The following is a 115343-nucleotide window of genomic DNA, read 5'->3' as shown; positions in this document are numbered from 1 at the left end:
TCCCCGGCCTTGCAAATACAAGTTCACAGCCGGCAGAGTAACTGCCGCAACTCCAGCATCGGCCATTTTCGCAATGAGCCGTTCCGCCTCATGATGCTCCATTGCTGATAAGGAGCAAAGATGTCCGGCTGTCGCACGGCCTCCGTATCCGCCTGCTTTTACGTAATCACAGTAGATATCAATCGTCTTCGTCGATGGATCATCCGATTCATCCGAATGAAGATCAATCGGCTTATCAAATTTCTGAGCAAGCTTGAATGCCCAAGCGATATTGATCTCCGGATTTGGGGACAGATGTGGCGAGCCTCCAACCCCATCAATTCCCATACGAAGCGCTTCAGAGGAAAAGTCGGTCAGTTCGCGCTCATATGCGGGATCATAGAAGAACATCGGGAAATATTGAATATCAATCGTTCCGCTGACGATCTCCCTTGCTTCTAATGCAGCCTCAATTGTTCGCATCGCCATATCACGCCCGAGATGCACCGGTACGTCGAGATGGCTGCGCAGCATAGCCGATCCGTAGGAAGCCGAGCTTAATGCGGCTTTCACGATGCGGTCACGAATGATTTCCTTCGTAAAGGTTGGTGCAACAGAGCGGTAGTTCTCGATTGCCTCAATTAAGGTACCAGACCGGTTGCGGACCCAAGGAAGCGAGTACGCTTTATCCAGATGCATATGGGCATCTACGAAGCCCGGCAGCATCACTTTGCCATCAAGGTCAATAAGAGCAGTCGTCCGCAGTTCGTCGTACTCAAGCAAATGAATGGGTACATGCTCGGAAGAAACAATAATACCTTCCTGCCGCTCAATCGCCGTCCAGCGGCCGTCGTTCACCGATACCGTGTACAACCCTTCGTTTTCTTGCAGCGGAAGCTTCACATTAATGGCTTCCAGATGAAGTGATTGCAATCGACATCTCTCCTTTCTATTTAATCCGGTTGTTTAGCCTTCGGAAGAATTCATCTCGGATTCATGCCAAGAGCTGAGCATCCATTTGGCGAAGGCATTAACAAGCAGGAAGAACAAGATACCAAGCAGGGATGCAGATAAGCCGCAAGCGAACAAATAAGCCGTTTGCAGGCGGGAAGAAGCAACCGTAATGGCATAGCCTAGTCCACCTTTCCCTCCACCGATACCGGCAATGTACTCACCAACAATTGCGCCGATAACAGCGAGCGTACAAGAGATTTTCAGCCCTGCCACGATGTAAGGAAGAGCAGCTGGAATACGTAGTCGGAGCATGGATTGCAGAGGGGATGCATTGTAAAGATAAAAGAGGTTCTTCATGTTGTGGTCGGTCGAGTTAAGACCAATTAACGTGTTGGACAGCATCGGGAAAAATCCGATTAGGAAAGCAATAATGATAATAGCGTTCATGCCTGCACCAAACCAAATGACGATAATCGGGGCAATGGCAACGATTGGAATGGTCTGCATAATAATGGCGTAAGGATAGACGCTCCGTTCAATAAGCTTTGAGCTGGCGAGCAGAATAGCGAAACCAACGCCAAGCACAATGCTGAGAAGAAAGCCGAGCACCGCTTCTGTAATAGTGGTATAGACGGATACCCACAAATTCGACGCATTCTCCGATGCAGCCATCACAATATCTGAAGGCTTAGGCAGCAAATACGGTTTAAGACCAGATAATCGGCAGAACAGCTCCCAGCCTCCGATGAATAAGATAAAGGCCACACCCGGCGGTCCGATTCGCTTCCACATTTTCTGAAACCATGACATTCCCAGCTTTGTTGACTTTCCAGGGGCAGTTGACGTTCCAAAGGATAATTCCGGTTTCGTAAATACCTCTTCTCGCATCGTTTATCCCTCCTGATTCATAGCGGTGCTGACCGGCGTTTGCAGCTTGCCCGGATTAAGTAGTCCACGGGGATCATTATCCCGCTTGGCTTCGTGCATCACATGCCATTCTCCCCGGCCCCCCATCTCTAGAACCCAGGTATGAGGATCATTAACACGAACGCCAATGGCGTTAAAATAAGCAATAATCTCATAAAGCCTCTCATGTGTCGTGTAGCGGATAACCGGCAGAGCAGCTGGAACAACAACGCCAGCAGATCGCATAAACTCCAGATGCATCAGCACTTCATCGCCAAACTTCTCTTTAATAGAACGAATCTGCTCCAGGAACCGGTCCTTATCAAAGCCGGCTTGCAGATAGGTTACAGTCGGATCCGTCTTTAGTGCCCACAGCGTCGTATGATTCCATGTAAAATCGGACAGCCCGATCACTTTTCGGTATTGCTCCGGTGCAATCGTATACCCGATTCGGCCTCCGGCTGCACTAGCATGTTCCGCTAGCTGCGCCTCACTACCCTCTGCTGTCTCCAGCAGGCAAGCACTGCTGCCCGTTTCAAGTTTTGCAGCAATGGGCTTAAAGAAGGATGGAATCGGCCATTCCACCGGAGCAACAAGCCGCTTGCGGATTGAGTCATCTACCGCAACAGCATGAGAGAAACGGGCGGCGGCTTCAAAATCATCGAATTGTACAACCGTCTGCGTCCATTCAACCTTGGCAGCAATCGGGATCACCACTTCAACCAGTACTCCCGTCGTTCCGTAATTGTGGATGTAGGCCTTCAGCTCATCACCCTTGACGGTCAGCCTGCGTGGTGTCTCTTCCAGAGTGAGGACAACCGCTTCAAGAACGTTGCCGTCCCACAGGTTGCCCCAATGGATGGAGCCAATTCCTCCTGACCCGCCGCATACGAAGCCGCCAACTGTTGCTTTCATATAAGTACTCGGATAAATTCTCAGCTCTTTCTCCTGTGTGCGCAGCAGTTTCTCGAGCGCTCCCAGCCGAACCCCCGCCTGTACGCGGGCATACGTATCGGTCACTTCGAGCACCCGGTCTAGCTTACTTAGATCAAGAACGATACCGCCTTCGAGCGGTACCGCTTGCCCGTAGTTACCGGTACCCGCACCTCGGGTGGTTACGGGAACCCGTCGTTTCCAGGCAGAAGCCAGCACCTGAGCTGCTTCGTCCACTGTATGCGGTATAGCAATAGCCTCCGCACGTTTATCTTGAAGCAGCGGCACCAGCACGGGGGAATACCAATAATAATCCTTCGATAATTTATCTACCTGTTCGGGATTTGACAGCAGCTTCTCTTCCCCAACTGCAGCCTGCATCTCAACCATCCAGTCCTTCATCATGCTTCTTCCTCCTCTCTAATGCTTAAGGGCCAACGATACGGAACGGACGATCTGCCCAAATTCCGGGGTTGTACGGAATGTCTCATCACGGGGAAAAGGTACCGGTACATCAATCAGCTCGGCGATCTTGCCCGGCCGAGGTGTCATGACGGCGATACGAGTAGATAGAAATACAGCTTCAAATACGTTATGAGTAACGAACAGCACCGTCATTTCAGGATCTTGACGCCACAGCTCAAGAAGTTCAATTTGCAGGGTCTGGCGGGTAATTTCATCCAGCGCACCAAATGGTTCATCCATCAGCAATAGCTTTGGTTTGGAGACAAGGGCGCGTGCGATAGAAGCACGCATCTTCATCCCCCCGGATAACTCACGCGGCATTGACCTCATGTAGTCCTTCAGTCCAACCATCTCGAGCACTCGTTCCGCTTCCCGCTGACGTTCCTTGCGTGGTACTCCACGAAGTGCGAGCGGCAGCGTCACATTATCAATGACCGAGTTCCAAGGAAGCAGCGTATGATCCTGGAAGACAAATGCTGTATCGGATTGCTTGCGAGCGTCGCTCGCTGTTGTCCCCATTACCTGCAGCGTACCGCTGCTTGGATTGGACAAGCCTGTTATCATCTTGAAGATCGTGGACTTCCCGCAGCCCGAAGGTCCAACAAAGCAAAGAAATTCTCCCTCATGGATGGTCAGGTCGACCTCCTTCACCGCAACCGTTCCGTTCGGGTACACCTTGGACAACCTTTCCATTTTCACCCATTCTTTAGCCTGCGTGATTGTCGACATCTCAAGTCCCTCCTAAAAAGAATTGTCACTATTGCGGCTTAAAGCAATCACCTATCCGTTCTTCAATGAGTCCATCTCGAACTTTGCAATACCCATCAGCGCTTCTGCCAATAGCGGCCCTGCTTTCTTCAGCATCGCCTCACCTCTCTCAGCCGTTGCTTTAGTTGCATCCCCTGCTATCCCGCTGCGGGAGATGTCATCCATAACCCAAGCGAAGGAGCGAGATCTGAAGGAGAACGAACGGGAATCTGGAAACCGCGGCATTTCCCGTGGAGCGAGCTCTGCATCAACCCAATCAGGGCACACGGCCATAACAAGTGACGTCTCTACATCTCCGGCATGAATACCGCAGGCTTTTTCCTCATCATCTATGAACAAATCACTGTAGCCAACCGCCCCAGGATCAAGCCTGTATACCTCAAGCCCCGTCGCAATCCGAATCTCGCGGGCCATCATGCCAAGCAATTCGGCATTGCCGCCATGCGTATTAAATAACAACAGCTTCCGGAATCCACTTCTCGCCAGAGAGGCCGCAATATCCTCCAGCACAGCCATCAGCGTCTTAGCCGAAAGGGTAATCGTCCCCGGATGACCAATATGCTCGGTACTCTTCCCGTAACTTACAGATGGCAGCAGCCAGATCGGTGAATCCTCCGGCAAATGTTCGAATGCCTCTGCCAGCATCGCTTCTCCAATCAGCGTATCCGTGAAGACCGGCATATGAGGACCATGCTGCTCCACTGCACCAACCGGAAGAATGAGTAATACATCGTCTTTGGGCATTGCAGCAACCTCTTTGGTCGTTAAGCGCGGTAAGAAATGGCGGTCAAATGCTGTTCCTTGATAACGAAAGAACATGTTGTTCACCCCTCACAAAAATTTTATGTCAATATATCTAACATAATTGCAACGTAGATGACTCGATTTTAGAAATTCTCAATGAAATAGTGGCAAATTATCTGAATATTAAGTAAACTAAAATCACATCTAAGTCACATAAAACTACCTCATATCTACCTTATATCACAGAAACGAAAGAAAGTATACAGAATTTTCACACAATTGAACACGGACATGACATTGTATGTCACATTATTAGCACCCGGTAGGAGGAGGAGATTATGTTGTTAATAGGAACACGCCGCCACGAAATTATGATGCTATTGGACTCAAGGCCTCAATTAACCATTCTCGAGCTCGCTGAACAATTTAACGTCTCCAAGATGACGATCCGACGTGATCTGGACCTCTTACAGTCAGAAGGGAAAATTCAGAGGTTTCATGGCGGTGCCCTCAAAGTAAAACGATTCATGGGCTCGAAATACGAGCAGCGCGCGAATGAACACAGATCAGAGAAAACAGCGATAGCCAGGGAAGCGGTCAAACATATTCAAGACGGCATGAGCATCATCCTTGATGCTGGTACAACAGTAGCTGCGATGGTGGATGAGCTTGAATCGTTCAGAGGGCTCAAGATTATTACCCGCGACCTGCACACCGCACTAATGTTATCTAATGAGGAGCGGTTCGGGAGCTTTGATGTCTATTGCACAGGCGGAAGAGTGAGTAAGTGGGCTTACAGCCTCGATGGGATTTATACGGAGAAAATGATCAATTCCCTTACGGTAGACGTGGCGTTCCTTACTTGTGAGGCCGTCTCTCTTACAAAGGGAGCAATGGCCTGGTCACCTAATCTAGTCGGGGCCAGACAAACCACCATGGATGCTGCGGGGAAAACAGTGCTGTTAGCAGATTCAACGAAATTCAGCTATAACTCACTGGCCATCTTCGCTGGAATTGATATGTTCGATGAGATTATTACGGATAATCGCCTCGATGCTTATGAAGCAGCGGCGTATCGTCAGGCTGAGATTCCATTAACGATCGTCCCTGGTATGGAGTGACATGGAATAATAAATAACCGCAGGGCCCCTGCGGTTATTTATGTGCGATTTTATTTCAACCGTTCCGGGACAGGCTTCGGTTGATCTTCCATAGGCACGGTTAATGATCTATACAGAGCCTGGGTTACGTCAAATCTCCAGAGTAATAAGCATAAATCTGCTCAATTGGCTTAAAGTACAGATGCCCATCTTCCCATGGCTGAAAATGTAGATCCATCCTCGAATCGCTCCAGTTCCCTGGCGTCCCCTTCGTTCGGAGGCGCCCTGGTACGACGGGTTCTTCCGTCACATTCGGGAACTCCTGATAGCCGAACAGGAGATTCTCATGCATGCCGATGATCTCATATTTGGGGCCAAAGAACGCCCGCTCCTCCTGAAGCTGGTAATGGTAGTAAATGTAGCTGCTGACCATCTCCGGCTTCAAATGCGCGACCCGGCCAACTCGTCTTTCCACTTGATGCTTGCGCTGCCAATGTTCTACGCCCGCCGGTTCATTAAAGTGGAATACGTCGACCATACGGATCCATTGCCGTGGCTCCTCTTGCCCGGGCCAATCCTTCAAATACGACATGGCCGCACTTGCGAGTTCTTCGGGCAGGATAGGTCCATCCATACACTCGTAGTATAGGAAAACATTATTGTTCCAATGGAACGCAGCTGCCGTCATTAAACGGCCCTGCTTCATCAGGCTGATGGCCTGGTTATCCAGCTTCAATGCCTGCAGGCCTTCAGCTGCTTGCTCTTCTTTCCATACTGCTCTATACATGAATCGCTCTATCATATCCCTCGACTCCACTCTGCTATAAGGATCAAGAATAATAACGATGATTGGCCAGCCACTCGCCTGCGTAATCAACCGCTTCCTTCATATCAAGCAGTATACTTTCCGCTTGGCCAACTTGACCGATGGTGACCGTACCTTCACCTGCAAAATGCCTTCCGAGCTCTTCAAAATCATCGGAGCTGTAAGCATAATCCATAAACCATTTCCACGACCGCCGACCATTCACCATCATCGCTGCGCCCATCTTTTTGGTTGGCATCCCTTGAAGCCTCGTCTCAGCAAGATGAAGGCTCGTGCAGGAATCGAAGCCAGCTCCGAGCAGCAGCACTTTTGCATCTGCAGCATAAAGCTTGCCCAGTGGTGAATCCTTACCAAACTGCGGGGTTAAGGGATGGTCTGCCACAATATACGAGGCATGTCGGCCATTAGCGCAAAAAGAAACCTGTGGATGATTAGAACGCAGTGTTCCCGGATAAGTCCGGAACAGCTCTGCAATCTTCCCCATTCCCCGTGTAGGAGTAACCTTTGCATCAAAGGCTGGCATTTCTTTATATATAATATCGATCCATTCCTCAGGCACAGGAGGATTTCCCCATTCGGCAGGATCGCTCCAATCTCCACTTTGCGCTGGCATGACCAGCGTTCCAGCGTCCCCGATCGATTGTAATAGTGCTTGAATAACGGCCTGAGCACCACCGCACACCCATCCAAGGCTGGACAAAGAGGAATGAACAAGAACATGATCGCCTTCTTGAATCCCTAACTGTTTGAGGTCGTGAACCATACCACTTACCGTAACAGGCAGTTGTGTTCGATTGATAATGTCATGCTCGCTCATCTCGTATCACTCCACTTCTACTTCTACTTCTACTGTTCTACTGTTCTGACGGGGGTGATTAGGAATATAGCTGCAGCTTGCTCGTCCGCTGGCAGTATCATAATTGGACTATTATGTCCGGTGAATCTTATACGGATATAATGGCTATCCATAAAACGAAGAAGATCAATAAGAAACCTGCCATTCACTGCGATTTTGAAAGGATCACCGATGATTTGCTCTAAAAGCACTTCCTCATGAACCTCTCCTATTTCGGCTGTACGAGACAATAGGCTTAATCGATCTGCAGCTACTGATAACCGAATGACACTTTCACTCGCAAACACCGTTGCCCGTTCAAGAGCACGAAGGAAAGAGAAAGTATCCACAACAATCTCTGTCAAATAAGAGGTGGGAATGAAATTTTTTATAAACGGGTATACGCCCTCAAGTAATACGGATTGAAGCTGAATTCGGCCTACTCCAAAGCTTATGTAATGGTGACCAATTTCTATTTCTGCTCTGGCAGTCTCCTCATCCAATAGTCTGGCAACCTCAATTAAATTCCTACTGGGAATGATGATATCAGCATCGAGGTCAGCCTGTCTGTCTATTGGTATAGAACGAGAGGCAAGACGGATTCCATCTGTAGCAGCCAGACTAAGCCATTCATTTTGACATACCATATGAATACCTGTTAATACAGGACGAGTCTCCGAAGTAGAGGCAGCAGCAGCCACCTGCTTAATGGATGTCTTCAGTGTGGCATTGTTCACACTTAACTTCAACAAAGAAGTGCTCGCTGTTGTTGTAACTGGAAATTGTGCTGGATCCATTCCGCTTAATCGAATCCGGGAATGACCGGACACAATCGTAAGAATGAACGGTTCCATCTGTTCTATTGTAATGACTCCTGCATCAAATCTACGGATGACCTCATGAAAATATCGCGCTGGAACAACGATCCCGCCTGCTCTTTGCACCTTCATACAACGATCGTCTTGAGCAATCATGTATTGAATCTTCATACTTGAGTTGCTGGCCGTCACAGTCAGCCCTTGTGTGGTTGCCTCTATGTGTATTCCTGTTAATATGGCGATAGGATTATTCGTTGATACCGCTTTTAGCACATGCTGAATGGCGTCTATAAGGGAGTCCTTTGTAATCTCCAACCGCATTACCTTCACCTGCCTTCAAGGGCATTTATGAATAATAGGAATTAATGATGTTACGGATCACTTCCGAGCGCGACAGCTCTTGTTCCTGACACTGCTTCTCTACTTTGTCCCATATTTCTTCGGTAAGAGTTAAGGAAACCTTTTTGGTCACCCCTATATTTCTTCTGCCTGCTCCTTTTCTTAAACCGCCTCTCGCTGATATAAACCCCAACTGTCCATCTTTATTGGAAACACCAATTTTAAATTCATGATTACTCATCTCGACAGTATCCCCCGTTAATTGATTTAGGTAACTTTAATCAAAGTACATTGTTTAATTGTAACATAAAATTAGAAAAAATTTCAAATCAACCTCCGTAAAAAATCTGCCGTATCCAGCTATCAGAGTAATATCCCTTCTTCCACTAAGATGGTAATATAAATCTATCAATTATGATCCAACTAGGATAGGTGAACACACAAATGTCTATAACCTATAAGATGTATACGATGTGCATGGTACAGGACAAGGATAAGGTTCTATTAATTAACCGACCGGATAAAATGGGCTTCCCAGGCTACATTGCTCCCGGGGGCAAGGTTGATTTTCCCGAAAGTATTGTGAATGGAGCAATCCGTGAAGTTCGTGAAGAGACAGGCCTGATCGTTAAAGATATTGTTTATAAAGGGTTAGAAGAATTTTGCGATCCAAGCAAGCAGCTTAGATATATGGTGTTTAATTATTTGGCGACTTCGTTTGAGGGACAGCTGCTAGAGAATCCACCAGAGGGTGAGCTGCTGTGGGTGAACAAAGAAGACGCGCTGAAGCTGCCCATGCAGGACTGGTTTGTACGCCGATTCCCGCTGTTCTTCGAGGACGGTACCTTTGAGCTCAGCTATGTTTGGGATGAGAATAGAGATCAGACCTTGGATAAAACAGAGCGGCAGTATAGGAGCAAGAGCAGCATCAGCCTGTAGTTACAGCGCAAATTATTAGCACTTGTATAAAATACAGAGCATACGCTATACTAGTAAAAATCAAGATTATGCCGATGAAGAGAATCCAACTCGGAGGCGTTCTCGTCAAGGGGAAACCCCTAAGTTAACCGGGCCCGCCCGTTACCGCGGAACTAAGTGGATTAAGCAGTGATGCTGTTTAATCAATTTGGGTGGCACCGCGAGAATAAGCGCTCTTCGTCCCAATTATGGGAGGATTGAGCGCTTTTTTATATTCTCAAAATTAAAGGAGCGAGTGCCATGTTGGACATCAAATGGATTAGACAAAATCAAGAACTTATTCAGACCACGGCCAATCAGAAAGGTATCACCATCTCGATTTCGGAGTTAGTGGAATGGGATGATAAGAGACGGGCGTTACTGCAGGAGATTGAACAGCTTCGGCAGGAACGGAATCAGACCATTGAAGAGATTAATCACTTCATTCGCAGCGATGACCTTTATCACATCGAGCATAAGAAGTTTTATATGAAAGAAATCAATAAGCGTATCAGCACGTTTGAAAATGAACACAAAGAAGTTCATCAGCGTTACACGAATCTCCTCTTGTATGTTCCAAACATCGTCTCGCCAGACACGCCGATTGGCCTTTCGGATCAAGACAATGTGGAAGTAAAAAGGATCGGCGAGCCAACCAGCTTCACCTATGAGCCCAAAGATCATGTGACTCTTGGCGAGCTTCACCGAATGATCGATATCCCTCGCGGAGTAAAAACAGCCGGAAGCCGCAACTATTATTTGACCGGTGCGGGAGCTGCTCTGCATCGTGCGGTACAGCAGTTAGCCGTAGACTTGCTCACAACAAAAGGCTTCACCCTGCTCGAGGTTCCTTTAATGGTACGGCAAGAAACCTTGTATAATACGGGCTTTTTCCCGCTAGGCGAGGAGCAGACCTTCCGCATAGCTGATGAGAATAAATGGCTCGTTGGTACTTCGGAAGTACCACTTATCTCGTACTACGATAACGAAATTGTGGATGTAACTGAGCCAATCCGGCTTGCCGCTGTCTCGACCTGCTTCCGTAACGAGATAGGTTCGGCGGGGAGAGATGTGCATGGTTTATATCGGGTTCACCAGTTCTCGAAGGTGGAACAGGTTATTATTTGTGAAGCCAGCCTGGAGACATCGGAGCAAGTTTTTCAAGAGATTACAGCGAATGCAGAAGAGCTGTTGCAGCTGCTTGAGCTTCCCTATCGCGTAATGGCTGTCTGTACCGGAGATATGTCGCAAAAAACCTATAAACAGCTCGACATCGAGACTTGGATGCCTAGCCGAAATGCCTATGGCGAGACGCATTCGTCGTCCAATCTTCTTGATTTCCAGGCACGCCGTTCGAACATTAGATATCGGGATGCTGAGGGCAAAACACGGTTCTGCTACACCCTCAACAATACAGCTGTAGCTTCGCCGCGTATATTGATTCCTCTGCTGGAAAACCATCAGGAGGAAGATGGCACGATCCGTATTCCACAAGCCCTGCGCAAATATATGAACGGGATTGATCGTCTATACATTTGATATTGCCCACTGAGAGAGGGGCACTACTCTCCATTCGTGTCCCCCTCTAGCTGCGCTGCACTTTATACAGGATATTTAAAGCGGATGGAGCAGGGAGGCTGCCTATGTTGTACAATATGCATGATATTGGCCGCTTTTAGCTGATTTGCATCCCAAAAGAGCTGAATATCCTGCATTAAATACAACATAGGCTGGCCAACAGCCCCATTGAGCTTGATTATACTGTAGAACATACAACATACGTCGGCAGATGAGGTGCAGGGTGAGGTTCAGGGTGGGCGAATGCATCTAAAAACAAACAACAGACCTCCTCTAACCAAGAGGAGGTCTGTTCTACTTTCTACTTTCTATTCATCTACAACCTGAAATTCACAGAGAAGATCGTTCCCCACTCGCCAGTCTGCACCTTTATGACTGCGTCATGGCGAGCAGCAATACCGTAGCTGACCGATAAGCCAAGGCCTGTTCCGCTCGACTTTGTGCTGAAGAACGGCGTCCCAAGCTTCGCAAGGAACTCTTCTTTAATCCCGCTTCCCTCGTCTCTGACCTCCATCACAACTTCCTTGTCATCGGAGTAAGTCTTAATCGTTAAGATACCTCCGAGTGGCATCGCGTCTAGACCGTTCAGGACAAGATTCAGCACAAGCTGGCGGATCTCCTTCTCATCAAGTTGAATGGGCGGGCATTCGCCCAAATCCAGTGCAATATCATGATTACCTGTCATCGCCTTGGATTGGATGAGCGGGAACAACGTTTCAATAACGGTGTTAATCTGCTTGAGCTTACGGCTCGTTGGAGCCTGCGCACCTACAGCCAAAAACTCGGTTACGATATTGTGCACGCGGTCGAGCTCTTCGATCATAATGTCGGTATATTCCTTCGACGGGTTGCTCTTCGACAGCTGCAGGAATCCGCGGACAGTCGTCATCGGATTACGGATCTCATGCACGATTCCAGCAGCCATTTCTCCTGTTATGTTGAGCCGGTCAAGCCGAGTAATTTCCCTCTCTAGAAACACACGCTCGGAAATATCGGTCACCACACTAAGGAGACATTCCTCTCCATGCACCTGCATCACTTCGCTTGATAGTAAGCCATCCCGCAAATCACCGGATTTGGTCATATAGCGAATGCGGACATTACGAACCGGCTCCCATGGGTTATGACGATTCGAAGCCGAATCTCCCCTCTCCTCTGTCTCCACAATATATTGCAGCAGATCTGAGGTTTGATTCATCAATTCAATTCCTTCAAAGCCGGTAGCCTGCAGCAAGCTCTCATTCACATTAATGTATCGCTGATCCTTCATCGATCTTAGGGCGATCAGGCAGGGCGTCGTATCGAAAATTTTACGAAATCGCTCCTCCTCCATCATTTTGCGGTCGGTCACATCACGGATAGAACAGACGTATAGCTGTTGTTGGGCAATACTGGCTTTGCCAATCTGTACGTCAACAGGGAACGGAATAGAGTCCTTACGAACAGCTGTTGTTTCGATCAGCTGAGTTCCTTGAATATTCTCCGCACTTAGAAAAGAGGACATAGCAGGTACAATCTGATCGATATGCTGTCCTGCCAGTTTATCTGGCGTATAACCAAACATCTTAGCCGCAGTAGGATTCAAGGTTTGCATCATCCCATACTCATCAACGGTTACGATCGTGTCATTAGACGTCTCACCGATAACCTTGAGCAGCTCATTTTGCAGCTTAATCTGCTCCTGATACTGATACATTTGGACGAAAGCCTCAATCTTCATTTTTAACGTTTCAGGATGGAACGGTTTGAAAATATAATCGATTGCACCGACGGAATAACCATGCTTCACATGTTCTGCCGCCTGGCTGATCGCTGTGATGAAGATAATAGGAACATACTTGGAGCGCTCTCTCATCTTAATGAGACGAGCGGTTTCGAAACCGTTCATACCTGGCATTTGAACATCCAGCAGGATAACCGCAAAGTCTGTTGTCAGTACATGACGGAGCGCTTCTTCACCGGAATGAGCCGAGAACAAGCGGTAATTGGGGGAAGCCAGTATCGCTTCAAGCGCGATCAGATTTTCCGGCCGATCGTCTACCATTAATATATTGACCGTGGATACGGCGCTATTTAATTTTGCGGTAAAGCTTTTCATTAGGCTCCATCTCCTTGTAGCAGTCTGTAAAGCTGGTAAAGGTCATGCTTTCCTTATGCCCAAGTCCAAGAAACCCGGAAGGGGACAAGCTCTCATAGAATAGTCCATGAACACGATTCTGCAGCTGGGAATTAAAGTAGATCATCACATTACGGCAAATAATAACGTGAAACTCATTAAAGGATTCATCAACCGCCAGGTTATGCTGGGCAAATGTAATTTTCTCCCCTAGAAAGGAGCTTAACTTCGCATATTCGTTCGCATAGGAGAGATAATCCTCAATCGAACCTTTGCCGCCGGACAGCTTATAGTTATGGGCATATTGCTTCAAGCGCTCAAGAGGAAAGGATCCCAGCTTCGCTTCTTCAACGACCGCTTCATTCATATCCGTGGCATAAATTCTTGTCTTCTCAAGCAAGCCTTCCTCATGCAGCAGAATTGCCATCGAATAGGCTTCTTCACCTGTTGAGCACCCCGCATGCCAGATCCGGATAAGAGGATAATCCCGCAGCTCGGGAATGATGGTATGACGGAATGCTTTGAAGAAGCTTGGATCACGGAACAATTCCGTTACATTAATAGAGAAATCACTAGTCAGCCTCTTAAAGATAAGACGATCATGTAAAACCTTCTCCTGCAAGCCAGATATCGTCTTCAGGCGCTCTGCCCTGATGCGGTACCATATTCTGCGGCGTATGGTCGGCAGGACATAATTACGGAAATCCACACCGTAATACCGGTAGAGCGCCTCAAGCAGCAGCTCAATTTCAATCCGCTCGAGCTCCTCGAGCGGTTCCTTCTCACTCATGCACAAATGCCTTACCACCTATCTGCTCAGCCAAGTATGTATGCGGGCGAACAACTGCTCCAGCTTGACGGGCTTGCTCATGTAATCGGATGCACCTGCTTCGATGCATTTGTCTTTGTCATCTTTCATCGCTTTAGCCGTTAATGCAATAATGGGCAGCGATACGAAGCCCGGCATTTGCCGCAAGGTGCGCATCGTTTCATAGCCATCCATTTCTGGCAGCATAATGTCCATCAGGATAAGATCAACATCCGGATTGTCCTTCAACACTTTTAAGCACGAAAGTCCATTCTCAGCAAAAAGGACATTGACCTGTTTACTTTCCAAGGCGATGGTTGTGGCATATATATTTCGCATGTCGTCGTCGACGATTAATATCTTTTTGCCGACCCATACCGCGTCATCCAGCTCATTCTCAAGGTCTTGCGGTTCAACTGCGATCTCCGGCTCGGCTACGGCTGCAGCTGATTCTTGATGAACAATCGTGGCTCCCTCAGCCTCTTCCTCATGAGGCAATACCAGCGAAAAGACACTTCCTTTGCCAACCGCACTGCTCACATTAATCTCGCCATTCAACAAATGAGCCATATTAATGCTGATCGACAGCCCAAGCCCCGTCCCGCCGTATCTCCGGTTTGTTGTCCCATCCGCCTGCTGGAATGCTTGGAAGATAAGCTCCTGCTTCTCCTTCGGAATGCCAATGCCGGTATCCGTAATGGAGAAGGCAATTCCTGAATGAGATAGAGCACCGGTATGAGCACGATGAATATGCAGCTTCACTTCACCCCGCTCGGTGAATTTGAAGGCGTTAGACAGCAGGTTCTTAATAATCTGCAATAGACGCTGCTCATCCGTAAACATAGCCTGCGGCAGATCAGGATCCAGGACCGTTGTGAACTTGAGACCTTTCTGACGGGCAACCGGGAGAAACTGCTGCTCAGCAAATTCGCTGATTTCATGCAGACAGACTTTACCGTTTACGAGATCGATTTTACCCGCTTCGACCTTGGCCAGATCGAGGATATCGTTAATTAATTGCAGCAGGTCATTACCCGAGTGATGAATCGTATTGGCGTATTTGACCTGATGCTCGTTCAGATTGCCCTCTACATTGGTAGCCAGAATATTAGACAAGATGAGCAGACTATTCAATGGTGTTCGCAGCTCATGTGACATATTGGCCAGGAACTCGGATTTATACTGAGAGCTAAGCGACAGTTGTCTTGCTTTTTCCTCCAACTGCGTCTTGGTCTTCTCCAGCTCCCGCGTCTTCTGCTCAGAGTTCTTGTACTGCTCCTCCAGCTTCTCATTAATTCCCCGAAGTTCTTCGGACTGGGTCTGCAGCTCTTCCGTCAGAACCTGTGATTCTGCAAGCAGCTGCTCAACCTGCATGCGTCCGGCGATACTGCTCAGTACACTTCCAAGATGTGCGGATGCTTGCTGAAGCAGTGTTTGTTGAATATGGCTGAATGGATGGAATGACGCTATTTCAATAACCGCTACCACCTGGCCTTCAAAATGAATCGGCATAATCAGTAGACTCGTTGGTGCGGCCTTTCCTAATCCCGACGTAATTTGAATATAGTTGTCCGGGAGATTGTTCAGCAGAATCGTCCGGTTTTCCAAGGCAGCTTGCCCAACAAGCCCTTCACCTGTCTTAAACGATTCCACTCCGATGCCGGTCTGTTGATAGGCATACGAAGCCAGCTTGCTTAACTGTTGACGCCGGCCTGCGCCTTCTTTCAAGTAGAATACGCCATAGCTCGCTTCAACGAGTGGTGTAATGGTGGTGATAAACAGTTGTGCCAATGCTTCTAGATGATTGATTCCTTGGAACTTTGTAGCCATTTCGGCGACGTTGGTCTCAAGCCAGCGCTGCTCTTCTTCAAGAATCGAATATTTATTAAGCGTGATAGCCATCTCATTAAAGGACCGGGCAATATCGCCAATCTCGTCCTGTGAACGGACTTGTATTTGAGGTAGTTTGGAGGCTGTATTGGAATCGTGGGTAAAACCTGTAATAACACTAGTGATTTTGAAAAGATTCCTCGTGATGCGTTGAGATAGTAGAAGTCCAATCAGCAGAGTTAATAGAAAGGTAACAACAGTAAGCATAGCGGTCATCGTATTAACGAAGTCCACCATTGATGCGTTCTTGGCCCTTTCTTGATCTAATAATTGCTGTTGATGATTCACAAAAGCCTTAGAAAGCGGGCCCAGCTCTTCCCCTATTGGAAGTACTGCCGTTTTGAAATAGGCGAGGGCTGTTTCCTGATCATGATTCTTCTCAAGGTTTAAGAGCAGCTCATCAGAGGCTCTAATGAAGGAAGCGTCCGTATTCGCCAGCTCCTGAAACGCTTCCTGTACATCAGGCTTAATAATCAGGTTATCCACCTCATCAACAAGGGCCGTCATTTGAGTATTCGAGGTGCGGAGCTCTGTCAGAAAATCAGGGTCTTGCGTCAGCAAATAGCCCCTCAGGCTGTTCGTCTGCTGAACAGACAAATACTGAATTTCCGTGGCTTTGCTGAGCACGGCCACTCGCCTGTCGATCAATTCATCAAAGGAATGATTGAGTTTATCGTTGTAAATGTACGCCGTAATATTCACAGCTGTTACAAAGAAAGCAACGGATAAAAAGCTGATAAGCAGCTTACTTCGAATCGTAAACCTCATGATACACCTCTCTATTCATTTCCTACATCTTACTATTGTTACTATTAAGTGAATATAGCAAAAAGTACTAGTTATAAGGCAATTTTCAATCGTCACAGAATAGACACAATTAAGCAAGGGGTTTCGACATACATTCAATGATTGGTTGCTCTATACTTGCGTTATTATCCGAATGTCACAATAACTAACACACTCATAATGAATGAAGCAATAAGAACAATGGAGGGATATCTGTCATGGCCATGCTTATGATGAAGGATAACATGAACCAGCTCTTCGCTGATTATGAACATCCGGCTTTTTACGATGAAATGTTTGAAGGGCGAGGTAAAGGCAGAACCCACTACGGTGCTATCCTGCAACGGTTGTCCAAAATGGGGCTGGAAGAATTAAAAAAGCGTGATGCCATGATGCAAGAAGAAATGGTCAAGCAAGGGATTACCTTTACCCTATACAGCAATAATCCGGAAGAATCCTCGCAAGAGAGGACCATTCCTTTTGATATGATGCCGAGGGTCATTACCTCGGACGAATGGCTTCATCTGAATCAAGGCCTCAAACAGCGGGTCAAAGCATTGAATCTTTTTATATGGGACATCTATCATGAGCAGAATATATTGAAAGACGGACTTATTCCTGCCGATTTGGTTCTGAATAATCCTTATTATGTGCCAGAGATGGCTGGAGTGGATGTTCCAAACCGCACTTATATCCCATTATCCGGTATTGATATTATTCGCGGCCATTCTGGAGAACTTTACGTCCTCGAGGATAATCTTCGAACCCCTTCAGGCCTATCCTACGTGTATAAAAACCGGGCTCTCACAACAACCTTACTTCCCGAATTGTTCTTCGATCAACGAGTTCGCAGTATCGATCAAGGAATGAACGCCCTGCTCTCAAGCCTTCGCAGCTTAGCTCCGAATTCCAAACCAGACCCTCATGTTGTCCTGCTTACTCCAGGCATTTATAACTCCGCTTATTATGACCATACTTTTCTGGCGCAAGAAATGGGAATTGACTTGGTCGAAGGCAGCGACCTGATCGTTAAGGATCGAGTTGTCTATATGAAAAGCAGCGATGGAATTCGCCAAGTTGATGTCATTTACCGCCGAATTGACGATGAATATTTGGATCCTCAGGTCTTCCGGAAAGATTCCTTACTAGGTGTACCTGGACTCATGGATGCCTATCTTGCTGGTAATGTGGCATTAGCCAATGCCCCTGGAACAGGTGTAGCTGATGATAAAGCGGTATATGCGTTTGTACCGGATATGATCCGTTACTACCTCAAGGAAGAACCCATCTTGAACAATGTTCCCACTTATATCTTAACAAGGCCTCATGAGAGAGAGTATGTGCTGTCGCGTTTATCCGATATGGTCGTCAAAGAAAGGTCCTTATCTGGAGGGTACGGCATGCTGATCGGCCCAACTGCCACGGAAGAAGAGATTAAAGCTTTTGCCGAGAAAATCGTCCAGCATCCGGAGCGTTATATTGCGCAGCCTACTGTAAAGCTGTCCTGCAGTCCATCACTTACCGGCGGCCGTGTTGCTCCCCGTCATATTGATCTTCGCGCTTTTACCTTCATGGGCTCCGAAACGTACGTCGTCCCGGGTGGTTTAACCCGTGTGGCATTGAAGGAAGGCTCTCTTGTCGTCAATTCATCGCAAGGCGGCGGTACAAAGGATACATGGGTGTTGACCTAATCCGGCATTATAAATTTTGATCTCACGAAGAGGTGGAAAAAATGATAAATCGTTATGCGGAACTCCTGCTCCTGATCGGACGTCTTCTGGAGAGAGCAGATAACTATTCCCGCATTATTAATGTCTACTATAGTATGCGTGATGAGCTGGTTGAAGAGGAGCAGGGCTATACCTGGGAGCGGCTTGTTGCTGCCGTAGGCGATATCGAGGAATTTAAACGGGTGCAGCCACAAGCGAGTGAGCGGGCTGTCCTTCACTACCTGACATTCGAACGCTCAAATGAGGATAGTATTTTCTCCTGTGTTCAGCAGGCTAGAACTCATATCCGTACCTTAAGACCAATGCTGCCCGTCGAGCTGTGGGATATCATCAATTCCTTCTATTTGTGGCTGAAGGAACAGGAAGTCAATAAGATGATGCCGCAGTCTCCTTATATGTTCTATAAACGGGTCAACGAATGGCTCTCGATGTTTAACGGTGCGGCGGATTCCACTATGGTCCGTGGACAAAGCTGGAATCTCCTTCAATCCGGTAAATTCCTAGAGCGGTTAAACGGTACCGTCCGTATTATACATGCCACTTATGGCAACCTGCTGCGGGATACGAAGCAGCTTAACGAGGAAGCCCGCTATAATCGATTCCTTGTGCTCCTGAAATCCTGCGGCGGCTATGAGGCCTTCCGCAAATTCCACGCTCAGGACGTCCGGCTCGCTGAAGTGACAGAATTCCTGCTTCGGAATGCTGAATTCCCGCGCTCTGTCCGATTCGCGATTGATTCGCTCGCCAGCTATGTGGAGATTAATCCGCTTGTACATCAATCCATAAAAACATTATCCATCCAAACAAGTGATGTCCTTGCTTGTATACGTGCCAACAAGCAGCGTTATGGTGATCATGTGACCGAGGAAGTGCAGCTGCTCCTGCAGCAGTTGCTGCACTCCCAAGGTGATCTTGGATCGTTTATTGCAGAGGCATGTTTACAAGTGGAGGAGCAGCAGGATCCTGTGGAAATATGAAAGGGCTGTCAAGGCGTACAAAGCAGCAATGAAATAAGGCTCGAACAGTCTTGTGCTGTTCGAGCCTTATTTGTATTAGACCACAAGATTAGAGATAAATGCTCTACTATCTTTTGCGATTTTCTCGTATTCAAAGTCGTGAACATAATGACCGTAAGTAAGTATAACTGGTTGACTATTTCACTTTATATCCGGGGCATTTTTTATTGGCTTTTGAAGGACGTCCACAATGGCCACGAAGATACTTGTTAATAAAATACCCAATAGACATAACGGTACAGGAGCCGCATCACCACCTGTGACTTTGGCACATACCTTTAAGCTTACTATTGCTAATAAAAAGAGGAAAATGACTGCAATCGCACATTTCTTTATAATCTTCAATGATTTAAAGGATAATTCAGAAAAAGCAATGTTCTTTTCGATGTAAGTTAAAAGTTTATATGATTGAAACAGCGCAACAGCAAACGCGATACAGAATCCGTATGCGCATACTAGAAAAGGGATTAGGAAGTAAGCTGTATCGGGATGAACTCTTGCATCTCTAATGGCTATCCCAGGCAACGAGATACACAATGCAAGCACTGCAATTCCTGCCAGAAAAATAATGACCTTTAAGAAACTGGTTGAGCCCCATTTAACATTCATTTATAACACCTCACTTATTTGATGACATCATAATCTTATCATTTGATATATTGTAATTCAATAAATTAGTATTGTTTTTTATTTTATTATTATTGTTACTCAAATATCCTCATTATTTTACCAAAACACAAAGAGACCCTCCTTATTTCGGAGAGTCTCTTGAATGCTTTAAGTTCCCTTATTCTTCAATCAGTGTAATCTCAACGACCGTATCCCGCTCATCTGGGAGCGGATATGTCGAGTGCTCTGGTCTAGCAAAGTTGAAGAAGGCATCATCCTGATATAACGATGCATTCCACGGACGCGAAAGGAATACCTCAGCTCCGTCCGACAGCAGTCTCGCTTGCTTCACGCGGCCTGCCAGCCCGACCAAATTGACCGGCCCAATGCTTTCTTCAAAGAGATGCGCATACAGCTTATTCCCCTTACGTGTATATCTTCCCCATTCCGGCTTCGTTAGACCGGCTTCACCGCAGCCGTAAATGCTGTCCCCGTTCCTGCGTATCCATTGGCCAACTTCCTCGAGGATTTCGAGGGATTCACGCGGAATCTCGCCCTTCGCGTCAGGCCCAACGTTCAGAAGCAGGTTTCCGTTCTTGCTGACGCATTCCACCAGCTTGCGGATCACCGTCTTAGCTGACTTATACGTAAGGTCTGCGGCGCTATAGCCCCAGTTGTTGTTCAGCGTAATACACGCTTCCCACGGAATAGAGTTACCCGCTTCATCCGTGATTCCGCTTGGCGGAATAATCTGCTCCGGAGAGGCAAAGTCACCGGAGTACAGGCTCGGATTATCCGTATAAATCGAACCGCCCTCCTCGCCGCTTGCTTCGAGACGGTTGTCTACGATGATATTCGGCTGAATCGAACGGATCATCTCCATAAGCTCCGTAGCACGCCATGCTTCTCCCTTCAGATTGCCATAGGAGAAGTCGAACCACATAATATCGAGCTTGCCATAGTCGGTCAGCAATTCTTTGACTTGACCGTGCATATAGTTCAGATAATTGACGAATCGCTCGGGATCACGCTTGTACTCCTCATTGTCCCGCATCGGATGAATCTGATCCCCGTATGCCGGGTAATCCGGATGATGCCAATCCAGAAGCGAGTAATATAAGCCAACCTTCAGCCCTTCTTCGCGGAAGGCATCAAGAAACTCTCTTACCAGATCCCGGCCAGATTTCGTGTTCGTGGACTTGTAATCTGTCAGCTTACTGTCGAACAGACAGAATCCGTCATGATGCTTGGCCGTCAGTACGGCATATTTCATCCCCGCTGCTTTGGCTGCCTTCGCCCATGCCTTCGGATCATAGCGTTCCGGGTTGAATTCATCAAAGTAGACCTGATAGTCTTCATTGCTGATTCGTTCAGCGTTTCTTACCCATTCCCCACGTGCGGGAATGGCGTAAAGCCCCCAATGAATGAACATGCCGAATCGGTCCTGAAGGAACCACTGGGTACGTTCTGTACGCTGCTCGATATAAGATTGACTCATCGGAAAGGATCGCCTCCATAGCATCTGATATACCCTTAGTCTAGCAATGATTTGTGCTATGATATAGGCAGTAAATTAGCTAGTATGGGGATTAGATTAACCTAAGTCGAGGTGTCCACCGCATGCCGTTTAACCAAAACCCAGAGTTTCTGAATGAGATGCTTCAGCACCTGCAGGTACACCTGGAAGAAGCTTATTACACCGAATGCTCACCACAATGGCGCGAGCTCGATTACGTCCCTAAGTATAATAAGTTTTATCTGATCTGCGAGGGAGATGGCTGGCTGCAAATAGACGGAGAGGAGTACCGTCCTGTTCCAGGCCAGCTCGTCCATATGCCCGCCCACGTCCTGCAATCCTATTCCGCTGTAAGCGATAAGCCTTATGCGAAATATTGGTGCCATTTTACCGCCACGATGGGAGAAATGGATCTTTTCCAATGGGTAGATGCCCCTTCTATCTTAGATATCCCTCCCCCGCTCATGGACAGGCTGATATCGCTATTCCGTGAGCTGAGCAGCTTGTACCAGAATCGAAGTTACCTAGCGAGAATCCGGGAGAAAGCCATTTTGCTCGAGATCATCGCCTTGTTCCTGTCCGAATCCAATACCCATCTTCGGTTTGTACCGGGTCGGCTAGGCGAGATCGAACGACTAAAGCAAATTGAGACGTTTATCGAAGCTAATCTATCCCAATCCCTCACGCTGGAGCAGCTGGCCAAGCATGTTCATCTTCACCCGAACTATCTCGTGCGTTATTTCAACAAACATTTTGCCGTCTCCCCACTCAAATATATCAATCGCAAGCGAATGCAGAAGGCCAAGTCACTGCTTGGCTCGACCGACCTGTCCATTAAAGAGATCGCGGATGCTGTTGGCTATCCCGATACGAATCACTTTGCGAAGGCGTTCCGCAAGGAAGCGAGCTGCTCTCCAACTGAGTACCGCCTGCGGGCAGGGCGAAATTGAAAAAAGTGAAAATGGAGTAAGTCGATATCCGTCGCCAGTCTGAGACAGCTTCCATCCTTGGGGCGATTATCGCTTTGCTGCTTTGCTCTATAATGAGGGGCAAGACAATCGTCCAGAGAGGATTGAGGTCAATGCTCGATAATCGAGAGGATATTCAGGCGATACATGAGGTGTTCTCTGCCTTATCTCATGCTTGGCAGCAGGGTAATGGCAAGGCGTATAGCGAGATCTTTACTCCTGATGCGGACTATGTGACCTTCTTTGGCCAACACTTGAAGGGCCGAAGCGAAATCGATCACGCCCATCAAGCCTTATGGAATGGTCCGTTACGTGGTTCAAGGCTTATAGCGGACTCCAATGATATGAGGTTACGCTTCATAACCCCCGAGTTAGCGATTGCACATGCTACTGGAGCCGTTATGATGCGATGGCAAAAGAAAGCTCCAGCCAGCCGCGATTCCATTAACACAAATGTGTTAGTGAAGCAAAATGGCGAGTGGAAAATCGCCGCTTTCCATAACTGCCGTATCAAGAAATTCAACTGGCTGACACGCCGCTTGTTTAAAGTGGAATAATATCATTTTATAGCACAAAAAAAGGGTTGTCCCCAAACGCGAGGGCAGCCCTTTTGACTATGCAGACATAAAAAAAGAGTCCCGAATTTTGCCAAGACCTTATTCAACATCATATCAGAGGGGAAATGTTCAGTCTATATCTTTTTGACCAAATATGTAAAAATATGTTCCGTCACTACAATCTACGGAGGTGCAGCTTTCAATGATACCAGCATGCTTATCTGAATATCGTTCCTTAGTTCCAGTATTGAATGACGTTGTAGAATGGTCACTGTTACGGAAATGGACACTTTCCGAAGTGTACAGAGTACGGCTCCGAACAGGAGAGTCTCGTATTATTAAATGGGGCGGCAATGAAATGGCTGGCGAAGCCAGCATCTATCGAGAACTAGTACATCCTTTGCAAATCAAAGCGCCGCAGATTTTTGAATATGTCGAGTTGAAGGACAGTGGGGTTATGATTATGGAGGATGCGGGTCACACTAACTTGGAAGTTGAACCGCAGCCCACTCATTTTCTTGAGGCAGCCAGAGAGCTGGCAAGGCTAAGAGCACGAGCAACAATCAACGTAGAAAAAATGCTCCCAAAACCCATTATCGATACTTATTTTGTCTCTATGGGCCAGTTTCTAGACCTGCTTGATGACCTGCTGCAATCCGAAAAGCTAGCTGATGCTGAAGTGCTGCAGAATCTAAAGACTGCACTGCCCTATCACTTGGAAAGATTGTATCAAACGGCACCCGTTACGCTCGTCCACCATGATTATCATGCTAAAAACCTTGTCATTGGGCACCGAGGCATTATGCCGATTGATTGGGCACTGGCGTATTTAAGTCCTCATCTTGGCGACTTGTACTGCCTGATTACGGAGGCCGAAGCCTACAGCAATCTAGCTAGAGAAGATATCCTTACAGCCTACCTTGAAGCAGTGGATATACCCGTCGACCAACTGAACTGGCAAGTGTCCGTAGGCGGCTTATGTTGGCTGATCAAAACCTTACGATGGCTGGTTTATGGTGGAACAGAAATCATTCCGGGATCCGAGGCTTGGATCCCAGATCTGATGAGTGATGTCGAGCAGCTATATCAGGGAATCAGCACATAAAAAAAGCCATCAATTGTTGAGTCAACAATGGATGGCTTCCCTAACCTATGCTAATGCCGATGCAGATGGTTTTTTACTTACTAAGCCAAGAGCCTCGTTAGTGGTTGCATTGATTTGTTGAATCAGCTCTGGTTGCTCTAGAAGCTTCGCGCCGTAAGATGGAATCATCTCTTTAATCTTAGGCTCCCACTCTTTCATATGCTGCGGGAAGCAATTGTTGATCACTTCGAGCATAACAGATACTGCTGTCGATGCACCTGGCGAAGCGCCAAGCAAGGCAGCGATCGAACCGTCAGCGGCATTAATAACTTCCGTACCAAACTGAAGAGTTCCTTTGCCTGCATTCGTTTCTTTAATAATTTGAACACGTTGGCCTGCAACGAGCAGTTCCCAATCTTCGCTCTTCGCGTTAGGGATAAACTCTCGCAGAGCTTCCATACGCTGCTCTTTCGATAACATAAGCTGTTTGACCAGATAGGTCGTCAAAGACATATTTTTCGCGCCTGCCGCCAGCATATTCGTAAGGTTATGCGGTTTGACAGAAGTGATCAGATCCATGTTTGATCCATATTTCAGGAACTTTGGCGTAAAGCCAGCAAATGGGCCAAAGAACAACGATTCTTTGTTGTCGATTACGCGTGTATCCAGATGCGGTACGGACATTGGTGGCGCGCCAACTGGAGCTTGGCCGTAAACTTTCGCGCGATGCTGAGCCACGACCTCCGGTTTTTTACACACCATGAACAGACCGCTAACAGGGAATCCGCCGATGCCTTTTCCTTCAGGAACGCCGGATTTCTGCAACAGATGCAGACTTCCACCGCCACCACCGATAAAGACGAACTTGGCATTAATACGTTCCTTGCTGCCGTTCTCCATATTCCGAACTTTCAGTTCCCACGAGCCATCATTCGCACGTTTAATATCATCTACATTATGGTTGAAGTTTATGTCAACGTTCTGTTTCTTTAATTGATTAAACAGAATGCGCGTTAAAGCGCCAAAGTTAACATCCGTTCCCGTTTCAATTCTAGTAGCTGCGATTGGTTGGTCCACTTTACGGTCTTTCATCATAAGCGGAATCCATTCAGCCAGCTTCGCCGGTTCATCGGAGAATTCCATTCCTTCAAACAATGGATTGCCCGACAACGCTTCAAACCGTTTCTTCAAGAAGGTTACATCCTTTTCCCCTTGCACAAAGCTCATATGAGGAACGGGTACAATAAAGTCCCGCGGGCTGCGGATCAGATTACTGTTAACAAGATAGGACCAGAACTGCTTGGAAACCTGGAACTCTTCATTAACCTTATTCGCTTTGCTAACATCAATGGATCCGTCCGGCTTCTCTGTTGTGTAGTTCAGTTCGCATAGCGAAGAGTGCCCGGTACCTGCATTATTCCATTCGTTAGAGCTTTCCTCACCTGCGCTTCCACGCCGTTCAAACACTGTAATCTCCCAGTCCGGTACTAGTTCTTTCAGTAGTGAACCGAGAGTCGCACTCATGATTCCGGCACCAATTAATACAACGTCTGTTTTCGTCTGTTTGCTCATTTCAACCGTCCTTATACCCTTCGATTTGCAGAAAGGATGCAACACTCCTGCTTATCACACATCTTTTCTGTATCCATAAATAACTGATTATATTGTAGCACTACGATCAATGAATAAAAGTATCTACTCCTATTATACGATAGTTTCAAGCTATAATCGACGCTATTTCGACATGATTTTTTAACCATTCCCTGAACAATTCTCCACAAATGCCTTCGATTTTGCTCATAAAATAATAAAACCACTCCTATGTTTGGAGTGGTTTCCATTGAAGTTCAGCTTAACACTTTATTGGGTATATTCCATAAGTTGTAATGTTTAGTGAACAGCCTTCTTGCTTACTGCATATTTCTTGCCCCACTCGCCCATACTTTCGAGAATCGGAAGAAACATCTGTCCCGCTTCGGTCAGGGAGTACTCTACTTTAGGCGGCACCTCCTGGTACACCTTTCTGTTGATCATTTGATCCTTCTCCAGCTCTCTAAGCTGACTGGTCAAGATGGCCTTCGATATGCCTGGGACAAGTCTTTGAAGCTCACCAAACCGTCTTGTCTCCCTCAAATGCCACAAAATGATGATCTTCCATTTGCCTGCAATCACGTTTTGCGTCTCCGTTACGGGGCAAACCTCAACTTGCTCTACTGGAACTTCCCCCTCGAACGAACTTCGAGCCATGCTAAATCCCTCTCTTCTCTCATGGTTCTGTTTTTATGACTATGTTATAAAATAGTGACTACTTTTAAAAATCGAACTAATGAAATAATATAGGATTATGCTTAACCATACAACTTATCCATCAAAAAACTGGAGGAATAGATCATGAACATTGGTATCATTGGTGCAAACGGCAAAGTCGGAAGCCTTATTATGCAGGAAGCTTTAAATAGAGGTCATGAAGTGACCGCTATTGTTAGGAACGCAGCAAAAATAAGTGAGACAACGGTTAATGTGCTCGAAAGGGATATTTTTCATTTAACCGCAGCTGATTTGAAAGCATTCGACGTGATTGTTAACACGTTTAAAGCAGCTGATGGTGAGGAACATCTCTATATCGATGCCGGAAGAGCTTTGGTTCAAGCTTTAAAAGATGCCCCAAACACGAAGCTGATCGTTGTTGGAGGTGCCGGTAGCCTCTATGTCGATGAACAAAAAACAACCAAACTGATGGACACGCCGGAGTTCCCGGATTTCGTATACCCTACTGCTTCTAATGCCGGCAAACAGCTGGAGGATTTGAAGAAGGAGACTTCTATTACATGGACGTACATCAGCCCTGCTGCTTTCTTCGATCCGAGCGGAAAAAGAACAGGCTCCTACACGAAGGGCCTCGATCATGTCATCTTAAACAGCCAAGGCCAAAGCTACGTCAGCTATGCCGACTATGCGATCGCCGTACTTGATGAAATTGAGAATCCGCAGCATGTAAATCAAAGATTTACACTTGTTGGTGAAGCAGAATAAACACAAAGGCACCCGTGAGGGTGCCTTTTATGTTAGCTACTGATGATAATATAGCTTGCTGCTAAATCGGTTTGACGACCTAAGTCTCGGTTAAGATTTCAAACGGCGAGGACAAGCCCTCCAGATACTCTGTAACAAGGTGCTGAATTTCATCGTATGTGCATGCATGAATGACCATATCGCTTAATCCTCTCCCTTAAAATATTGAATCGGACGAATTTCAATCCTCCACCCAAACTGCTCCCCCGCTTCTACCTGCACAGCTGGATGCAAGGAGGCGATTCGTATCGCGTCTTCCATGTCTTGAGCTTCAATGAGAAAAGCACTGCCGATCATCTCTTTTGTTTCAATAAAGGGACCGTCCAATACTCTCACTTTGCCGTTTGCCCGCTTCAAACCTGTTGATTCCGAGGCGAGACCAGCATCTATGATCACTTGACCACTGTTATAGAACTCCTCAAGGTGAGGCGTACACTGTTGCATAATTGCAGTAATTTCTTCTTTGTCGATTGCATCCATTGCCTCCGCATTCAAATAACCCAAACATAGGAATTTCATTGTTATTACCCCTTTAACGTCAGATTATGGCCCTAGGAGCTGGTTCACTCCAACCTCTTATTGAAACGACGAATGGACTCGTGCAAGATCGACAACTCCATAACTGTATCCTAACGCAAAAATATTTTTTTCACAGCACAAAAAAAGCACCCAAACGGGTGCTGTGCTGCGAACTATATAAGCAGAGTTAGATTATTTAAACGCAACAAATGTTAAGTCCTTGCTTTTTAAATATTTTATAATGGCTGGAAGCGCTTCTAGCGTGTTCTTGTCTTCATGCATCACATAAATACCGCCAGCAGCTTCGACATGATGGAAATAACGAATAATGTCCTCCGGATTCTTGGCATTCCAGTCTTCCGGATCCCGGTTCCATAGAAGGGTCTTCATCTGCTGCCCCTTAGCTGCAGAAACCAAGTCATCGTTAACCGCGCCATACGGGGGGCGGAACAACGTGACAGGTGCACCCGTCAGAGATTCAATCGCATGGTTTGCCTTGGACAAGTTCTCACTCTGTTCCTCTGGAGTCGATTTGGTCAGGACACTATGATCCCAGGAGTGATTCCCGATCGACATGCCATGCTCACTTGCATAAGTAACAGCATCCGAATAGTGACTCACGTTTTGTCCGATGAATAGAAAGGTCGCCGGAACCTTCTGATCCGTGAGAATATCTACAATCTTTTTCGTGAGCTTGGATGGTCCGTCATCAAACGTTAAAGCGACATATTCCTTCGGCAATCCGAAAAATTTCTTTTCTTCCGTGATGTCGATCACTTTAATGGCTGATTGTGTTTCATGATCACTAAGCTGAATCGAATCCTGCTCCGTCGTTACGGTCTGATCGGCCGTCACAACCTCTGCAGCATCGGATACAGCAGATTTGTTCAGATCACTAAACGATGCGGATACATGAGCAGTCGGCACACCACTCTTGGTGACCTCAGCCTTCGCTACTTGTCCACCAAGAATACGTGCGGAGTCGACCTTGCCTCCGGTTGCGATAGAGAGAATAGCCAGCAAGCCAACCATAATCAACAATGCAACAGCAATCCTAGGTATTCGTGACGAGTACTGCCTCAGGAACTGGGGCGGATTCACAGTCGCGGTTTCGACTGCGCTTTCCTGCTTCTCCTCTTCCGTTGGAACTGGAGGCAGTTCACCTTGCCGGATCTGTTTGATTAAAGTCAGATAGGCCTCACTACATGCAAAGTACAATGTATTCCGGGAATTGCCCGTGGTACGAATGATGGAACTATAAAACGTATTTCGGATAGGATCCCATTTGGAGTAAGGAGAAATTCGAATCCTGTCTCCATGTAATGGCCCCAGTGCTTCAAGCCCAAGAAACGTAAACTCATCAATATCGATTACGTATGCAGCCTGCTCGTCCTCTTGGGTTACGGCGATTCTTAGTTGGTAGGAACCACCATAAGTTCTCTCAAGCGACAGCAGCTCCATCACCTGTATGCTGTATGTCTCCATCCCCATGTGCGTCCTTCTCTTCCCATTCCCGGCATGACTTTAATCGGATGATCCTCCATCAATAGTGCCTGCGTTTGGTGCAAACGGAGACGTCAGCCGGTTCGTAAAGTCATTTACAATGTTAAGGAGATGCGCCTTCTCCTGACGAAGGGCATCGAATTTCTGTCTCATTTGAGAAAGCTCGGATTCCAGCCTTGTATTCTTCTCTTCCAGCTCATTAATTTTCTTGTTCTTATCTGCAGTGGTCTCATTGTGCTTTTGCAAGAGGCCTGCGTAGTTCTGGCGTTCGAGCTCGATAACGCTTTTCAGCTCCTCAATCTCACCGGATAAGGTGGAATGAAGCTCCCGGTAGTCATCCATCATCTGGTCTACCTTCAGGTTCTTATCGCTTAGTCTCTTCTCCAGATCAATAATACTCTTCTCGCGCTCTTCAATGACCTTGCCGAGATTCTTTACGTCCCGGTTTAATCGATCAATCTGCCCATTTGCATGGCCCAGTCGATCCTGCAAGTCGTTATGGCTCATTTCGACATGCTGTTTGGCTTTAATCATCTGCTCAACGGCAAATACCAAGTCCAGCGATCTTTTGTCCATATGACCTTTATTTATTAGAATAGAGCCGGATGATTCCTCTACGATCTCGGATGCAGCTGAATTAACCGACACTTCCTCCTGCGGTTCTTCCAAGTCCCTCCTTACCCCAAGATCCTCTCGCGAATGCTGCTGCTCTTTCTTCTTTTGGAAAGGAGAAAACATAGATCAACTCACCTTTTCTGAGAAAATATGTCGATTCATATCGAAAAATGTTTCCTTCATTATAGATTAATTTTCCAAGTTTATATGCGGGGCTAAAGTACCTAATTGAGTAGGTCTTCTTAGGTCAAAAGGATTGGTAATGCGGGAGAATAGGCGTTCACTAAAAATAACCCACAAACAACTGCCTGTCATCAACAGGACAACCGCTTGCAGGTTATGAAACAACTTGAATTAGAAAGGATTTACCTTTCTACATCGAGGGCAGCTTCCGTCATGGCTCGAATGATATCCCGCTCGCTTGACATCGGCGTATCTCCAGTAATCGTATGAGCGAGCATAGCGGCTGCAACCGCGAAGCGGACCGTATAATCCGGTTCAAATCCGCTAAGCTCGCCGTGAATAATCCCGCTCGCGAACGCATCGCCTGCACCGATTCTATCATGAACAGCAAACGTAACCGGATCGACGAAGAAGAATTCGTCTTTGTATAGATAGCCTTGAAGGGTATGTGTGTTGTTTACGTTAATCGTACGATGCGTTCCTGCAATAACGGAGATGCTGTAACGGCTTGCGACTTGTGGGATGAGCTCGGTTAACTGCTCCTGACGGCCTGTTTGCTCCGTCGGCATGCCGAGGATACGAATCGCGTCCTGCTCATTCATCATGACGATATCCGCTAAGGAGAGCATCTCTTCATAAAAGGGGCGGGCTAACGCATACCCGTCTTCTCCCCAATGAGCCGGGCGATAGTTGCAATCAAATACGATTCGGCCGCCTTGCGCCTTGACCGCCCGTGCCAAAGAGAGCAGATGGCTGCGCACGAGGTCGTTCATCGCCAGCGTAATGCCACAAAAATGTGCAACATCAACGCGCTTAGCAATTGCCGCATAATCGTACGTCTCGGCGGACGCCGTATTAAAGCTGCTTGCCTGGCGGCCCGAATAAGTGACCCGACCGGGGCGTGCACCAAAGCCGTTCTCCAGGAAATACATGCCGATGTATTCCCCGGACCGTGCGACGAGGTTCGTCGACAAACCAAGCTTGCTCACGAACGCGCAAGCCGCGTCTCCAAGCGGATTGTCCGGCAGAGCCGTAACAAGCTCCGCACGATGCCCAAAGCGAGCGAGTGCAGAACCGACGTTAACACCTGTGCCGGAGAAGGAATAATTCAAGCTGCTTGCCTGGGTTAACAGCTCGTAACCCGGCGTCTGCAAACGCATCATGACTTCACCAAATATGGCAACTGTCAGGCGGTCACAGCTAGGACGATCAACCATGGGCATCGACCAGCCTTTTCATTATATCGAGCAGGGCTTGCACGTCTGCGACGTTAGTCTTGCCCGTCGCCTTGTCGATAATCGACGAGTAGACATGGGGAATGACCTGCGGTACTCCTGCCTCCAGCGAGATGCGCAAGATTAGCTCGAAGTTGTCCATGTCAATGCCGCCCGTAGGCTCAAGCGCAAACCCTTCTTCACCACATGCTTTAGCTACTGCACGAAGCTCGTCTTCCCGGCTTAATCCGTTCATCGGGAAATACTTGAGTGCATTACCGCCCATGTCTCGGACAAGTGCGATAGCGGTCTTAACGGGTACGATAGCTTGCTCTGGTTGTGCAGCGCTGTAGGGACCAGTCGAGATATTTACGTAGCCGACTTGACCTGTCGGCGAGACAAGGCTGTTGATCCAGCTCTCCTGGCCGTTCAAGTTAGCACGAGTTGCGCCAACTGCCGGGAATACCTGGTTGATATGCGTTCCCGGATAATATTTCGCAATCTCAGCTACAACAGCCGCTTGCCGATTGTCTCCTGCTCCAAGCCCAATGGAGACAGCCTGCTCAATCACTTCTCCATAACGCTTCATCGCTTCGACAGCAGCTTCAACAGTCGGATAGTCTTTGGATAGAACGCCAACGAGTACATGCCCTTCTGCAGCGTCGAACACTTCTTTGGCATTGTCCACACTGTTTGAAAGTACATTCAAAGCTGCCCGGTTCTTATACAATCTTTTATTCATATTGGACATGTTAGTTGCCTCCTGTTAACTTGCGGATGGTAGCTGCGATTACGTCTATATCGTCGCCTAGAAGTGGACGCGGATCAATGTCGAAGTAGCCTTGCTTCACGCCATAATCACGCGTATAGATAGCAATATCACCGTTTTGCAGCTGATGGACGACTTCTTTGGCCGTCGTGCCTGCCGCTGCCGGATCAATCTGAATTCTGGCCCGGAATATCGCCCTTCCTGCTTCATCCTGCACAATCGTCACTTGAACGCCAGGCTGCTCGCTCAGCGGCATAAGGGTTTGAAGAGATGCTTTCTCCTGCTCGCTGTTATCCGGCTTATCGAGATATTCATCCAGAGCTTGGAGCAGACCAAACGTCGTTTCCTTACCCACCTTCATGCTGCGGCCAATGCCATGCAGTTGAACCTTCACCATCTCCACATATTTACGCATGCCGCCAACAATCCCTGAGGTTGGCCCTTCAATTGCCTTGGAGCCGCTATAGATGGCGAGGTCAGAGCATTTCACATACCTCCGAATATCTTCTTCAGCTGCTGCATCAACAATAAGCGGAACGCCGCTGCGCTGTGCTACCGCCCATGCTTCTTCAACAGAAATCATGTTTTTCTGTACCGCATGATGCGATTTCACATACAAGATAGCGGCTGTACGATCGCTGACCGCATCCTCGATATGCTCGGCTTTACCTTCGTTCGCATAACCGACTTCAACGAGCTTGCCTCCGCCTAAGAATACCATCGTCTCAACTGGAGCACCGTATTGGACATTATGACCTTTTAGAATTAGAATTTCATTCTTCTCGATTGGATCTTGGTGCAGCCGTTCGCTTCTGCGACGGTTGCCCTGCGTCACGATACCGGCAACGCAAAGGGCAATGCCGCTGGAAGCTGAGTTAACAACGACAGCTGCTTCAGAGCCGAGGATACCGGCAATATGATCGCCTGCCTTATCTACGAGATCCGCAATTTCCACGTAGCTTTGCCCGCCGCGCTTCATTGCATCCATAACGGTATCGGTTGGCGCCGACACACCAAGGATGCTCATACGTCCGCTTGCGTTAATAACACGCTTCAATCCATATTTAGCATTCAACATATCTACCATTGACGAAAACCCCCTTAGCATAAATATATTGATCTCCTACACGTGCTTCTCCTTCGGAATCGATGAACTCCGCTTTTTCCTGCCTCACAGTGAAAAAGGTGAGATGAGCCTTGTCGCCAGCCTTGATACGTCCTAGCTCAGGCTTGTTCAGCCAATCGGCCGCCCGAACCGTAACGGCGTCAATCACCTCTGTAAGCGGGTAACCCAGCAGCAAAAACTTGGACATGACATGCGCCAAGCTATACACAGGGCCGCCCAGCCGGTTGCCTCTGTAAATATCTGAGCTGATGGTGTCGAATCTGATTCCACTTTCTTTCGCGGCTTCCGCTGTCCTAAACGAGAAGCTGGCGGTACCATGACCTACGTCCATACGGACCCCTTTGCCAATGGCATCCTTGAGCTCCGGCAGCGGTTGTCCCGCTGGGTCGAACAGATTGTTGCTCTTCCCGTTCAAATAATGGGTTACAACATCATTCTTCTTCAATAATGGTAAGATCTCCTGGATTCGAGGCGGTGCCGACCCGATATGAACCATAATCGGCAAGCCCGTCCGATCTGCGATTTCTCTAGCCCTCCGAAGCGGCTCAATTCCGCTTTCCTTAACGACGCTCCGGCTCATTCTCGCTTTCAACCCGACAATAAAGTCCGGATAGCTATGAATCGTTTCTATCGCGTGCTCCCGGTCGATCCAGCTTAAATCGGATAGTTCATCAATCCGGGAGAGCCCGATCTTCGAGATATTCAGCAGCGCGAGTACGCTTGTCATCGCTTGTTTCTGGCTTGCCGCCAAGTTCCCAATCCGGTCCGCGCCGCAGCTACCCGCATCTACGATCGTCGCTACCCCTTGCTTGACGCCGATTTCGTCGATTTCATCGCCGTACGGGTCAAGTTCGGCGAAGGCGTGAACATGCAGATCAATCCAACCGCTTGAGACATATAATCCGGTGCCATCTATAACAACGTCCCCGCTACTTGCGAGTCCAGCACCTGTTACTTCGATAATTATGCCATTCTCGACGGCGATATCTATTAATTCGCCATCCGTTCGTTTAACGTTGCGCCATACGTGCTTTATGCGAATCACCTTCATTCTTCATTCTCTCTTCGTTATAACGTTATAATGTTAAATTACACTGATTTCACGCTCAGGTCAATAAACATTATAATGTTTTATGCGAAAATAAAAAAAGCAGACACCGGGTTTAATACCGGTGCCTGCTTCATTATGCGAATTTTGAGGAATACCTGCTATGTTTCACGTGAAAAAAGTCGAAATATGGCTCCCGCCTTATTTTTTTGGAATCATGTTGTTGTAAATGCGTGTTGCGTTTACTTTACCTGTGCTGAGATCCTCAGTCGTAAAGCCGGATACCACATTGCCGACTTTAAATTCCTTTTGCAGCAGCTCATCGGATGGTTCCGCCGCTGTTGGACCATCAATGCCCATAATGGTGTCAGGAGTCACTGTCACCCATACATCATTAACTTTGAAGCTTTTGCCGTCTGCACTTACTTCAGAGATCACACCATCAATATTTACTTGTACTTTAGCTGTAGTAGCAGGCTTCTCACCGCTGTCAACCTGAGGTGCCATATTGTTATAAATCACATCAGCCGATACCTTGCCTGTGCTCACATCCTGAGAAGTATAGCCGGATACGATATTACCAACTTTGAACTCCTTTTGCAGCAGCTCTTCGGATGGCTTCTCCGCTGTTGGCTCATTGCTTCCCAGCTTCGTTTGATCCGTTACTTCTACCCAAAGATCGCCAACCTTGAAGCTCTTGCCATCTGCACTTACTTCAGAGATAACGCCATCAATATTAACGGCTACTTTACCCTTAATAGGAGGCTTTGCTGTTGCCTCAGCTGTCTGCCCTTGATTCGTTGGTGTGGAAGCCGGATTGCTTTGATTTTGATTGATCGAAATAACACCAACCGCCAATATTGCAGCTGCTGCAAGACCTACAGTCAAACCCGTTAACTTTCTTTTGCTTGTTTTCTCCATTTTTACCCGCTCCTCATTCATAGTAGTTGTATGTGTTGTTTTCTCAAGTTCCAGCATTAACTTCTGATAGGTTGCCTCTTTGAAGTCCTCGCTGGTTTTCACACGGGACATCGCGGATTTATAGACAGATTTCTTCATCCTCCAGGCCTCCAATCTTATCTTTTAAGAGTACACGTCCTCTGGCTAGCCATGTTCCCACTGTTGCGGACTTGGCCTGCATAATAACTGCGATTTCCTGAATCGAATAGCCTTCGTAATAATGCAGATGAATCGGAATACGATACTTCTTGTCCAAGGAGAGTACGGCCTGCAGGACCTCATTCTCTTCCTTGGGGAGGTAGCTCAGGTTTTCGGGAACAGGGTTTCTGCTTTTGAACCATCCGGTTTTCAGCATATTTTTGCTTTTATTAATGGTCGTTCGAATCAACCACGCTTTTTCATGTTCGCTGTTCTCAAAAACAGGGCGCTTTTGCAAATAAGTGAGGAAAACCTCCTGCGTCACTTCTTCTGCATCGGCTATATTTTTTAAATAAGCAAAGGCGATTTTGATCATGCTCTGCGAATATAGATCCAAGGCCCTTCGCACAGATTCATTGAGCTCATATGAATTGTACACCTCAGCACCTCCTTTCACTTGTAATACAACTGAGTGCCCCATTATTTTTCATTCGATACCAATTATTTTTAGTAGACGTAAGAAAGCCCGTGAATGACTGCAATTTGCCCACATGTAAAATAGCCCAAAAACAAAAAGGCAAAGCCCTTACCTGCTCTTGCAGGTAGGACTTTGCCATCTCGACTTATCTATATGAGTATCTATAAAAAAGGGCTAAAGCTTTCTCGCAGCTAACCGGCCATCACGAACGAACCGTGCTGCCTCTGCCATTTGTGATTCGCTTACCGCTTCCATCGTCGCATAGCCATACGGCTTGTACTGCTCAAGAAGCTCAAAGAATAACGGATAGTTGAGCTCGCCTAAGCCAGCCGCTGTTTCCCTCAAAGTGCCGTCTGCTGCACGGTTCAGGTCCTTCACATGCGCGCTTACGATACGTGGACCAAGCAGGCGGAATGCTTCCCGAATAGTGTGGTCCTGATTGTCAAAACGAGCTGGGTTCATTAAGTTGCACGGATCCATCACGACGCCAACGCAGGAAGACGGGAACCGATCGATTGTCTCGGCCAGCGTCTCTGTCGTATCGATCATATGTCCCTGAGCGGCTTCCAGCCCAATCGTAACGCCCCATCGCTCAGCCTCTTCGACCAGCTCCTCAAGAGCACGGTTTAACCGCTGGACATGCTCGACACGACGTTCCGGATCCGTTACGCCGCCGACCTCTGTCGCCACAATAGGTGCCCCGAAGTGCCTTGCGTTCCGCAGATGCTCCTTAAATCGGTCAACATTATGCCGAAATACTTCATCATCTAGATCAACTAAGCTCGCGTAGCAGCCGAGTACTGCAATACGTACACCGTTCTCCGCAAATGCTCCGCCTACCTCTTGCGCCAAACCGGGGCTTAGCTTACCAAGTCTGGCATCCACATCCGAGAAGGCTTTTGAAAGCGCTAGTTGAACATAGGGAAACCCTTGTGCGGCAGTCTTCGCCGCCAATTCCTTATAAGGCATCGTTCCAAGTAAATGCGCTAATATTCCAACTGACATGACAATCTCCCTTTCCTGCTTTGGCTCTTATTTGCAATCTATTATATACCAGATTTTTGGCTATGCCGAACAAAAAGGGTACAGGTACAAAAAAGGCCGCAACTAGTTGTTTTCTAGTCACGGCCTGTTCATGATACTAACCTATTCCGCCTCAAACCCCTGGATCAAAGCCAATGCCTCTTCATGATCTGGCTCAAGTCTGAGCAGTTCCCTTGTGTAATTCAAGGCTTCATCTATGAGCTCCAGCTCGAAGCAGCAGATGGCCAGGCAATAGAATACAGTTGATACAATCTCTTCCTCGTCTTCTTCTACCGAAATTTCCAAGTACCGTTTGGATTCCTCGTACAGTTCCATCTCGAACAGGACCAGTCCAGCTTCAAGAGAAAGATCATAACGCTGCTCCATAACATAGTACGACGATGTCATAATGTGGATCCCCATTAGGAGATCTTCCTTCTCATCATCATTCGCATCCGGCAGTAGACTAGAGAGCCGCTTTGTACTCTGAATGAAGAATTCCGCATCATATCCGCCTAGGCGCCAGAAGCTTAAGAATTGCTGCATCCCCATGCTATCGATATTACGATCGACCAATTCCTTCAAGCTGAAGAAATCATCTGGACCATATCGCGCAATAAATCGACGATAAGCTAGTCTGGTTTGCAGGCATTCCTCAGGGGAATCCACATTGATCATACAACCCACATTTATATTTTTATAATGATGGGGTGGGAATAACGTGATGGCTCCCTGCTTCTCCAACACTTGCTGAATAGCATGGTAGTTCGCCGTAAAGGAGAAGCTGCCATGCAGGATCAGCTCCGGTGGTCCCGCGAATTTAAAGTTGTCGATCAAGTGATCGCCTTTGTCTGCAGTTATTAATAAATAACCTGCCTTAGATAACAGATTAAGACGATCTAAACAGGTTAATGCGGAGCTTGGGAATAAAATATGGGAATCCTCCAAATGCTCCTGGTAGAAGCCTATGAGCTCCCGGTATGGGTAGGTTGCTGCCTCGTACTCCGGCGCCCGGCGATGCTCGTAGCTTAAAGATATTTTATGGAGCAATTCGGATGGTTTAAGCCCTTCCCTGTGCTCCGGATACTCGACAGAAACATCTGTTTCATAAATTTTGCCCTCACCTACATACAGCAGCTCTTGCGGAATACCGTCAAAGAAGTAGTTAGCCACAATGACTAACGGCTGTTTCAAATCTCCCTGACTAATGGTCTCGCCCGATACAGCCAGCTTCAGATCCGTGTCATGAACGGCGTCAAATCGTGCAAAATCAAGCATTCCTCGAGCAATAAAGGACTGCATAGCGGGATGCTTCTGCCATGCCACCACATTGTTCATCGCCAAATCCGTCATGATATACCGGAACGATGGCAGCTGGATCCCTGCATAGTCAATTAACTTACATAACTCGTGTAACACGTGAAAAGCAAATCGGCCCGCTCCTGCTCCAAGCTCTACAATCTGCACAGACTCAGAGACATGTCCCTTATTTGCACGGTCTTGCAGAAATCCGAATATCATCTCAGCATAGGCCGTACCGATCATTGGATTACAGGTGATATATTGAGGAACTTGGTCGTTATTCCAAGCCTTCAGTCCTTCTTCTTCATAATATTCCCGCTGAATATTCCATATAGGTGCTTCGCTAAAACGGTAACGTTCGGTATGATTAACTGTCATTTAAACTAATCCTGCTCTCTGGAAATTATTCGATTCCTGCCAAGTGGGATTCTCCCCAATTGCGCATTAAATCATGTACATGCTATCACAATATATTTCATTGTATCATTTTTGCCCATTTGCCGTATGCCATAACGTCTCGCCATGCTTTAACAGCTTCAGATTATTCGAGTCCATGCCTCTTCGCTGCCACTCTGCAAGCAAACGATCTAGCGCTTCCTTCGCCGTATCATCGGCCAATCGGAATGCTCCGTAATGCATAGGGATAAACTGCTTTGCTCTAACATCAACGAAGGCTTGTACAGCTTCCTCCGGCGATACGTGCTGCGCACCCATAAACCATTCCGGCTCGTAGGCACCAATCGGCATAAGTGCATACGTAATGTCTGGGAACCTCACTCCAATATCACTAAATCCTGCGAAATAACCACTGTCTCCGGCAAAATAGACCGTTTCTTCCTCTGAACGCTTGATCACCCATCCGCCCCAAAGGGACGTATTCGTATCCGTCAGAGTACGTCTTACCCAGTGCTGCGCAGGTACAAAATGAAACTCGACAGGGCCTATCTTCACATGTCCCCACCATGGCAGCTCATGTACTTCTTTGCCGCGCATAAGTTTCCTCATCATCGAACCAAGCCCCTCAGGCACGAGCACGACGGGTGAACCTTTGATCTTTCTCAAAGACCCTTTATGAAGATGGTCATAATGCGAGTGCGACAACAAAATAACATCGACCGGAGGAATTTCGTCCAAGGTAAGTCCTGGTTCTTCAAGTCTCCGTGCAAAACCCATCCGGCTCGCCCATACAGGATCTGTCACAATCGTCAGGCCAGCGATTTGCACAAGAAACGTGGAATGTCCGATCCAGGTAATCGTCAACTCACTTTGGTTACTGCTGAGCAGTGCCTGCTGCTTATGTTCGGCTTGTCCGATTCGGTAGCTTAGATCTTTCACTTTGCCTTTGCGTTCCTTTTGCCAGCGACGTACTTCTTTAAAGGTTTTGACTGTCGCTGATGGGTCTAAATTGCTATACCGTTTCCGAGCCATTAGCATCACCTCTTCTTATAATTCAAGTTTAGACGGAATACGAGTGAAGTACAAACTGTCTATTACATTAATATTGGACAATTATACGATGAGATCCGATCTATTTTTTCCTCTATGAATTGATTACTATATTTATAATAAGGGCTGGTAGCGCTTTCTTCTAACTGACCAACATTAAGCCATAGGAGGGTAATCATGTCTATTATCGAAAAGCAAACACCCTGGCAAGCAAGCTGGATTTGGGGAGGTACTGAGGAAAGTCCACGTAACGAGTGGCGCTGGTTCAGAACCTCCTTCACCTGTCCAAGCGATTTGGACGCATTGGCGAAAGCCGTCTTATGGATTACGGCAGACTCTCGTTATGAGCTGTACGTCAATGGAACAAGAGTAGGCAGAGGTCCCGTTCGTTACTATTCCACGGATATTTTCTATGATGCACATGAAGTGGGGCATCTTCTGCGGCGCGGCGAAGTCAATACGATTGCGGTGCAAGTGATGCATTACGGCATCTCTAACTTCGTCTATTTAAGAGGTCGGGGAGGATTGCTTGCCCAACTGGATGTACTCTCGGAGGATAGAGAAATGACACTCGCCAAGACGGGAGCTGACTGGCGTACCTCTCTGCACGCAGGGCAGGATCCAGCCACTTCGCGCATGTCCTGTCAGTTAGCCTTCTCAGAGCGAATCGATGGAAGAAAGCTGGCAGAGGATTGGACTTCATCGCAGTATTCAGATGCTCAATGGCAGCATGCAGAGGTCATTGGTGCAGCTGGGATGGAGCCGTGGGTGCGGCTTCACCCAAGAGATATTCCTTACTTGACGGAGGAGCCTGTTCTGCCGACACGTGTCATATCGTTAAACCGGGTAGTCCCGTATCAGCTTACAGCATTTATCGATGCGTATCATATGATGAAGACCCCAGGAGAAGAGAATGCCAACCATATCCGATTCTGCGGAGCCTTCATGACAACTTTGCGCTTAAAAGAAGCAGCCGAGGTTAAGCTGATGTTCCACGTTGGTGGACTAGGCATTGTGAGGCTGGGAGAGCAAGTTTATACCGCTGAGGATATGGAAGGAGATCCACCTCTTGCTGGCCTTCGCGCTCATTTGCCGGCAGGTGAGCATGTGTTGTTATACACCGTTTATGGCCCCGAACATGGTCATAGTAACCGTATAGGGGTGGACTCGGACAAAGAGATCGAGTGGGTCTCTCCTCTAGAGGTGGAATCCGGCAAGGCAGACGGAGCGATGTCCCCATTTGTTCGTATCGGCCCTACTTATTCTTACACGTGTATCGATTATATTGTTCAATATGACAAGTTCGCAGCTTGGGAGGCGGCAAGAGATCAGTTTGCTGATCGAATGTTCTCCATTACAACGATTGATGAACTGCGCGAAACCGGCTATCCGATTGAACCTGTTCCTCATTTGCTAGCTAACAGCGAAGATGCCTTTATGCCGCAATTCGCAAAAAGAGAAACAGAAGCTTATGCTGTTCCCGCTTCGCTTCAGCGTATTGCGGTTGCCTCCTCTGATCCGGCCATCGTTCCTGTGTTCAATCATGCGGATACGGAATTTATGATCGATTTCGGCAAGGAGTGGAGCGGCTTCCTCGCATTCGAGCTGGAGGCCGAGGCTGGCGTTACGATAGATTGGTACGGTATTGAATACCGGAAGGATACCTATATTCAACATACCTTTGGCTTGGACAATACGCTTCGTTATGTGACGAGGGAAGGCCACCAGCGTTACGCCTCTCCTGTCCGCAGAGGGCTTCGTTATCTGATCGTCACTGTACGTGGTGCCAAGAATCCGGTGCACATTCGAGATGTCCGGCTTATTCAAAGCAACTATCCTGCACCAGAGATCGGAAGCTTCCAATGCTCGGATGATCGACTGGGCCGAATTTGGGACCTTGCGAAGCATACAACAAAGCTTTGTATGGAGGATACTTTCGTCGACTGCCCGGCGTATGAGCAGACCTTCTGGGTCGGAGACAGCCGCAACGAAGCGCTCGTCAATTACTATGCGTTCGGGGGAACGGATATCGTAGAGCGCTGCCTTCGACTGGTACCGGGCTCTGCGTTCCAGACGCCGCTCTACGGTGACCAGGTTCCTAGCGCATGGACAAGTGTCATTCCGAACTGGACCTTCTTCTGGATTGTAGCTTGCCGGGAATATGCCGAGCATACAGGCAAGCGCGATTTTGCAGCAGAGATGCTTCCTTCCATCCTATTCACTCTGGATCATTATTTGAAGCTTCTGAACTCGGATGATCTGCTGGATATGAAAGGTTGGAATCTGCTGGATTGGGCGCCAATCGATCAGCCGGATGACGGGATTGTAACACATCAGAATGTGATGTTGAAGAAGGTATTGGAGGATGCTGCCGCTATTGCTGCATTAGCGGGGGTACCCGAGCAGGGGAAACCTTACGCAGAGATCGCTGTTAAAATGAAGTCGGCCATTAATGAACATCTGTGGAGCGATGAGCGTGGCGCTTATCTTGACTGCATTCATCCTGGAGGCCGCCACTCGACCATCTTCAGCATGCAGACGCAGGTGATGGCACTCCTCGCGGATGTTGCGGATGAAGAACGCAAGGCATTGCTGAAGGCTTACTTGACCGCCACTCCGGAAGGGTTCGTACCGGTTGGCAGTCCGTTTATGTCCTTCTTCTATTACGAAGCGTTGATGGCAAATGGCAGCCTGCAATGGATGCTCGACGACATTCGAACAAACTACGGATTTATGCTGGATAACGATGCAACCACATGCTGGGAGATGTATGGCCACACCACGATGAATCGTGCGAACGAGAACGATCTGACCCGCAGCCATTGCCATGCCTGGTCTGCTGCACCCGGCTATTTCCTCGGTGCTTACGTACTGGGAGTGAGACCTGCCGCACCAGGCTGGAGGAAGGTCCTTATAGAACCGCAAAGCGGCGATTTAAGCTGGGCCAAGGGAATTGTCCCTCTGCCGCAGGACGGATCCATCGAAGTAGCCTGGAAAGCCGTGAATGGTGCGATTACCGAACTGACAGTTACCGCTCCCGAGCTCACAGAGCTTGATATCCGAGTTCCGGCTGCTTGCGCCGTCAAGATTCAGCGGGTTAAATTGCTGTAGAGCTTACAATAAAGAAACCACTCCTAACCAAGGAGTGGTTTCTTTTGTCCTTACACTCAATTATATAATTCGACAAGCAGATCGTTCAGCCATCAACCTCTTCGAATGATTGCGTATTAGGGGAGTTATTTTCGGGTTTAGCACCTTACATGCTTACGTTTGAAGCCAGTCCGCCCTCTGTCTACCGCCTTTTGAATATTAACAGCCGCATGAATAAACTTGCTTTTAGCTGTTCCGGAATTCACTTCTACCGGACCTACTTCATTCGCGATCTCGACGGCCTTCTCATGAAGCGGCTGATAGGACACTGCCACCGTGTACATGAAATTGTTCATCGAGTATTTTGTCCGCTCAGGGGCATCATGAATCGTGTTTTTCACAAGCTCCAGCATAGCGGCAAGCTTCTCTTCGGAGAATTCACGATCAGGGCGATTACCAAGCAGCCAGCAGTAACAGCTCCAGCCTGCTGACATTTTCAGATCGATATTACTTGCAATCCATTTATCTGACACTTCTTGTGCAATATCCGATTCTGACAGGGTTACAGCGACCACAAAGTCCGACAACATATAAAAATAAGCGCCATCGATCCACAGCTCAAAATCCTCCATCGTCATCGCTTTAGGCTCTGCGATTATCCCGGCAAAGTACATCGCATCGTAGTTGCCTGTCGCATAGAGCTCCTCCGCTAATGGCTGGTTGAGCTTTATTTTTCGGAAGAGAGGCTTCATTGCCCCCGTCGCCACACCAAACAGCGGTTCATGCGCACCATTGGACTGATAGATCTTTTTGCTTCGTTCCTTGCCGAGCGCTTCAAGCTCCTGCATAACCTCTTCTAGTTTCATTGCTGACACATCCTTTGGTTATTAGATAAGCATCAAATATTGCTATTACTGCGCCTCAGAGTCAAACCGATCGTAATCTAGTAAAGGAATAGAAATTTTTATTTCCGTGCCTGATTCATTGCTGTCTACTATTTCAATATATCCACCGTGAGAATTTAAGATCCGCTGAGAAATAGACAATCCCAGGCCCATACCCGCTTCTTTGGTTGTATGAAATGGTGTGAAAATGTGATTCCATTCCTCGCGGGATATCCCTGCTCCAGTATCCGAGAATAGGATATTGCTTTCATTATTTTTGTTATAGATCCTAATTTCAATTCTTTTTAACGCTTTCCCTTCCATTGCCTCAATACTATTGTTTATGACATTCACAAAGACTTGTCTCATTTTGTCTTTATCTATTTTTAATTGAACACCTTTATGTTCAGTCAAATCGATGAGTACGTTCTTCTCTTTTATTTTTATAGACATTAACGCAATCGATTCTTTTATTACTTTCATTATGTCGGTTTCTACTCTATTGATTTTGCCGCTTTTTATAAATTGATTGTAATTTGTAATGATGCTGTTCATATGGGAGCCGGCAACCGTAATTTGACTAACCATCCCTTTTGCTTTTGAATCCAATTGGTCATTATGCGCTAACAGTGCCGTATAGCCGTTTACAACAGTTAGAGGACTGCTTATTTCATGTATTAATCCGGAAGTGGTAATTGCGATTTGTTCTTCTTTTTCTTTTCTTTTTAAGATCTGCGTCGTTTCTCTTATCATCTTGGTGCTCACACGAACGAAAATAAAGAAAATAAATATAGAAAAAATCATGACCGCAATTTGACTGGAATAAATAAAGGTTCCCGCCTGCAGATTTAATACACCAATCATATAGGTGAACAGAAACGTCAAACTAAATAGAGTCAGAAAACTTCTCAAATATTTATCCGTTACTTTTCTGCTCGAAATGAGCGTTAGCAGAATACTCACAATGAGCAGTTTGATATGGTTTGTAAATAAGTAACCCCATTCACCGTAGATAGGGTAAAGGACGCTTGTGCCTCCCACGATCGTTTTTAGCCCTGTTACACCATAACTCGTCCAATTTATTATGTAAATAAATATTGACCACGCCCCATAAACGCATAACGTGTATTTATTAATAATCCAGTTCATCCACTTTACTTGTTCACTTATCAAATACTTTAACGTGACATATCCAACGTATAAAAAAGCCAAGGGAAGCATAATAGAGCCTATTCGAATAAGCTTAAACAGAAAAAATATGCTTTCTTGATCGAGTACATCATTACTGTACAAAACACTTACATCCATTTGCCATAAACACATAAAAACCATAAATACTAACATGGCGTTCGTTAATTTGGTTTTAAACAACATCTTATAGGCCATTCCTAAAAATAGCGGTACCAAAGACATCGCTGCCATAAGGATAAAATTCATATCTTAACGAACCCCCCCTTTCGATCCAATAGTTATAATGACAGCGCATTCATAAGAAATGATAGCGATAGAATCAACTACTGCCATAATAGCATAATTAAGCAGTGTGGTTGTCTAAAGGTTTTGATCGGGGACCGGAAAGTAGACTACCTTAAATAAAAGAGCACCCATTTGGAGTGCTCTTCCGTATAAGTCCTTCTGAACAACCCGCGCAGCTTATACCTGCAAACCGGCCGCCAGCTTCTTGAAATGATCGATCGACGGTTTTGCTAACCCCAAATGCTCCCGGAGCGTTGAACCTTCATACTCTTCGCGGTACAGCCCGCGGCGCTGAAGCTCGGGAACAACGTGCTCAACGAAGTCATCCAGATCACCCGGCAATACCGGCGGCATAATGTTGAAGCCATCGCAGCCGTATCCTTCGTACCACTCTTCCATAAGATCTACAAGCTGCTCTGGCGTACCAACAAACTGCATATGCCCCCGCGCTCCAAGAAGTTTTCGTCCAAGCTCAATAATGGACAAGTTGTCTTTACGCGCTAGATCCATAATCAGCTGAACGCGGCTTTTCATGCCATTGCTTGCTTCTACTGGATCTGGAATGTCGGGCAGCGGCTCGTCGGCCGGGAATTGGCTGAGGTCGGTCTGAAGCATACCGGATACCATCATTACCGCTTCCTGCGGATCAATAAGGTCGAGCAGCTCCCGCTCCTTGCGGCGTGCTTCCTCCACTGTCGAGCCAAGGATCGGAGATAATCCCGGCATAATGAGCAGGCTGCCCCGCTCACGTCCAATAGAAAGGAGCTTCTCGTTTACACTGCTATAGAAGCTTTGCGCTGAGGCGAGTGAGGTTTGAGCCGTGAAGATCACCTCGCCGATACTCGCTGCAAAATCCTGCCCTGGCCCCGAGGATCCCGCCTGAATCAGGACTGGATAACCTTGCGGTGGGCGCGGCACGTTCAACAATCCATGAGCGGAATAAAACTGTCCGCTGTAATCCGCAGCGCGGAACTTGGACTCATCTGCGAAGGTTCCCGATGCCCGATTCATAACGAGCGACTCCTGCGGCCAGCTGTCCCACAGCGCAGTAACAACGTCGACAAATTCCTTGGCCATCTCGTAGCGCGTCGCATGCTCAGGATGCTTCTCTCTGCCGAAGTTGCGAGCTTCTGTATCTACTTGTGATGTAACGATATTCCACCCAGCACGACCGCCGCTGAGGTGGTCGAGTGTAGCGAACCGACGTGCTGCGTTGTAAGGCTCGTTATAAGTCGTCGACAGCGTTGCTGTCAGACCTATTTTCTCCGTTACCGTCGACAGAGCAGACAGCAGAGCTACTGGATCCAGCATACCTGCAGCTGCCCGGCTTGGGAAGATGAGGTGAAGCAGATCCGCGAAAAAGATCATATCGAACTTCCCCTTCTCCGCCGTTTGAGCAATCTGCTTATACCAATTAATGTCGAACATCTGCTCCACGCCTGATTCAGGATGGCGCCAGCCGGCATGATGATGCCCGGTAAAATAGATAAACGCACCTAGATGAAGCTGACCTTGTCGTTGTCTTGTCATGCCTATTCCCCGCTTTCCAGCTATCAATTTGTCCTTGCATCAAGCGATCTATATTCAGCCTTTATAATTGTTGTCCCATCGCAGGCATCTTCTCTCTACAAGCCGTACTGCCGAATCCGACAGCTTGCCGACCAGAGCGAACAGAATAATGCCAACAAAGACGATATCTGTCTGTGCGTACACACGCGCATCCTGAATCATGTAGCCGACCCCAGCGCTTGCGCCCATCATCTCCGCTACAGCAAGCAGCAGCCACGAAGCCCCGACCGATAACCGGATGCCCAGCAGAATGTTTGGCAGTGCCGCAGGAATAATCAGCTTGGTGAGCAGTTGAAGCTTGGAGTATTGCAGTATGCGGGTAACCTCATACAGCTTTCGATCAGCCGTGCGAACACCAAGATGGGTGTGGAAATAGAGAGGGAAGAAGGAACCCAGCGCAATGAGCAGTATTTTTGAGAATTCGCCCACTCCGAACCAAAGAATAAACAACGGGATCACCGCGAGCAAAGGAACCGTCCGCAGCATTTGAATGCTAGGATCAAGCGTGCTCTCTGCCCATTTGCCAAGGCCGGTGAATACACCTAGCAGCAATCCTGTAGCACCGCCAAGCAGGAAGCCTCCACCCGCTCGAATGGCACTTGTAGAAAGATGCTTTGCCATATCACCGTTCAGGCACAATTTCCAAAATGCCTCCGCAATTCGTGAGGGTGCCGGTAACGCTGAATCGGATACCAGTCCGAGTGCCGATGCCGCCTCCCACAAAGCAAGAATAATAACAGGAAGTACCCAGCCATGCAGCCAGTAAGGCAGCCCCGTCCAGCGTTTTTGGTTCATTGTTGTTTGCTTCCCGCCAGCTTTTGCGCCTAATGTCACATCATTTGTGCTCATTTGATTACCCCTCTCCGCCTAAGGAATCCCGCCAGCGTAAAAGTCTTTTCTCCGCTATCCTCACCAGCCAATCGGTCACCTTACCAACAACCGCGAAAACAATGATGCCCACGAAAATAACGGATGTCAGTGAGAAGGAACGTGCATCGTTAATGATGTATCCGATTCCGGAGCTTGAGCCCATCATCTCCGCCACGACCAAACCAAGCCAGCTTACCGCTATGGAGAGCCGAATCCCGAGGAAAAGAGAAGGAAGGGAGGCAGGGAGAATCAGCTTCGTAATCGTCTGCCATCTCGTAAATTCCAATACTCGTGCCACATCAAACAAATTACGATCCACCGAACGAACGCCCAGAAACGCATTCACATAAAGAGGGAAGAACGCCCCTTTAGCAATGAGAAGAATCTTGGAGGTCTCGCCGAAGCCAAACCATAAAATAAACAGCGGTGCCACGGCTAAGTGAGGCAATGTCCGGAGAAGCTGCAGCGACGGATCGAGCAGCCGCTCGGCTTTGAGCGAGAAGCCTACCCATAATCCGGCTGCCAAGCCTAGTCCGCCGCCAATTAAGAAACCAAGTGCCGCCCTCCCTGCCGAGACGCGAAGGTTGGTCAGCAGCTCGCCCGAGGAGAGCATCCGTCCGAACTCATTCACAATGTCCTTTGGAGGCGGGATCAGTACAGCATTTACCCAACCGCTTGAGGATGCGATCTGCCAGATGACCAGCACCGCCAGCGGAACTATCATTCCGATCAGAAAATGAATAGCACGAAACGCAAGCTTATTCCTCGTTATCTGCATGAGTGCACCTCTTCTTTACTTCAACGCTTTTTCGATATATTGATTGTCGAATACGTCTGCAACTTTAATCTGTTTACGAATGGTTCCTAATTCATATTGGAAGTCAGCCGTCTTTTGCTGATCTGCAATGGTCTCATCACTCACCGGGATATTAATCATCGTCGAACGGGTTTGGATGCCTTTCACCAGCTCAAGCGGAATGCTGCGCTCATCGGCATAACGTTTGAACGCTTCCTCTTGATTATCCGCTTCCCACTGACGTGCTTGCTCAAACGTTTTGAGATACAACGTCACAAGATCTGGATACTTCTTCGCAAAATCAGAACGAACCAATTGGAACGATGGGGACAATACGCCTTCGCTCTCGCCATCAGCCAGCACGCGGGCTTTGCCGCTGAGCGTATTCAAGGAGATGTACGGATCCCATACTGCCCAAGCATCCACCTTGCCGCCTTCGAAGGAAGGCTGTGTCTCATCAGGCTGCAATTGAATTTCTTGAATATCCGAATGCTTCAGGCCTGCCTTATCAAGCACGCGATAGAGGAAGTTGTAAGCATTACTCCCCTTCGTAACAGCTACCTTCTTGCCCTTAAGATCGGCAATCGTCTTAATATCACTGTCCGTTGGTACAATGATAGCTACGTTGTTTTTACCGTCCAATATTTGCGAGATAATTGTAAAATCAATGCCAGCCGCTTGCGCGGAAACCGGCGGCATATTGCCCATTCCGGCAAAATCCAGATGATTGGAAGCCATCGCTTCAATCATTGGAGGACCACTCTGGAACTCCACCCACTCCACTTTAGCTCCCAGCTCTTCAAATGCACTCTCGAACCATTTTGCTTCTTGTGCCTTACCGAACAGCCCGCCTTTGCCCTGAACACCAATTTTTACGGTTACTCCATCGTAGGAAGCCGGAGCATTGGAAGCATTCCCTTCCGTATTGGCTGAAGCACCTGCAGATTCAGCAGGTTTATTATTGCTGCCTGCGTTGTTATTGGAGTTGCCGCAGCCCGCTACGATTAACACCAATGTAAGTATCGCCGTAATGAAACCGTATTTTTTTCTCATCTATTTCGCATCTCCTTCAAGACCGTTTAATGGTTTATGCATACCGGTTAAATGCCGGCTCCGTGATCGAGCAGAGGTGGCTGCTCTACTTTTTCGAACTCACCTAGTACCTTGGAGCGAAGCTCCTGGAAGGAAGACCCAGTGCGTGAGCGCGGGTAGGGAAGATCAACGTTCATTACGTTGCGGATGTGACCAGGACGAGGATTCATAATAACGACTTTCTCTCCGAGGAACACCGCTTCGTCCAAGTCATGTGTTACAAACAACATCGTCGTCTTACTGTTCTGCCAGATATCCAGCAGCGCCTCCTGCATATGGGTGCGGGTAAAAGCATCAAGCGCTCCAAAAGGCTCGTCGAGCAGCAGAACCTCCGGCTTGCGGAGCAGTGCTCTTGCAATTGCAACCCGCTGAGCCATCCCGCCCGACAACTCCTTCGGATAAGCCTTCTCAAATCCTTTCAGACGAACCAGCTCAATCAGCTCATCGACTTGACGGCGAACCTGCGCATTGCCCAGCGACAAATTGGCAGCGATGTTTTTCTCTACAGTTAGCCAGGGGAACAATCTTGGCTCTTGAAAAATAAAGCCTTTATCCACTCCCGGTCCCGTAATCGCCTTGCCGTTTAATTCAACCGTTCCTTCATAGGCTGTATCCAGCCCCGCTACGATCTTGAGCAATGTACTCTTGCCGCAGCCGCTTGGCCCGATAAAGGTAATAAATTGCCCACGCTCCACCTGAAGCCGAATATTGCTTAACGCGACAACCGGTCCTGCAGGAGCGGCAAACGTTTTGTTCAACCGTTCAATAGTCAGCATGAGATACAGCCTCCAATATAAACTTAATTTTTCATACCGCTTTACTCGGGATTATAATTAAAAAAAATGGGGCTAAGCCCTCGTCATTGTACCCTTAGCTAATCTCTGGCCGTCCAGTCGATCTCTTGGCGTACATTTGTTACAAACCGAATTATCGCTCGGTTTGTTGATGGCTAAATTGTAGCAGTGGCCTCTATTAGTTGTCAACCATTTCTTGGTGCAATAAAAAGCGAGCTCTGCGCAGCCGCATAACTCGCTAACATCTATGTAAGATCACCTGTTTTTATTGGCGGCAAATAAAGCAACAATCGAGCTTGCCCGCGCAAGGATTGGCACTTCTGCGCCCGGCATTTTCTGAAGAGTCAGGCCCTGAATTAAGCTTACGAAATAATAGGCAAGCTCCAGCGGATCACCATTTACAATAAGCCCCTCTTGTTGTCCCTGCTCCATGACAGCCGCTACCGGACCAAGATTGTTCGTGAAGCGTTCTGTTACAGCCTTCCGAATCTCTTCAGAGGAAGCATCCGAGAGGCGCGCTGTGTGAATGAGAATCGTGTAAGCCCAGCTGTTGTCCAAGGCAAGCCAAGATTCGCACAGCAGATACAGCTTGTCTAATGCCGTTCCCTCTTGGCTGGCGATTTGGGTGACATGCTCACCGTATCCGGTTTGTCCTCTTCGCAGAATCTCGCTTATAATCTCATCCTTGGACTTAAAATAGTGATACATATTGCCAATACTAATGCCCGCTGCGGCCACAATGTCGTTAATACTCACCGATCCGATGCCTTTAACCGCGATAATCTCAAGAGCTGAGTCAAGAATGTGATTAATTCTTTTCTCTCGTTGCAGGAGGTCCCTCTCTACGTTCCTAGGCGACATAAAAATAACGCAGCCCCTTTCTTGACCCCATTATAACAGAGGCTTCTGACTTGGGCGATAATGTCGTTTGTCATTGACGCTCCATGAATCAGACAAGTAAAATACTTCCTATAATGAATAATGTTCAATAATTGCACATTTTCAGTAAAAAGGGGCTGGCTGCATACTTGGAACTTGATGAGCGAGTAAGTAAATTAGAAGCAAGGATTACGGAGCTCGAACAAGAAATAACGGAATTGAAACAGAGCAGACTTCCTGCTAATGGACCTTTCTCACCAACACCAATACGTACCGATCATTTAAAGAAGGCTCCACATGACGTTGTCGTTCGTCCTGCACAACAGCAGAAAATCAAAAAAGAAACCGATTGGGAGCATCTTATTGCAAGGGTATGGCTGCCAAGAATCTTTTTGTTCGTGCTTCTTATCGGGATGATCTGGGGATTCAAAGCTGCCGTTGATGGCGGCTTCATAACGGAGTCCATGCGCTGTGTTATTGGGTATTTGGCTGTCGGAGTTTTTATATTCATGGGATTCAGACAGCAGAAGGCTAAGCGGCCTCTGCTCTCGCAAGTACTATTAGGGGGCTCCATCGCGATAGGTATGCTCACCACATTTGCAGCCCATAGCTTATATGAGCTAATGAGTGTACCCGTGGCCTTAATTCTAAATGTATTGTTTGTCATAGTAGGAGTCGTGTTCTCTAACAGCCTGAAATCCCAGCCTCTCGCTGTGTTGGCGAGCGCAGCAGGCGTGTTGACCCCATTCTTACTGGATAGCGATCATCCATCAGTCTTATTCTTTGTCACTTACGAATCTGTGGTATTCATTAGCTTTATGGTTTACGCGATAAAAAGTAAATTTGCTGCCCTATTCTATCAATCCTTTGTATTACTTCAGGTTGCGTTAGCGATCTACCAGTTAATTGCCGACGGGAATGAACGAGTTGTTGCTATAGGAGTACTTGTCCAGCAAATCGTATTGCTTCTCTCCATATTCTCGAAAACCACAATCATGAGCCATCAACTTAGAATGCTTGTTCCCAGCTTTGCATTGACTGCGCTCTGGTTTAAATTATCCTATTCAGACCTGCTATTTAACGTTGTCATGCTAATCATGTTTGTTGTATACGCCTTATTAACCGTTTGGTTTTGGAGGAAAGCAGAGCACAAAGGTAAAGTGCCCTACACCCTTACAATCACAAGCTATGCACTATTATTCTGCCTGGCTAATCTCCTCGGCTCAGAAGCTTTACCAGTCGTCTTATTACTTGAGGGTATTGCGGCATTATGGCTTGGATTCGTTGTGAAGTCCTTATTGCAAAAAATGAACGGTATTCTGATCTATGTACTAGGATGCTTGATTGGAATCAATACGGTAACAGGAAACCTGGACAGCATTATCTCAGTTGAAATGCTCATTTGGATCGTATTACTTGGAACGTTAGGTGGCTTAATTAGACTGGTTTATCACTTCGAATTGGGCAGAAACACAAAAAGCACCCTAATTCTACTGTGGTACGGCATTGGCTTAGCCTTCCTGGTCTTCCTTACTGAGTTAACCAATCTATTAACAAAAGACTTCAGCACAAATGCCCAGCATCTTTTAGTATCAACGGTATGGGTAGCCTACTCGGTTGTCGTCATTGGATATGGATTGAAAAAGCAGATAAAGCAAGCTAGGCTGACAGGTATTGCCCTGTTATTCCTCACCTTAATGAAGGTCATTCTAATGGATTTGCCAAGTGTATCCTTACTTGCTAAAGCGATATTATTTATTGGACTTGGGTTCATCGGTATCTTATTATCGAGATTCTTCTACAAAAAAGAATAAAAAAGAAACCATGCTTAGGCAATTAGAGGTACTACCCTCCATTGCGAAAAGCATGGTTCTTCGCTTATTAACTGCCAGTACTCGGCTTTACGTTAGTTTCATTCCTCAAATCTGCCCCATACTCCTGGGTCCACGCCCACATAGCCGCAAATATCGGCTGCAAGCCCTGCCCACTCTCGGTAAGTTCATATTCAACATGCAGTGGTACACCCGGATAAATCGTACGAGTAACAATCCCCTTATCCTCTAGTAACCGTAAGCGGTCAGTCAACGTTTTTGGACTAATAGGCTGCAGCTTGCGACGTAATTCCCCAAAACGCTTTGTCCCATTAAACAATTCGAACAAGAGGAGAAGCATCCATTTCCCATCCAAAATCTCCAAAATCGGCTCAACAGTGCCAGGACAAGACTGGTCCATCATCGATTATTTCCTCCATAGTTCATTTTTTGAAACTATTGCACTTTAATGTAACTACTTTTCAAATGTACCATAGAACCTTTAACATGTGAATCAGGAAAGGAAAAAGTTAGTAATTAACAGAAGGAGGAAGGCCTTTTGAATAGACCGTTTCAAGTAGATCAAGCGGAGTATCCGTTCACCGATCATTGGCTGCCTTATCGTGATGGACATATCCATTACCTAGATGAAGGGCAGGGACCGGTGGTTCTTCTGCTCCACGGCAACCCTACATGGTCATTTCTTTATCGGAACGTTATTAAAGAGCTGCGCAATGAGTTTCGTCTTATCGCTCCAGATTATCCCGGATTTGGCATGTCTAAGGCACCAAGCGGCTATGGCTTCACACCACAAGAACAATCGGAAGCCGTTCATGAATTAATCCGTCATTTGGATCTAAAGCATTTTATACTAGTCGTTCAAGACTGGGGAGGCCCGATCGGCCTGAACTATGCGGTACAGCATCGGACTAACCTGCGCGGCATCGTTGTGATGAATACTTGGGCCTGGCCAGCAGAAATTTTGCCGATGAAATTATTCTCGTTAGCGATGGGAGGCTGGCCTATCGGTTACTGGCTTCAGACACGTCTTAATTTTTTCGCCAAAGTTATTGTCCCACACGGCATCTACCAGACCGATAAGGTCACGAATAGCTTGCGATCTGCTTATAGCGCCCCATTTCCTAACCCAAAGTCCAGAAAGCCAACATGGATATTCCCCAGACAGATCCGCAAAGCACGAGCATGGCTCGCTGATGTTGAATCGAGGTTGCCTGTCTTGTCCGATTTACCTGCACAAATTTTGTGGGGATTAAAGGACAGCGCCGGATTCCCACTCGGGCAGATGGCTAAATGGCAAAACGCGTTGCCGTTGAACGAAACTGAGATTCTGGAAGACGCATCACATTATGTCCAAGAGGACCGCCCTGATCGGGTAGCGGCATCCATTCGAAGCATACGGAACAAAACATGAGGAGGAATGTTACGATGAAAACTATTTTATGGGCAACTTTAACCGCTAACGGCAATTATGCACAATCTGGTGCCAATAACCCACCAACAAAAGAAGCCTTAAATGATTTCGCGGCACAGGCTGCAGCAGCAGGAAATTTCATTGTTGGGAGGAGAACCTTCGAGGCTATGCGCGGAGGTGGCGGCGGAGGTCCTTTTGCCGAAATCGACATCGTTGTAGTTTCAAAAAATGCCTCCGAAATTCCAGGCGTAACGGTAGTAAGATCACCTCAGGAGGCCCTGACCTACCTTCAGCAAAAAGGCCATTCAACCGCTCTCATTAGTGGTGGGGCAGATATTCATAACTCATTTCTGAGTGAAGGACTTGTCGACGAAGTGATTTTCAATGTAGCTCCTGTATTAGAAGGCAAAGGGTTAAACCTATTAATCGACAAAGACAACTACGAATATAAGCATGTTCAATTGCTGGACTGCAAGCCTCTGGGCGGTGGTGTTATACAGTTGCACTACGCGGTTGAACGATAAATGCCTGGTGGCAAGTCGCGACATAAAATACTGGACTGATCGTTCCTGAAATGATATGCTGTACTTGCGAAAGGGGGCATTCATCATCGGACGCATCAAAGAATTCGACCGGGAACAAGTCCTTCACAAGGCCATGCTGGTGTTCTGGGAAAAGGGCTACGAAGCAACCAGCATTCCCGATCTGCTGCAAGCCATGGGCTTAAGCCGATCAAGCTTATATGAGACATTCACAGGCAAAGAAACACTCTACTTGGAAGCCATCGAACGGTATAAAACCCTGAGCTTGAGCAAAAGAAGCCTCTTGGAGAGCTCACCATCCGCGAAGGAGGGCATCCGTCGATATTTCGATCGACATGTATCCGCCGCTTTGGATGAAGCTTTGCCCCATGGCTGCTTGATCACAAATGCTACTGTCGGCATGGATTCGCCGGATGATCAGGTGCAAGCTGCGATCCGGGACAGCTTCGACAGACTAGAGAAATGCTTTACCGATGCACTCAAGAGAGGACAGCAGACAGGAGAAATTGCCCTAGACAAAGATCTAAAAACGATGGCGATCCTGCTGCTGAACCTGAACCACGGAATCAATATCGTTACCAAGATGCAGCCTGATAGAAAACTGTATGATGACATGGTCGAGGCCGTTCTCAACATGCTGTAAGAGAGGGCTTCACTTTTTTATCAATATTGGAACGATTATTCCAGTAAAATGCGCAATAAGCGTCAAGCAAAGGAGAATTAAGATGAGCACAATTGAAAAGCAACCATCAATCGAGAAGCCTTTTTCGCCAAGAATCATCCTTATTCTGGCTGCTGCCTGCGGCCTGATCGTAGCTAATCTCTATTATGCACAGCCCTTGATTGGGCCAATCAGCGCGGATCTTGGACTGTCCTCCGGGGCATCAGGCCTGATCGTTACGCTTGCCCAGATCGGTTATGGCATCGGACTGTTATTCCTAGTCCCCCTGGGAGATATCGTGGAGAACCGGAAACTGGTGGTCATCCTGCTGGTATTAGCAGCTATCGTTCTGGCAATCGGTGGAGGTATTCATAACATTATTTTATTTCTGCTTGCTTCCATGCTGATCGGAATGGTTTCCGTAGCGGCCCAGGTTCTTGTGCCGTATGCGGCTCATCTATCTCCGGAAGCGACTCGAGGCCGCAATGTCGGTAACGTCATGAGCGGCCTGCTGCTCGGGATTATGCTGGCCCGCCCAGTATCAAGCTTGGCGGCAGAATACATGGGCTGGAGAGCTATTTACTATTTATCCGCGGCCGCTATGCTAGCCTTGGCTTTGGTACTGCTGCGGGCGCTTCCGCCCAGACAGCCTCAGAACTCGACTCGTTATCCGGCTCTGCTCAGTTCGATGCTTCAATTGCTGAAGTCGACACCGATCCTGCAGCGAAGAGCGCTTTACCATGCTGGGGTATTCGGATCATTCAGTTTGTTCTGGACAACAGTTCCGCTCTACTTAACTGGTCCGGCCTTCCGTTTCTCCCAGCAGGAAGTCGCCTTATTTGCCTTAGTCGGGGTATCCGGTGCGCTAGCGGCGCCCGTTGCCGGCCGCATGGCAGACCGGGGATGGATTCGTCCCGCTACCGGTATCGCACTGGGGCTCGTCCTCGTCTCGATCGCACTGCCCCTAGCCGCCCCAAGCGGCTCAACGTTCGCTCTAATTCTTCTCGTCGTTACAGCCATCGTTCTTGACATGGGGGTATCGGCTAACCTGGTTCTAAGCCAGAGAACAATCTTCTCGTTGGGTGCCGAGGTTCGGAGCCGGCTTAACGGCTTGTTCATGGCGATATTTTTCGCCGGGGGTGCCACCGGCTCCGCGTTGGGCGGATGGGCGTACGCGGCGGGAGGCTGGCATGCTGCCTTGTGGATCGGACTCGCTTTGCCGGCTCTCGCTTTGATCTATTATGCAACCGAAAAATAAAAGAGAAACCATGCTTAAGCAATTGAGGCGCTGACCTCCAATGCGAAAAGCATGGTTTCTTTGTCTATTCCCTGCCCGTTCTAGCTTTTAAGCTGATCAAGTAGGGCTTTAATCTCAGGATTCAAATTCAGTACACGCAATATAATGCTCAGCGCTTCCGCTCTAGTCGACTGTTCTTGCGGAGCAAAGACGCCCTCAGCACGACCGTTGATGATGCCGGCAGATGCTGCGCTGCGAATATCATTTGCATTCCATGAGCTTGCTATATCATTGAAGTTCACCGTCTGCTGCTCCCCTACCGCCTTGAAGTCTACAATACGGCTGATCATAGCTATAATCTCCGCACGCGTAATAACTTCATTCGGCCGGAACGCACCATCTGTATACCCCGTAATGATACCACTCGCGGCAAGTGCCTTAATATCTTGACTCGCCCAGTAATTGTCCTTCACATCAGAGAAAGTCTTCGTGCTGCTTGAGGTGTCGAAATTGAACACCCTTACCATCATAGCAGCAAACTCAGCACGTGTAATCGATGCATTCGGGCGGAAGGTATCGTCCTGATACCCTATGATTAATCCCAATTTGACGAAGAGATCGATATTGGATTTTCCCCAATGTCCGTTAACATCAGAGAATACGCCAGTAGACGGATTCTTTAACGCCTGCTCAACCTTGCTCTTCAAATAAGCTTCCAGCTTCTCTTGATTAAAGACAGACTTAAACGTTGGCGAAGATGGTTTTGGCTCCGTTGGCACGGACGGATTCGGATTAGAAGGTGTTTGTGATGCTGCCGTAACCGTCACGACATAGTCCTGTATGGTACCATCAGCTGCGTGAACCGTATATGTTACCGGACTCGTAAAGTCCTGCGTCGTAACGCCGCTAACTTGACTATCGAGTCCAACCTTTACATCCAAGCCTGTGCTCATAAAGATCGGGGTGAGCTGCGTTACATTCGTACCGTAAGGAACGGTTATCGTAACTGTGTGATTTACCTGATCCACCACTCCAACAAGATTGTTGATTTGGAAAGAGGTAAGCTCCTTGGCAGGGCTTGGTGGTTCCGCCAATGATACAGTCACCACATAGTTTTGTGTTAAACCATTTTCCGCGAACACCGTGTACGTTTGCGGATCGGTAAAATCGTTCTCCGTAGTCCCGGAGACTTGCAGCGTGCTGCCGATTTTTACAAATTGACCGTTCGTTGTGAATGACGCGACTTTGTAGTCACGTGAAGAGTCGAAAGGCAACACAACCGAAATCGTATGCGTCTCCTCATTTACAGTGCCGGCTACTCCATCCAAGCTGAAGGTTTGTATTTCTTTTGTTGTGCTTGCACCGGCAGCCGCTTCTTGAACGATAACCATATAGCTTTGAGCGTTGCCCGCTTCGTCATACACGAGATACTCAACAGGCGATGAAAAATCGACTACGTTCTCCCCGCTAACCTGCTGTGTTCCATTCGTAATGGTGACTCTAGTACCCGTAGATGTAAACGACGGTACTAGCATGGTCAGGTCCGTCCCATAAGGAACCGTGAGCGCTATCGTATGATTAGACTCATCAATCATTCCGACGGAAGAAAGGGAAGCTAACCCGAAATAGGTCATCTCTTTAGCCGTACTAGGCTCTGTTTGATAATTAACAGTCACCAAGTAGTCTCGCGTGCTGCCATCGAGTGCTTTTACGGTATAGGTTACCGGATTCGAGAAGTCTTGAGGGCTGGTGCCACTCGTTTGAGCAGCCCCATTTACTAACACTTGAGCACCGCTGTCATCTGTCGTAAATGTAGGCGTTAAAGCCGTTATGTTCGTACCCTGCGGAACGTAGAGATAGATCAGATAAGCTTCATCGTCAATAAAACTACTTACGGCTTGATCTGCGTTAAATGACGTCATGGACTTTAAACTGCTTGGTCCAATCGTTACCGTCACCGTATAATCCTGTGTACTGTTATCCTCAGCAACCACTGTTAATGTTCTAGGGCTCGAATAATCGGTACGTGTCAAATCACTCATATGATTAAGCACCGATGCACCATCGGACACCGTAAAGCTTTCAAGCATATTATTGACTGCCGAACGGAATGGAACAATAACATTAATCGTATGGTCCTCGTTATTCACAACACCGGGATTTCCCTCTACAGAAAACGAAAGAAACTCTTTCGATGAACTCCCCGTGCTTGCAAACATCATTTGTGGAAATACACTTAGCAATAACGTTAAAATGAGTGCCATTGATGTTACTTTCTTCATTACCCTTTGCACTATGTAAGCCTCCCTATATTCTGTTGATCATCCTCTTATTAAATAGGTCTCTTCACCCTCCTTTATTAATAGTATACAAGGTATTCTCATGCAGCGGTGATACTCGTTTAACCCTTCGCTCGCAGCTAATCTTCTGACTGATCTACCGCGTTCAATACACTCATATGCTCCAAATGAGCCTCTCCCCAATCATTCATGACCTGCAGCACCTTTCCTAAGCTCTTGCCGTATTCCGAAATCGAATACTCTACCTTCGGTGGGACTTGGTTATACACCTCACGGTGCACAATATCGTTATACTCCAGTTCTCTTAATTGCTGGGTAAGCATCTTTTTATTAATGTCCGGTATCGCTTTTTGCAGCTCGCTGAACCGCATTGTACCGTTTGAAATAAGCTGCAGCAGAATGACGGGCTTCCATTTGCCGATCAATATTTCCAGTGCCGATTCGAACTTGCAATATTGTTTCATGAAATTCTCACCTCTTGCGCTTCGCTAGGTTACTTTTTATTAACTCTGTTTAGATTAAGTGCCTACTTCCTCATCCGTTTGCTTGGGTCTATTATACCTTAGAGGATCGTTAAAAAGGATCAGGAGGTTACTACTATTCATGAATATTACACTATGGATTATTCAAGGGCTTGCTGCTCTTGCTTTTGTCTACTCAGGATGGCTGAAGGCGTTTCAGTATAACAAAGCCACAGCAGCATGGGGATGGGTAAAAGACGTACCAAAAGGGCTTGTCATCTTTATCGGGCTAGCAGAGTTAGTTGGAGCAATTGCGCTCATTCTGCCTCAAGCTTTGAACGTTGCACCTATACTAACGCCAATTGCCGCCACCGCGCTTGCCGCAGTTGTATTATCCGGCGCAGTCCTGCATCTCACACGTAAGGAATACCGGGAGATCGGTGTGAATCTTGTCTTTATCGTATTAGCGACGGTTGTTGCCGTTGGCCGTTTTCTTTAATCGTGAAGATCAAAATAACTTTACCAATTTCAACATAAGATATGACCAAGCTATATCCTCTAAAATTGACATAAAGGGTCCATTTTTGACCCTTTTTTCTTTTGCCTATTGGGGTGTATAGGACCCTCCCTTACTTTCCGTTATAATTATTTTAATATTTCGTAAAATCGAAAAACAGGGAGCATGCCATGCTAAAAGTAATGATTGTCGAGGATGAACCTCTCATTCGTGCAGGCTTGAAACAATATTTCCCTTGGAATGAACTCGGAGTTGGCGAGATTTCGGAAGCGATGAACGGCAAGGAAGGAATTGAAGTAGCTTTAAGGGAATCACCTGATTTAATTGTGACCGATATCCGTATGCCCGAGATGGACGGGCTTGAAATGATCGAACAGCTGAAGTCGCTGCTGCCAACCGCAGGTTTCATCATCCTCACCGGTTACAACGAGTTTAAATATGCGCAGGAAGCGATCCGCCTCGGTGTTGTTCAGCAATATCTGCTGAAGCCTCTGGAGTATGATGTCAGCATGGAGGCTCTTACAGCGTGTATCAACCAGTTGAAGCAGCAGCGGGAAGAACGGCTCAAGAAGCAGGATTGGGAAGCCAAGGCTGATGAGCACGCAAAATGGCAGTACAGCCAAACCGTTAAGCAATTATTGGAGGAAAGCCCAATTGATGCAGCGGAGCTGCGGCAGCTGCTTGGTATGAAAGAGCCGACAGCTTTGACTTATATTCCGCTAGCAGCCAGCTGCTTTGGCCGTAACGGTCTCTTGCAGGAGCGAAAATGGCGGGTGGCAGCGGAAAAGCTTATTAACAGTGCGGCGGAGGAAGCATCTCCTGTTCACCGGCTTATGTGCTATACGAGCAGAGGCAAGCTCTATGCCCTTCTGGTGGTGGCAGATGGACAACCTGCTCCGGAGATGATCGAACGACTTAGCGGTCGGTTAGCCCAGTCCTTGAACCAAATCAGTGAAGATATTAATCTTTATATGGCGTTAGGACCTGAGACTTCTGATCTAGCCAAGGCGGGAGATGCGCTTAAGATGGCGGGCACGAATCTGCTCGGCCGTTTTACGGCGCCGGAACAATGGCTGATTCCATATAGGCAGCGGCAAGCTGACGTTACCGCGGTAGCCGGCGAGTCTTTTATTCCCCTTTTTTCGGAAGATAGAAATAAGTTACAAGCCTGCTTGGAGCAGGGAGGCGCTGCGGGAATAAACGAATTAATGAGCAAGCTTCGCGGGCAATTGGCTGCAGCACTGCCTCATGTACAAGCGGAGCAATGGCTTGCCTTCCTGCAGGAGATCGTCAGCGTTACGCTTCGCTTTGCCCATAAGCAGGGCATTCCCATGCAGGGGGTTTCCAGCGAGAGGCTGCTTGATCTGACCTTTATCCATGATTTCCGAAGCTTGGAAAGCTTATTTGATTATTTGGCTTTATGGGTCATCCATCTGAACAGCTTGTATGGCAAGCCAAGCCATCCGTCCCTGCAGGAGAATGCGGTGTTTAACCAGATCAAAGGGTTTATTGAGAAGAACATCGACCAGGAGCTCAGCCTGCAGATGGTAGCCGATCATTTCTTCTATAATCCATCCTACTTAAGCCGGCTGTTCAAATCGAAGCTGAATCAGAATTATTTGAGCTTTGTCACCGAGATTCGTATTGATTATGCCAAAAAGCTGCTTCGGGATCCTAACCGGCTCGTAACGGATGTATGTACGATGTGCGGCTACAAGAGCTACAAGCATTTCGTGAAAATGTTCCGGCTGGTAGCAGGTACAACGCCAACCGACTATCGCAAGCAGCTGGGCTTTGTGTACTAACATTGTCCCATAAAGGTTTTGTTTCGCAGCAGAGTGATAAAGGCTACTCTATCACTCCAATATAAAGGCTGTCCCAATGACATTGGGACAGCCTATTCTTTGCTTGCCTATGCAACATCCGGTTACCCTTTAACGGCACCCATCGTGATCCCTTGCGTGAACGCTTTCTGGAACAACAAGAAAATAACAATCATCGGAATGGAAGCGAATGCCGCGCCCGCCATCAGGACGCCGTAAGGAGTTGTATACTCCCCCTTCAATGTTGCTACGCCCAGCGGCAGCGTCATCATTGGCGTGGAGCGGATCATAATCAGCTGGCTGAAATAATCATTCCAGGCATTAATGAAAGTGAAGATCGCAAGTGCGCCCAAAGCTGGCTTCAGCAGCGGGAGCACAATGCCGTAATAGAGCCTGAGCTCAGAGCAGCCGTCTACCTTAGCAGCCTCCAGCAGCTCTCCGGGCAGCGTCTGGGCGAACTGCTTGATCAGAAAGATGCCAAACGGCCAGCCGAGCGCGGGCAGAATTAACGCTTTATATTCATCGATCCAGCCGAAATCGGCAATCATCGTAAACAGTGGGACAAGGATCACTTGCTTAGGCAGCGCCATGGCCGCGACAAACATGGTGAAGATGATATTCCGTCCGGGAAACTGCTTCTTCGCCAATACATAACCAGCCATCGAGGCAACAAGGCAGGTACCTGCCATCTCTGCCGCAGCCACGAAGAAGCTGTTAAACGTCCAGCGCCATACCGGGTTTTTGAACAAAGCCGTGAAGTTATCCAGCGTTGGCTCCAGGGGAAACCATTCGGGTGGAATAGCCACGGCCACATTTTGTACTTTAAAGGCGCCGGTGACGATCCAATAGAAAGGGAAGATAAAAAATAGAGCCATCACAAGGAGTAAGAGATGCGAGATGATAAAGCTGGGTGTAAGTTTGTTTCGGACTATCCCGTATGATTTCATGAGTGATCCTCCTAGTACTCAACATCGCTGCCCAAAAATTTGAACTGAATAATGGAAATAATGCCGATTACAACGGCCAGAATCATTCCCATTGCCGATGCAATGCCAAACGAGCCAAGCATAAATGCCTTCTCGTAAACACCGTACATAACAGTCGAGGTCGCATATAGCGGTCCACCGGCGGTAAGAAGCTGCACGATGGCAAAAGTCTGGAACGTATTGATAGTCGTAATGACGATAATGTACAGATTGGTTGGCATCAGCATCGGCCAAATAATCTTTCTGAATATTTGCCCCGGGGTTGCCCGGTCGATTTGAGCCGCCTCCACATAGGAGGTTGGGATGTTTCCTAAAGCAGCAACGTATAGAATAATCGGCTGGCCAACAGAAGTTGTTACCAGCACGGCGATAATCGCATAAAGGGCCGTTCGCAAGTTACCTAACCAGGCAATCGGCTCAGCGCCAAACAAGCCTGCCACAAAATTCAATATGCCATAATTCGGATCATAAATAGATGCCCATACAACGGTAATACTGACTACGGAGGACACAGCCGGCAAGTAGAAAACGCCGCGGAAAAACGATCTTGCCAGCTCGCTCTTCCGGTAGATCGTATTCGAGATAAAGATAGAGAACGCGATGACGACCGGAACGGTAATCAATACGATGAGGATCGTGTTTTTCATCGACTTCAGGAATGTTTTATCCTGGAACAGGTCGGTATAGTTACTTAACCCGATGAACTCGAAGCGATTTAAGGAATAGTCGAACAGGCTGATATACACGCCTCTCAGCATCGGATAAGCGACGAATAGAAGGAAGAAGGCAAGTGCGGGGAGCAGGAACAAATAGCTGACCAGCCATTCGCGCCATACGAGACGCTTGGATTTCAGAGCCTGCGCTAGCATAATGAATCTCTCCTTACTTTTAATTTAAAAACAGAGCAGCGCACGGCCAGTGCACTGCTCTGCAGCACGTTTTGCTATTTCAATTGAGCTTTGGCTTTTGCAATGGCCTCATCGGCATTTTTCGCAAAGTCGTCCAATGCCTCTTTACCGGATTGCTGGCCGAGCAGAACGCTTTGCAGCGCCGGGAACCAGTAGGTGCGAATCTCCGCGTAGCCGTCGGCAATCGTCGGAGGAGCGGTAATGAACTGGCGGGCAAGCTCCGCATAGGCATATTCCTCGTCATCATACAGGCCGGTAATCGAGTTGCGTACGGACAAGCCCCCGGTTTGAATCAGGTTTTTCTTGCCGTACACTTCATCATTGGCGATAAAATCTACGAGCGTCTTTGCAGCTTTAATTTTGGCGTCATCGCCGTTATTAAAGATGGCCATGCCTCCCAAATAAGGCTCGAGCTTAGGCGCCGATCCGTCCAGCGTCGGGAACGGCAGCAGCACTTCTTCGAACTCCGCTTTTTTGAGCGTTGCGTTTTGCGCCTTCAGCACTGCGGAGTAATTGATTGTGAAAGCAACCTTTCCTTGCAGGAACAAGTCATTCACGTCGGAAGCCGCAAGTGCAGCCGATCCGGAGATAACAAGTTTGTCCTTCTGTGCCTTTGCAATCCAATCCAGGGCCGCTCCTGCCTCATCGGTATTGATGGCAATAGCGGAAAGATCGTCGTTCAGGAAGGACGAAAGGCCGAGGTTGGCGATATATGCTCGCGTCCCTTGGTCACCTGCCTGGCTTTTGGCGAAGAAGACGGATGGAATCATGTCAGGTGCTTTCTCTTTTACAGCTTGAAGCGCCGCCTTATATTCGTCGAAGCTCCATACCCGGTCTTTGCGATCAAGCGGAAGCAGATCCAGGGCTCCGATTTTCTCGAATGCGGTTTTGTTCACCGCCATCATGAACGGAGCGGTATTGATCGGATACATGACCGTGGTGTCGCCTACCATGGACTGCTTCCAGAAGGCTTCCGGAATATCGCTGCGCACTTCATCCGAAATCATATCGTCGAGCGGAGCAAGCAGCCCTTTTTTGCCCCAGTCGATTACACGTCCAGGTGCATCATAGATAACATCAGGCGCTGAGTTGGAGGCGATTGCCACGTTCAGCTTTTCCGGCCCTCCGTCAAATGTGATCATTTCGAGATTTACTTTAATCTCAGGATGTTTCTTGTTGAATGCACTAATAATTTCTTTCTCATACTTGCCCACTTCTCCATCAAGTGCCTGGAAGTTCGGGAAATTCCACCATGTAATCTCGACGGGCTTTGCTGCTTGATCATCGCTGCCTGCCGTTTCGGTTGTCTGCGGTTCACTTGTCGTCTTGCTGCCTTCTGCATTGTTGTTGGAACTGCAGGCTGTCGTCAGCATAACCAGCAAGATGGTCATTAAGATCGTTGCTTTTTTCGTCCGTGCTGCCATTCATATTCCCCCTGCTCCTATTTGGAGATGCGCGGTGCAACTTGCTTATCTCCTGCTTTTTAAGCATAATTTATTTGAAAAATGAGGAAAATCCCTCGGTTTTTACTTGGTATGCCCCTTTTTTTACGTTAATCACGTTTTTACATGATCAAAATCTATATTATCATTGCAAGACATGGTAAATCGTATTTTGCAGCATAAGCCGTACAAAAATAATGTCATGAGGGTGGTGAGCAGCTTGAGCTGGTTCAGACAATTGCGTGTTAATCATCAAATCTTTATTCTTATGATTTGCATTATTACCCTTCCCCTTACCATCATGTCGGGCATTGTCTATCTCTTCTCGCTCCAAACCGTCAAGAACGAATACCAGAATACAGCCAATCTGATTCTGAACAATTTATCTTTTAATATTGACCAGTATTTGCAAAGCATCGAGACCGGTACCCTTACCGCCCAGCTCGACAGCCAGCTGCAGGGCTCGCTTGTCCATTGGTCCGAGAACCAGGATCCGGATCCAAGCGATATCAGCATCAAATACGGCAGCGTTATCGAACAGTTCATAAGCCGGATTGAGCTGACGATCAAGAACGTCGACAGCGTGCAGGTGTTTGCTGGCAACCGCATCTTCTACTCGGCGGATTTCAATCAATCCGACTACAATACCGACAATTTCTTCGACCAGGACTGGTACAAGCAAACGCTTAGGTCGCAAGGCAAAGCGGTCCTGTTCGGGGCGCATACCCCATTTCAGCGGATGAATTCTTCCGAATCGGTCATTTCAATTGCCAGAGTTATCAATAAGACAGGAACAAGGACAAATCTGGCCGTTATACTTGTCGATATCCGTCTTGATTCGCTGCGTGAGATATTGAGCCTAACCGAAAATACGAACCGAAAATTTCTGATTATTGATGATGCTGGCGGCATCGTCTACTCTTCGGAGAACAATCAGGAGCAGCTGAAGGCGGATCTTGGACTTCCGGGTATTCGGCCGGAGCTGAAGGCGGAAGCCGGCAATTTCTACGCCTCCATGGACGGCACCCCTTCTTACCTGAACTTCGTTACCTCCTCCTACTCAGGCTGGAAGGTCATTCAGTACATGGATAAGAATAATATGACGAAGGATGCGGCACTGTTCCGTAAAATCCTGCTTGGCGTCGCTTTATGCTCGCTGTTTACGGCGTTATTATTCCTGATCATGCTGTCCGCGCGCGTCACCAAGCCGGTGATCCTGCTCAGCAAGCAGGTCAGAGCGGTAGGCCTTGGCAAGTTCGACGTCGACCTTAACACCAACCGGCAGGATGAGTTTGGTGTGCTCTACAAGGGTATCCGCAAAATGGTGGAGGACCTGCAGGAGCATATCAAGCGTTCGTCCATGACGATGGCTCAGCAGAAGGTGGCGCAATATGGCGCGCTGAAAAGCCAGATTAATCCGCATTTTTTGGCCAATGCGCTTGAATCGATCCAGATGAAGGCCATTATCGGGGGACAGAGGGACATTGCCGATATGGTAGGCCTGCTTGGCCGGTTGTTCCGCATCCATATTCAGACCGGCAAGGATATCGTAAGCCTGCGCGAGGAGCTGGAGCATACGCGTCTGTACGTGAAGGTGCAGCAAATGCGTTTCGGCGATAAGCTCAGCTACTCGGAGAGGATCGAGCCGGGTACCGAAGCGCTCCCCGTGCTTCACTTCTCGCTGCAGCCGATTGTGGAGAACGCCATCGTTCACGGCTTGGAGCGAAGAAGCGGTCAGGGCCGTCTCGAGATTTCCTCCTATGTGTCGGACCAGGCCTTGCAGATCGAAGTCAAGGATAACGGTGCCGGTATGACGGAGGAGGAATTCATGAGGCTTCGAGAGCGCTTGAAAGAGGCAGCCGAAGATACGCTGGACAGCAACCATATCGGCGTCAAGAATGTGCAGGACCGCATCCGCTACTATTACGGCGACGGATATGGCCTCGCCATTGAGAGCCGGGCCGGCGAAGGAACAAAGGTGACGCTGCGGTTTCCCGCTGCGAAAGCGATCACGGAATAACGGCATCAACCCGAAAGTCTCGCCCAAACGGCGGGGCTTTTTTACTTATTATACCTTTGGAAGCGCTTCCCATAGAGATACCACTCTTTTTACCACCGGAGGTTCATTCTTTACCTCATCGCTTGAAACCGCAGGCAAAGCTTATTTTTTATGTTAAAACGTTAGCTAAGGGACGGCCGGGCAGCCGCTTGGGAGAAAATTATTTTCAGATTTTACAGCGAAGGGGAAATAATTCCTCATCCCACTAAGCACAGCCCGGCCGGCCGCTCATCAACTTAAGAACACTAGGAGGAGTAACCGTGAGCCTGCAAAAATTCCATGGCATCATTCCCGCTTTCTATGCCTGCTATGACGAGGACGGAAACATTTCGAAGGATCGGACAGCGCAGCTGGCGTCCTATCTGTTAAGCAAGAAGGTACAAGGTGTGTATGTAGGGGGAAGCTCAGGCGAGTGTATCTATCAAAGCCTCGAAGAGAGAAAAGCCGTGCTGGCCTATGCAGCGGAAAGTCTGAAAGGCAAAATGACGCTGATCGCCCACGTTGGGGCGCCGTCCACCAGAGACAGCATCGAGCTGGCTAAGCATGCCGCGGAGCTCGGCTACGATGCGCTTTCCGCGATTCCGCCGATTTACTTCAAATTGCCGGACAGCGCGGTCATTCGTTATTGGAACGACATTATTGATGCCACCCCGCTTCCGTTCATCATCTATAACATTCCACAAACAACGGGGTACCAGCTGACATCTGCCGTATTCCAGAAGCTGCTTGCCAATGAGAAAGTAATCGGAGTGAAGAACTCCTCGATGCCGGCGATGGATATTGAGCGGTTCAAAACGATCGGCGGGGACCGCGTCATCGTCTTTAACGGTCCAGATGAGCAGTTCGTCGCAGGCCGCATCATGGGGGCTGACGGTGGAATCGGCGGCACTTATGCCGCTATGCCGGAGCTATTCCTTGCAGCCAACCAGCTGCTGAAGGATGGAAAGCTTGCGGAAGCAACACATCTGCAAAGCGCCATTAATAACATCATTATCGCCCTTTGTTCCTTGAACGGTTCGATGTATGCGGCCATCAAGGAAGTGCTTCGGGCGAGAGGGGTAGACATTGGCGGCGTTCGGGCACCTATGGAAGGCTTAAGCGGTGATGACGGCGAGAAGATCAAGATGATCATCGCAAGCATCGACAGCGCTATTGCAGCTTATGTTCGCTAGGAAGCTCTTCATGGGATGAAGACAGAACAATTAAAAGGGAGCGGTTGACGATGAAGAAATTATCCATGGGTATTGCAGCAGTGACGATTATGGCTTTACTTGCCGGTTGCTCCGGCAATAGCAATAACGAAGGCTCGAACACAAGCGGCGGCACAGGTTCCAAGGGCAAAGAGAAAGTAGCTATTAACGTCTGGCTGACACCGCAATGGAAGGGTGTTCTTGACGCAACGGAGCAAGGAGCGGATTACGACAGCTTCCTGAAATACGCGGCTCAGAAATTTACCGAGCAGTACGACAAGTATGATGCAGAAGTGAAAGTAGAAGTCATCGCTGGCGATCAGCGCGACCAGCTGCTGAATGTTAATCTGAACGGCGGAACAGCTCCAAACGTCTTCTTCGAAAGTACATTCGCAATGGGCGACTACGTTCACCGCGGTGCGCTTGAACCACTTAATGACATTATTGATGACAATGCGAAGAGTGATATTGCACAAAACTACTGGGATATGGTGAAGTTTGGCGACGACACCTACTTCTACCCGTTCCAGAACAATCCGGGAACACTCGTCTACAACGCGGACATGTTCAAAGCAGCCGGACTTGAGCAGTATGTCGGCGGGGAGAACGAGATCAAGACTTGGACACTTGCTGAATATGAGCAGATTCTTGAAGCCCTGAAGACCAAGCTGCCGAAGGACAAATACTCCAACGCTTACCCAATGGCACTCTTTGCGGTTAATAACCAAGGCGACACCTGGAACCTGTCTTATCTGAGAATGTTTGGCCTTGATTTCTTCGATGCGGACGGCAACATTGCGCTTGGCGAGAACGGTGTGAAGGCGGCGACATGGCTGAAAAAAATCTATGATGCCAAATACACGAATCCTGGAGCTGAATCCGTGTCCTCCAACGATGCGAATGCGATGTTCCAGAATCAGCAGCTCGCAATCAGCTTTACCAATCCGGTTCTGTTCAACGGCATTAAATCCAACATGGCCAATGGCACTTCACCGAAATTTGATATGAGACTGGCGAACATTCCTTCGGAGAGCGGCGACCCGCTCACCTTCACTTACGTCGTTGGCGCCAGCGTCTTCCATTCGAAGGACGCTAAGAAGACAGAAGTGGCCAAAGATTTCGTGAAATTCTTCTCCAGTGATCCCGAACTGGTGAAATCGTCGAAAAACGGCATTCCTGTTCGTGCATCGGTCATTAAAGAGCTTAGCGGCGAGAACCCGTTCTTTGCGGCATACGATGCAAACTCCAAATATATTTTCAACTTCAGCGGCAACGTTCCTGGCTACAGCCAATTGCGCGAAGCTCTCTATCCGGAGCTGCAAGCCCTGTACATGGGAGCTAAGACGCCGGAGCAAGCCATTAAGGATTATGTAACAAATGGCAACAAAGTCATTCAGTCGAACAAAGCAAACTCGATCATCTATAAGAAGTAATTAGGATAGACAAATAAACATGATCAGCGGCTCTTCGAGGAAGAAGGATGAAGAAGCGAGAGCCGCCGGTCGGAAAGGCAGCCACCATGCGCATTCGGAACAATTTTGTGAAAGAAAACCTTACCGGATATTTGTTTATTTTGCCGCAAATGCTCATCTTTCTTGCCTTTCTCGTTTATCCGATATTGGAAGGAATTCGGCTAAGCTTTTATCAAATCAACTACCAGAATGAAAGTTTTGTAGGCTTTGATAATTACACTGCGCTGTTCAGTGATCCTGTCTTCTTCAAAGCGCTGGTCAACACCATCGTTTTTGTCGTATTTATCGTTTTATTAACCGTAGGCTTCTCGATATTTGTTGCATCCGCTATCTTCGATAAAAATGCCAAGTACGTTTCCTTCATAAGGGGAAGTTACTATATACCGGTCATGGTGTCCATGGTCGTCATGAGTATGGTGTGGAGTTTCCTGCTTAATCCGGCTAACGGCCTCATCTCCTATTTTTCAAGAGAAGCCGGCCTAGGCAACGTAAATCTGCTGGGCAATCCGCAAACGGTATTGCCGGTCATTATCTTCGTCACGTTCGCCGGCAATGTTGGGCAAGCGATCATTCTCTATATTGCTTCTATGATTGGCGTATCCAAGGATCTCTTCGAGGCGGCTGAGGTGGATGGTGCCAGCAGGTGGCAGGTCATTACGAAAATCCTGATCCCATCGGTTCAGCCAACCACGATCTACATTACGATCATCAACATTATTGCCGTACTGAAAATATTCGTAGTCATCCAGCTCCTCACAGGCGGCGGGCCAAACAACGGCTCTGTCACCCTGATGTACTACTTATACAACAACGCGTTCAAATACAATCAGCTTGGCATAGCTTCCGCGGTTGGTGTCATCATGTTCGCCATCACCTTGCTGCTGTCGATCCCTCAATTAAAGGCCATGCTCAAACAGAAGTAGAAGCGAGGAGTTGAATGATGATGTCGCAAACGAAAAAAGCGAGGAAACTGCAGCCTTTCGATTTGGCTTCTAATATTCTGGTTACCGTCTTTGCGGTAATCAGCCTGTTCCCTCTGTATTGGCTGTTCACCAGCTCACTGAAGAACAGCTCGGATGTAGTGAAGATGCCGCCGGACTGGTGGCCGTCTTCTATTACCTTTTCCAACTACGTAGATATTTTTCAGAATCAGCCTGCTCTGAGATGGACGTTTAACAGTATTTTTGTGGCCGCTGCGACGACGATTCTCGTTATTGCTGTTGGATCGATGGCCGCCTATGCGTTCTCGAAAATCCATTTTAAGGGCCGGCAGATCATCTTTATTATTTTTATTTCGAGCTTGATGATTCCAAAAGAAATTATGATTGTCCCCTTATTCCGCATTATCCAGGATTTCGGCATGGTCAACAGCTATCACGGCATGATCTGGCCGAACGTAGCTGGCGCATTTGGCGTATTCCTGCTGAAGGGCTTCTTCGACAGTACGCCGGATGCCCTGCGGGAAGCAGCCAAAATCGACGGTGCCGGAGAGTGGCGCGTGTTCATGCAAATTATGCTGCCAATCGTTAAGCCAGGCATCGGCGCGTTGTTTATTCTGAACTTCGTGCAGATCTGGAACGATTACCTATGGCAGCTCGTGATCGGCCAGGAGAAAACCATGAAGACGCTCATGGTCGGCACAGCTACCCTCATGCAGGATTTAAACCCTAACTTTGCGTACAAAATGGCGGGAGCAACCGTTGCAGCCGTTCCTATGCTGATCATCTTCATTTTGTTCCAGCGTTACTTTACTTCCGGAGCAACGGCCGGCGCAGTTAAGGAATAGCTTTATAAATTGGAAGATGAAAGAGGTCATTGGCATGAATCAATTGTTCGAGCAAATACACGGGAAGCTGGTTGTTTCCTGCCAAGCACTTCCCGAAGAGCCCCTGCACAGCCCGTTTATTATGGGGAAAATGGCTTATGCCGCTCTGCTTGGAGGAGCGGCTGGCATACGGGCGAACAGTGTGGAGGATATTCAGGAGATCAAGTTGCGGGTAACCCTGCCGATTATCGGCATCATCAAGCAGGTTTACGGGGACTGCCCTGTGTTCATTACGCCAACGATGGCAGAGGTTGACGCCCTTTGCGAAGAAGGCGTAGACCTTATTGCGATGGATGCGACAGACCGCGAAAGACCGGACGGCTCGACGATTGGCGAGCTGTTCCCGCAAATTCGGGAGAAGTACCCAAATCAGCTGTTTATGGCGGACTGCTCTACCTATGAAGAAGGGCTGCAAGCAGCTGAGCTTGGCTTCGATTGCGTTGGCACAACATTAAGCGGTTACACCGAAGTAACGAAGGGCCGAGTGCTCCCCGATTTCGAGCTGGCATCCAAGCTGGTGCAGACGCTGAACGTGCCCGTTATTGCCGAGGGTGGTATCTCTTCGCCGGAGGAGCTGCGGAGGATGTTCGACCTTGGCGTATATTCCGCTGTTGTTGGTTCCGCCATTACACGACCAATGGAAATTACGCAACGTTTCCTGAAGGCATTGGAGTAGATCGCATGAGAATTCTGGCGGCGGATATCGGCGGCACCAATACGAAGCTTTGTCTTTGCGATGAGAACGGGAAAATGGAGCAGTTCACTGAATATGCCACAGAAAGCGCTAAGGGCGGCCCGCATGTTATACAGAGACTGATGGATCACATGTCCGTCTATACGAACTTCGACTGCATTGCGATCAGTACGGCGGGCCAAGTAAACGCAGAAGAAGGCTCCATCGTTTATGCCAATGCCAATATTCCGGACTATACGGGAATGCAGATAGGCCGGATCGTAGGCAGCCGTTTTTCCGTACCGGTGAAGGTAGAAAATGACGTCAATGCGGCGGCGCTGGGCGAAGCCCGTTACGGCGCGGGCGCAGAATTCCCGCATTTCCTGTGCCTAACCTTCGGGACCGGCATAGGCGGCGCTATCGTTATTGATAACCGGCTTTATAAAGGAGTAAATGGCGTTGCTGCGGAATTCGGACATATGTTTACCCATCCATCGGCCTATTATGAAAGCTTTGCTTCAACAACCGCCTTGGTCAGTCGGGCAAGCCAAGCTGACCCTTCCTGCACCAACGGGAGATTGCTTTTCGAGCAGATTCATAAGGGGAATGCCCAGCTTGAAGAGGTATTATTCGAATGGATTGAAGAGGTGAGCTTCGGCCTCGCTTCCTTGATTCATATCTTTAACCCGGCTGCCATTGTTGTTGGAGGCGGCGTCATGGAGCAGCTGTCATTGGTAGAACGTGTAGAGGCCAGAACGAAATCGCTGATTATGAGCAGCTTCGCAGGTGTCGTGATTCGGCCGGCATCACTCGGCAACAAAGCCGGCCTTCTTGGGGCGGCATCCTTGTTTCTAAGCTAGGAGGGACAAATTGCGGGAAATCAGCATCACCTCAACGATCCATTCCCATTACAACCGGTTCACGGCAACGGAGAAGAAAACAGCGGATTATATTTTGGAGCATGCCGAAGCGGTCGTCTATATGTCGATTACCGATCTGGCAGAGGGCTGTGACGTCGGCGAGGCCAGCATCTTTCGCTTCTGCAAAGCCTTAGGCTTCAAAGGCTATCAGCAGTTTAAGATTGCGCTTGCTCACAGCATCTCCGCTGATAATGAAATTCCACAGCTCTCCGGTCAGGTAAGGGCTCAGGATACGCTCGAAGAAGCGGTCACGAAGACGCTTCAGAGCAACATTAACGCCTTAAACGAAACGTTCAAGCTCATTTCGCTGGAAAGCATTAATCAGGCTGTTCACCTTCTCATACAGGCCGAGCGTATTATTTTCTACGGCGTTGGCTCCTCCTTAATAACGGCGATGGAAGCGAACAACAAGTTTATGCGCATTACGAATAAAACAGCATGCTCTGTCGATTCGCATCAGCAAGCGATGTCTGCTGCCTTAATGTCGGAGAAGGAAGTCGCGGTCATTATTTCCTACTCCGGCTCCACGAAGGATTCCATTGAAGTAGCCAAGAAGGCTAAGGAACGGGGAGCGGCGATTATTGTCATTACCCGTTTCGTCAAATCGCCATTGACCTCGTATTCGGACATTACTTTGTTATGCGGGGCTAATGAAGGACCGCTGCAAGGCGGCTCCTTGTCGGCAAAGATCGCGCAGCTCTATTTGCTTGATGTGTTGTATGTCGAATATTTCAAACGCACCTACGAAGCTTCAATCGTGAACAAGGAGAACACGTCAGCGGCCGTTGCCGTCAAGCTGTTCTAAGAGTAAAAAAGGAGATGGCTAAATATGATCCTTGGATTCTTGTCTAGAGAGAGTGAATTTACTTCAGGTGGTTATCCGGTCATTGTCGAGGCTCTTCAGGCTTTGCGTCAATTGACAGAACAGAGTGAGCTGCCTGAGGGCCGAGTGGAGCTCAGAGGTGATCAGCTCTATATTAACTTCATGTCCTTCGATACGAAGCGGCAGGAAGAGCAGATGGCGGAAAAGCATGAGCAATACCTCGACATTCACTATTTAATCGAAGGATACGAGCAGATCGGCTGGTCGCCGCTTCAGGAAGGAATCATTCCATCCCAGTCTTACGATGAAGCAGACGACTATGCTTTATACGCCCCTCAATCTGATGAACTAATTCTAAATGTAAGGCCAGGGATGTACATCGTCTTCTTCCCGAATGACATTCATCGTCCCGGAATGGGCAATGGCGTTCCGATTAAGAAAGCGGTCATTAAAATCCATAAAGCGCTGCTTGTGTAGCGCCATACTGACTTATATAAAAAAGGGCAGGCTGCCGATACAACTCGGCACCTGCCTTTTTTCTGTTACCTGAAACTTTTTAAAAAAATAGCATCAAACGCCTTTCTTCCCTGACAGACAGATGTCAACAAGGGTAGCTTATGATGATCTCAGATGATCGCTCAAGCAACTCATTCAGGTAGAAGAAAGGAAGGATTAGGTATGAAAAACAAATTAGCAGCCATCGTTGGAGGACTATTGCTTGCCATATTAATGGCGTCCATGGATAACACGGTTGTATCAACGGCAATCGGTACAATCGTTGGCGAGATGGGAGGACTCGACAAATTCGTTTGGGTCACCACTGCGTATATGGTCGCAGAGATGGCGTGCATGCCAATCTTCGGCAAGCTGTCTGATATGTATGGGCGCAAGCGATTCTTCATCTTTGGGATTATCGTGTTTATGATAGGTTCCGCCTTGTGCGGAATGGCGCATTCCATCGTGGAGTTAAGTATTTACCGGGCCGTGCAAGGAGTTGGAGCCGGGGCGATGGTGTCCATTGCGTTTACGATTTTGTTCGATGTCGTGCCATCTAAGGATCGCGGGAAAATGATGGGTGCGTTTGGCGCGGTATTTGGTCTGTCGAGTGTAATTGGTCCGCTGCTTGGCGGGTACATCACCGACCATCTTAATTGGTCATGGATCTTCTACATCAATCTGCCGCTGGGCTTCATTGCCCTGCTGATGATTACTCTGTTCTATAAGGAATCGGCAGCGCATTCCCGGCAAAAGATCGACTGGGCAGGCTCTGTTCTACTGGTAGGAGCTATCGTCTGCTTTATATTTGGACTTGAGCTGGGCGGCAAAACGTATGCCTGGAACTCTCCGCAAATTATCGGGTTGTTTGCCGGATTTGCCATTCTTACCTTTTTGCTTGTATTGGTTGAGAGTAAAGCTGCTGAACCAATCATCTCGTTCCGCTTGTTCCGAAGCAGACTGTACACGACAAGCAATCTGGTCGCCATGCTCAGCGGCGCGGCATACATGACGGCTGCGATTTTTATACCGATCTATGTTCAAGGAGTAATCGGTGGATCTGCCTCTAATTCCGGCTTGACCTTATTGCCCATGATGATGGGTTCAGTTGTTACCGCGACGCTTGGCGGGTTTCTGATGACAAAACTGCAATACCGGACCATTATGATCGGGACGCTGGCGATCCTGCTGGCAGGTCTTGCCCTTCTTTCGCAAATTACGGTAGAATCTTCTAGACTTTCCATTACGGGGATCATGATTCTGATCGGTCTTGGAATTGGCGCTTCCTTCTCGGTGTTAAGCACCTCCGTGCTTCATACGTTCCCGGCGGCGCAGCGCGGGGCGGCCAGCTCGACGTTAAATTTCAACCGCTCACTTGGCATGTCGCTTGGCATTACGATTTTCGGAATTGTACAAAGCCACAGCCTGCTCTCGAAGCTCAGTGTTTCCCTAGGCAATGGTAACGCAGTAGTCCCTTCTGACTTGAGCTTAAGTGACCCTCATGCCCTGCTGAATCCGGCGTTTCGTCAAACGGTCGATCCTCAGCTTCTGGATACCATTACCGCCGGGCTGTCCAGCTCCATTGGAGCAACCTTTGCCTGGAGCCTGGTTCCTGCTGTATTAGCACTGATCGCAGCCTTCCTGATGACGAAGGATAAAATGGAGCCCGTCGAAGAAGGCGAAGAATTAGCAATCGCACATTAATTCATAGATTGGCATGCTGCTGCATGCCGGCTTAGGAGAGATGACCATGAAGCTTGAACGGTTAATGACCATTACAATATTGCTGCTCAATCGAAAACGGGTGCAGGCGCAGGAATTGGCGGATCAGCTTGAAGTATCTCTGCGCACGATTTACCGCGATCTCGATTCGCTAGGTCAGGCTGGCATTCCCATCGTCTCCTATACCGGCATGGAGGGCGGTTATGAGATTATGGACAGCTTCAGGCTGGATCGGCAGCTGCTGTCCTTCGATGAACTGACTGCCCTCTCTACTGCACTTCGCGGACTTGAATCCACGAAGGCTTATGACCGCTCGAATATGGATCTCCTTCTCAATAAAGTTGGCGCAATGGTGGCACAAGCCGAGCAGGGCCGGGCAGGAGAAGGCGACCGTATTCATATTGACTTCACTCCTTGGAAGAATAGCGACGAGGACCAAAGCCGTTATGATTCACTTCGCCAGGCCGTAAATGACCGGAAGCTCATCCGGTTCACATACACGAGCAGAAGCGGCGGCGAGCAAGAGCGCGAGGTGGAGCCGATGGCGCTTGTGCTCAAGAATTATGCGTGGTACCTTCACGGCTATTGCCGCTTACGCGGTGATTATCGCATTTTCAAGCTGACCCGTATTCGGGAGCTCGACATACTGACCGGCACCTTCGTTCGTCGGGAAGAGTCGCTTGCGCAGCTGAATGAGAGATGGAAGACACCCGCGAAGAATGAATTGAATGAGGGGATTTCCGCTGTCCTTCGGTTCAAAGCCTCTGCTGCCATATCCGTAATGGACCATTTTGATGAAAAAAATATTGAACGGCTGCCGGACGGTCAGCTTATTGTGCGCATGACTTACTCGAGCGAACACTGGCTGATTCGCTCGGCACTCCATTATATGACCGATGTTATTGTACTTGAACCCGCTTCCGTTGCCGCAAAAGTAAGGCAGCTGGCACTCGATATTGCAAGTCAGTATGACGGACTGGATAAAGAATAAGCTCAGGGGAGGAGATTGGATCATGATGTCCTTACAAGGGAAAATCGCGGTTGTTACCGGGGGCACCAATAGGATTGGGAAGGCAACCTGCAAACAGCTTGCTAGACAAGGAGCGAAGGTTATTGTGAGCGGCTTGGAAAATGAATGGTCCGCTGAAGCCGTCGCGTCCGAGATTGTTGCGGATGGCGGTGAAGCCGTGTCGATTCCGGCAGATGCTCGTAATAAGAAGCAAATGGAGCGGCTCGTGGAAGCCGTGAATCAAGCTTATGGACGTATCGATATTCTTGTATGTACGGCAAGTCAGCGTGCTGAGGCTGCCGCTTTTGCGGAGCAATCATGGGAAGCATTCGAGCGGCAGCTGACCGATGAATTACAGGCAGCGTTTGAGCCAACAAAGGCTGTCATTCCCGTCATGACAGCACACCAATTCGGCAGAATCATCTATCTGTCCAGCACGGAAGGCAAGGATCCTTCCCCTCAACATATCGCATATGGTACGGCGAAGGGCGGGCTTGATACGTTCGCGAAATATATTGCGCAAGAATTTGGCCCTTGCGGAATCACGGCTAATGTCGTTGCTCCCGGCTTCGTTAGATCTGGTGAGCCCTTTATGATCTCCGAGGATGAAAGTCGCGTCATAGGCAGCTTCACGCCGCTTGGCCGAATCGCCGAACCGGAAGATGTCGCAGGCGTTATTTCTTTCCTCGCCGGAGACGGCGCACGGTTCTTGACAGGAACCTACACGCCCGTGACCGGCGGGCTTGTTATGGAGTAATTCCTCCACGCCGGCTAACTTATCTGCTCTCCCGAACCTTCGGAACGATCCCTACTGTACAGCGGGAGATGCAGATTAACCGATCTTCCTCGTCGGTAATTTTAATATCCCAGATCATCGTTGTTCTTCCTTTGTGCAAAGGTGTCGCAACAGCGGTGACAATGCCGTCCCGCTTGGAGCGGATGTGGTTGGCGTTGATCTCCATCCCTACGGCCAGCTGGTTCTCTTTATCGATCAGATTGTACGTGCCCACGCTCGCCACCGTTTCGGCAAGAGCTACCGATGCCCCGCCGTGCAGGACGCCAAAATATTGCCGGGTAGCCGGACCAACTGGCATGGTAGCTACAACTCGCTCCCCCGTGCATTCGATAATAAGCATCCCCAGTACACCAAACATCGTCTTTTCATAAGATACATCTTCGCTTAACATGAAGTGGTTGTCATTGTTGTTATTCATTCGGAATCTCCCTCTGATGCTGTCCTAGCACATATCTGTATTTTAAAAAGCTGCCCCTGCACTAATCAGCATTCGCTCAATTTCCTTAAATCCATTCCTTCTGGCATGCTGCAGTGAAGTTACTCCGTCTCGATCGGCAATATTTACGTCTGCTCCATGCTCGATAAGCAGCTGAGCGATTTGTTGATGCTTGGGACCGCCATTGCCAAGGATTGCGACCTCAAGCAGTGCGGTCCACCCTAGGTTATTGATATGGTTGATGTTCACATCGGTGGTTGAGAGCAAGGCTCTTACATTCTCAACATGCCCTTTCTCGGCTGCAGGAATGAGTGCATTTCCTCCATAACGATTCGTTATTGTTGTATCTGCCTTAGCTTCAATAAGGAGCTTAAGAATTTCCAGTCGACCTTGAGCGCCGGCATAAAGGAATGGATTATCATGGATGTCGTCCTGCAGGTTCATATCCGCACCAGCATCTATCAGTATTTTGACAATCTCCGGCTTGTTCGAATGGGTTGCCGCCAGCATGGCCGTTCTTCCCTTATGATCTTGCGCATTAAGATTTGCTCCTGCTTTGATTAACTCTTCAAGCTTCTTCAAATCTCCCCGTTCAGCAGCTAAGATCAGTTCGTTATTCAAGGTATCCCTCTTTTTCACTTTTATTATTGAAGCTTACCTTCGCGAAGCAGCTCGACGGATTTTTCAATACGTCGCTGCCTGGTTTCAATGCTTTTAGCACCTTCGATATTCAATACAAACCGGCATTTATTGCTGTAAGATAAGCTTTCGAAAAATTGCCGTGCCTCGCTTTCGCGATTCAACACCTCAGCAAAATCATCTGGTACAATGACTTCACGTGGTGTTGTGTCCAGTTCGACTTCAACCTCAAGCTCGTCTCCGGCTTGAATGTTTGCCCCGCTGCGATGCTCCTGGCTAACTGGCAGCATGTATTTCCCACCCATTGACCCTATTGTACTGAGGTAGCTGTAGGAACCAATTGTCACTTTGACAGCCGGCTTCTTTCCCGCTCCAAGTGCCTCAACGATTTCGTCTGGAACTTGAATGCCGGTTGCTGTTTTTTTACTCAGCTCAAGCGTGGCGTTAATTTTCATTTTCTTCATCCCCCTTTACCTGCTTTATTTTCGCAATCAGCTCGAGATATTGGGTATCTCCGTACCCTACCTCTGGGAAAGTCTCGAATAATTGCTTAAGCAATTCAGATGTAGGTAAATGTTCATTGTCTATAATATAGGTTCTAACGGCATTATCTTCTGTCTGCATTTCTAAAAACAATTTAATTGCCTGATCCATCAAGGGAAAAAGTTCAGTTGTTGGCTTCTTATGATGAATCAATACTTCCTCATAGACGGAATAATAGCTGCCTAAAGTAAGCTCTATTGGGCTTATTTTAAACTCATGCTCTTTAAAACTATTATAAACCACTTTTCCTTTATACAGAGACTGCTCGAGATAGGCAAGGATCGTTAGTAGATTCATCTGACAAAACATGTCCTCCCCAAACCATAGAACAATTTCGTTAACCTTTTTCTGAAACAGCTCATCTAAGGGCTTTATAACTTTGTTGCGGTAATTTTCAACAGACTCCTGATGTCCCGATGCTCTGGTTTCAATAAACGTCTGATCGAAAATAGATGCCGTAGTCGCATTTACGCACATGGCCTCATTAAAAGGTACATAATTGCCCATAAACTTTTTACGTTTAAATTCCTCATACATGGCTTGACCGTTTAATATGTGCAGTACGTCTTGGTCGAACATTCATTTTGCAACCCCTCTCCCTGATGGAAAAGTCGGAAAAGCCTATTCAAAACTTACGTCTTGAATAGGCTTTTATTTAGGATTAATATTCTCCTTTAATGACAAAGAACGAGCCCCGGATGGTTCCAGCCAGCTTAGACTTCTGCCTAGCAAACTTGAACTTTTCTTCTAACTCCTTTGGAATTTCCATTCCTTCAGAAAGCTTAAAGCCAACAGCCCGTTTCTTAGGGTCATCAACTGTATACATGACATTAATAGAAAGCCCATCCTCATAAAAGACATACGTAAATTTGATATTTTCAACCTGGAATTGTGATGTTTCTAAAGGTTTGGCCGCAAACTGAATATCACGTTCTTTCAAAACTCTGTTCGCGTAATCAAGGGCTTCCTGACTTTCACTAGCTGGCACCACCGTAAATTCATGCTTGTATTTGTTCATAAAATAACGAGCTTCATTTGCACGTAAACCAGCAAGCGCTTCTACTACAGGTGAAGACTCTAAACCAACCGTGGACACATTTTTAAAATCAACGACATAAGACATTTCCATTCCTCTTTTCTATTATTATTTCTTATTCATAGGATTCCACCGATTATCACAAACTAATCCTCTTTATCTACCAAATAGTATACCAAAAACAAAAAACCGTTTCTTCATAAATAGAATGATCTATCTACGAGAGAAACGGTTCTTATATTTTGATCAATTATTTAATAACGACGTATTCCAAGTTAACCAGCTTCGCATAAGTCACGATTTGATCTGTCGTCAGGTTCAAGGAAACTACCGTATGGTGACCGCCGCCATTCTCGAGCCAAGCTTTGATCCCATCTTGGAAGTTCGGCTTCACTGTCCACAGTACGCGAGCTACTGGAAGATTAGGAGCTGGAACGGTAGGCTCGAATGCGGAAACCTCGTTGATCAAGAGTTTATAATGAGTGCCAAAGTCTGCCATGGATACAACGACACCATCGCCAGCTTTGCCGTCAAATACAAGGCGCGCTGGATCTTCACGATCGCCAATTCCAAGTGCGGAAACGATAATTTTAGGCTTGTTGCTTGCCAAGGAAGGATCAACCTCAAGCATATGGGATTGCAGGATCGCTTCTTGACCAGCCGCCATCTCATAAGTGTAATCCTCCATAAAGCCTGTATTCTGATTGCGGCTCATCACCTTCATCAAGCGGTCAAGCGCAGCTGTCTTCCAGTCACCTTCGCCGGCGAAGCCGTAGCCTTGTGCCATCAGGCGCTGCACAGCAAGACCCGGGAGCTGCTTCATGCCATGCAAATCTTCGAAGTTGGTTGTAAAGGCATTGTAGCTTTTTTCGTCAAGGAAACGTTTAATTGCAATTTCATAGCCTGCTTGGACTCTAACGCTAGCTTCCCAAGCTTCTTTGCTATTCGTCCCGTAATCGAAATCGTAGAGCTCCGCATACTGGCCCATCAGATCATCGATCTCTTGCTCAGTAACAGCATTCACGTATTGTACGAGATCGCCGATACCATAGTAGTCGACAGTCCATCCGAACTGGATTTGAGCCTCGACCTTGTCGCCTTCTGTTACGCCAACATTACGCATGTTGTCGCCGAAACGAGCCACTTTAATATTGAAGCTTTCGTTGTAAGCAACGGCTACGTCCATCCAATCTGCAATTTGCTGCTGAACGCCCGGACGTTCCCAATAGCCTACAACGATTTTATTTTGTTTATTCAGGCGGGCATTAATAAAGCCGTATTCACGGTCGCCGTGTGCCGCTTGGTTCAAGTTCATGAAGTCCATGTCGATTGTTGCCCAAGGAATGCTTTCATTATATTGCGTTGCGAGGTGAAGCAAAGGCTTCTGCAGCAGCTTCGTACCACGGATCCACATTTTTGCAGGCGAGAAGGTGTGCATCCAAGTGATAACACCTGCTACCTCATCACGATAGTTAACTTCTTTCATGATGCTTGTAATTTTATCAGCGGTTACTGCCAGGTCTTGCAGGACAAGCGGATAAGGGAGTACACCGCTGTTGTTCAGGGCATCGGTCATTGTCTGTGCGTGAGCTTTTACTTCTGCCAGTGCTACTTCACCGTACAAATGCTGCGAACCTACAACGAACCAAAATTGTTTTTCTGCCATCTTAATCATCCTCATTTCTCAATTTAGTAAGGAGTAAAATCTATTATTTCTGCCCGTAGTAGGCATCTTTGCCGTGTTTCCGAAGATAGTGCTTATCCAAGATGCCCTGCGGCAGTTCTTTAGCAAAATTGTTCAATTGACGTGCGTACAGATTCATCTTGCATACTTCCTCCAGCACAACGCTGTTCACGACTGCCGATTTCGCATCTTTCCCCCAAGTGAAAGGTGCATGTCCTGCAAGCAGGACAGCCGGAATGGCCATAACATCCAAGCCACGCTGCTCGAACGTTTCGATAATCACATGACCCGTCTCCGCTTCGTAGCCCCGGTCAATCTCCTCTTGGTTCAAGAAACGTGCACAGGGCACGGCGCCATAGAAGGTGTCCGCATGTGTTGTTCCCATAACAGGTACGTCTAGTCCCGCTTGCGCCCAGATCGTAGCCCAAGTGGAGTGAGTGTGCACGATGCCGCCGATTTGCGGATAATGTTTGTACAATACGGCGTGAGTCGCGGTATCCGAAGAGGGTCTCATCTCTCCCTCAACCACATTACCGTCAAGATCCACAACGACCATGTCGCTTGGTTTCATTTTGTCATAGCTGACTCCACTTGGTTTAATGACGAACAGGCCGCTATCCCGATCAACAGCGCTCGCATTGCCCCAAGTGAATTTCACAAGTCCGTGCTTCGGCAAATCTAGATTCGCTTCATATACTTCTTCTTTCAATTGTTCTAACAACGTTAGTCCCTCCCATTCTCCAGCAGATGGTCTACAGCAGCTTGTTCAATCGCAAGCCCTGCTTGATATCGTTTGATGAAAGCCTCGAACCCTCTTACATCAGCTGCATCCGGAGCAATCTCCTGTCCTTCAACATCCTTAAAGACCTTCTGCTCGAGGAAGTCGTCCAGACCCTCTTCTTGTTCCTTGTTAATGAGGTAAGAAGCCAGAAGCGCCATGCCCCATGCTCCGCCTTCGCCAGCCGTGGACATAACCGAGATCGGTACGTTCAGCGCACCAGCCAAGATTTTTTGTCCAACGACAGGAGTCTTGAATAAGCCGCCATGAGCCAAAATGCTGTCGATAGCCACATCTTCATTCTCAGTCAAAATATCCATGCCAATCCTCAATGCTCCAAAAGCCGTGAATAAGTGCGTTCGCATGAAATTTGCCAGCGTAAAGTTGCTTTTAGGCGAGCGGACGAAGAGCGGACGCCCTTGGTCAATTCCCGTAATATTCTCGCCCGAGAGATAACCGTAGCTCAGCAAACCACCGCCATCAGGGTCAGCCTCCAATGCCTTACCGAGCAGTACGCTGAACAATTTGCCGGAATCTGCGCCAAACCCCATCGCTTCGGAGAATTCACGGAACAATCCCATCCAGGCGTTAAGATCACTGGAACAGTTGTTGGCATGCACCATGCCTACCGGACTGCCGTCAGGCGTTGTGACCATATCAATCTCCGGATAAACCTTCGATAGTTCCTTCTCAAGTACAATCATGGCAAACACAGAAGTACCAACGGATATATTACCCGTACGCTTCCTTACGCTATTCGTCGCAACCATACCTGTACCGGCATCGCCCTCTGGTGGACACAGCTGAATGCCAGACTGCAGATCCCCTGCTGGGTCCAGAATGCGGGCGCCAGCCTCCGTCAACTCACCAGCCTGCTCACCGGAGAGACATACTTTAGGAAGAAGATCCTCAAGCTTCCACGGATAACCCTTGGATGCGATTCGATCATCAAATTGCTTAATCATCGTTGGATGGTAATTATGGGTAGCTTCATCAATAGGGAACATACCAGAAGCATCGCCAACACCAAGCGCTTTATTGCCGGTGAGCAGCCAGTGGATATAGCCCGCCAGCGTCGTTACATAATCCACGCGAGGCAGATGCTCCTCTTCGTTTAAGATCGCTTGATACAAATGGGCGATACTCCAGCGCTCAGGGATATTAAATTGGAACAATTCCGTAAGTTCCTTAGCTGCCGCACCCGTTGTGGCATTACGCCAAGTTCGGAATGGTACAAGCAGCTCGCCATTGCTGTCGAATGCCATGTAACCATGCATCATAGCGGAAAATCCGATTGAACCGACTGTACGGAGCGTAACTCCGTAATTCCGTTCCACTTCCTGCTTCAACTCGCCATAAGCAGCTTGGAGACCAACAAGGATATCCTCCTGGTTGTACGTCCAGTAGCCGTCTCTGAGCAGATTCTCCCACTCGTAGCTTCCCGAAGCGATGGTCTCAAAACGACGGTCGATCAGCACCGCTTTGATCCGTGTAGATCCGAATTCGATACCTAGCGAAGTTTCGCCATTGATAATTGCTTCCTTCAAAGCTGCATGACTCATAATGACCTGTCTCCCCTCTCCGTCTACCCCAACGATTTCTAATCCTATAAAAGCCTCAATCCAATCGGAAGAAGGCGCTTTCTCTTACTGACAGCCCTAGTATATTTTCTGTACGTACATTTGTCAATATAGTCTAATAGTTATACCTACATGAGTTACAAAAGCACCCCTATTCGTCATCATTATTGTGTCCACACGTAACTTGTACCATTGAAAGGATAGGCAGATAGGACTGCATTTGCATTCCAAGCAATGTATGCTAGAATGTGTACGTACAACTTTACGAACAACGATGAAAGTAGTGAATGACATGAAGCCAAAGTACCAGATAATCATAGATGATCTTAAAAGCTATATACTCTCGGGCACGTACAAGGCAGGCGAGAAAATCCCTTCGGAGCTTGCTTTGCAGGAAGACTACAACGTCAGCCGGCAGACGGTTAGAAAAGCTATTCTGGAGTTATCAAATGAGGGATTTCTGAGAAGTGAGAAAGGATCCGGCACATATGTCAGTACCCAATACCGGTCCAAAGCAAGTGGGAAAACCACGAATAAAACGATTGGTGTTATCACGACTTATATATCAGACTACATCTTTCCTTCCATTATCCGCGGCATTGAAAGCCGGTTAAATGAAGATAATTATTCCTTGCTGCTGGCCAGTACCAATAACGATATCTCCCAGGAAAAAAAGGCGCTCGAAATGATGCTGTCCTACGGTGTGGATGGACTGATTATAGAACCTACGAGAAGCAATGTGTATAACCCCAATATTGCTTACTACCTGTCTTTTAAGGAGCAGGAAGTTCCGCTCACGATGATTAATGCCTATTATGAAGAGCTGGAAGTTCCTTTCTTTTGTCTAGATGACGTGCAGTCCAGCTATCTCGCAACTCGGGAGCTGATTGCCAAAGGACATACCCAGATTGGCATTATTGCAAAGATGGATGATTTGCAAGGGAAGTTTAGAATGAAGGGATTTATCAAGGCACTTGGGGAAGCCAAATTACGGTTTCAGCAAGGGCATGTCCTTTCTTTCGATACGGCAACGAAGCCAGATCTGTCCGCTAACCTCGAAGGTTATCTGAACGACAATCGGGATGACTTAACCGCCCTTGTATGCTACAACGACGAGGTGGGTCTCGAAGTCGTACATGTCTGCAGAAAACTGGGCATCTCCATTCCAGACGAGTTGTCCATCATTGGCCAGGACAATTCCTATATCGCCAAGAACGCAAATATCAAACTCACGACGCTGACCCATCCCCAAGAACAAATGGGACGCGATGCAGCGGACTGGATTATTAAGAATCTGCAGGGCAAAAAAGACCTGCCCACGAGCACCTACTACCAGCCTGTACTCATTGAGGGTGAAACGGTAAAAGAAATTGAAGTGGAATAGTAACGAAAAGCAAAATGAAAGGCACCCGAACAATCGGGTGCCTTTAACTTTTCATAAGGAATCCTACCATTAATCCCTGCCCGCCTCGTAAAGCTTCTGCGCCACCATAGCTGGTCCTGTACGTGAATCCGTCATATGGTCCCCATCACCGACGATTAGCCGGAACAGACCGAGTCGTGTGGACATATGCGGATTCCAACCAAAGCCTTCACCTTGCGGCAAAACGTTGTCTTGATAGAAATAGACATAGCTTTTGGGAGTTGGCAGTTCGTAGAACACTTTAAGATCCAGCTTCTCGAATAGTGGTTTAGCCGGCTCAGGAGTGATAACCGCATACATCTGTTTGGCTACCTCCAAAGGGGCCGTATTAACAAACAGATCACGAAACAGCGGAAAGGGAAGCATGATCGTATCATCCTTCGAGCTGGCTCGCAGCTGCTCGAATCCCTGCCTTGTCTGCGGCGGCAACTCATCAGCCAGCGATTCGCCGTTATTTAGTACAAATGCATCCCAAAAGACGAGACGCTTAATGCGGTCTGGCACCTGTTCGGCAGTTTTCTGAACGACTGTTCCTCCAAAGCTGTGCCCGACGAGAATAATGTCACGCAGGTTCAGCTGTGTTATAAAATCAACGACGGATTTCGTGACCATCGCATGTGTAACATTTTTATTAGGATCTACGCCGTGACCCGCATATTCCGGCACATAGACGGAATGCCCATTCCTGTACAATGCAGCCGCTATGCCATCCCAGAAATGAGCATCAGCCCATGAACCATGCACAAGCACAAAAGTAAGCCGCTGCTGAGGATACGGCTGATAGCTTGCATTAGATACCAAGGTGCCATGCCTCCAGATCCAACCATCTGAATGAGGAATATAATGTTGATGTATTCCTGGTCGATAATGATCCATGCACAAACATCCTTTCAACAGGCATATATCAGCTTATGCCCTATGCTTTTCAGAGATGCCCCACCGATCGAAAAGAGGGCTTAGCCCTCCCTTTGCTTGCTTATAGCGGTGGCGTCACTCCTAATTGCGCCCACCCTTCCTTGGAAGGACCGTATACGGCAGGTATAGGCAATCCCGCTTGGCGCATCAGCACCGTCACTTGACCACGATGATGAACGATGTGCTTGATTAATCCCATAAAGATCGTCGCGCTCGACTCCATTCTTCCGAATGCTTTTTGGATATGCTTCAACGTATCATCTGTCCATTGCCCCTGAAGAGAATGGGTTACCTGGGAGCTTACCACTTTAAAGACCTCTGCAATCTCCTTTGCGGATGGTACCTCGCTCTGATTTGGCACTTTCGCTATCGAGACTCCAAATTCCGTTAAATAATCCGGAATGTTCGAAACGAAATGCCATGCGATTCTTCCCAGCGTGCGTCCTTCAGGATATACCTGCTGTAAGAGTGCTTCATCGGTCAAGCTATCTAATATTTTCTGGGTTAATCCGGCTTCCCGATTCCACTCAGCGATCAAATCTTCGACTGTACAATACATCTAGTCATCCCCTTATTTAAGTTCCATTAGAAAATTATTGACTGTTTGAAAATATCCATTCAAATCCTCAGAATGAACACCGTGACCACATTGTTCGAACACGATAAGCTTTGTGCCCGGCCTTCTCTCTTCCATTCGTCTTGCTTGCTCGGTATCAAGAATGAAGCTCTTGCTGCCATGAATAAGCAGGATCGGGCATCTCGAACCTAGCCAATCCTCCCACCACACCCCGTTGGATTGCGGAACAGATGCTTGCAGTCCCTTCAGATCCGTTCGGAATCCCCAACCGTGTTCATCCTCCAACACACTTTCCGCGAAATAATCGATTGCCCGGAGCCCTACGCTTGCCAGCGATTCTCTCAGCTCCTTTAGAGAGGACGACCGGAAAGGAAGCTTGTCTGCAAAGGAGAAATCGGCGTTAATCTCCGCTCCAATATCCTCGACGATAACGGCTTTCACCAGCTCTGGATAACGAGCCGCAAACTGATAAGCATTTAATCCACCCAAGGAATGTCCAAGAATTGTGACAGGCTGCCCCCCAAGCTCCGACTGAATCAGATTCAGAATATCCTTCACGTAATCCGCTCTTGTGTACTCCTTCCCGGGAGAATGATCGCTCCAACCATGTCCCCGTTGATCCAGCGCAATCACCCGCCAATCTTTGAAGCGTACGGCCAGCTCCGAGAATGATCTTGCATTAGCCATATACCCATGCAGCATAACAAGCACACGTTCACGATCTCCGCCAAAATCAAGGTAAGAAAGCCGAAGATCCTCCGAGTAAAAAAAATTCCTTGTTGCCAGGCCTTCATGATCGGTATTCATCATCTTGTCGTCACTCCTCTTTGTTCAACTCTAATCTCCTCGAACCTAGTTTAATCGCTAATGGTGACAGCTTTTGTCATTGTTATACAGCTTATTAGCCGCTTTGAGAAAACCCTTCGCTAGTAAGCTGGCGTTGTCTTTGTCCATACACACCAGCCAGCACAGCAGCTATTGCCATAAAGATTGCACTGGAAGCAACACCAATCTGCAAACCGTATTTTTCAACCGCAACGCCTCCAACGATTGGCCCTATGATCTGTCCAGCAGCAAAAAAGGCAGTGGCTAAGCTAAGGCTTGCCGCATAAGCGTGCTGAGGGACATGAAGCCGAAGAAGTGCGGTCGTCATCAGCGGAGGGGTAATAAAGGAAACCAGCCCAATCGTAACAGCGCCTATTGCTGTCACAATCATATGATTGGTGGCGACGCCAAACACACCAATCGTCCCTAAGGTTAAGCCCGCCGCAAGCGTATACCCGCTCGGCCAGCGGTCGATGGCCTTCCCTCCGAGCCATCCGTTAAATAAGCCCGCAAATCCTATACCCGACCAGATCAACCCGGCATAAAGAGACGGAATCCCTTTGCTCACCAGAAAGGGAATTAAATACGTGAAATAGATGATGTAGCCCGAGCCGAAGAAAAAATAAGAACCGATTAAGAGTAAATGTTTCTTAGGATTCAACAGGAGCCGGTACACATTCACGCGTTCCTGTGAATCGGGTTCCACCTGTGGAGGTAATGGTGGGGTATCCCGCTTCCCTGTGATAAGGGCGAAACCAATCGCGGCGATTACACCAAACACGCCCATGGCCATCCAAGCAATCCGCCAGCCATCGAAGTGTGAAGGGTCAATGGTCAAGGGGGCGAATAAACCCGTCACCAAAATGCCAGCGGAACCACCCAGCCATATTAGGCCCGACGCTACTCCTCTTTCGGCTGGTCGCACGGCATCCATTGCAATGGATAGTACTAACACTGTGGCAATAGCCGATAACCAGCCAATTACGAACCGCCATAGTCCGAGCTGAATGAATTGATCACTAAATGCCGAGCCGATCATGGCCAAGCCAAGCAGAAAACACGATACTCGATTAATGACATGCTTTTGATTAGGGAACCGCGAGATCAACGGCGAAAGACATAATGTTCCGATCAAATAACCAATAAAGTTGACCGTACCTAACATGCCCAGTTGACTGTAGCTCCCCCCGATCTCCCTCTGAATTCCTGGCAGGAATATGCCGTAGGAGAGCCGGGAAAAGCCGAGAATAACGACAAATAAAAGTGATGCCCACAGAGTAATCCAGTTGAATGCGGATTTCGTACCCATTACCTCATCTTCTCCCAAATATAATTTGTTGACCCTAGTGTAAATTCCAAGGAAAGTTTTGTAAAATTGAATTAAATGAATAAATCGTTCATATATCTCAAACCAAAGGTGATGACAATGGATCTTCGAGCTTTAAAAACCTTCGAAGCTTGTGTACGTCTTGGCCATTTTCAAAAAGCTGCCGAGGAACTCCAGTATGCTCCTTCTACGGTAACCCTACAGATTCAGCGCCTCGAGGCTGATCTGGATGTTTCTTTATTCGTACGCGACGGCAAGCGTGTAATCGTGACCGAAGCCGGCCGGTGGCTCCATCGTGAGGCCACGGTCCTGCTGAAGTCGGTCGGATCCATCAGACAGACCGTATCCGATATCGCAGCGGGTGATGACGGCTCCGTTCGTTTCGCAGCTATCGAGCCCATTGCAAGTCAGAAGCTGGCGAGCGTTATAGCCGACTTTTATAAGACTCGTCCAAAAGTGGAGTTAACGATGGAAGTGAGCGGCGGCAAATCAATTATGGACAGGGTTCGAACCGGCGAGCTGGACTTTGGCATATGCTCAGCCCCTGCAGCGAATCTCATGCTGGAATTTGAGCCTTTAATCGAGGAAAGATTAGGAGTTATGTTACATGTAAATCACCCTTTAGCGGGTCGAGACAGTATCACAGCTAGTGACCTCACGGGACTAACCGTCCTGGTCAAAGAGCCCACTTGTATCTATAGGGAGCTCTGGGAAACGACGTTTTGTCCAATTGGTCAACTCCCTTTCAACAGCATCGAGGTTGGAAGCTTCTATGTGATTCAACAAATGGTTAAAGCAGAATTTGGTGTAGGTATTGTTCCGATTTACAGCGGTCTGGAACTCGATGGCTCCTCGGTCATCAGACCCTTCAGCGATCTGAGCGCCGTCCTCGGTATAGGCATTGTTTATAAGGATAAACACCTCTTAGGGAAGGCCACGTCATTATTAATGAACGCTATAAGAGATGTCTGTGTAAACGCATAACAAAAAGCCACTCCGAATAATGGAGTGGCTTTTCCCGTCTAAGGGTTTACTTTTGAGCATCAAGAATGAACATCGAGGCATCTTGTGCCATGAATATTTTACTACCATGGTAAAAAGTTTTGGATTGAATATTGTTGTAGCCTATTCGAGTCATCACGTCAGCTAGTTCGGCTTGATTAAATCCGTTATGAACCATATCGGAAACGACATTCTCATTTTTATCAAAATCGACGATCATTACATGTCCACCTTCATTGAGAACATCAAATAATCTGGATAATACGAATTCAACATCCGGAATGTGGAGCAGAACCTGAGCCATGAAAATATAATCGGCGCGTATATCCGACAGACCATCCTGTTCAAAATCAAAGCATAATGTAGCTGCATTCTTAATATTCAGATCAGAAATTTTTTGCTGGATTTGATTAATCATGTTTGGTGATGTATCGAGAAAAAGCACCGAGTTAAACTCGTCTAACAAGTTCAATCCAACAAGACCCGTTCCACACCCAAAATCGATAGCGTTCTTGCTGCCAGCGTCAACTACATATTCACGAATGGCATCTGATGAAACCTTTGCAATGTGGATTCTTCCAGGACTGTCATAGGTATGAGCGATCATTTCAAACTTATCTGTATTTGCCATTAGTATCTCTCCGATCCAGCTTTAAAAAATAAAAATTGTTTCATGTGGAACAAACAAGTCAATTCAATCACGTGATTCTATCTTAATAATGTAAGTATTTCTTTTATTGAATTATCAACAAATACTCGTTCAGGACGAGATTTCATGAACACAGTAAGTCCTATTAACTGTATAACCAGAGTTTGCGCTAGACCCTTTGCGTTAATACCGGTATCAAGCTCACCTGAGCGCATCCCTCGTTCAATCGTTTCTTGGAATATGACCGAGAGATACATCTGATGCTCTCTTGTGAGAATTTCAAATTTCTCATCATGAGGCGCAAGCTCAACCATTGAATTGATGCAAAAGCACCCCCAGTTTGGACATTCCTCATATTCCTTTGCCAACATATTTTCAAAAAAGGCACGGAATGCCTCCTTAACAGAAGAATTGTTTTGAAGATTCGTGCGAACATAGGCCGCATGAGAACTCGTATATTTACGCAACGCAGCTTCAAATAGTCCCTTCTTGTCTCCAAAGGTGGAGTATATGCTTGGACGCTGAATGCCCATTCTGGCTGTCAAGTCGCTTAAAGAGGTAGCTTCGAACCCTTTTTCCCAAAATAGCTGCATAGCTGCATCTAATGCCTTTTCCTCATCAAACTCGCGTTGTCGGGCCACAATAACCCCTCTTTTCATATCGATCGGTATATTATAATTTTATGGCACAAGGTTTGTGATGTCAATAATCTTAAGTTCAATTTCGTCCTATGCAGTAATCTATTGACAGCCAACTTTCCCTGAAGTTATATTTAACAGGAAATATTTCATACCGATCAGTATTTTATTGTCCGAATGGTAAACGTAAATTTAAGGAGGTGTTATCTTTGGGGAAGTTTGAACCCGCTCAACAAGCGCTCATAGCATCAGAATCGGTATCCGCATCTTTGATGTCTCGCAATATTGCCCTTTTATTTGCAATCGCATGCGGAATGGCTGTCGCCAACATCTATTACGCGCAGCCCTTGCTGGACGCCATTGCAACCGAGTTCGGTATTACTCATTCTTCCGTCGGCATTGTTATTACAATCACTCAAGTTTGTTATGCACTTGGCCTGCTGCTGCTAGTCCCCCTCGGAGATTTATTAAATCGGCGTTGGCTGATCGCTGGACAGATGGTAATATCCGTTTTGGCCTTGATTGTGGTTGGCACAGCCCCCACCGGCATGGTGTTATTCATAGGCATAGCTGTAGTCGGATTGCTTGCCGTAGTGACACAGACGCTCGTTGCGTTCGCGGCAACTTTGGCTGCGCCAGCCGAACGTGGGCGTGCCGTGGGTGTTGTCACAAGTGGAATCGTAATTGGTATTCTTCTGGCGCGAACTTTCGCTGGCGTATTAACGGATTTTGCCGGCTGGCGTTCTGTCTACCTTGTCTCTGCGGGATTAACGCTAATCATGGCATGTGTATTGTTTCGGGTGCTGCCGCATGATGAGCACAAAAGAGAATCATTATCCTACCTACAGCTGCTTCGTTCGTTGATCACGTTGTTCGCACAAGAACGAATCCTACTAATCCGTGGTGCACTAGCCCTAATGATTTTTGCCGCTTTCAGTATATTATGGACTTCCCTAGTGCTGCCTCTCAGCACTCCACCGCTTTCTCTTTCACATACTGCGATTGGGGCTTTTGGTCTCGCCGGAGTTGCCGGGGCGTTAGCAGCAGCGCGAGCAGGTCGTCTTGCCGATCGGGGTTTAGGACAGAAGACCACAGGCGTGGCATTGATTCTGCTGCTAATATCATGGTTGCCAATAAGTTATACTCATCATTCGCTTCTTGCATTAATCGTCGGCATTGTCCTTCTTGATCTGGCAGTGCAAGCCGTACATGTCACCAATCAGAGCATGATTCTTACTTTGCGCCTTGAGGCACGCAGCAGGCTTACTGCTGGTTACATGATCTTCTATTCCATTGGCAGCGCCACCGGGTCAATTGCATCTACCAGTATCTATGCTTACTCAGGCTGGAACGGTGTCTGCTTGTTAGGTGCCATTGTCAGTGCCTTGGCTTTTCTATTCTGGACATTAACCTATCGTATAGGGAAATAAGTTTTCTTCGAAAAAACGATTAAATCCTAGCAAATCGGGTATTTGAACGTAAGGTACTTTTTACGTGAATAAATACCGCTAGGAGGATTCAAATGGACAATAAGAAGACGGAGCAATTAAAGAAGTACACCATTAACAACGAAGATAAGCATGCTTTGACAACTAATCAGGGGCTCAAAATGGCCGAGGATGAGTTTTCTTTGAAGGCGGGACAACGCGGACCCACTCTTATGGAGGATTTCCATTTTCGCGAGAAGATGACTCACTTCGATCATGAGCGCATTCCCGAACGAATCGTTCATGCACGCGGCGTAGGGGCTCATGGATTTTTTCAACTTTATGAATCCTTAGAAGACTACACCAAGGCTGATTTCCTTACGGATCCATCCAAAATCACGCCTGTATTCGTTCGCTTTTCCACGGTGCAAGGATCAAGGGGATCCAATGATACCGTTCGAGACGTGCGCGGATTTGCAACTAAGTTCTACACGGATGAGGGTAACTATGACTTGGTGGGCAACAACATGCCTGTTTTCTTTATTCAGGATGCCATCAAGTTCCCTGATTTTGTTCATGCCGTTAAACCCGAGCCGCATAATGAAATCCCGCAAGGTGCCAGCGCGCATGATACGTTCTGGGATTTCGTCGGGCAGAATCCGGAGACCGCCCACATGATCATGTGGGCCATGAGCGATCGCGCCATTCCGCGCAGCTTGCGCATGATGGAAGGCTTTGGTGTGCATACCTTCTGTTTGATAAACGCGGCAGGACGATCGCATTTTGTCAAATTTCACTGGAAGCCCGTCTTAGGAATACACTCTTTAGTTTGGGATGAAGCCCAGCAAATAGCGGGAAAAAATCCAGATTTCCATAGAGAAGATTTATATGAAGCAATTGAGAAGGGTCTATATCCAGAGTGGGAGCTTGGCCTGCAGCTCATTCCGGAAGAGGATGAGCATAAGTTCGATTTTGATATTTTAGATCCAACCAAACTGTGGCCGGAAGAGGAAGTTCCCGTGAAACGGGTTGGTAAAATGACCTTGAACCAAAATGTCAGCAATTTCTTTGCGGAGACGGAGCAGGTAGCCTTTCACCCCGGTCATGTCGTGCCTGGTATCGATTTCTCGAACGATCCCCTCTTGCAAGGGCGGTTATTTTCCTATACCGATACTCAACTGTCGCGACTAGGCGGCCCTAATTTCCACCAGATTCCGATCAATCGGCCTGTGTGCCCGTTCCATAACAATCAACGTGACGGTATGCATCAGACGACCATTCATGTGGGACAAACAAGCTATCATCGGAACGGTTTGAATGCCAACCAGCCTGCGCCGGTCTCCGCTGAACAAGGTGGTTATGAGCATTATCAAGAGCGGATTGACGGGCGCAAAATCAGAGGTCGCAGCGACAGCTTCCTTGACTTCTATTCGCAAGCAAAACTTTTCTACAACAGCCTAGCTCCTTACGAACAAGAGCATGTAAAGAAAGCTTTCAGCTTCGAACTGGGAAAATGCAAATCGGATTCGGTAAAAGCAAATGCGGTCGCCCTATTGAATCAAGTCGATCGCAGCTTGGCGCAAGTGGTGGCCGACCACATCGGAGCTCCTCTTCCCAAGGAGAATATGGAAGTGAAATCAGACAAAAAATCTCCCGCGCTCAGCATGGCCGATACTGTCCTTATACCGGATACTAGGAAGGTCGCAATTGTTCGGATTGGCGATCCTGATGTAGAACAGTTTGCTGAATGGACGACCGCTCTAACGGAAAATAAGGTCAATTATACGATTGTTGGTGAGAAGCTCTATGATTTACCGAACCCGCTGAGAGTAACGGCTACTTTTGAAACGGTGGATCCTACTCTCTTCGATGCGGTACTATTAGTTAGCAGCGAAGCCGCGATACCGGTGCCTGCATTAGCATTTATCGAAACGGCATTTAAGCATTATAAACCACTCGCAGTGGCTCTTAGCGATCAACAAGCCTTAGATAAAGCACGGGTAAAATTAGACGAGGCCGGTGTGTACGATTTAAACAATTCAACGATTCAGGCGTTCATTAATGGCATCGCGCAAGGCCGTTTCTGGGAACGAAAATTATAATTTCAAAATAAAGTCACTCCAGCGTAGGAGTGGCTTTATTTACCTAGCTGTTAAATGATCCTCTAGTGCTTGCTGGAGTGTTCCTTTTGTTATTGCTTTTTGTTCAAAGGATAAACCCGACCGAATCATCATTTTCACGATCTCCGGCCTAAGCCCGGTAACAATGGGTTGGCAGCCCATCATATTGATCCCATCGAAGACACTGATCAACTGTTTTACGACCTCGTCATTCATTTCCATTACGCCTGATAAATCAATGATTAACGTTTCGATCCGGTTATTGCCGATTTGAGAGATGACTTTGTCCTCGATGGTATTGGCCCGGAACTTGTCAATCGTGCCAATGAGAGGCAAAATGGAAGTCGCCCGCGTCAATGGAATAATCGGGACGGAAAGATCTTCAACCATTTCTCGCTGCGCCCGAATGAGATCGTCTTTGAATAAAGAATAGCTGATAAAGAACTGATTGAGGAACTGGTCCATTAACTGGTTAATGCTCTTCTCCATGCTATAATAATGTTCCTTGCTGTCGTTGTGATTGTTCAGACGGTCATAATTGTACAAGAAGTCCCACAAGACACGCCTTACCGCTTGTACCCATTCCAGCTTGAATGCGAGGGTGAGCGAATGCTTCGCCCAAGTGATTCCTTCATGTTTGGCAAAGGCGATTGCCTCATGCTCTTTTCCGTCGATGATGAAGAGTACCAGCTTGTGTGCATTATCCAGTAAGTTAATATTGCCAATGGCAAGAATTTCATCAATTTTATCGCGAACATTGACTGCTTCCAGCAACAACCGTTGTTCGAAATTATTCCGATTCACAACAAAAAATTCTTTGATACTCATTGTCGCCTCTAACTCCAGATAAACCACCTCTTTCAATCTAATATTTTTTGTTTCCCTAGGAAAAGTAATGATGAATTTCGTGCCGCCATCCTCCGAGCTTTGCACTTCAATCGAGCCATTATGCTGATAAATCACAGAGAATACGAGGGTCAATCCCATCCCGGTACCATTCTCTTTTGTCGTGTAAAAAGGTGTGCCTAGTAACCCAAGCTTCTCCTGCGGAATACCAACTCCGGTATCTTGGATAGAAATCATCACTTCGTTCTCGGTTGCCAAGTGCTCAATATAAATAAACCCGTTTCCAGGAATGGCCTCAAAGGCATTCTTCAGCAAATTAAAAAATACTTTCTTCAATTGATTCTTTTTCCCAAAAATATAGCTGCCTGGATTCTGCAAGGTTTTATGAACGGAAACCCGGTACATCTGATCCTGAAACAGCTGAGTCAATGCATCCAGCTCTACTGACAAATCAATAGAAACATAAGGCTCTTCCTCTAAATCAGGCTTAGATACATGAAGTAAGTTCTGCAAAATATTAATCGCGTTACCGAGCTCCGATTCGGCAATTTCTATGTATTTGAGTTCGTTTTTTTCTTTTAGAAGCTGCAAAAAACCTTTTACGGCAGTCAGTGGATTTTTGACCTCATGAGCGATACCCGCGGCAATTTGCCCGACGGAAGCCAGTTGGCTTAGATGAGTGTCATTTCTTTTTTTTGCTGCCACGCCATCCTTTTCATGCATCCCTTGCTATCCCCTATCTGCTGCATGCCATTGTGCGTCGCAGCTTGATATGATACTGGCATATTTTGTGCGAGAAATTTCAGACTTTACTTACTAGTATACCTATTTTTTAAGTAATTTTACTATACTGAAAAAACAGATAATTTAGTCGATAGTTGTTGTAATTTAAAAATTTATGTCAAAAAGCAACTAAATATTTAAAGCCGTCCTCTAGAGGACGGCCACTGCTTTGATTATTTTCCCAATTTGTTAGAAATCACTGTTGGATAGCGGTCACCGGAAATCTTGATTTGTGCATTTTTCTCCGCGGCCATTCGACTTATAAGGCCTACTAGAACCTGATTGGCTTCCCGATTCTCCGTGTTGAAACGAGGTGAGGCAGTCCGATTGTCAGCACTGTCGAAACAGTGTTTTTGTCGATTTTCCCTGTCAAAAAGCCTTTGCCCAGCGGGCTGAATGGGACAAAACCGATTCCAAGCTCCTCTAGTACAGGCAGCAATTCCTCCTCCGGAAGTCCCCAATGTCTGATCTTGCCTTGCTTGATAAGAGGGTTTTGTTTTTATTTATTTTATTACCTGAGCTACAGCATGTCCCCGATGGCGCAAAAGCAGGAAATAGAAAACGATGTAATAGGCAAACATGATAAGGATGAGCCCAGAGGTCCACGAGCTTCCAGAGGAAGCGAAGTTCATGTTCTGCATATTGGGCCCATCCTCGAACATCGTATAGAAGCGATACCCAAAGCGCCCGATGAACAACGCAGTAACAAGGCTCCCGATCCAAATATTCGCACGATAATACAGCCCCGCTTCACGTTGCTCGAATGACGTCATTACCGATCCGATAAGCCCAAGAATCGCACCGATCAGAATACCGATAATATCCGAAATGACACCAACGGTACTCAGACCACCTTCCGCCAGAAAAATAACCCCAATTACAGCAAACAATATGATACGGATTCTCAAGCTTCGCACTCGCAGCTCGGTCCATGAGAAATTACTCTTCACCCGTTTCGCTATTCGATACCCTACAAAACAAACAATTAAAATAATGATGATCTGTTGTATGATTGCCGCCTCCCTATAAACGTTGTGGAACGCTTACTATCGTAACCCGAACTTGATTCTCGGGCGACCACCCCCAGATAGAACCTTCATAAGTGTTCTCTATACCTAGAGATAGAGATTGGCGGCGGCGAACTCAACCGGCTTGATTTTCGTCGTTTCCAGTGTCTAAAATGTAGCTACAAGAAAGCCGGATTCACGGCGCAGTGCAACAGGAGGAGTCTGATTCGCCATGCGTGACCGATATTTTCCTTTGCCCCTGAGATCGGCTGCCGGATTTGCCATCATCGTCTCAGTTATGTACATGAACGGTTTCTTTACGGGCTCGCCCCGCCGGGTCACCTTGAACGTCCTGATCGCCGCAACCTACGCCAGCCGTTTTATCCTGCGTGACTTCTGGCGTTCCAGGCGGATGTCGCTTACTTTTATCGGTCTGATCACACTAGAGACGGCGGCGGGCATCCTCTGGTACGACGAAACGGCGCTCATATACTTCTATGCAATCATCGTTCTGGCAACTGTCGTACGATTAATGTTTGCCGAGCCGCGCGTTCCGCTGCTTGCTACGATGATTCTAATCGCGGGGACGTATACGGCCCTAGGCAATGTAGACGTGACCAGCTTCGTCTCATTCACTGTCATTTCCGTGTTCTTCTATATCAATGTGAGGAGCCGCAGGCAGCGGGACAGTATATACGAGCAAAATAAACGGCATCTGGCGGAGCTCCAAGAAGCGTATGCACATTTGCAGGAGGCATCCGTCATGTCGATGCAGAATGCGATTCTTGACGAGCGCACCCGAATCGCCCGTGATATTCATGACGCGGTTGGGCACAGCTTGACGTCGTTAATTGTGCAAATGCAGGCGATGCGCTACATGATTAGAAAAGATCCTGCTCAAGCGGAACAGTCGCTGGAAGGAATGATCACCGTGGCTCGGCAAGGGCTGAATGACATTCGCAGCTCCGTTCATGCCCTCGCCGATGACCGCTCGGTATCCGGACTGCTGCCGCTTACGACACTGCTCGCCAGAATGGAATCAACGACAGAAATCAGCTATTCATTTCATACAGAATTAAACGATGACGATGCGACGGTGACGGACTACGCGCTGCTCTATAGTGTCCTGCAAGAAGCTATCACAAATATCATTCGCCATTCCGGCGCTACACATGTAGATGTAAACCTATACTGGAAAGCGGTGTACGTCGTGCTTCGCATTCGGGATAATGGAAGCACGAATGCGACAGATACGTTGCATGAGGGATTCGGATTACAAATGATGCAAGCAAGGCTGGAGGAACGTGGCGGAAGGCTGTTTTACGGCGTGGTGCAGCCACATGGTTTCGAGATCAAAGCAGAGCTGCCGATCAACGGCGGAGACGAGGAATCGGAGGATAACGATGACGTCTACAACGACAACAAATACGAAGCCGGACGGTAAAATCAACGTACTGCTTGCCGACGATCAGAAGATGATTCGCCAAGGCTTTGGGTACGTCATCAGCCTGCAGAGCGACATGGAGCTTGTTGGCGAAGCAGCCGATGGTCATGAAGCGGTGACGCTGGCGTTGAAGCTCCGGCCGGATATTATTCTGATGGACATTCAGATGCCGGGCATGACGGGTATTGAAGCGGCTCAGACCATCATGAGAGAGCTGCCGCAGGTGAAGATTGTCATACTCACAACCTTCAACGATTCGGATTATATTTATCAGGTGATTCGTTCCGGTGCAGTCGGCTATTTGCTGAAGGACGCAGACGTAGAAGACATGCTCGAAGCAGTCCGCTCCGCTTACCGCGGCGAGGCCGTGTACCGAACAGACTTGGCCGCCGATGCACTCTCGCGGGCGGTTGCCTCCGGCTGCATCATTCCCGAAGCCGAGACAAAGCCGCTGCTAGAGCCGTTGACGGAGCGCGAGCAGGAGATTTTGCAGGAGATGGCGTACGGCTTGCGCAACGACCGTATCGCTCAGAAACTCGTTATTACCGAAGGCACGGTGAAGTCGCATGTCCACCGGATTCTGCAGAAGTTCGGATGCGAGGACCGGACACAGGTCGTTGTCACGGCATTGCGGCATGGGATGGTTAAGTAGCCCAAGATGCCGGCGCTTTGTAATAAACAACATATAAAAAAATGAAAAGAGATGATGCCTGTGAGACATCATCTCTTTACTCTTTACTGAATCTCTGGTTGGCTGCGTTGCTGCTTACATTTCAGCGCGTTTTGCGTCGAGCTGCTTATTGATGCTGTCTACGTCTTTATCAGACAGTGGATAGATATGCATCACAATCATAGCAACAACGGCTAGAACAGCGGGTATCCAAATAGCCGTTATATTAATCCCTGAAAGGGCGTTAGCTGTTTGGTGATCAGCATCTCCATTAAATCCATAAGCGGCAAGGAACCAAAGTGGAACGGCACCACCAATAGTGAAGCCAACCTTGAAGAAGAGCCCCATAATAGCGTTGATAATCGCCGCATTACGTTTACCAGACTTCAGTTCGCCGTAAGAGACTACTTCAGGAACAAGGGCCCACATGAAACCAGTCGCTGAAGTCAATCCCCATTGCTTGATGAAAGTGGAAACATAAGCAAGCCAAAGCTGATCATGCATACCATCAAGACTCCAAATCCAAGTCAGAATTTCGCCGACAACAAACATACTGAGGAAGAAATGGAAGAAGCCCTTTTTACCGAAGGTTTTCTTGAGTTTTGGCCAGAATACTGTAAAAGCGATACCCGGTATTGAGGCAATCAGCCCCACAGCACCCACCCAGTCCGAGTGATCGACGGTATATTGATAAAAGAAGCCATTAACCGTATTCATGAAGAACATAAAGGTAAATGCCAACATGAAGAAGATTCCTAAGATGACCAATGGCTTATTATTTTTAAATTCAACAAAGAAATCAGAGACTTTAACTTGCGCCGATTGCTCAGCATTAGCGACAACGCGTTCTTTCGTAAGCTTGTAGCAAAGGAAAAGCGCAACGGCACCAATAACCATATATATAGCATAGACGCCAAACCAAGCATGGTCTGCAGAAGGATCCGTATAAGTCCCCATATTAAGCTTTAGTCCGAAGAAACCGGTGTCTTTGAGTGAACGATCTTTCGATGCTACCATTTGAACAAACATAGGGAACAATGTATAGACAAGAAGATTCGCAACGTTTGCAAGCGTCATACGAGTCGTTGTAATTTGGTCAACAGATTCAGGGTTACGGGTCAATGAGGCGTTTAGCGATCCGTAAGGAATATTAACAACGGAATAAACCAAATCAAGTAACAAATAAGTGATGAAGATAAAGGGTACAGAGCCACGGACACCAGGAATAGGCGCAAACAGCAGCGCAGCCAAGATGACCAACGGAATACCTGCACGTAGTAACCAAGGACGATATTTACCTGCTTTTGATGTGCGTTTATCGATAAAGGTACCGACCATTGGATCCCAAATCACATTGATGATACGGACAAAAAGGAAGATAAATCCTGCTGTTGCTGTGCCGATAGCATTAACAGTCGTCAAATAAAGGGCAAGAAAGCCTCCGACTGTACCAAAAACAAGATTTTGAGCAAAGTCTCCAAAACCGTAGCCAATACGTTCAACTAAACTGAGCTTACGATACTCATCTTGCTGAATATTTTGTGTGTTATCACTCATGATGAATACTCCTTCTAAGATGTAAACTGTACCATAATAGTTAATAGTAAATTTACCTTCTCATTCCATTAAACCACTCTAGTTTGAAACACAATAAAAGCCCTTACATTTCTACACTCGCTTGATGCTTCTGTGTATAAAACAAAAAAATCAATTTTTTGCATAACATACCCGCGTCAAATAATCCATTACACTCCCCCTGCCATATGTGCTTTTGAGAGAAGAAAACTTTCTTTGTTTATTAAACAAACTAAGTTGCAAATATAACACACTTGCTTTCATTTATCAATTTCGCCTGAGCGATGGTCCAAATGGTGTACATCCGCCTTTATTGTTTTAACACCTTAGTCCAAAATCCGCCGTGAAATCTCTTCGGCTCGATCGTAATGACGAAAGCCTTCGGATCGCATTCAAGAACTAGATTATAGACTCTGTCTTGATACTTTCTTCTAGAAAGAATTTCCATAACGAGTCTTTCCCCATCTTTTCCTGTGCCAATCCAGGAGGTTACTCCAAAGCCTTTTTCGCGCAATAGGACGGGAAGTCCGGAGTAGGGTGCTATGCTGATGACTTTCAAAGTGACGTATCCAAGTGCTAGTTTTTCCTCGATCCACGATCCGATAAGAATCCCAAGCGCATATCCCAACGCATATACGATTAAATAGACGATTTGATTTAAGTAGTTTAGTACCAAATTCAGTCCCAACACATAAATCGTAATTTCCAGAACACTAATGATGGCGGCAATATATTTTTGCCCTTTGAGCGTCAATATCATCCTTAACGTATATGCTGAGACATAGACGACTTGAATGGCGAGAATGATACCTAGAACTTTGATCATAAAGAAGGCCCCCCCATGAGAATTCAGTGGTTATTATTTAACATAAATACCCTCTTTATACTGGATTATAAACGGGGCCATCCATACTGACGGATTCCCGCCTTAGCCTATCAGATTCAGAAACCTTTTATCCCCATTGAGGTTCCTCACTTCATGTATAATTAAGGAAAAACCATTTGTTATGCTAAGTAAGGAAGGATACCTATGAAAAAAGTTTTTTATATGATGGATTGGGGGATATTTGGGCTCCGGTCCTATTATTATGTTTTGCTGTGCGTTCATATTTTAATGGACAATGCATATTCGTCTCGATTGCTCGTGAGCGTGATTTGGATCTTGGCAGCCTTTATTATTCCTATCCTGTTCTGGTTTCCGCAACTAAGAAAGAACAAGGAATGGTTCATCTTCCTTGAACTATTGCTAGGCGGATCTTATTATTTTACATCGTTCATGCAGGAGGATCAGTTAGGGAGTGTCGATTATCTCATTCCGAGTCTTACGATCGGTTACTTATTGACTAGGAAGACCAATTGGGCTATGCCGGTGCTCTTATTACTACCCTTTACCAGCATGGTATTCGGAGAGGTTACATGGGACCTCGCACTCGGTTCAAGCTCAGATAACCTTCTCTTCTCATTGATCGGGATATGGGTCAACTTCATCGCCAAAGCCTATCATGAGAAGAATCAATTAGCTAAAGAAATTGATGAACAGAATAAATTGTTGACCCTCTATGCTGCAGAGATCGAACGGATGACTCTGCTAGAAGAACGAAATCGTATGTCCAAAGAGATGCATGACACGTTAGGACACTCTTTTATTTCCCTTATTATGAGTCTGGATGCGGCTATTGCGCTTCTAGACAAAAAACCGGATCTAGCTAAAGAGAAATTGATTCGTATAAGAGGACTAACGGAACAGAATTTGGATGAAATGAGGGGCATCGTGCACAAGATGGGGGAGGAAGAGAATATAAGTTTAGTAAACCACGCCGAGGGACTCATCGACAGCTTTCGAGAATATACCGGAACGGTCATTCGTCTCACACTGGAAGGAACAGAACGTATCCTTCGTTTCGATGTGCGGCAATCGATCATTCGGGTGATACAGGAGTCTTTTACGAATGCACTCAAGCATGGAAAGGCTACGGAAATCGAGCTCAGTCTCCGCTTTTCCCCATCAGCCTTGCTTGTGTCTATTCGAAATAATGGAATACCCTTGGATAAGGTAGAGTACGGGTTCGGCCTAACAAACATGAAGAATCGGATGGAGATGCTGGGAGGTACTTTCTCCATCTCCGCCTTAGCGGTCGTCGGCGCTGAAGTCAGGTGTGAAATTCCACTGAAGGGAGATAAGCTGCATGACGAAAATTAAAGTACTCATTGTTGATGATCAGGAATTGATCCTGGAAAGCCTCAATATCGTACTAGAAATGGAAGACGATATTGAGGTTGTAGGATTGGCGAAGAATGGCGAGGAAGCTATCAACCACTGTGCGGCATCCCAGCCGGATCTTATCCTCATGGATATTAATATGCCTATTATGGACGGCGTTGTTGCTACAGAGAAGATAAAACTTCGATTCCCGTTAACGAAAATTATTATTCTAACTTCGTACAAGGAAGTCGAGTATGTTCTGGCAGCGTTAAGCCATGGAGCAGAAGGCTACCTGCTCAAAGCCATCCATCCCAAAAACCTTATCGCCGGCATACGGGTGGTTCATACAGGAGGCACGCTCATTTCGCCGGAAATGGCAGGCAAAATGATCAAAAGCATGCTGAAAAATGGGGTTTCACCGGCTATGGATACAATCGACTTGAAGCCTGAAATACTGGAGAAAAACAACGAGTTCGGTCTTAGCGCCCGCGAAGTCGAGGTTCTTCATAAGCTAGCGTTAGGGCTGCGTAATCAGGATATCGCTAAGGCATTATTCCTTAGTGAAGGTACGGTTAAAAATTACATCTCTAATATTTATTCGAAATTGAATGTAAAAGGAAGAAGAGAAGCTGCCTATAAGGCCAGGGAAACAGGAATAATTATCGATCCTATAAGAACACACCTTAAGGAAGAATGAAATGATGCCATAGCACAGCTCAAAGCCGACATCGTAACGGATGTCGGCTTTTATTCTGCCAAAGTCATATGACCACGATATGACTGAACGGCACTGCTACCGCATGACTTTTTTCAACTATAGTGTGAATTGTAGCCTGTATTGAAGCTTATATCGTAAATCTGTCTAAGGAAGAGATGTGATCACTTATGATAAGAAAAAGAAAGACATCCAACATTGAGGCCCTTAGTGGTCGGAGAACACCTGCGATTGTTACATTATTCCGATTCCCCCTCATCTGGATGCTCGTGGGCGCGCTGGGGATCGTCCTCACCAATGTGATATTTAGCAGGTTATCAGAAGATGCGAATGCACTAGGGGCCGTCTTGCTAGCACTTGTCGGAAGCGCCGTTGCAATCGTTATCTACTGGCTTACAATGAGGTTCCTGGCGCAGCGGCCGGTTCCTGAACTTCTGCTCCAACGGCGTGCGGTAAAGGAAGTTATTTTCGGCGCTGTCGTCGGCCTTATCTTTATCATCGTTTCAACAGCCCTCATCGTCTTATTCGGTGGGTATTCATTCGAGTGGGCCGACGTTAACACCAGCTCTGTCGTTTGGTCTGTCATCGCCACGCAACTCGTCGCTGCCTTCATAGAGGAATTGATCTTTCGTGGGCTTGCCTTTCAAGCTATTGAAAGAATGGGTGGAGGCTGGCTCGCATTAGCCCTGACCTCCCTCTTCTTCGGGATTGCTCACCTGGGCAACCCCGGAGCTACCATTTGGGGTGGCCTCTCTATTACCATTGAAGCTGGCGTATTGCTGGGCTCAGCATTCCTATGGCGGCGCAATGTTTGGTTTATCGTTAGCCTCCATTTTCTCTGGAATACAATAGAGGGACTCTTGGGTATCCCCGTCTCGGGCCACCCCTCCTCCGGACTTTTCACGGTCGAAGTTACGGGCCCGGCCCTTCTCACTGGAGGCAAATTTGGCCTTGAAGGATCGATAATACCTGTCATCATCAGCCTGTTGATCGCCATCCCTATGCTGATTTCTGCTCGCCGCAAAGGGCATCTCCTATCTCCCCGTCAAAATCCATAAATAGTTCGACTCACTTGTCCAACGCAAAAGCTGCATGTCTATTTATCGCCACTGCGATACAACCCTAGACCGTTCATGACATAAGGACGAACAATGTCTACAAGCCCATCAGTTCGATCTTTGTCCTCAACATTTAACCAATAATGCGCAGCGCTATAGATCGCCGAACCTGTCATCGCCGCCATGACTTTGATAGAGTGCCTGTCCATGCCAAGATGCGTAGCTCCTTTTAGAAAGATGCTTTCTATGGTTTGCAGCAGCATTTTCTTTATTTTCTCATCGACAAGCGTGGCCATTGGCTTGGAATCCATTCTGCATGTCTGATAAAAATCTACGATGTATCGGTGCGTCTGCAAGATCAGCTGGTCACATATTTCATCCGTAAACTCCCGTGCATTCGCCACTTGCTCCGGAATCATCTCACGGAACGCCTGTTCGGTGACTTCGTCCAGCAAAGCATATTTATCTTCAAAATGGGCATAAAAAGTGGCTCGGTTAATGGTTGCTTTCTGCGCGATATCTTTGATGGTGATGGCATCGAATCTTTTTCTCAGTAACAAATCTCTGAACGCTTCTTTAATTAATTGTCGTGTGCGCAACAGGTGCTGCTTAAACAATTATGACTATTTATTTGAAAGGAAGGATTCTATTGAACACCAAGCCTTATCGACTTCTGATATTTGGCGCCGGCGTGGTTGGCAGTATACGCACTCCGATTTGCACAATACGGACTGGACGTAACCTTGCTGGCACGAGGAAAGAGGCTGGAGGCACTTAAAAGGAACGGACTGTCATACAACGACAATGGAACGATCAAGCAAATACCGGTCAAGACGATAGACACGCTTGAGAACGACGACATTTATGATTATATCTTTGTTCCCGTACGATATGATCAGGCCGAATCCTCCCTGACTGCAATCAAGAACAATAAGAGCAAAACCATTGTCACCTTGACCAACACCATAGGATATGACAGCTGGCTTGAAATCGTGGGAGACCGACTACTCCCGGGATTTCCGGGTGCGGGTGGAGACATCAAAGAGGATGTTCTATACGCCCAATTTGGCTCCGAAAAACATCAGGGAACCATTTTTGGTGAAATAAATGGACGGACGACTGAAAGAGTGAAAGAACTTGCCCAACTATTAGAATCAGTCAATTTGCATTATGAAATCCAAAAAGACATTCTGGCATTCCATATATCGCATATTGCGTTGGCTATCGTCAACAAGCATTTCTACACGAATGACGGAATGGTGGATATTGAGACCGCAAGAAGTGTAAAGATTCTAAGCAAGATTGCCTCAGATATAAAACAGAACCTTCACCTGGTAGAGCAAGCCGGAATTCCGGTAATCCCACCTGAAACGAAGGCAATGGGAGAACTGCCTGAGAGCGATATTATTTCCCGTTATCGTCAGATGCTGAGCAATGATTTTATCATTGATGTAAAGCTTGGGAACCATGCTATCAGCCAAAAGGCGGAAATATTGTTATTAGATAAGATGTTTCATAAATGGATAACCGAGATGCAACCGTAGGCGCGGCACAAAGAAATCAATACAATAAAAAGACACTGAGTTTCTATCCATCAGTGTCTTTTTATTGATACTTTTCCACCAACATCATATTTCATCGTTAAACGCGGACTAAATCACTTTTAAAGCAACTTAATCAGCTCTTCTAGCTCATCAACTAAACCTTTTGCAAGTTCAAAATTAGTATCTTTTAAAGCCAATTCTATTTTCATTTCAATTGATTTTTTATTTTGTTCCATTTCTAAATAGTCTCTATCGAAATGACTAGCATAAATCATCTGTTTAAATTTTTTCATAGTCATTTTTCTAATCGTCTTATCATCGATGATTAATACATAATCCATACCATTTACAACAGAATAGAAATCATGAGATATCATGAGGATCGCGCCTTTATAATCTTCAATGGCTTTCTCCAGTGCTATTTGTGTATAGGTGTCTAAATGGCTCGTCGGTTCATCAAGAAGCAATACGTTTGCTTTACTGGCAGAAACTTTAGCTAATTGAAGCATATTTCTTTCTCCACCAGATAAAGACTTTATCTTTTGATTAACGGTTTCTCCCTCAAAGCCATAGTTTGAAATATACGATCTAATCTCATCATAAGTGTTAAACCCAGCATCGATGAATTCTTCTAGTATTGTATTAGAATCCTTTAGCATTTCGCCTTGAATCTGAGATAAATAAGCCACTTTAACATCGGCATTGATTTCAATTGAATCATTATTATTGTTAAAGATTTCGCGGAGTAAAGTCGTTTTCCCAGTACCGTTTGGACCGATTATGGCTACTTTATCCGTAGACTTTATCTCAAAGTTAACATTTTCTAAGAGCAACTCATCAAAGGCAACACTATAATTACTGACATTTATAACAGTGGTGTCTTCCATTTCATTATCAATACCGAAACTGATCGTCGGCTGCTTAATATCAACAAATGGCGCTTTAAGTCTACGCGCTTCCAATCTCTCTTGAAACCTAACTCTAGCTTTTAACGCTCTGCCTCTAGAGGCTTCTGAATTATATGTTGCGATAGCTCTTAGATTATTAATGATGTTCTCGTTTCTCTCAATTTCTTCTTTCTCAGCGACTGTGAGTTCTTGCAACTCAATTTTAGTTTGAAGTAATGAGAAATTATAATCAATATATCGCCCATCAAACTCTTGGATCTCCATGTTTTCAAGGTGTAAAATTTTGTTAAAGCAATGATTCAACAGATATCGGTTGTGCGTAACAACTAGCAGTATTCCTTTGTGAGCATTAATAAGATTTTTTAGCGCATTTAGGTTTTCAAAGTCTAAAAATACATCTGGTTCGTCCATTATCATTAAGTCTGGGCTATTAAGCATTTCCTTCATCACTTGAATGAGTTTGAATTCCCCACCACTCAGGTCGGATACCCTTAGATCTTTTAGCTTCATGAGGTTCGCTAGATTTAGCTTTTTATTAATGTTGCTTTCAAAATCTTCCCCACCGATTGAATCAAATGCGTCTAAAGCTAATTGATACTTTTCGAGTAACGGTTCAATATCCGATGATGTTTCCATTTCAGTACAAATAGATTGTATTTCATCTTGTATCCTAATGAATTGTTCTCCGATATATTCAAAAACGGTTGTTTCTTTCGTTCTGTCAAGTTGCGAGAATTGACTTACATACCCAATTTTGAAAGTCGGGTCCATTTCTAACTTGCCCTCGAACAAATATCTTTCTGGATCCATCAATATATCTATCAATGTACTTTTCCCACTGCCACTTGTTCCTATAAAAGCGCAATGTTGTGCCTCTTCGAGCGTAAATGAAATGCCTTTATATAGTTCTTTTTGTGGAAATGAAAAGGATAATTTATCAACTTTTATCATAGTGTTACCTTTCTTTATAACTAGAATAGTGACTATTACAAGCTGCACTACAGAACATACATTTTAGTTTACCTTTGTTAGAGTAACACTGTTTACAACCATCTACAATCCCGATCGTCGGTTCCACCAGAATCATGCAAGAGCAATCTGTGCGCGTGGAATTCCTCGGGTAGCAGTAACCTTCGCAACTCTTAACCGAGGGGAAAGAACAAAAGTGACCGGAGGCAGCTTCGCTCGGCTTGCTGATCACAGGCAAATCGAGGCGGCGACCTTCGCCCTACTTTTGATACAGTTCAGCTTAACGGGGCTATTGGCGAAATTTCCTTAATTTGGTTGGCGAATAACTAACCACAGGTTATATTGTAACCATTGGTTAGTTATCTTTTCGACATGGAGGTTACAGGAATGGCACCACGCCAGAAGCTCCGCTCAGAGGAGACAAAACAAGCGATTTTGACTGCCGCAGGAATGTTATTCGCGAATCGAGGCTATATTGGCGTCTCGATGAGGGAAATTGCGAAAGAGGCCAATTGTTCGCACACGACGATCTACATTTACTTCAAGGATAAAGAGGAACTCTTGCACGCGATGTCTATGCCCCCACTGCTCGAGGTACAGAGAAACATTGATGTAATTGCGAATCAGACCAGCCTCTCGCCAGAAGCTAAGCTCAAGGCTATCAGCATGGAATTCCTCCGTTTCTGTTTGCAGCATAAATCCATTTATCAAGTTGTTTTTATGGTCAAAGGGGTGCGCGTGGACGAAGTGGAACCGGTATTGGAGATCAACCGGATTCGTATCAACCTATTCAAGGCGATTGGGCAGGCCCTTCAAAACGTATTTCCGATACAGCCAAATTCGGATCGTTTGCTGAGGTTCAATCGAATCTATTTCTTTATGTTGAACGGTATCATCAACACATACCTGCTGACTGACGAATCCCTTTCATACCTGATGAACCGCTTGAGCCCGGCTTTCGATGAAGCTTTCGACACACTTCTCTCCGGCTTTAAATTAAAAATAACGAGCGAGGGATGATGAAATGAAAGCTACACAAATTTCAGAACATATTTGGAGCTTACGGACATGCATGATAATCCCGATTACCGTGTGGGTGGTCGTTGAAGAAGACGGGGTCACTCTGGTCGATACAGGAATGTCCATGATGGCCAAAGGAATTCTAAAATTAATCAAAAGGCTAAACGCCGGCCCGTTAAAACAAATCGTGCTGACCCATGGGCATCCCGATCATGTCGGAGCGCTTAAATCAATATTGAATCATGATCCGGTTACTGTCTTCGCTCACAGTAAAGAACATCCCTACACGTCGTCTTCTATCACGTAAAAGATCGGGTTATGCTCGCAGGTGATCTTTTCTCGTCTAAGAACGGCAAACTTCGCAACCCCCTCTTCACACCGAACATGAAGGAAGTACTGGACAGCAGTTTAGTCGTAGGCAAACTGCTCCCTAAACGAATGGAAGTTGCCATGGTCATTCCGTGTTCAACCCGGCAGATCAGTTATCAGACTATATCTCTGAGGAATCGAAGAAACACCGTACAGCCGTTGTCTCTGCTGGCGGCTCTGACAAGATTCAAAAAAGAGATTAACCGTTCAATGGCTACCTCACACATATACAAAGAATAATTATTACAGGATTTCATTCATCGATGCAATTCCATACGTGATGATTTCACTTACGGATGAAGAAAAAGAAAGAACTCAAACATGTGATGCCTCTACTCTTGTGGTTCCCGCTAGCGACAATTTACCATCTTCCATTCGGTACACTCTATCGCAATATTCAAGCATGCGTTCATCATGCGTGACCATAATGGCTGCTTTACGACGCAACTTTACCTCATTTGCAATCTGACTGACCACCTCATGGGCACGCTTGGTATCCAGACTTGCCGTGGGCTCATCCGCCAAGATAACACTGGGATTGTTTATTAAAGCTCGTGCAATAGCCGTACGCTGCTTCTCGCCGCCTGACAGCTCCTCCGGAAAGCTCTTTAGCTTCGATCCGAGTCCTAATTCCTCGAGTAACTTAACGGCGAACGTTCGATCCTCGGCTCTAGCCTTTCCCGACATTTTCTTCACTAAGAGCAATTGGTCAAGGACGTTCAAATAGGGGACCAGATTGGAAGATTGCATAATAAATCCGATTTCCTTCAATCGTACATTCGAAAGTTCTTTATCGGAAAGCTTAGAAAGAAGATGCCCATTTAAGACGACTTCTCCTTCTGAAGCTTTAAGCAATGCACCCGCAATCGAAAGAAACGTGCTCTTGCCCGACCCGGAAGGCCCGACGACAGCAACAAGCTCCCCAGGCTCCACCGAAATAGAGACCTTTTCAAGAGCGGATATCCGGTTGCTTCCCTCGGCATAATATTTCGTAACGTTGCTGATATGCAGTCCTGTTGTCATTATTCTGCCCTCCCAAGCGCCTTCATCGGATCAATTTTAGTTATTTTGCGAACTGAGACCAGTGAACTAAGCACAGCGATGACGAGAAGAATGACCGAGTACTCGATAACGAGGTTCGTCTCCAACTTGAACGGCATTCCTTTCGGCATGATTGCCGCAGTTCCGTAAGTGAGCAGAACGCCAACAACGATACTCATCAAAGATAGAACTACGACCTGCACGACAATGGCTTTGCTGAGAAAGCCGTTTCTGGCGCCGATGGCTTTCATGATGCCGAATTGATTGGTCTTCTGCATCGTAATGACATAGAAGAATACTCCAAGCACGAATGCGGATATCGCAAGTAAAAAGCCTAGCATCATCATAATAGAGCCGTTCTCTTCCTTGTACCCAGGCATGCCGTGAATCGCTGCCCCGCGCGTTACGGTATCGGTATTGGAGAGCTTGCTGCTAATAAAAGCAGGATCGATATGTTTGCCCTGCAACATGATTGCATTAACCGGACCTGCAATTCCCTTATCCGAGCCCGGCGCGGCGAACGTAATCTTCCGCCATTCGGACATTGGAACAAATACGGCTGAGAGGTGGTTATAAGTCTGATTATCGACGAACCCAATAATCGTCAAGGCTTGTGTCGAGCCGTCTAGTTGAAAAGTATCCCCTAGCTTAAAGCCGTCATCCTTCAACGTCTTGTTTACAATGACGTCAGTTGGATTCGCTGTAGATAATCCTTCACCCTCAATTACAGTCGGCTCTAGGAAGCTGCCCGGAAGTATCCCTAAAATTGCGATATCGACCTTATCCTCGTTCTTTGTGCTATTTCCTCTCAAAGCGGTGGCCATCGTGCTTCCCATTGGAGATGCGGCGGTTACATGATTCAGTTTCTCCGCTTGCTCCACCAATTCGTCGGATAACAGAGACTTGCCCATGGTCGACTGCGATCCTTGTTCATAGACAACATAATCGGCTTTCATGTTTTGGAAAGTGGACGCTGCAAGCGTCGATAACCCGTTACCAAGTCCCGATAGAATGAACACCAACCAAGCAACTAAGACAAAAATAATGACAATCATCAAAAATTTCATCTTGCTGTGCATTAATTCCTTTACAGCTAAAAACATGCTCTCCCGCTCCTCGTTCTTTATTTATGACACTTGTGTCATTTTTATTGTAGATCAACCACAAGCACAGATCCCGTCCCCCCCTATTAAACAACATATCTGACACTTGTGTCAAATTAAAAAGAGAGCCTCCTACCGTTGCGCTCCTCCTATCCACATTTGAAACAGCAGCTTGCTCCATTGGGGATTAGGGACGTTTATCATATTAGGGGTGTTAATGAGGTTGAAAAAACCACCGATCAGTACCGGGAGCGGAATGTCTTCTCTGAGATTTTTCTCCTGTTGCGCTCTTTGGAAGAGGCGCGTAAGTTGAATTTTTAGCGTATTATGGGCTTGCTCAACAACATCTAAATCCCGACTAGCCGCAGCAGAATTTGCTGTATTAATTTTTTGAGCATCGCCTAATAGTTGATGAAGCTTGGATTCGTCAACATAAATGCGAAGCAGTTCCTGAAGGGCATGCATGGTGTCGGTCTCATCGATCGCTGAAGCCCTCTCGATAACGCTCGTGATTACACGCTTCATACAGGCGGAAACAATTTCTTCCTTATTGGCATAATACTGATATATCGTACTTCTTGCACCGGGTAAATGCTGCGAAAGCAACTTGAGATGAAACCCGTCATATCCATGCTCAAGCACTAACTTTTTTGTTAAGTCCAGTAGCTCCGACTCCGTATAGGATTGCTTTCTTCCCATGGTTGCTTTCCTTTCACATAAATAAATTATTATTTTCGCAGTATTATTGAGAAAAGGAGGAGTGAGTGAATTTCGACTCCTCAAACTTTATTCTAACATACCTGCATTTGAAATTATAAGTTAAACGGATTTCGCATCAATGCGTTCCACCTCAGAACTACAACAAAGCTTTTTCGCCGTCACTTATAGTACGGTTCAGCTTAACATGTCTATCTGCGAAAAATATGCTAGAGCATCCAAACTTGGATGCCCTATTCTTATCTTATAACGCAATCAACCTAGTTGACGACCTATCGACTCTCTCAGTACCTCTCTAATACTCACCGGAGGTCGACCGATCAAATGAGCTAGAGTGGGATTGACTTGCGCGAAATCGCCCTGACGGCTCGCTAGAAACATCCCCATCCGCATATTTACGCTAGCTTCCGGTACACCTTGAGACAGCATGCGGTCCCGAAAATCCTCGTCCGACACAACGATTCGACGGATGGTCCTCCCCAAGATCTCGGAAGCGATTGTCGCAATCCCTTCCATGTCAATGGCTTCGGATGCCGTTAAATTGGGAGTTATGCCATCTAATTTCTGCTCGCTTAAGATCACCGCCGTAGCTTCGGCCAAGTCGGAGTGGACTGTCCAGGCAACCGGGCCGTCTTCAGGAGCGATCAATTCCCCTGTTTTTATGGCTCCGCCGATCAACATGAGTGCCGCTGCGGCGTAATAGCCATTACGGAGCGACGTGAAAGGCATACCTGAAGCTTTCAATAGTTCTTCGGTAGCCGCGTGGTGAATCATGGGAGCGAAGTGCGATGTTGGGGTAGAGCCCATATGACTTGTATATAGCAACCTACTAGCCCCTGCCTTCTTGGCAGCATCAATCGCTGCTTGATGCTGCCGAATACCATGTGGGATACCAGCCTCGCCCATGATGCCGGTCGAAACGATGAGAACCTGCGATGCCCCCTCAAAGGCCTGATATAGACTCTCAGCCTCATCGAAATCGCCCCACCGAACACGAACCCCGCGATCCTGAAGCTCTCGTGCCTGATTTGGATCGCGGACGCTGACACCGATCTGACTGGCAGGCATACGCTTAAGCAGCTGTTCTACCACTGCCCGCCCTAATTTCCCGTTGGCTCCGGTAACGATAATCATGACAACAACATCCTTTCACTTTGTATGATTGTGCTACCTATACTCTTTATCCACGAACAGTCTTACCGTTTCTAAATTGCATATTTGGAAAAGAAGCGCCTGCAATCTCATGTTCCGGTATCGCCTCTTCTATCTCCCTGACATCATCTTCAGTCAGATGAATATCAAGTGACTGCAATGCCTCTTGAAGATGCGTCGACGATACGGTACCAATGAGCGGTTTGATGTCATCGCCTTTGGATAATACCCAGGCAAGCGCAAGTTGGGATAACGTCATTTGTTTTTTTGTGGAAATCTCACCCAACTTTTTAGCCAGAACAATATTCTTCTCTATATTCCCTTCGAAAAATAACGGAATGTAGCCGCCTTTGTTTTTTTGGACCCGCTCCTCTGTCCAGTTGCCGGC

Annotated in this window: 109 protein-coding genes and 1 pseudogene (2 of these 110 cut by a window edge); 42 read left to right on the top strand and 68 right to left on the bottom strand. The window is 47.2% G+C overall.

What is annotated here, in order from left to right; genetic code table 11:
* The 5 genes from AB4Y93_RS22560 to AB4Y93_RS22540 all read right to left on the bottom strand — a co-directional run.
* On the bottom strand, nt 1–912 hold the 5' portion of the coding sequence (locus AB4Y93_RS22560; RefSeq protein ID WP_441895276.1) for an amidohydrolase family protein. The gene continues 423 nt to the left of window position 1, outside the view; the window shows 912 of its 1335 coding nt (coding positions 1–912); it begins with the start codon at nt 910–912; its stop codon lies beyond the left edge, outside the window.
* A gap of 33 nt (nt 913–945) precedes the next feature.
* Complete coding sequence (locus tag AB4Y93_RS22555) at nt 946–1743, bottom strand: ABC transporter permease (protein ID WP_441895509.1); 798 nt, start codon at nt 1741–1743, stop codon at nt 946–948.
* Between the two features lie 81 nt (nt 1744–1824).
* The gene (locus tag AB4Y93_RS22550; protein ID WP_441895274.1) at nt 1825–3177 is read right to left on the bottom strand and encodes an FAD-binding oxidoreductase; all 1353 of its coding nucleotides are present in this window, start codon (nt 3175–3177) and stop codon (nt 1825–1827) included.
* A gap of 15 nt (nt 3178–3192) precedes the next feature.
* The gene (locus tag AB4Y93_RS22545) at nt 3193–3966 is read right to left on the bottom strand and encodes an ABC transporter ATP-binding protein (protein WP_167281520.1); all 774 of its coding nucleotides are present in this window, start codon (nt 3964–3966) and stop codon (nt 3193–3195) included.
* Nucleotides 3967–4017: 51 nt separating this feature from the next.
* Complete coding sequence (locus AB4Y93_RS22540; RefSeq protein ID WP_441895272.1) at nt 4018–4824, bottom strand: creatininase family protein; 807 nt, start codon at nt 4822–4824, stop codon at nt 4018–4020.
* A gap of 263 nt (nt 4825–5087) precedes the next feature.
* Here AB4Y93_RS22540 and AB4Y93_RS22535 point away from each other — a divergent pair, with 263 nt between their 5' ends.
* Nucleotides 5088–5870, top strand: a complete 783-nt coding sequence (locus AB4Y93_RS22535) for a DeoR/GlpR family DNA-binding transcription regulator (RefSeq protein WP_441895270.1) — start codon at nt 5088–5090, stop codon at nt 5868–5870.
* Between the two features lie 124 nt (nt 5871–5994).
* Here AB4Y93_RS22535 and AB4Y93_RS22530 read toward each other — a convergent pair whose 3' ends face one another.
* Genes AB4Y93_RS22530 through AB4Y93_RS22515 form a run of 4 tightly spaced genes read right to left on the bottom strand, consistent with a single transcriptional unit; the run spans nt 5995 to nt 8908 of the window.
* Nucleotides 5995–6651: a hypothetical protein gene (locus AB4Y93_RS22530; RefSeq protein ID WP_441895268.1), complete on the bottom strand. Its 657-nt coding sequence runs from the start codon at nt 6649–6651 to the stop codon at nt 5995–5997.
* A gap of 28 nt (nt 6652–6679) precedes the next feature.
* A complete protein-coding gene (locus AB4Y93_RS22525) occupies nt 6680–7492 on the bottom strand; it encodes an aminoglycoside N(3)-acetyltransferase (RefSeq protein ID WP_441895266.1) in 813 nt (270 codons plus the stop codon).
* Nucleotides 7493–7521: 29 nt separating this feature from the next.
* A complete protein-coding gene (dnaN, locus tag AB4Y93_RS22520) occupies nt 7522–8649 on the bottom strand; it encodes a DNA polymerase III subunit beta (RefSeq protein WP_441895264.1) in 1128 nt (375 codons plus the stop codon).
* 25 nt (nt 8650–8674) lie between these two features.
* Nucleotides 8675–8908 (bottom strand): ribbon-helix-helix protein, CopG family, encoded by a 234-nt coding sequence (locus tag AB4Y93_RS22515; protein WP_441895263.1) that lies wholly within the window; start codon nt 8906–8908, stop codon nt 8675–8677.
* Nucleotides 8909–9111: 203 nt separating this feature from the next.
* Between AB4Y93_RS22515 and AB4Y93_RS22510 the strand changes: the two genes are divergently transcribed.
* Nucleotides 9112–9606 carry an 8-oxo-dGTP diphosphatase gene (locus tag AB4Y93_RS22510; RefSeq protein WP_441895261.1) on the top strand — a complete coding sequence of 165 codons (495 nt, stop codon included), beginning with the start codon at nt 9112–9114 and terminating at the stop codon, nt 9604–9606.
* A gap of 279 nt (nt 9607–9885) precedes the next feature.
* Nucleotides 9886–11163 carry a serine--tRNA ligase gene (gene serS, locus AB4Y93_RS22505; protein WP_441895259.1) on the top strand — a complete coding sequence of 426 codons (1278 nt, stop codon included), beginning with the start codon at nt 9886–9888 and terminating at the stop codon, nt 11161–11163.
* A 355-nt stretch (nt 11164–11518) separates the two neighbouring features.
* Here the strand turns inward: serS and AB4Y93_RS22500 are convergent, their stop codons facing one another.
* The 3 genes from AB4Y93_RS22500 to AB4Y93_RS22490 are packed head-to-tail and all read right to left on the bottom strand — an operon-like array spanning nt 11519 to nt 16784.
* Complete coding sequence (locus tag AB4Y93_RS22500) at nt 11519–13300, bottom strand: response regulator (protein ID WP_441895257.1); 1782 nt, start codon at nt 13298–13300, stop codon at nt 11519–11521.
* Nucleotides 13272–14108 (bottom strand): CheR family methyltransferase, encoded by an 837-nt coding sequence (locus AB4Y93_RS22495; protein ID WP_441895255.1) that lies wholly within the window; start codon nt 14106–14108, stop codon nt 13272–13274. The genes AB4Y93_RS22500 and AB4Y93_RS22495 overlap by 29 nt, the downstream gene beginning before the upstream one ends.
* An 18-nt stretch (nt 14109–14126) precedes the next feature.
* Nucleotides 14127–16784: an ATP-binding protein gene (locus AB4Y93_RS22490; RefSeq protein WP_441895253.1), complete on the bottom strand. Its 2658-nt coding sequence runs from the start codon at nt 16782–16784 to the stop codon at nt 14127–14129.
* A gap of 236 nt (nt 16785–17020) precedes the next feature.
* On the opposite strand from AB4Y93_RS22490, the gene AB4Y93_RS22485 reads away from it, so the two are divergent.
* The gene (locus tag AB4Y93_RS22485) at nt 17021–18493 is read left to right on the top strand and encodes a circularly permuted type 2 ATP-grasp protein (RefSeq protein ID WP_441895251.1); all 1473 of its coding nucleotides are present in this window, start codon (nt 17021–17023) and stop codon (nt 18491–18493) included.
* Nucleotides 18494–18534: 41 nt separating this feature from the next.
* Nucleotides 18535–19509, top strand: coding sequence for an alpha-E domain-containing protein (locus AB4Y93_RS22480; protein ID WP_441895250.1), 975 nt, complete (start codon nt 18535–18537; stop codon nt 19507–19509).
* Between the two features lie 180 nt (nt 19510–19689).
* Here AB4Y93_RS22480 and AB4Y93_RS22475 read toward each other — a convergent pair whose 3' ends face one another.
* Both AB4Y93_RS22475 and AB4Y93_RS22470 read right to left on the bottom strand, forming a co-directional pair.
* The gene (locus tag AB4Y93_RS22475) at nt 19690–20157 is read right to left on the bottom strand and encodes a DUF2975 domain-containing protein (RefSeq protein ID WP_441895248.1); all 468 of its coding nucleotides are present in this window, start codon (nt 20155–20157) and stop codon (nt 19690–19692) included.
* Between the two features lie 178 nt (nt 20158–20335).
* Nucleotides 20336–21655, bottom strand: a complete 1320-nt coding sequence (locus tag AB4Y93_RS22470) for an alpha-L-fucosidase (protein WP_441895247.1) — start codon at nt 21653–21655, stop codon at nt 20336–20338.
* A gap of 122 nt (nt 21656–21777) precedes the next feature.
* Between AB4Y93_RS22470 and AB4Y93_RS22465 the strand changes: the two genes are divergently transcribed.
* The 3 genes from AB4Y93_RS22465 (at nt 21778) to AB4Y93_RS22455 (ending at nt 24303) form a co-directional block, all read left to right on the top strand.
* Complete coding sequence (locus AB4Y93_RS22465) at nt 21778–22623, top strand: AraC family transcriptional regulator (RefSeq protein ID WP_441895245.1); 846 nt, start codon at nt 21778–21780, stop codon at nt 22621–22623.
* 131 nt (nt 22624–22754) lie between these two features.
* Nucleotides 22755–23198 carry an SgcJ/EcaC family oxidoreductase gene (locus tag AB4Y93_RS22460; RefSeq protein ID WP_441895243.1) on the top strand — a complete coding sequence of 148 codons (444 nt, stop codon included), beginning with the start codon at nt 22755–22757 and terminating at the stop codon, nt 23196–23198.
* Nucleotides 23199–23400: 202 nt separating this feature from the next.
* Nucleotides 23401–24303 carry a phosphotransferase gene (locus AB4Y93_RS22455; protein WP_441895241.1) on the top strand — a complete coding sequence of 301 codons (903 nt, stop codon included), beginning with the start codon at nt 23401–23403 and terminating at the stop codon, nt 24301–24303.
* Between the two features lie 45 nt (nt 24304–24348).
* Here AB4Y93_RS22455 and AB4Y93_RS22450 read toward each other — a convergent pair whose 3' ends face one another.
* A complete protein-coding gene (locus AB4Y93_RS22450) occupies nt 24349–25854 on the bottom strand; it encodes a malate:quinone oxidoreductase (RefSeq protein ID WP_441895239.1) in 1506 nt (501 codons plus the stop codon).
* 318 nt (nt 25855–26172) lie between these two features.
* Entirely contained in the window at nt 26173–26529 is a 357-nt protein-coding gene (locus AB4Y93_RS22445; RefSeq protein ID WP_441895237.1) for a winged helix-turn-helix transcriptional regulator, read from the bottom strand.
* Between the two features lie 144 nt (nt 26530–26673).
* Here AB4Y93_RS22445 and AB4Y93_RS22440 point away from each other — a divergent pair, with 144 nt between their 5' ends.
* Nucleotides 26674–27315 carry an NAD(P)-dependent oxidoreductase gene (locus AB4Y93_RS22440; RefSeq protein ID WP_441895235.1) on the top strand — a complete coding sequence of 214 codons (642 nt, stop codon included), beginning with the start codon at nt 26674–26676 and terminating at the stop codon, nt 27313–27315.
* Nucleotides 27316–27498: 183 nt separating this feature from the next.
* On the opposite strand, the gene AB4Y93_RS22435 is transcribed toward AB4Y93_RS22440, so the two are convergent.
* The 12 genes from AB4Y93_RS22435 to AB4Y93_RS22380 form a co-directional block, all read right to left on the bottom strand.
* Nucleotides 27499–27873: a YciI family protein gene (locus AB4Y93_RS22435; RefSeq protein ID WP_441895233.1), complete on the bottom strand. Its 375-nt coding sequence runs from the start codon at nt 27871–27873 to the stop codon at nt 27499–27501.
* A 192-nt stretch (nt 27874–28065) separates the two neighbouring features.
* Nucleotides 28066–29364 carry a polysaccharide deacetylase family protein gene (locus AB4Y93_RS22430; RefSeq protein WP_441895231.1) on the bottom strand — a complete coding sequence of 433 codons (1299 nt, stop codon included), beginning with the start codon at nt 29362–29364 and terminating at the stop codon, nt 28066–28068.
* 33 nt (nt 29365–29397) lie between these two features.
* Nucleotides 29398–30114 (bottom strand): hypothetical protein, encoded by a 717-nt coding sequence (locus tag AB4Y93_RS22425; protein ID WP_441895229.1) that lies wholly within the window; start codon nt 30112–30114, stop codon nt 29398–29400.
* A gap of 242 nt (nt 30115–30356) precedes the next feature.
* A complete protein-coding gene (locus AB4Y93_RS22420) occupies nt 30357–31391 on the bottom strand; it encodes a sugar kinase (protein WP_441895227.1) in 1035 nt (344 codons plus the stop codon).
* Complete coding sequence (dagF, locus tag AB4Y93_RS22415) at nt 31384–32139, bottom strand: 2-dehydro-3-deoxy-phosphogluconate aldolase (protein WP_441895225.1); 756 nt, start codon at nt 32137–32139, stop codon at nt 31384–31386. Before dagF ends, AB4Y93_RS22420 begins: the two co-directional genes overlap by 8 nt.
* Nucleotide 32140: 1 nt before the next feature.
* Nucleotides 32141–33244 (bottom strand): DgaE family pyridoxal phosphate-dependent ammonia lyase, encoded by a 1104-nt coding sequence (locus AB4Y93_RS22410; RefSeq protein ID WP_441895223.1) that lies wholly within the window; start codon nt 33242–33244, stop codon nt 32141–32143.
* Nucleotides 33222–34325 carry an amidohydrolase/deacetylase family metallohydrolase gene (locus AB4Y93_RS22405; RefSeq protein ID WP_441895508.1) on the bottom strand — a complete coding sequence of 368 codons (1104 nt, stop codon included), beginning with the start codon at nt 34323–34325 and terminating at the stop codon, nt 33222–33224. The genes AB4Y93_RS22410 and AB4Y93_RS22405 overlap by 23 nt, the downstream gene beginning before the upstream one ends.
* A gap of 207 nt (nt 34326–34532) precedes the next feature.
* Nucleotides 34533–35390 carry a DUF5666 domain-containing protein gene (locus AB4Y93_RS22400; protein WP_441895221.1) on the bottom strand — a complete coding sequence of 286 codons (858 nt, stop codon included), beginning with the start codon at nt 35388–35390 and terminating at the stop codon, nt 34533–34535.
* Nucleotides 35371–35868: a sigma-70 family RNA polymerase sigma factor gene (locus tag AB4Y93_RS22395; protein WP_167281426.1), complete on the bottom strand. Its 498-nt coding sequence runs from the start codon at nt 35866–35868 to the stop codon at nt 35371–35373. The genes AB4Y93_RS22400 and AB4Y93_RS22395 overlap by 20 nt, the downstream gene beginning before the upstream one ends.
* 213 nt (nt 35869–36081) lie before the next feature.
* Entirely contained in the window at nt 36082–36912 is an 831-nt protein-coding gene (locus AB4Y93_RS22390; RefSeq protein ID WP_441895219.1) for a sugar phosphate isomerase/epimerase family protein, read from the bottom strand.
* A gap of 141 nt (nt 36913–37053) precedes the next feature.
* On the bottom strand, nt 37054–38610 hold the full coding sequence (locus AB4Y93_RS22385; protein WP_441895217.1) for a tetratricopeptide repeat protein: 1557 nt from the start codon (nt 38608–38610) through the stop codon (nt 37054–37056).
* Between the two features lie 105 nt (nt 38611–38715).
* Nucleotides 38716–39660, bottom strand: a complete 945-nt coding sequence (locus AB4Y93_RS22380; RefSeq protein WP_441895215.1) for an MBL fold metallo-hydrolase — start codon at nt 39658–39660, stop codon at nt 38716–38718.
* Nucleotides 39661–39855: 195 nt separating this feature from the next.
* Here AB4Y93_RS22380 and AB4Y93_RS22375 point away from each other — a divergent pair, with 195 nt between their 5' ends.
* On the top strand, nt 39856–42789 hold the full coding sequence (locus AB4Y93_RS22375; RefSeq protein ID WP_441895213.1) for a family 78 glycoside hydrolase catalytic domain: 2934 nt from the start codon (nt 39856–39858) through the stop codon (nt 42787–42789).
* Between the two features lie 137 nt (nt 42790–42926).
* On the opposite strand, the gene AB4Y93_RS22370 is transcribed toward AB4Y93_RS22375, so the two are convergent.
* The 8 genes from AB4Y93_RS22370 to AB4Y93_RS22335 form a co-directional block, all read right to left on the bottom strand.
* Nucleotides 42927–43634: a DNA alkylation repair protein gene (locus AB4Y93_RS22370; protein WP_441895211.1), complete on the bottom strand. Its 708-nt coding sequence runs from the start codon at nt 43632–43634 to the stop codon at nt 42927–42929.
* A 45-nt stretch (nt 43635–43679) separates the two neighbouring features.
* Nucleotides 43680–45089: a sensor histidine kinase gene (locus tag AB4Y93_RS22365; protein WP_441895209.1), complete on the bottom strand. Its 1410-nt coding sequence runs from the start codon at nt 45087–45089 to the stop codon at nt 43680–43682.
* Between the two features lie 216 nt (nt 45090–45305).
* Nucleotides 45306–46658 (bottom strand): LLM class flavin-dependent oxidoreductase, encoded by a 1353-nt coding sequence (locus tag AB4Y93_RS22360; protein ID WP_441895207.1) that lies wholly within the window; start codon nt 46656–46658, stop codon nt 45306–45308.
* Between the two features lie 54 nt (nt 46659–46712).
* Nucleotides 46713–47546: an ABC transporter permease gene (locus AB4Y93_RS22355; RefSeq protein WP_441895205.1), complete on the bottom strand. Its 834-nt coding sequence runs from the start codon at nt 47544–47546 to the stop codon at nt 46713–46715.
* Between the two features lie 4 nt (nt 47547–47550).
* A complete protein-coding gene (locus tag AB4Y93_RS22350) occupies nt 47551–48345 on the bottom strand; it encodes an ABC transporter permease (protein ID WP_441895203.1) in 795 nt (264 codons plus the stop codon).
* A gap of 15 nt (nt 48346–48360) precedes the next feature.
* Nucleotides 48361–49416: an aliphatic sulfonate ABC transporter substrate-binding protein gene (locus tag AB4Y93_RS22345; protein ID WP_441895202.1), complete on the bottom strand. Its 1056-nt coding sequence runs from the start codon at nt 49414–49416 to the stop codon at nt 48361–48363.
* Nucleotides 49417–49463: 47 nt separating this feature from the next.
* Nucleotides 49464–50231 carry an ABC transporter ATP-binding protein gene (locus tag AB4Y93_RS22340; RefSeq protein WP_441895201.1) on the bottom strand — a complete coding sequence of 256 codons (768 nt, stop codon included), beginning with the start codon at nt 50229–50231 and terminating at the stop codon, nt 49464–49466.
* A gap of 273 nt (nt 50232–50504) precedes the next feature.
* Nucleotides 50505–51110: a TetR/AcrR family transcriptional regulator gene (locus AB4Y93_RS22335; protein ID WP_441895199.1), complete on the bottom strand. Its 606-nt coding sequence runs from the start codon at nt 51108–51110 to the stop codon at nt 50505–50507.
* A gap of 167 nt (nt 51111–51277) precedes the next feature.
* Between AB4Y93_RS22335 and AB4Y93_RS22330 the strand changes: the two genes are divergently transcribed.
* Nucleotides 51278–52942 carry a DUF2339 domain-containing protein gene (locus AB4Y93_RS22330; protein ID WP_441895197.1) on the top strand — a complete coding sequence of 555 codons (1665 nt, stop codon included), beginning with the start codon at nt 51278–51280 and terminating at the stop codon, nt 52940–52942.
* A 67-nt stretch (nt 52943–53009) separates the two neighbouring features.
* On the opposite strand, the gene AB4Y93_RS22325 is transcribed toward AB4Y93_RS22330, so the two are convergent.
* Nucleotides 53010–53363, bottom strand: coding sequence for a winged helix-turn-helix transcriptional regulator (locus AB4Y93_RS22325; protein WP_441895195.1), 354 nt, complete (start codon nt 53361–53363; stop codon nt 53010–53012).
* A 135-nt stretch (nt 53364–53498) separates the two neighbouring features.
* On the opposite strand from AB4Y93_RS22325, the gene AB4Y93_RS22320 reads away from it, so the two are divergent.
* The 4 genes from AB4Y93_RS22320 (at nt 53499) to AB4Y93_RS22305 (ending at nt 56832) form a co-directional block, all read left to right on the top strand.
* On the top strand, nt 53499–54371 hold the full coding sequence (locus tag AB4Y93_RS22320) for an alpha/beta fold hydrolase (protein ID WP_441895193.1): 873 nt from the start codon (nt 53499–53501) through the stop codon (nt 54369–54371).
* A gap of 14 nt (nt 54372–54385) precedes the next feature.
* Nucleotides 54386–54895 carry a dihydrofolate reductase family protein gene (locus tag AB4Y93_RS22315; RefSeq protein ID WP_441895191.1) on the top strand — a complete coding sequence of 170 codons (510 nt, stop codon included), beginning with the start codon at nt 54386–54388 and terminating at the stop codon, nt 54893–54895.
* A 64-nt stretch (nt 54896–54959) separates the two neighbouring features.
* Nucleotides 54960–55556, top strand: a complete 597-nt coding sequence (locus AB4Y93_RS22310) for a TetR/AcrR family transcriptional regulator (RefSeq protein WP_441895189.1) — start codon at nt 54960–54962, stop codon at nt 55554–55556.
* 82 nt (nt 55557–55638) lie between these two features.
* Nucleotides 55639–56832 (top strand): MFS transporter, encoded by a 1194-nt coding sequence (locus AB4Y93_RS22305; protein ID WP_441895188.1) that lies wholly within the window; start codon nt 55639–55641, stop codon nt 56830–56832.
* Nucleotides 56833–56912: 80 nt separating this feature from the next.
* Here AB4Y93_RS22305 and AB4Y93_RS22300 read toward each other — a convergent pair whose 3' ends face one another.
* The gene (locus AB4Y93_RS22300) at nt 56913–59105 is read right to left on the bottom strand and encodes an S-layer homology domain-containing protein (RefSeq protein ID WP_441895186.1); all 2193 of its coding nucleotides are present in this window, start codon (nt 59103–59105) and stop codon (nt 56913–56915) included.
* A 125-nt stretch (nt 59106–59230) separates the two neighbouring features.
* Entirely contained in the window at nt 59231–59575 is a 345-nt protein-coding gene (locus tag AB4Y93_RS22295) for a winged helix-turn-helix transcriptional regulator (protein WP_441895184.1), read from the bottom strand.
* Between the two features lie 139 nt (nt 59576–59714).
* Here AB4Y93_RS22295 and AB4Y93_RS22290 point away from each other — a divergent pair, with 139 nt between their 5' ends.
* Both AB4Y93_RS22290 and AB4Y93_RS22285 read left to right on the top strand, forming a co-directional pair.
* The gene (locus AB4Y93_RS22290; RefSeq protein WP_441895182.1) at nt 59715–60071 is read left to right on the top strand and encodes a DoxX family protein; all 357 of its coding nucleotides are present in this window, start codon (nt 59715–59717) and stop codon (nt 60069–60071) included.
* Between the two features lie 188 nt (nt 60072–60259).
* Nucleotides 60260–61894 carry a response regulator transcription factor gene (locus AB4Y93_RS22285; protein ID WP_441895180.1) on the top strand — a complete coding sequence of 545 codons (1635 nt, stop codon included), beginning with the start codon at nt 60260–60262 and terminating at the stop codon, nt 61892–61894.
* Between the two features lie 122 nt (nt 61895–62016).
* On the opposite strand, the gene AB4Y93_RS22280 is transcribed toward AB4Y93_RS22285, so the two are convergent.
* The 3 genes from AB4Y93_RS22280 to AB4Y93_RS22270 form a co-directional block, all read right to left on the bottom strand.
* On the bottom strand, nt 62017–62859 hold the full coding sequence (locus AB4Y93_RS22280; protein ID WP_441895178.1) for a carbohydrate ABC transporter permease: 843 nt from the start codon (nt 62857–62859) through the stop codon (nt 62017–62019).
* An 11-nt stretch (nt 62860–62870) separates the two neighbouring features.
* Nucleotides 62871–63767, bottom strand: coding sequence for a carbohydrate ABC transporter permease (locus AB4Y93_RS22275; protein WP_441895176.1), 897 nt, complete (start codon nt 63765–63767; stop codon nt 62871–62873).
* A gap of 74 nt (nt 63768–63841) precedes the next feature.
* Nucleotides 63842–65230: an ABC transporter substrate-binding protein gene (locus tag AB4Y93_RS22270; RefSeq protein WP_441895174.1), complete on the bottom strand. Its 1389-nt coding sequence runs from the start codon at nt 65228–65230 to the stop codon at nt 63842–63844.
* Between the two features lie 238 nt (nt 65231–65468).
* Between AB4Y93_RS22270 and AB4Y93_RS22265 the strand changes: the two genes are divergently transcribed.
* The 12 genes from AB4Y93_RS22265 (at nt 65469) to AB4Y93_RS22210 (ending at nt 78193) form a co-directional block, all read left to right on the top strand.
* Nucleotides 65469–67268, top strand: a complete 1800-nt coding sequence (locus AB4Y93_RS22265; protein ID WP_441895172.1) for a cache domain-containing sensor histidine kinase — start codon at nt 65469–65471, stop codon at nt 67266–67268.
* Between the two features lie 299 nt (nt 67269–67567).
* On the top strand, nt 67568–68479 hold the full coding sequence (locus AB4Y93_RS22260) for a dihydrodipicolinate synthase family protein (protein ID WP_441895170.1): 912 nt from the start codon (nt 67568–67570) through the stop codon (nt 68477–68479).
* 50 nt (nt 68480–68529) lie between these two features.
* Entirely contained in the window at nt 68530–69930 is a 1401-nt protein-coding gene (locus AB4Y93_RS22255) for an ABC transporter substrate-binding protein (RefSeq protein ID WP_441895168.1), read from the top strand.
* Between the two features lie 47 nt (nt 69931–69977).
* Entirely contained in the window at nt 69978–70892 is a 915-nt protein-coding gene (locus AB4Y93_RS22250; protein ID WP_441895166.1) for a carbohydrate ABC transporter permease, read from the top strand.
* A 20-nt stretch (nt 70893–70912) separates the two neighbouring features.
* Entirely contained in the window at nt 70913–71755 is an 843-nt protein-coding gene (locus AB4Y93_RS22245) for a carbohydrate ABC transporter permease (RefSeq protein ID WP_441895165.1), read from the top strand.
* Nucleotides 71756–71789: 34 nt separating this feature from the next.
* Nucleotides 71790–72470: an N-acetylmannosamine-6-phosphate 2-epimerase gene (locus AB4Y93_RS22240; protein WP_441895163.1), complete on the top strand. Its 681-nt coding sequence runs from the start codon at nt 71790–71792 to the stop codon at nt 72468–72470.
* 5 nt (nt 72471–72475) lie between these two features.
* Nucleotides 72476–73327 (top strand): ROK family protein, encoded by an 852-nt coding sequence (locus AB4Y93_RS22235; protein ID WP_441895161.1) that lies wholly within the window; start codon nt 72476–72478, stop codon nt 73325–73327.
* A gap of 10 nt (nt 73328–73337) precedes the next feature.
* The gene (locus tag AB4Y93_RS22230) at nt 73338–74192 is read left to right on the top strand and encodes a MurR/RpiR family transcriptional regulator (RefSeq protein ID WP_441895159.1); all 855 of its coding nucleotides are present in this window, start codon (nt 73338–73340) and stop codon (nt 74190–74192) included.
* A 24-nt stretch (nt 74193–74216) separates the two neighbouring features.
* Entirely contained in the window at nt 74217–74687 is a 471-nt protein-coding gene (locus tag AB4Y93_RS22225) for a YhcH/YjgK/YiaL family protein (RefSeq protein ID WP_441895157.1), read from the top strand.
* 153 nt (nt 74688–74840) lie between these two features.
* Nucleotides 74841–76409, top strand: coding sequence for an MDR family MFS transporter (locus AB4Y93_RS22220; protein WP_441895155.1), 1569 nt, complete (start codon nt 74841–74843; stop codon nt 76407–76409).
* Nucleotides 76410–76455: 46 nt separating this feature from the next.
* Nucleotides 76456–77418, top strand: coding sequence for a helix-turn-helix transcriptional regulator (locus AB4Y93_RS22215; RefSeq protein WP_441895153.1), 963 nt, complete (start codon nt 76456–76458; stop codon nt 77416–77418).
* 22 nt (nt 77419–77440) lie between these two features.
* Nucleotides 77441–78193, top strand: a complete 753-nt coding sequence (locus tag AB4Y93_RS22210; protein WP_441895151.1) for an SDR family NAD(P)-dependent oxidoreductase — start codon at nt 77441–77443, stop codon at nt 78191–78193.
* Nucleotides 78194–78212: 19 nt separating this feature from the next.
* Here AB4Y93_RS22210 and AB4Y93_RS22205 read toward each other — a convergent pair whose 3' ends face one another.
* From AB4Y93_RS22205 to AB4Y93_RS22170, 8 genes and pseudogenes are all read right to left on the bottom strand, one after another.
* Entirely contained in the window at nt 78213–78650 is a 438-nt protein-coding gene (locus tag AB4Y93_RS22205) for a hotdog fold thioesterase (protein ID WP_441895149.1), read from the bottom strand.
* A gap of 42 nt (nt 78651–78692) precedes the next feature.
* Entirely contained in the window at nt 78693–79289 is a 597-nt protein-coding gene (locus AB4Y93_RS22200) for an ankyrin repeat domain-containing protein (RefSeq protein ID WP_441895148.1), read from the bottom strand.
* A gap of 23 nt (nt 79290–79312) precedes the next feature.
* Complete coding sequence (locus tag AB4Y93_RS22195; protein ID WP_441895146.1) at nt 79313–79762, bottom strand: YdeI/OmpD-associated family protein; 450 nt, start codon at nt 79760–79762, stop codon at nt 79313–79315.
* Nucleotides 79752–80429: pseudogene (locus AB4Y93_RS22190) on the bottom strand (AraC family transcriptional regulator); the annotation flags it as partial. The pseudogene AB4Y93_RS22190 and the gene AB4Y93_RS22195, both read right to left, overlap by 11 nt.
* Nucleotides 80430–80511: 82 nt before the next feature.
* Nucleotides 80512–80973 (bottom strand): phage tail protein, encoded by a 462-nt coding sequence (locus AB4Y93_RS22185; RefSeq protein ID WP_441895144.1) that lies wholly within the window; start codon nt 80971–80973, stop codon nt 80512–80514.
* 163 nt (nt 80974–81136) lie between these two features.
* Entirely contained in the window at nt 81137–82561 is a 1425-nt protein-coding gene (araA, locus tag AB4Y93_RS22180; RefSeq protein WP_167281378.1) for an L-arabinose isomerase, read from the bottom strand.
* Nucleotides 82562–82595: 34 nt separating this feature from the next.
* Nucleotides 82596–83291, bottom strand: coding sequence for an L-ribulose-5-phosphate 4-epimerase (locus AB4Y93_RS22175; RefSeq protein WP_441895142.1), 696 nt, complete (start codon nt 83289–83291; stop codon nt 82596–82598).
* A 2-nt stretch (nt 83292–83293) separates the two neighbouring features.
* A complete protein-coding gene (locus AB4Y93_RS22170; RefSeq protein WP_441895140.1) occupies nt 83294–84910 on the bottom strand; it encodes a xylulokinase in 1617 nt (538 codons plus the stop codon).
* A gap of 310 nt (nt 84911–85220) precedes the next feature.
* On the opposite strand from AB4Y93_RS22170, the gene AB4Y93_RS22165 reads away from it, so the two are divergent.
* Nucleotides 85221–86312, top strand: a complete 1092-nt coding sequence (locus tag AB4Y93_RS22165; protein ID WP_441895138.1) for a GntR family transcriptional regulator — start codon at nt 85221–85223, stop codon at nt 86310–86312.
* A gap of 69 nt (nt 86313–86381) precedes the next feature.
* Here AB4Y93_RS22165 and AB4Y93_RS22160 read toward each other — a convergent pair whose 3' ends face one another.
* From AB4Y93_RS22160 to AB4Y93_RS22145, 4 genes are all read right to left on the bottom strand, one after another.
* Nucleotides 86382–87152 (bottom strand): alpha/beta fold hydrolase, encoded by a 771-nt coding sequence (locus AB4Y93_RS22160; RefSeq protein WP_441895136.1) that lies wholly within the window; start codon nt 87150–87152, stop codon nt 86382–86384.
* Between the two features lie 175 nt (nt 87153–87327).
* Entirely contained in the window at nt 87328–87825 is a 498-nt protein-coding gene (locus tag AB4Y93_RS22155) for a DinB family protein (protein ID WP_441895135.1), read from the bottom strand.
* 12 nt (nt 87826–87837) lie between these two features.
* Nucleotides 87838–88653: an alpha/beta fold hydrolase gene (locus AB4Y93_RS22150; protein WP_441895133.1), complete on the bottom strand. Its 816-nt coding sequence runs from the start codon at nt 88651–88653 to the stop codon at nt 87838–87840.
* Between the two features lie 91 nt (nt 88654–88744).
* Complete coding sequence (locus AB4Y93_RS22145; protein WP_441895131.1) at nt 88745–89977, bottom strand: YbfB/YjiJ family MFS transporter; 1233 nt, start codon at nt 89975–89977, stop codon at nt 88745–88747.
* A gap of 117 nt (nt 89978–90094) precedes the next feature.
* Between AB4Y93_RS22145 and AB4Y93_RS22140 the strand changes: the two genes are divergently transcribed.
* Nucleotides 90095–90979: a LysR family transcriptional regulator gene (locus AB4Y93_RS22140; protein ID WP_441895129.1), complete on the top strand. Its 885-nt coding sequence runs from the start codon at nt 90095–90097 to the stop codon at nt 90977–90979.
* A 46-nt stretch (nt 90980–91025) separates the two neighbouring features.
* On the opposite strand, the gene AB4Y93_RS22135 is transcribed toward AB4Y93_RS22140, so the two are convergent.
* Together AB4Y93_RS22135 and AB4Y93_RS22130 are read right to left on the bottom strand one after the other, a co-directional pair.
* Nucleotides 91026–91628, bottom strand: a complete 603-nt coding sequence (locus tag AB4Y93_RS22135) for a class I SAM-dependent methyltransferase (protein ID WP_441895127.1) — start codon at nt 91626–91628, stop codon at nt 91026–91028.
* A 77-nt stretch (nt 91629–91705) separates the two neighbouring features.
* Entirely contained in the window at nt 91706–92287 is a 582-nt protein-coding gene (locus AB4Y93_RS22130; protein WP_441895126.1) for a TetR/AcrR family transcriptional regulator, read from the bottom strand.
* A 269-nt stretch (nt 92288–92556) separates the two neighbouring features.
* Between AB4Y93_RS22130 and AB4Y93_RS22125 the strand changes: the two genes are divergently transcribed.
* Together AB4Y93_RS22125 and AB4Y93_RS22120 are read left to right on the top strand one after the other, a co-directional pair.
* Nucleotides 92557–93714, top strand: coding sequence for an MFS transporter (locus AB4Y93_RS22125; RefSeq protein ID WP_441895507.1), 1158 nt, complete (start codon nt 92557–92559; stop codon nt 93712–93714).
* Nucleotides 93715–93806: 92 nt separating this feature from the next.
* Nucleotides 93807–95813 (top strand): catalase, encoded by a 2007-nt coding sequence (locus AB4Y93_RS22120; protein ID WP_441895124.1) that lies wholly within the window; start codon nt 93807–93809, stop codon nt 95811–95813.
* Nucleotides 95814–95852: 39 nt separating this feature from the next.
* Here the strand turns inward: AB4Y93_RS22120 and AB4Y93_RS22115 are convergent, their stop codons facing one another.
* The 3 genes from AB4Y93_RS22115 to AB4Y93_RS22105 form a co-directional block, all read right to left on the bottom strand.
* On the bottom strand, nt 95853–97400 hold the full coding sequence (locus AB4Y93_RS22115) for an ATP-binding protein (protein ID WP_441895123.1): 1548 nt from the start codon (nt 97398–97400) through the stop codon (nt 95853–95855).
* A gap of 331 nt (nt 97401–97731) precedes the next feature.
* Nucleotides 97732–97899 (bottom strand): hypothetical protein, encoded by a 168-nt coding sequence (locus tag AB4Y93_RS22110; RefSeq protein ID WP_441895121.1) that lies wholly within the window; start codon nt 97897–97899, stop codon nt 97732–97734.
* 64 nt (nt 97900–97963) lie between these two features.
* A complete protein-coding gene (locus tag AB4Y93_RS22105; RefSeq protein WP_441895119.1) occupies nt 97964–98368 on the bottom strand; it encodes a hypothetical protein in 405 nt (134 codons plus the stop codon).
* A 331-nt stretch (nt 98369–98699) separates the two neighbouring features.
* Here AB4Y93_RS22105 and AB4Y93_RS22100 point away from each other — a divergent pair, with 331 nt between their 5' ends.
* Both AB4Y93_RS22100 and AB4Y93_RS22095 read left to right on the top strand, forming a co-directional pair.
* Nucleotides 98700–99911 (top strand): sensor histidine kinase, encoded by a 1212-nt coding sequence (locus AB4Y93_RS22100; RefSeq protein ID WP_441895117.1) that lies wholly within the window; start codon nt 98700–98702, stop codon nt 99909–99911.
* Nucleotides 99871–100563, top strand: coding sequence for a response regulator (locus AB4Y93_RS22095; protein WP_441895115.1), 693 nt, complete (start codon nt 99871–99873; stop codon nt 100561–100563). Before AB4Y93_RS22100 ends, AB4Y93_RS22095 begins: the two co-directional genes overlap by 41 nt.
* A gap of 114 nt (nt 100564–100677) precedes the next feature.
* On the opposite strand, the gene AB4Y93_RS22090 is transcribed toward AB4Y93_RS22095, so the two are convergent.
* A complete protein-coding gene (locus tag AB4Y93_RS22090; RefSeq protein WP_441895113.1) occupies nt 100678–102138 on the bottom strand; it encodes an MFS transporter in 1461 nt (486 codons plus the stop codon).
* Nucleotides 102139–102466: 328 nt separating this feature from the next.
* Nucleotides 102467–102982 carry a DUF2179 domain-containing protein gene (locus AB4Y93_RS22085; RefSeq protein WP_441895112.1) on the bottom strand — a complete coding sequence of 172 codons (516 nt, stop codon included), beginning with the start codon at nt 102980–102982 and terminating at the stop codon, nt 102467–102469.
* Nucleotides 102983–103186: 204 nt separating this feature from the next.
* On the opposite strand from AB4Y93_RS22085, the gene AB4Y93_RS22080 reads away from it, so the two are divergent.
* The 3 genes from AB4Y93_RS22080 to AB4Y93_RS22070 all read left to right on the top strand — a co-directional run bounded on the left by AB4Y93_RS22080 (nt 103187) and on the right by AB4Y93_RS22070 (nt 106132).
* Entirely contained in the window at nt 103187–104356 is a 1170-nt protein-coding gene (locus AB4Y93_RS22080; RefSeq protein ID WP_441895111.1) for a sensor histidine kinase, read from the top strand.
* Nucleotides 104343–105056: a response regulator gene (locus tag AB4Y93_RS22075; RefSeq protein WP_441895109.1), complete on the top strand. Its 714-nt coding sequence runs from the start codon at nt 104343–104345 to the stop codon at nt 105054–105056. The genes AB4Y93_RS22080 and AB4Y93_RS22075 overlap by 14 nt, the downstream gene beginning before the upstream one ends.
* Nucleotides 105057–105244: 188 nt before the next feature.
* Nucleotides 105245–106132, top strand: a complete 888-nt coding sequence (locus AB4Y93_RS22070) for a CPBP family intramembrane glutamic endopeptidase (protein ID WP_441895107.1) — start codon at nt 105245–105247, stop codon at nt 106130–106132.
* A 38-nt stretch (nt 106133–106170) separates the two neighbouring features.
* On the opposite strand, the gene AB4Y93_RS22065 is transcribed toward AB4Y93_RS22070, so the two are convergent.
* A complete protein-coding gene (locus tag AB4Y93_RS22065; protein WP_441895105.1) occupies nt 106171–106692 on the bottom strand; it encodes a TetR/AcrR family transcriptional regulator in 522 nt (173 codons plus the stop codon).
* A 183-nt stretch (nt 106693–106875) separates the two neighbouring features.
* Here AB4Y93_RS22065 and AB4Y93_RS22060 point away from each other — a divergent pair, with 183 nt between their 5' ends.
* Nucleotides 106876–107676 carry a ketopantoate reductase family protein gene (locus tag AB4Y93_RS22060; RefSeq protein ID WP_441895103.1) on the top strand — a complete coding sequence of 267 codons (801 nt, stop codon included), beginning with the start codon at nt 106876–106878 and terminating at the stop codon, nt 107674–107676.
* A gap of 119 nt (nt 107677–107795) precedes the next feature.
* Here AB4Y93_RS22060 and AB4Y93_RS22055 read toward each other — a convergent pair whose 3' ends face one another.
* Complete coding sequence (locus AB4Y93_RS22055) at nt 107796–109535, bottom strand: ABC-F family ATP-binding cassette domain-containing protein (RefSeq protein WP_441895101.1); 1740 nt, start codon at nt 109533–109535, stop codon at nt 107796–107798.
* Between the two features lie 405 nt (nt 109536–109940).
* On the opposite strand from AB4Y93_RS22055, the gene AB4Y93_RS22050 reads away from it, so the two are divergent.
* Genes AB4Y93_RS22050 through AB4Y93_RS22040 form a run of 3 tightly spaced genes read left to right on the top strand, consistent with a single transcriptional unit; the run spans nt 109941 to nt 111182 of the window.
* A complete protein-coding gene (locus AB4Y93_RS22050) occupies nt 109941–110573 on the top strand; it encodes a TetR/AcrR family transcriptional regulator (RefSeq protein ID WP_441895100.1) in 633 nt (210 codons plus the stop codon).
* 4 nt (nt 110574–110577) lie between these two features.
* On the top strand, nt 110578–110880 hold the full coding sequence (locus AB4Y93_RS22045; RefSeq protein WP_441895098.1) for an MBL fold metallo-hydrolase: 303 nt from the start codon (nt 110578–110580) through the stop codon (nt 110878–110880).
* 11 nt (nt 110881–110891) lie between these two features.
* Nucleotides 110892–111182, top strand: a complete 291-nt coding sequence (locus AB4Y93_RS22040) for a hypothetical protein (RefSeq protein ID WP_441895097.1) — start codon at nt 110892–110894, stop codon at nt 111180–111182.
* A 75-nt stretch (nt 111183–111257) separates the two neighbouring features.
* Here the strand turns inward: AB4Y93_RS22040 and AB4Y93_RS22035 are convergent, their stop codons facing one another.
* The 5 genes from AB4Y93_RS22035 to AB4Y93_RS22015 all read right to left on the bottom strand — a co-directional run.
* Entirely contained in the window at nt 111258–111965 is a 708-nt protein-coding gene (locus AB4Y93_RS22035; RefSeq protein WP_441895095.1) for an ABC transporter ATP-binding protein, read from the bottom strand.
* On the bottom strand, nt 111965–113086 hold the full coding sequence (locus AB4Y93_RS22030) for an ABC transporter permease (RefSeq protein ID WP_441895091.1): 1122 nt from the start codon (nt 113084–113086) through the stop codon (nt 111965–111967). Before AB4Y93_RS22030 ends, AB4Y93_RS22035 begins: the two co-directional genes overlap by 1 nt.
* A 132-nt stretch (nt 113087–113218) precedes the next feature.
* A complete protein-coding gene (locus tag AB4Y93_RS22025) occupies nt 113219–113785 on the bottom strand; it encodes a TetR/AcrR family transcriptional regulator (protein WP_441895089.1) in 567 nt (188 codons plus the stop codon).
* Between the two features lie 273 nt (nt 113786–114058).
* On the bottom strand, nt 114059–114937 hold the full coding sequence (locus AB4Y93_RS22020; RefSeq protein WP_441895087.1) for an SDR family oxidoreductase: 879 nt from the start codon (nt 114935–114937) through the stop codon (nt 114059–114061).
* A 46-nt stretch (nt 114938–114983) separates the two neighbouring features.
* Nucleotides 114984–115343, bottom strand: the final stretch of a protein-coding gene (locus tag AB4Y93_RS22015; RefSeq protein WP_441895086.1) for an aldo/keto reductase. The gene runs 621 nt beyond the window's last position; only the last 360 of its 981 coding nucleotides appear in the window; its start codon lies off the right edge, out of view — the gene reads right to left on this strand; it ends in the stop codon at nt 114984–114986.

Origin of the sequence: Paenibacillus sp. YAF4_2 (assembly GCF_052113225.1) — a bacterium.
Lineage (GTDB): Bacteria > Bacillota > Bacilli > Paenibacillales > Paenibacillaceae > Pristimantibacillus.
Note: the sequence above shows the minus strand (reverse complement) of the source record. Positions and strands in the feature narration are given on the sequence as shown.

What these genes read in the sequence shown, in the direction of transcription:
- AB4Y93_RS22555 (WP_441895509.1), bottom strand. Translation starts at nt 1,743, where the DNA reads ATGTCATGGTTTCAGAAAATGTGGAAGCGAATCGGACCGCCGGGTGTG.
- AB4Y93_RS22550 (WP_441895274.1), bottom strand. Translation starts at nt 3,177, where the DNA reads ATGATGAAGGACTGGATGGTTGAGATGCAGGCTGCAGTTGGGGAAGAG.
- AB4Y93_RS22545 (WP_167281520.1), bottom strand. Translation starts at nt 3,966, where the DNA reads ATGTCGACAATCACGCAGGCTAAAGAATGGGTGAAAATGGAAAGGTTG.
- AB4Y93_RS22540 (WP_441895272.1), bottom strand. Translation starts at nt 4,824, where the DNA reads ATGTTCTTTCGTTATCAAGGAACAGCATTTGACCGCCATTTCTTACCG.
- AB4Y93_RS22535 (WP_441895270.1), top strand. Translation starts at nt 5,088, where the DNA reads ATGTTGTTAATAGGAACACGCCGCCACGAAATTATGATGCTATTGGAC.
- AB4Y93_RS22530 (WP_441895268.1), bottom strand. Translation starts at nt 6,651, where the DNA reads ATGATAGAGCGATTCATGTATAGAGCAGTATGGAAAGAAGAGCAAGCA.
- AB4Y93_RS22525 (WP_441895266.1), bottom strand. Translation starts at nt 7,492, where the DNA reads ATGAGCGAGCATGACATTATCAATCGAACACAACTGCCTGTTACGGTA.
- dnaN (WP_441895264.1), bottom strand. Translation starts at nt 8,649, where the DNA reads ATGCGGTTGGAGATTACAAAGGACTCCCTTATAGACGCCATTCAGCAT.
- AB4Y93_RS22515 (WP_441895263.1), bottom strand. Translation starts at nt 8,908, where the DNA reads ATGAGTAATCATGAATTTAAAATTGGTGTTTCCAATAAAGATGGACAG.
- AB4Y93_RS22510 (WP_441895261.1), top strand. Translation starts at nt 9,112, where the DNA reads ATGTCTATAACCTATAAGATGTATACGATGTGCATGGTACAGGACAAG.
- serS (WP_441895259.1), top strand. Translation starts at nt 9,886, where the DNA reads ATGTTGGACATCAAATGGATTAGACAAAATCAAGAACTTATTCAGACC.
- AB4Y93_RS22500 (WP_441895257.1), bottom strand. Translation starts at nt 13,300, where the DNA reads ATGAAAAGCTTTACCGCAAAATTAAATAGCGCCGTATCCACGGTCAAT.
- AB4Y93_RS22495 (WP_441895255.1), bottom strand. Translation starts at nt 14,108, where the DNA reads ATGAGTGAGAAGGAACCGCTCGAGGAGCTCGAGCGGATTGAAATTGAG.
- AB4Y93_RS22490 (WP_441895253.1), bottom strand. Translation starts at nt 16,784, where the DNA reads ATGAGGTTTACGATTCGAAGTAAGCTGCTTATCAGCTTTTTATCCGTT.
- AB4Y93_RS22485 (WP_441895251.1), top strand. Translation starts at nt 17,021, where the DNA reads ATGGCCATGCTTATGATGAAGGATAACATGAACCAGCTCTTCGCTGAT.
- AB4Y93_RS22480 (WP_441895250.1), top strand. Translation starts at nt 18,535, where the DNA reads ATGATAAATCGTTATGCGGAACTCCTGCTCCTGATCGGACGTCTTCTG.
- AB4Y93_RS22475 (WP_441895248.1), bottom strand. Translation starts at nt 20,157, where the DNA reads ATGAATGTTAAATGGGGCTCAACCAGTTTCTTAAAGGTCATTATTTTT.
- AB4Y93_RS22470 (WP_441895247.1), bottom strand. Translation starts at nt 21,655, where the DNA reads ATGAGTCAATCTTATATCGAGCAGCGTACAGAACGTACCCAGTGGTTC.
- AB4Y93_RS22465 (WP_441895245.1), top strand. Translation starts at nt 21,778, where the DNA reads ATGCCGTTTAACCAAAACCCAGAGTTTCTGAATGAGATGCTTCAGCAC.
- AB4Y93_RS22460 (WP_441895243.1), top strand. Translation starts at nt 22,755, where the DNA reads ATGCTCGATAATCGAGAGGATATTCAGGCGATACATGAGGTGTTCTCT.
- AB4Y93_RS22455 (WP_441895241.1), top strand. Translation starts at nt 23,401, where the DNA reads ATGATACCAGCATGCTTATCTGAATATCGTTCCTTAGTTCCAGTATTG.
- AB4Y93_RS22450 (WP_441895239.1), bottom strand. Translation starts at nt 25,854, where the DNA reads ATGAGCAAACAGACGAAAACAGACGTTGTATTAATTGGTGCCGGAATC.
- AB4Y93_RS22445 (WP_441895237.1), bottom strand. Translation starts at nt 26,529, where the DNA reads ATGGCTCGAAGTTCGTTCGAGGGGGAAGTTCCAGTAGAGCAAGTTGAG.
- AB4Y93_RS22440 (WP_441895235.1), top strand. Translation starts at nt 26,674, where the DNA reads ATGAACATTGGTATCATTGGTGCAAACGGCAAAGTCGGAAGCCTTATT.
- AB4Y93_RS22435 (WP_441895233.1), bottom strand. Translation starts at nt 27,873, where the DNA reads ATGAAATTCCTATGTTTGGGTTATTTGAATGCGGAGGCAATGGATGCA.
- AB4Y93_RS22430 (WP_441895231.1), bottom strand. Translation starts at nt 29,364, where the DNA reads ATGGGGATGGAGACATACAGCATACAGGTGATGGAGCTGCTGTCGCTT.
- AB4Y93_RS22425 (WP_441895229.1), bottom strand. Translation starts at nt 30,114, where the DNA reads ATGTTTTCTCCTTTCCAAAAGAAGAAAGAGCAGCAGCATTCGCGAGAG.
- AB4Y93_RS22420 (WP_441895227.1), bottom strand. Translation starts at nt 31,391, where the DNA reads ATGGTTGATCGTCCTAGCTGTGACCGCCTGACAGTTGCCATATTTGGT.
- dagF (WP_441895225.1), bottom strand. Translation starts at nt 32,139, where the DNA reads ATGTCCAATATGAATAAAAGATTGTATAAGAACCGGGCAGCTTTGAAT.
- AB4Y93_RS22410 (WP_441895223.1), bottom strand. Translation starts at nt 33,244, where the DNA reads ATGGTAGATATGTTGAATGCTAAATATGGATTGAAGCGTGTTATTAAC.
- AB4Y93_RS22400 (WP_441895221.1), bottom strand. Translation starts at nt 35,390, where the DNA reads ATGAAGAAATCTGTCTATAAATCCGCGATGTCCCGTGTGAAAACCAGC.
- AB4Y93_RS22390 (WP_441895219.1), bottom strand. Translation starts at nt 36,912, where the DNA reads ATGTCAGTTGGAATATTAGCGCATTTACTTGGAACGATGCCTTATAAG.
- AB4Y93_RS22385 (WP_441895217.1), bottom strand. Translation starts at nt 38,610, where the DNA reads ATGACAGTTAATCATACCGAACGTTACCGTTTTAGCGAAGCACCTATA.
- AB4Y93_RS22380 (WP_441895215.1), bottom strand. Translation starts at nt 39,660, where the DNA reads ATGGCTCGGAAACGGTATAGCAATTTAGACCCATCAGCGACAGTCAAA.
- AB4Y93_RS22375 (WP_441895213.1), top strand. Translation starts at nt 39,856, where the DNA reads ATGTCTATTATCGAAAAGCAAACACCCTGGCAAGCAAGCTGGATTTGG.
- AB4Y93_RS22370 (WP_441895211.1), bottom strand. Translation starts at nt 43,634, where the DNA reads ATGAAACTAGAAGAGGTTATGCAGGAGCTTGAAGCGCTCGGCAAGGAA.
- AB4Y93_RS22365 (WP_441895209.1), bottom strand. Translation starts at nt 45,089, where the DNA reads ATGAATTTTATCCTTATGGCAGCGATGTCTTTGGTACCGCTATTTTTA.
- AB4Y93_RS22360 (WP_441895207.1), bottom strand. Translation starts at nt 46,658, where the DNA reads ATGACAAGACAACGACAAGGTCAGCTTCATCTAGGTGCGTTTATCTAT.
- AB4Y93_RS22355 (WP_441895205.1), bottom strand. Translation starts at nt 47,546, where the DNA reads ATGAGCACAAATGATGTGACATTAGGCGCAAAAGCTGGCGGGAAGCAA.
- AB4Y93_RS22350 (WP_441895203.1), bottom strand. Translation starts at nt 48,345, where the DNA reads ATGCAGATAACGAGGAATAAGCTTGCGTTTCGTGCTATTCATTTTCTG.
- AB4Y93_RS22345 (WP_441895202.1), bottom strand. Translation starts at nt 49,416, where the DNA reads ATGAGAAAAAAATACGGTTTCATTACGGCGATACTTACATTGGTGTTA.
- AB4Y93_RS22340 (WP_441895201.1), bottom strand. Translation starts at nt 50,231, where the DNA reads ATGCTGACTATTGAACGGTTGAACAAAACGTTTGCCGCTCCTGCAGGA.
- AB4Y93_RS22335 (WP_441895199.1), bottom strand. Translation starts at nt 51,110, where the DNA reads ATGTCGCCTAGGAACGTAGAGAGGGACCTCCTGCAACGAGAGAAAAGA.
- AB4Y93_RS22325 (WP_441895195.1), bottom strand. Translation starts at nt 53,363, where the DNA reads ATGATGGACCAGTCTTGTCCTGGCACTGTTGAGCCGATTTTGGAGATT.
- AB4Y93_RS22315 (WP_441895191.1), top strand. Translation starts at nt 54,386, where the DNA reads ATGAAAACTATTTTATGGGCAACTTTAACCGCTAACGGCAATTATGCA.
- AB4Y93_RS22305 (WP_441895188.1), top strand. Translation starts at nt 55,639, where the DNA reads ATGAGCACAATTGAAAAGCAACCATCAATCGAGAAGCCTTTTTCGCCA.
- AB4Y93_RS22295 (WP_441895184.1), bottom strand. Translation starts at nt 59,575, where the DNA reads ATGAAACAATATTGCAAGTTCGAATCGGCACTGGAAATATTGATCGGC.
- AB4Y93_RS22290 (WP_441895182.1), top strand. Translation starts at nt 59,715, where the DNA reads ATGAATATTACACTATGGATTATTCAAGGGCTTGCTGCTCTTGCTTTT.
- AB4Y93_RS22285 (WP_441895180.1), top strand. Translation starts at nt 60,260, where the DNA reads ATGCTAAAAGTAATGATTGTCGAGGATGAACCTCTCATTCGTGCAGGC.
- AB4Y93_RS22280 (WP_441895178.1), bottom strand. Translation starts at nt 62,859, where the DNA reads ATGAAATCATACGGGATAGTCCGAAACAAACTTACACCCAGCTTTATC.
- AB4Y93_RS22275 (WP_441895176.1), bottom strand. Translation starts at nt 63,767, where the DNA reads ATGCTAGCGCAGGCTCTGAAATCCAAGCGTCTCGTATGGCGCGAATGG.
- AB4Y93_RS22270 (WP_441895174.1), bottom strand. Translation starts at nt 65,230, where the DNA reads ATGGCAGCACGGACGAAAAAAGCAACGATCTTAATGACCATCTTGCTG.
- AB4Y93_RS22255 (WP_441895168.1), top strand. Translation starts at nt 68,530, where the DNA reads ATGAAGAAATTATCCATGGGTATTGCAGCAGTGACGATTATGGCTTTA.
- AB4Y93_RS22250 (WP_441895166.1), top strand. Translation starts at nt 69,978, where the DNA reads ATGAAGAAGCGAGAGCCGCCGGTCGGAAAGGCAGCCACCATGCGCATT.
- AB4Y93_RS22245 (WP_441895165.1), top strand. Translation starts at nt 70,913, where the DNA reads ATGTCGCAAACGAAAAAAGCGAGGAAACTGCAGCCTTTCGATTTGGCT.
- AB4Y93_RS22240 (WP_441895163.1), top strand. Translation starts at nt 71,790, where the DNA reads ATGAATCAATTGTTCGAGCAAATACACGGGAAGCTGGTTGTTTCCTGC.
- AB4Y93_RS22235 (WP_441895161.1), top strand. Translation starts at nt 72,476, where the DNA reads ATGAGAATTCTGGCGGCGGATATCGGCGGCACCAATACGAAGCTTTGT.
- AB4Y93_RS22225 (WP_441895157.1), top strand. Translation starts at nt 74,217, where the DNA reads ATGATCCTTGGATTCTTGTCTAGAGAGAGTGAATTTACTTCAGGTGGT.
- AB4Y93_RS22220 (WP_441895155.1), top strand. Translation starts at nt 74,841, where the DNA reads ATGATCGCTCAAGCAACTCATTCAGGTAGAAGAAAGGAAGGATTAGGT.
- AB4Y93_RS22215 (WP_441895153.1), top strand. Translation starts at nt 76,456, where the DNA reads ATGAAGCTTGAACGGTTAATGACCATTACAATATTGCTGCTCAATCGA.
- AB4Y93_RS22210 (WP_441895151.1), top strand. Translation starts at nt 77,441, where the DNA reads ATGATGTCCTTACAAGGGAAAATCGCGGTTGTTACCGGGGGCACCAAT.
- AB4Y93_RS22205 (WP_441895149.1), bottom strand. Translation starts at nt 78,650, where the DNA reads ATGAATAACAACAATGACAACCACTTCATGTTAAGCGAAGATGTATCT.
- AB4Y93_RS22195 (WP_441895146.1), bottom strand. Translation starts at nt 79,762, where the DNA reads ATGAAAATTAACGCCACGCTTGAGCTGAGTAAAAAAACAGCAACCGGC.
- AB4Y93_RS22185 (WP_441895144.1), bottom strand. Translation starts at nt 80,973, where the DNA reads ATGTCTTATGTCGTTGATTTTAAAAATGTGTCCACGGTTGGTTTAGAG.
- araA (WP_167281378.1), bottom strand. Translation starts at nt 82,561, where the DNA reads ATGATTAAGATGGCAGAAAAACAATTTTGGTTCGTTGTAGGTTCGCAG.
- AB4Y93_RS22170 (WP_441895140.1), bottom strand. Translation starts at nt 84,910, where the DNA reads ATGAGTCATGCAGCTTTGAAGGAAGCAATTATCAATGGCGAAACTTCG.
- AB4Y93_RS22165 (WP_441895138.1), top strand. Translation starts at nt 85,221, where the DNA reads ATGAAGCCAAAGTACCAGATAATCATAGATGATCTTAAAAGCTATATA.
- AB4Y93_RS22155 (WP_441895135.1), bottom strand. Translation starts at nt 87,825, where the DNA reads ATGTATTGTACAGTCGAAGATTTGATCGCTGAGTGGAATCGGGAAGCC.
- AB4Y93_RS22150 (WP_441895133.1), bottom strand. Translation starts at nt 88,653, where the DNA reads ATGATGAATACCGATCATGAAGGCCTGGCAACAAGGAATTTTTTTTAC.
- AB4Y93_RS22145 (WP_441895131.1), bottom strand. Translation starts at nt 89,977, where the DNA reads ATGGGTACGAAATCCGCATTCAACTGGATTACTCTGTGGGCATCACTT.
- AB4Y93_RS22140 (WP_441895129.1), top strand. Translation starts at nt 90,095, where the DNA reads ATGGATCTTCGAGCTTTAAAAACCTTCGAAGCTTGTGTACGTCTTGGC.
- AB4Y93_RS22135 (WP_441895127.1), bottom strand. Translation starts at nt 91,628, where the DNA reads ATGGCAAATACAGATAAGTTTGAAATGATCGCTCATACCTATGACAGT.
- AB4Y93_RS22125 (WP_441895507.1), top strand. Translation starts at nt 92,557, where the DNA reads ATGTCTCGCAATATTGCCCTTTTATTTGCAATCGCATGCGGAATGGCT.
- AB4Y93_RS22120 (WP_441895124.1), top strand. Translation starts at nt 93,807, where the DNA reads ATGGACAATAAGAAGACGGAGCAATTAAAGAAGTACACCATTAACAAC.
- AB4Y93_RS22115 (WP_441895123.1), bottom strand. Translation starts at nt 97,400, where the DNA reads ATGCATGAAAAGGATGGCGTGGCAGCAAAAAAAAGAAATGACACTCAT.
- AB4Y93_RS22100 (WP_441895117.1), top strand. Translation starts at nt 98,700, where the DNA reads ATGCGTGACCGATATTTTCCTTTGCCCCTGAGATCGGCTGCCGGATTT.
- AB4Y93_RS22095 (WP_441895115.1), top strand. Translation starts at nt 99,871, where the DNA reads ATGACGTCTACAACGACAACAAATACGAAGCCGGACGGTAAAATCAAC.
- AB4Y93_RS22090 (WP_441895113.1), bottom strand. Translation starts at nt 102,138, where the DNA reads ATGAGTGATAACACACAAAATATTCAGCAAGATGAGTATCGTAAGCTC.
- AB4Y93_RS22085 (WP_441895112.1), bottom strand. Translation starts at nt 102,982, where the DNA reads ATGATCAAAGTTCTAGGTATCATTCTCGCCATTCAAGTCGTCTATGTC.
- AB4Y93_RS22080 (WP_441895111.1), top strand. Translation starts at nt 103,187, where the DNA reads ATGAAAAAAGTTTTTTATATGATGGATTGGGGGATATTTGGGCTCCGG.
- AB4Y93_RS22075 (WP_441895109.1), top strand. Translation starts at nt 104,343, where the DNA reads ATGACGAAAATTAAAGTACTCATTGTTGATGATCAGGAATTGATCCTG.
- AB4Y93_RS22070 (WP_441895107.1), top strand. Translation starts at nt 105,245, where the DNA reads ATGATAAGAAAAAGAAAGACATCCAACATTGAGGCCCTTAGTGGTCGG.
- AB4Y93_RS22055 (WP_441895101.1), bottom strand. Translation starts at nt 109,535, where the DNA reads ATGATAAAAGTTGATAAATTATCCTTTTCATTTCCACAAAAAGAACTA.
- AB4Y93_RS22050 (WP_441895100.1), top strand. Translation starts at nt 109,941, where the DNA reads ATGGCACCACGCCAGAAGCTCCGCTCAGAGGAGACAAAACAAGCGATT.
- AB4Y93_RS22045 (WP_441895098.1), top strand. Translation starts at nt 110,578, where the DNA reads ATGAAAGCTACACAAATTTCAGAACATATTTGGAGCTTACGGACATGC.
- AB4Y93_RS22040 (WP_441895097.1), top strand. Translation starts at nt 110,892, where the DNA reads ATGCTCGCAGGTGATCTTTTCTCGTCTAAGAACGGCAAACTTCGCAAC.
- AB4Y93_RS22035 (WP_441895095.1), bottom strand. Translation starts at nt 111,965, where the DNA reads ATGACAACAGGACTGCATATCAGCAACGTTACGAAATATTATGCCGAG.
- AB4Y93_RS22030 (WP_441895091.1), bottom strand. Translation starts at nt 113,086, where the DNA reads ATGTTTTTAGCTGTAAAGGAATTAATGCACAGCAAGATGAAATTTTTG.
- AB4Y93_RS22025 (WP_441895089.1), bottom strand. Translation starts at nt 113,785, where the DNA reads ATGGGAAGAAAGCAATCCTATACGGAGTCGGAGCTACTGGACTTAACA.
- AB4Y93_RS22020 (WP_441895087.1), bottom strand. Translation starts at nt 114,937, where the DNA reads ATGATTATCGTTACCGGAGCCAACGGGAAATTAGGGCGGGCAGTGGTA.